The sequence below is a fragment of the Microbacterium sp. ABRD28 genome (genome assembly GCF_003850245.1).
GTDB lineage: Bacteria > Actinomycetota > Actinomycetes > Actinomycetales > Microbacteriaceae > Microbacterium.
Map to the genome: position 1 here is coordinate 2,440,002 of NZ_CP031015.1, position 112,697 is coordinate 2,552,698.

At 69.8% G+C, this 112,697-nt stretch carries 110 protein-coding genes, 2 tRNA genes and 2 riboswitches (1 of these 114 only partly in view); of the genes, 44 read left to right on the top strand and 68 right to left on the bottom strand.

Annotated elements, in window-relative coordinates; translation table 11 throughout:
• Positions 1-36: 36 nt before the first annotated feature.
• Positions 37-1,806, bottom strand: a complete 1,770-nt coding sequence (locus DT073_RS11810) for a dipeptide ABC transporter ATP-binding protein (protein WP_124293561.1) — start codon at positions 1,804-1,806, stop codon at positions 37-39.
• 32 nt (positions 1,807-1,838) lie between these two features.
• Here DT073_RS11810 and DT073_RS11815 point away from each other — a divergent pair, with 32 nt between their 5' ends.
• Positions 1,839-2,447, top strand: coding sequence for a PH domain-containing protein (locus DT073_RS11815; protein WP_124293562.1), 609 nt, complete (start codon positions 1,839-1,841; stop codon positions 2,445-2,447).
• A 10-nt stretch (positions 2,448-2,457) separates the two neighbouring features.
• Here DT073_RS11815 and DT073_RS11820 read toward each other — a convergent pair whose 3' ends face one another.
• From DT073_RS11820 to DT073_RS11830, 3 genes are all read right to left on the bottom strand, one after another.
• Positions 2,458-3,660 carry an ABC transporter permease gene (locus DT073_RS11820; RefSeq protein WP_124293563.1) on the bottom strand — a complete coding sequence of 401 codons (1,203 nt, stop codon included), beginning with the start codon at positions 3,658-3,660 and terminating at the stop codon, positions 2,458-2,460.
• Positions 3,660-5,177 (bottom strand): ABC transporter permease, encoded by a 1,518-nt coding sequence (locus tag DT073_RS11825; protein WP_124293564.1) that lies wholly within the window; start codon positions 5,175-5,177, stop codon positions 3,660-3,662. The genes DT073_RS11820 and DT073_RS11825 overlap by 1 nt, the downstream gene beginning before the upstream one ends.
• 185 nt (positions 5,178-5,362) lie before the next feature.
• A complete protein-coding gene (locus DT073_RS11830) occupies positions 5,363-7,207 on the bottom strand; it encodes an ABC transporter family substrate-binding protein (protein ID WP_124293565.1) in 1,845 nt (614 codons plus the stop codon).
• Between the two features lie 177 nt (positions 7,208-7,384).
• On the opposite strand from DT073_RS11830, the gene DT073_RS11835 reads away from it, so the two are divergent.
• Positions 7,385-8,236, top strand: a complete 852-nt coding sequence (locus DT073_RS11835) for a CPBP family intramembrane glutamic endopeptidase (RefSeq protein ID WP_124294498.1) — start codon at positions 7,385-7,387, stop codon at positions 8,234-8,236.
• A 225-nt stretch (positions 8,237-8,461) separates the two neighbouring features.
• A complete protein-coding gene (locus DT073_RS11840; protein ID WP_124293566.1) occupies positions 8,462-9,409 on the top strand; it encodes a hypothetical protein in 948 nt (315 codons plus the stop codon).
• 94 nt (positions 9,410-9,503) lie between these two features.
• Here the strand turns inward: DT073_RS11840 and gcvP are convergent, their stop codons facing one another.
• The 4 genes from gcvP to DT073_RS11860 all read right to left on the bottom strand — a co-directional run bounded on the left by gcvP (position 9,504) and on the right by DT073_RS11860 (position 15,393).
• Positions 9,504-12,383 carry an aminomethyl-transferring glycine dehydrogenase gene (gene gcvP, locus DT073_RS11845; RefSeq protein ID WP_124293567.1) on the bottom strand — a complete coding sequence of 960 codons (2,880 nt, stop codon included), beginning with the start codon at positions 12,381-12,383 and terminating at the stop codon, positions 9,504-9,506.
• Entirely contained in the window at positions 12,383-12,763 is a 381-nt protein-coding gene (gene gcvH / locus DT073_RS11850; RefSeq protein ID WP_124293568.1) for a glycine cleavage system protein GcvH, read from the bottom strand. Before gcvH ends, gcvP begins: the two co-directional genes overlap by 1 nt.
• Entirely contained in the window at positions 12,760-13,872 is a 1,113-nt protein-coding gene (gcvT, locus tag DT073_RS11855) for a glycine cleavage system aminomethyltransferase GcvT (protein WP_124293569.1), read from the bottom strand. The genes gcvH and gcvT overlap by 4 nt, the downstream gene beginning before the upstream one ends.
• Positions 13,873-13,922: 50 nt before the next feature.
• A riboswitch (glycine riboswitch) is annotated at positions 13,923-14,023 on the bottom strand.
• A gap of 1 nt (position 14,024) precedes the next feature.
• Positions 14,025-14,122, bottom strand: a riboswitch (glycine riboswitch).
• A gap of 89 nt (positions 14,123-14,211) precedes the next feature.
• Entirely contained in the window at positions 14,212-15,393 is a 1,182-nt protein-coding gene (locus DT073_RS11860; RefSeq protein ID WP_336400493.1) for a MarP family serine protease, read from the bottom strand.
• Between the two features lie 133 nt (positions 15,394-15,526).
• On the opposite strand from DT073_RS11860, the gene DT073_RS11865 reads away from it, so the two are divergent.
• Genes DT073_RS11865 through DT073_RS11890 form a run of 6 tightly spaced genes read left to right on the top strand, consistent with a single transcriptional unit; the run spans position 15,527 to position 22,096 of the window.
• Positions 15,527-16,219, top strand: a complete 693-nt coding sequence (locus tag DT073_RS11865; RefSeq protein WP_124293571.1) for an NUDIX hydrolase — start codon at positions 15,527-15,529, stop codon at positions 16,217-16,219.
• Complete coding sequence (nadA, locus tag DT073_RS11870; protein ID WP_124293572.1) at positions 16,216-17,562, top strand: quinolinate synthase NadA; 1,347 nt, start codon at positions 16,216-16,218, stop codon at positions 17,560-17,562. Before DT073_RS11865 ends, nadA begins: the two co-directional genes overlap by 4 nt.
• Positions 17,559-19,142, top strand: coding sequence for an L-aspartate oxidase (gene nadB / locus DT073_RS11875; protein WP_124293573.1), 1,584 nt, complete (start codon positions 17,559-17,561; stop codon positions 19,140-19,142). The genes nadA and nadB overlap by 4 nt, the downstream gene beginning before the upstream one ends.
• Entirely contained in the window at positions 19,136-20,002 is an 867-nt protein-coding gene (gene nadC, locus DT073_RS11880) for a carboxylating nicotinate-nucleotide diphosphorylase (RefSeq protein WP_124293574.1), read from the top strand. The genes nadB and nadC overlap by 7 nt, the downstream gene beginning before the upstream one ends.
• 16 nt (positions 20,003-20,018) lie before the next feature.
• On the top strand, positions 20,019-21,158 hold the full coding sequence (locus DT073_RS11885) for a cysteine desulfurase family protein (RefSeq protein ID WP_124294499.1): 1,140 nt from the start codon (positions 20,019-20,021) through the stop codon (positions 21,156-21,158).
• On the top strand, positions 21,155-22,096 hold the full coding sequence (locus tag DT073_RS11890; RefSeq protein ID WP_124293575.1) for a glycosyltransferase family 2 protein: 942 nt from the start codon (positions 21,155-21,157) through the stop codon (positions 22,094-22,096). The genes DT073_RS11885 and DT073_RS11890 overlap by 4 nt, the downstream gene beginning before the upstream one ends.
• 2 nt (positions 22,097-22,098) lie before the next feature.
• Here the strand turns inward: DT073_RS11890 and DT073_RS11895 are convergent, their stop codons facing one another.
• Entirely contained in the window at positions 22,099-24,141 is a 2,043-nt protein-coding gene (locus DT073_RS11895) for an ABC transporter ATP-binding protein (RefSeq protein WP_124294500.1), read from the bottom strand.
• A gap of 57 nt (positions 24,142-24,198) precedes the next feature.
• On the opposite strand from DT073_RS11895, the gene DT073_RS11900 reads away from it, so the two are divergent.
• From DT073_RS11900 to DT073_RS11910, 3 genes are all read left to right on the top strand, one after another.
• Positions 24,199-24,408, top strand: coding sequence for a hypothetical protein (locus DT073_RS11900; RefSeq protein WP_124293576.1), 210 nt, complete (start codon positions 24,199-24,201; stop codon positions 24,406-24,408).
• 141 nt (positions 24,409-24,549) lie between these two features.
• Positions 24,550-26,067 (top strand): MDR family MFS transporter, encoded by a 1,518-nt coding sequence (locus tag DT073_RS11905; RefSeq protein ID WP_124293577.1) that lies wholly within the window; start codon positions 24,550-24,552, stop codon positions 26,065-26,067.
• Between the two features lie 88 nt (positions 26,068-26,155).
• Positions 26,156-26,704, top strand: coding sequence for a type 1 glutamine amidotransferase domain-containing protein (locus DT073_RS11910; RefSeq protein ID WP_124293578.1), 549 nt, complete (start codon positions 26,156-26,158; stop codon positions 26,702-26,704).
• Between the two features lie 36 nt (positions 26,705-26,740).
• Here DT073_RS11910 and DT073_RS15845 read toward each other — a convergent pair whose 3' ends face one another.
• The gene (locus tag DT073_RS15845; protein WP_164478184.1) at positions 26,741-26,884 is read right to left on the bottom strand and encodes a hypothetical protein; all 144 of its coding nucleotides are present in this window, start codon (positions 26,882-26,884) and stop codon (positions 26,741-26,743) included.
• Between the two features lie 42 nt (positions 26,885-26,926).
• The gene (locus DT073_RS11915) at positions 26,927-27,775 is read right to left on the bottom strand and encodes an Fpg/Nei family DNA glycosylase (RefSeq protein WP_124293579.1); all 849 of its coding nucleotides are present in this window, start codon (positions 27,773-27,775) and stop codon (positions 26,927-26,929) included.
• 57 nt (positions 27,776-27,832) lie between these two features.
• Between DT073_RS11915 and DT073_RS11920 the strand changes: the two genes are divergently transcribed.
• Positions 27,833-28,195, top strand: coding sequence for a hypothetical protein (locus DT073_RS11920; protein ID WP_124293580.1), 363 nt, complete (start codon positions 27,833-27,835; stop codon positions 28,193-28,195).
• Here DT073_RS11920 and DT073_RS11925 read toward each other — a convergent pair.
• Both DT073_RS11925 and DT073_RS11930 read right to left on the bottom strand, forming a co-directional pair.
• Positions 28,192-28,521, bottom strand: a complete 330-nt coding sequence (locus DT073_RS11925; protein ID WP_124293581.1) for a hypothetical protein — start codon at positions 28,519-28,521, stop codon at positions 28,192-28,194. The two genes, DT073_RS11920 and DT073_RS11925, sit on opposite strands and share 4 nt — an antisense overlap.
• 79 nt (positions 28,522-28,600) lie before the next feature.
• Positions 28,601-28,822, bottom strand: coding sequence for a hypothetical protein (locus tag DT073_RS11930; protein ID WP_164478185.1), 222 nt, complete (start codon positions 28,820-28,822; stop codon positions 28,601-28,603).
• Positions 28,823-28,926: 104 nt separating this feature from the next.
• Here DT073_RS11930 and DT073_RS11935 point away from each other — a divergent pair, with 104 nt between their 5' ends.
• On the top strand, positions 28,927-29,319 hold the full coding sequence (locus tag DT073_RS11935; protein WP_124293583.1) for a PPOX class F420-dependent oxidoreductase: 393 nt from the start codon (positions 28,927-28,929) through the stop codon (positions 29,317-29,319).
• 10 nt (positions 29,320-29,329) lie between these two features.
• Here DT073_RS11935 and DT073_RS11940 read toward each other — a convergent pair whose 3' ends face one another.
• From DT073_RS11940 to DT073_RS11950, 3 genes are all read right to left on the bottom strand, one after another.
• Positions 29,330-29,893 (bottom strand): alpha/beta fold hydrolase, encoded by a 564-nt coding sequence (locus DT073_RS11940; RefSeq protein WP_124293584.1) that lies wholly within the window; start codon positions 29,891-29,893, stop codon positions 29,330-29,332.
• Positions 29,894-29,966: 73 nt separating this feature from the next.
• The gene (locus DT073_RS11945; protein WP_124293585.1) at positions 29,967-30,677 is read right to left on the bottom strand and encodes an anti-sigma factor; all 711 of its coding nucleotides are present in this window, start codon (positions 30,675-30,677) and stop codon (positions 29,967-29,969) included.
• A complete protein-coding gene (locus DT073_RS11950) occupies positions 30,677-31,189 on the bottom strand; it encodes a sigma-70 family RNA polymerase sigma factor (RefSeq protein ID WP_124293586.1) in 513 nt (170 codons plus the stop codon). Before DT073_RS11950 ends, DT073_RS11945 begins: the two co-directional genes overlap by 1 nt.
• A gap of 225 nt (positions 31,190-31,414) precedes the next feature.
• Between DT073_RS11950 and DT073_RS11955 the strand changes: the two genes are divergently transcribed.
• On the top strand, positions 31,415-32,128 hold the full coding sequence (locus DT073_RS11955) for a CHRD domain-containing protein (RefSeq protein WP_124293587.1): 714 nt from the start codon (positions 31,415-31,417) through the stop codon (positions 32,126-32,128).
• A complete protein-coding gene (locus tag DT073_RS11960) occupies positions 32,125-32,793 on the top strand; it encodes a class F sortase (RefSeq protein WP_240638597.1) in 669 nt (222 codons plus the stop codon). The genes DT073_RS11955 and DT073_RS11960 overlap by 4 nt, the downstream gene beginning before the upstream one ends.
• 6 nt (positions 32,794-32,799) lie before the next feature.
• On the opposite strand, the gene DT073_RS11965 is transcribed toward DT073_RS11960, so the two are convergent.
• Positions 32,800-33,468, bottom strand: a complete 669-nt coding sequence (locus DT073_RS11965) for a TetR/AcrR family transcriptional regulator (RefSeq protein ID WP_240638598.1) — start codon at positions 33,466-33,468, stop codon at positions 32,800-32,802.
• A gap of 69 nt (positions 33,469-33,537) precedes the next feature.
• Here DT073_RS11965 and DT073_RS11970 point away from each other — a divergent pair, with 69 nt between their 5' ends.
• Entirely contained in the window at positions 33,538-34,185 is a 648-nt protein-coding gene (locus DT073_RS11970) for a DUF4386 domain-containing protein (protein ID WP_124293588.1), read from the top strand.
• On the opposite strand, the gene ychF is transcribed toward DT073_RS11970, so the two are convergent.
• A complete protein-coding gene (gene ychF, locus DT073_RS11975; RefSeq protein WP_124293589.1) occupies positions 34,137-35,210 on the bottom strand; it encodes a redox-regulated ATPase YchF in 1,074 nt (357 codons plus the stop codon). The genes DT073_RS11970 and ychF overlap by 49 nt on opposite strands.
• A gap of 42 nt (positions 35,211-35,252) precedes the next feature.
• Entirely contained in the window at positions 35,253-35,999 is a 747-nt protein-coding gene (locus DT073_RS11980) for a class I SAM-dependent methyltransferase (RefSeq protein ID WP_124293590.1), read from the bottom strand.
• An 82-nt stretch (positions 36,000-36,081) separates the two neighbouring features.
• Here DT073_RS11980 and DT073_RS11985 point away from each other — a divergent pair, with 82 nt between their 5' ends.
• Entirely contained in the window at positions 36,082-36,699 is a 618-nt protein-coding gene (locus DT073_RS11985; protein WP_124293591.1) for an exonuclease domain-containing protein, read from the top strand.
• Positions 36,700-36,743: 44 nt separating this feature from the next.
• Positions 36,744-38,048: a DNA recombination protein RmuC gene (locus DT073_RS11990; protein ID WP_124293592.1), complete on the top strand. Its 1,305-nt coding sequence runs from the start codon at positions 36,744-36,746 to the stop codon at positions 38,046-38,048.
• 10 nt (positions 38,049-38,058) lie between these two features.
• Here DT073_RS11990 and DT073_RS11995 read toward each other — a convergent pair whose 3' ends face one another.
• Both DT073_RS11995 and glpX read right to left on the bottom strand, forming a co-directional pair.
• A complete protein-coding gene (locus DT073_RS11995; protein ID WP_124293593.1) occupies positions 38,059-38,262 on the bottom strand; it encodes a UDP-N-acetylmuramyl pentapeptide phosphotransferase in 204 nt (67 codons plus the stop codon).
• Between the two features lie 159 nt (positions 38,263-38,421).
• Positions 38,422-39,411 carry a class II fructose-bisphosphatase gene (glpX, locus tag DT073_RS12000; protein WP_124293594.1) on the bottom strand — a complete coding sequence of 330 codons (990 nt, stop codon included), beginning with the start codon at positions 39,409-39,411 and terminating at the stop codon, positions 38,422-38,424.
• A 220-nt stretch (positions 39,412-39,631) separates the two neighbouring features.
• Between glpX and fbaA the strand changes: the two genes are divergently transcribed.
• Positions 39,632-40,663, top strand: a complete 1,032-nt coding sequence (gene fbaA / locus DT073_RS12005) for a class II fructose-bisphosphate aldolase (RefSeq protein ID WP_124293595.1) — start codon at positions 39,632-39,634, stop codon at positions 40,661-40,663.
• Positions 40,664-40,684: 21 nt separating this feature from the next.
• Here the strand turns inward: fbaA and DT073_RS12010 are convergent, their stop codons facing one another.
• From DT073_RS12010 to DT073_RS12025, 4 genes are read right to left on the bottom strand one after another with little or no spacing between them, the layout of a single operon-like run.
• Positions 40,685-41,233, bottom strand: a complete 549-nt coding sequence (locus tag DT073_RS12010; protein ID WP_124293596.1) for an MOSC domain-containing protein — start codon at positions 41,231-41,233, stop codon at positions 40,685-40,687.
• Between the two features lie 28 nt (positions 41,234-41,261).
• Positions 41,262-42,002: a formylglycine-generating enzyme family protein gene (locus DT073_RS12015; protein ID WP_124293597.1), complete on the bottom strand. Its 741-nt coding sequence runs from the start codon at positions 42,000-42,002 to the stop codon at positions 41,262-41,264.
• Positions 41,999-42,565 carry a DUF6264 family protein gene (locus DT073_RS12020; RefSeq protein ID WP_124293598.1) on the bottom strand — a complete coding sequence of 189 codons (567 nt, stop codon included), beginning with the start codon at positions 42,563-42,565 and terminating at the stop codon, positions 41,999-42,001. The genes DT073_RS12015 and DT073_RS12020 overlap by 4 nt, the downstream gene beginning before the upstream one ends.
• Positions 42,562-43,623 carry a 4-hydroxy-3-methylbut-2-enyl diphosphate reductase gene (locus DT073_RS12025; RefSeq protein ID WP_205782938.1) on the bottom strand — a complete coding sequence of 354 codons (1,062 nt, stop codon included), beginning with the start codon at positions 43,621-43,623 and terminating at the stop codon, positions 42,562-42,564. Before DT073_RS12025 ends, DT073_RS12020 begins: the two co-directional genes overlap by 4 nt.
• Before the next feature lie 58 nt (positions 43,624-43,681).
• Between DT073_RS12025 and xseA the strand changes: the two genes are divergently transcribed.
• From xseA to DT073_RS12060, 7 genes are all read left to right on the top strand, one after another.
• On the top strand, positions 43,682-45,004 hold the full coding sequence (gene xseA, locus DT073_RS12030) for an exodeoxyribonuclease VII large subunit (RefSeq protein WP_124293599.1): 1,323 nt from the start codon (positions 43,682-43,684) through the stop codon (positions 45,002-45,004).
• Positions 45,001-45,246: an exodeoxyribonuclease VII small subunit gene (locus DT073_RS12035; RefSeq protein WP_442927906.1), complete on the top strand. Its 246-nt coding sequence runs from the start codon at positions 45,001-45,003 to the stop codon at positions 45,244-45,246. The genes xseA and DT073_RS12035 overlap by 4 nt, the downstream gene beginning before the upstream one ends.
• Complete coding sequence (locus DT073_RS12040; RefSeq protein ID WP_124293601.1) at positions 45,246-45,890, top strand: DUF4245 family protein; 645 nt, start codon at positions 45,246-45,248, stop codon at positions 45,888-45,890. The genes DT073_RS12035 and DT073_RS12040 overlap by 1 nt, the downstream gene beginning before the upstream one ends.
• 32 nt (positions 45,891-45,922) lie before the next feature.
• Positions 45,923-46,540: a carbonic anhydrase gene (locus DT073_RS12045; protein WP_124294504.1), complete on the top strand. Its 618-nt coding sequence runs from the start codon at positions 45,923-45,925 to the stop codon at positions 46,538-46,540.
• A 74-nt stretch (positions 46,541-46,614) separates the two neighbouring features.
• On the top strand, positions 46,615-48,009 hold the full coding sequence (locus DT073_RS12050) for a class II fumarate hydratase (RefSeq protein ID WP_124293602.1): 1,395 nt from the start codon (positions 46,615-46,617) through the stop codon (positions 48,007-48,009).
• A 66-nt stretch (positions 48,010-48,075) separates the two neighbouring features.
• The gene (locus tag DT073_RS12055; protein WP_205782940.1) at positions 48,076-49,548 is read left to right on the top strand and encodes a sensor histidine kinase; all 1,473 of its coding nucleotides are present in this window, start codon (positions 48,076-48,078) and stop codon (positions 49,546-49,548) included.
• Entirely contained in the window at positions 49,545-50,201 is a 657-nt protein-coding gene (locus tag DT073_RS12060) for a response regulator transcription factor (RefSeq protein ID WP_124293603.1), read from the top strand. The genes DT073_RS12055 and DT073_RS12060 overlap by 4 nt, the downstream gene beginning before the upstream one ends.
• A gap of 180 nt (positions 50,202-50,381) precedes the next feature.
• Here DT073_RS12060 and phoH2 read toward each other — a convergent pair whose 3' ends face one another.
• Entirely contained in the window at positions 50,382-51,737 is a 1,356-nt protein-coding gene (gene phoH2, locus DT073_RS12065; RefSeq protein ID WP_124293604.1) for an RNA 5'-3' helicase PhoH2, read from the bottom strand.
• A gap of 213 nt (positions 51,738-51,950) precedes the next feature.
• Positions 51,951-52,730: an isoprenyl transferase gene (locus DT073_RS12070; RefSeq protein ID WP_124293605.1), complete on the bottom strand. Its 780-nt coding sequence runs from the start codon at positions 52,728-52,730 to the stop codon at positions 51,951-51,953.
• A 136-nt stretch (positions 52,731-52,866) separates the two neighbouring features.
• Here DT073_RS12070 and trhA point away from each other — a divergent pair, with 136 nt between their 5' ends.
• The gene (trhA, locus tag DT073_RS12075; protein WP_124294506.1) at positions 52,867-53,556 is read left to right on the top strand and encodes a PAQR family membrane homeostasis protein TrhA; all 690 of its coding nucleotides are present in this window, start codon (positions 52,867-52,869) and stop codon (positions 53,554-53,556) included.
• A 5-nt stretch (positions 53,557-53,561) separates the two neighbouring features.
• Here trhA and DT073_RS12080 read toward each other — a convergent pair whose 3' ends face one another.
• Positions 53,562-53,801, bottom strand: a complete 240-nt coding sequence (locus DT073_RS12080) for a hypothetical protein (protein ID WP_124293606.1) — start codon at positions 53,799-53,801, stop codon at positions 53,562-53,564.
• A 66-nt stretch (positions 53,802-53,867) separates the two neighbouring features.
• Between DT073_RS12080 and DT073_RS12085 the strand changes: the two genes are divergently transcribed.
• Positions 53,868-54,260, top strand: a complete 393-nt coding sequence (locus tag DT073_RS12085) for a DUF4307 domain-containing protein (protein ID WP_124293607.1) — start codon at positions 53,868-53,870, stop codon at positions 54,258-54,260.
• Positions 54,261-54,341: 81 nt separating this feature from the next.
• Positions 54,342-54,833: a transcription elongation factor GreA gene (gene greA / locus DT073_RS12090; RefSeq protein ID WP_124293608.1), complete on the top strand. Its 492-nt coding sequence runs from the start codon at positions 54,342-54,344 to the stop codon at positions 54,831-54,833.
• A 16-nt stretch (positions 54,834-54,849) separates the two neighbouring features.
• Here greA and ilvA read toward each other — a convergent pair whose 3' ends face one another.
• Positions 54,850-56,100, bottom strand: coding sequence for a threonine ammonia-lyase (gene ilvA / locus DT073_RS12095; protein WP_205782941.1), 1,251 nt, complete (start codon positions 56,098-56,100; stop codon positions 54,850-54,852).
• The gene (locus DT073_RS12100; RefSeq protein WP_124293609.1) at positions 56,097-57,284 is read right to left on the bottom strand and encodes an AI-2E family transporter; all 1,188 of its coding nucleotides are present in this window, start codon (positions 57,282-57,284) and stop codon (positions 56,097-56,099) included. Before DT073_RS12100 ends, ilvA begins: the two co-directional genes overlap by 4 nt.
• 61 nt (positions 57,285-57,345) lie before the next feature.
• Here DT073_RS12100 and DT073_RS12105 point away from each other — a divergent pair, with 61 nt between their 5' ends.
• Positions 57,346-58,617, top strand: coding sequence for a winged helix-turn-helix domain-containing protein (locus tag DT073_RS12105; protein WP_240638599.1), 1,272 nt, complete (start codon positions 57,346-57,348; stop codon positions 58,615-58,617).
• Positions 58,614-59,519 carry a hypothetical protein gene (locus DT073_RS12110; protein ID WP_124293611.1) on the top strand — a complete coding sequence of 302 codons (906 nt, stop codon included), beginning with the start codon at positions 58,614-58,616 and terminating at the stop codon, positions 59,517-59,519. The genes DT073_RS12105 and DT073_RS12110 overlap by 4 nt, the downstream gene beginning before the upstream one ends.
• On the opposite strand, the gene DT073_RS12115 is transcribed toward DT073_RS12110, so the two are convergent.
• The 12 genes from DT073_RS12115 to DT073_RS12170 form a co-directional block, all read right to left on the bottom strand.
• Positions 59,516-60,604: a DNA glycosylase AlkZ-like family protein gene (locus DT073_RS12115; protein WP_124293612.1), complete on the bottom strand. Its 1,089-nt coding sequence runs from the start codon at positions 60,602-60,604 to the stop codon at positions 59,516-59,518. The two genes, DT073_RS12110 and DT073_RS12115, sit on opposite strands and share 4 nt — an antisense overlap.
• The gene (locus DT073_RS12120; protein WP_124293613.1) at positions 60,601-61,170 is read right to left on the bottom strand and encodes a LemA family protein; all 570 of its coding nucleotides are present in this window, start codon (positions 61,168-61,170) and stop codon (positions 60,601-60,603) included. The genes DT073_RS12115 and DT073_RS12120 overlap by 4 nt, the downstream gene beginning before the upstream one ends.
• 84 nt (positions 61,171-61,254) lie before the next feature.
• Positions 61,255-62,562 (bottom strand): D-arabinono-1,4-lactone oxidase, encoded by a 1,308-nt coding sequence (locus tag DT073_RS12125; RefSeq protein ID WP_124293614.1) that lies wholly within the window; start codon positions 62,560-62,562, stop codon positions 61,255-61,257.
• Positions 62,559-63,800 carry an alanine racemase gene (locus tag DT073_RS12130; protein WP_240638600.1) on the bottom strand — a complete coding sequence of 414 codons (1,242 nt, stop codon included), beginning with the start codon at positions 63,798-63,800 and terminating at the stop codon, positions 62,559-62,561. The genes DT073_RS12125 and DT073_RS12130 overlap by 4 nt, the downstream gene beginning before the upstream one ends.
• A 23-nt stretch (positions 63,801-63,823) precedes the next feature.
• Positions 63,824-63,896, bottom strand: a tRNA-Leu gene (locus tag DT073_RS12135).
• Positions 63,897-63,925: 29 nt separating this feature from the next.
• Positions 63,926-65,350, bottom strand: coding sequence for an NAD(P)/FAD-dependent oxidoreductase (locus DT073_RS12140; RefSeq protein ID WP_124293615.1), 1,425 nt, complete (start codon positions 65,348-65,350; stop codon positions 63,926-63,928).
• A gap of 21 nt (positions 65,351-65,371) precedes the next feature.
• Entirely contained in the window at positions 65,372-66,631 is a 1,260-nt protein-coding gene (locus DT073_RS12145; protein ID WP_124294509.1) for a S8 family serine peptidase, read from the bottom strand.
• 20 nt (positions 66,632-66,651) lie between these two features.
• Complete coding sequence (locus DT073_RS12150) at positions 66,652-67,167, bottom strand: DUF501 domain-containing protein (protein ID WP_124293616.1); 516 nt, start codon at positions 67,165-67,167, stop codon at positions 66,652-66,654.
• 9 nt (positions 67,168-67,176) lie between these two features.
• Complete coding sequence (locus DT073_RS12155) at positions 67,177-67,686, bottom strand: septum formation initiator family protein (protein ID WP_240638601.1); 510 nt, start codon at positions 67,684-67,686, stop codon at positions 67,177-67,179.
• A 31-nt stretch (positions 67,687-67,717) separates the two neighbouring features.
• A complete protein-coding gene (gene eno / locus DT073_RS12160) occupies positions 67,718-68,998 on the bottom strand; it encodes a phosphopyruvate hydratase (RefSeq protein WP_124293617.1) in 1,281 nt (426 codons plus the stop codon).
• Between the two features lie 88 nt (positions 68,999-69,086).
• Positions 69,087-69,755 carry an O-methyltransferase gene (locus DT073_RS12165; RefSeq protein ID WP_124293618.1) on the bottom strand — a complete coding sequence of 223 codons (669 nt, stop codon included), beginning with the start codon at positions 69,753-69,755 and terminating at the stop codon, positions 69,087-69,089.
• A gap of 32 nt (positions 69,756-69,787) precedes the next feature.
• Positions 69,788-70,606, bottom strand: coding sequence for an SGNH/GDSL hydrolase family protein (locus tag DT073_RS12170; protein WP_124293619.1), 819 nt, complete (start codon positions 70,604-70,606; stop codon positions 69,788-69,790).
• An 83-nt stretch (positions 70,607-70,689) separates the two neighbouring features.
• On the opposite strand from DT073_RS12170, the gene DT073_RS12175 reads away from it, so the two are divergent.
• Complete coding sequence (locus DT073_RS12175) at positions 70,690-71,952, top strand: APC family permease (protein WP_124293620.1); 1,263 nt, start codon at positions 70,690-70,692, stop codon at positions 71,950-71,952.
• Here the strand turns inward: DT073_RS12175 and hisS are convergent, their stop codons facing one another.
• From hisS to nhaA, 3 genes are read right to left on the bottom strand one after another with little or no spacing between them, the layout of a single operon-like run.
• Positions 71,953-73,233 carry a histidine--tRNA ligase gene (gene hisS / locus DT073_RS12180; RefSeq protein ID WP_240638851.1) on the bottom strand — a complete coding sequence of 427 codons (1,281 nt, stop codon included), beginning with the start codon at positions 73,231-73,233 and terminating at the stop codon, positions 71,953-71,955.
• Positions 73,234-73,284: 51 nt separating this feature from the next.
• The gene (locus DT073_RS12185) at positions 73,285-73,950 is read right to left on the bottom strand and encodes a nucleoside triphosphate pyrophosphohydrolase (RefSeq protein ID WP_124293622.1); all 666 of its coding nucleotides are present in this window, start codon (positions 73,948-73,950) and stop codon (positions 73,285-73,287) included.
• 16 nt (positions 73,951-73,966) lie between these two features.
• Positions 73,967-75,163: a Na+/H+ antiporter NhaA gene (gene nhaA / locus DT073_RS12190; protein ID WP_124293623.1), complete on the bottom strand. Its 1,197-nt coding sequence runs from the start codon at positions 75,161-75,163 to the stop codon at positions 73,967-73,969.
• 131 nt (positions 75,164-75,294) lie between these two features.
• Here nhaA and DT073_RS12195 point away from each other — a divergent pair, with 131 nt between their 5' ends.
• A complete protein-coding gene (locus DT073_RS12195) occupies positions 75,295-77,964 on the top strand; it encodes a phosphoenolpyruvate carboxylase (RefSeq protein ID WP_124293624.1) in 2,670 nt (889 codons plus the stop codon).
• On the opposite strand, the gene mfd is transcribed toward DT073_RS12195, so the two are convergent.
• Positions 77,949-81,578: a transcription-repair coupling factor gene (gene mfd, locus DT073_RS12200; protein WP_164478186.1), complete on the bottom strand. Its 3,630-nt coding sequence runs from the start codon at positions 81,576-81,578 to the stop codon at positions 77,949-77,951. The two genes, DT073_RS12195 and mfd, sit on opposite strands and share 16 nt — an antisense overlap.
• Before the next feature lie 48 nt (positions 81,579-81,626).
• Here mfd and DT073_RS12205 point away from each other — a divergent pair, with 48 nt between their 5' ends.
• A complete protein-coding gene (locus tag DT073_RS12205) occupies positions 81,627-82,148 on the top strand; it encodes a hypothetical protein (RefSeq protein ID WP_124293625.1) in 522 nt (173 codons plus the stop codon).
• Positions 82,149-82,158: 10 nt separating this feature from the next.
• Here DT073_RS12205 and pth read toward each other — a convergent pair whose 3' ends face one another.
• Positions 82,159-82,743 carry an aminoacyl-tRNA hydrolase gene (gene pth, locus DT073_RS12210; protein ID WP_124293626.1) on the bottom strand — a complete coding sequence of 195 codons (585 nt, stop codon included), beginning with the start codon at positions 82,741-82,743 and terminating at the stop codon, positions 82,159-82,161.
• A gap of 9 nt (positions 82,744-82,752) precedes the next feature.
• Positions 82,753-83,418: a 50S ribosomal protein L25/general stress protein Ctc gene (locus DT073_RS12215; protein ID WP_124293627.1), complete on the bottom strand. Its 666-nt coding sequence runs from the start codon at positions 83,416-83,418 to the stop codon at positions 82,753-82,755.
• A 196-nt stretch (positions 83,419-83,614) separates the two neighbouring features.
• On the opposite strand from DT073_RS12215, the gene DT073_RS15850 reads away from it, so the two are divergent.
• From DT073_RS15850 to DT073_RS12235, 5 genes are all read left to right on the top strand, one after another.
• Complete coding sequence (locus DT073_RS15850; protein WP_164478098.1) at positions 83,615-83,770, top strand: hypothetical protein; 156 nt, start codon at positions 83,615-83,617, stop codon at positions 83,768-83,770.
• A gap of 150 nt (positions 83,771-83,920) precedes the next feature.
• The gene (gene gnd, locus DT073_RS12220; RefSeq protein ID WP_276310450.1) at positions 83,921-85,420 is read left to right on the top strand and encodes an NADP-dependent phosphogluconate dehydrogenase; all 1,500 of its coding nucleotides are present in this window, start codon (positions 83,921-83,923) and stop codon (positions 85,418-85,420) included.
• A 36-nt stretch (positions 85,421-85,456) separates the two neighbouring features.
• Positions 85,457-86,449 carry an SDR family oxidoreductase gene (locus DT073_RS12225; protein WP_124293629.1) on the top strand — a complete coding sequence of 331 codons (993 nt, stop codon included), beginning with the start codon at positions 85,457-85,459 and terminating at the stop codon, positions 86,447-86,449.
• Between the two features lie 69 nt (positions 86,450-86,518).
• Entirely contained in the window at positions 86,519-87,250 is a 732-nt protein-coding gene (locus DT073_RS12230) for a response regulator transcription factor (protein WP_124293630.1), read from the top strand.
• Complete coding sequence (locus DT073_RS12235) at positions 87,247-88,761, top strand: sensor histidine kinase (protein WP_240638602.1); 1,515 nt, start codon at positions 87,247-87,249, stop codon at positions 88,759-88,761. The genes DT073_RS12230 and DT073_RS12235 overlap by 4 nt, the downstream gene beginning before the upstream one ends.
• On the opposite strand, the gene DT073_RS12240 is transcribed toward DT073_RS12235, so the two are convergent.
• The 6 genes from DT073_RS12240 to DT073_RS12265 all read right to left on the bottom strand — a co-directional run bounded on the left by DT073_RS12240 (position 88,748) and on the right by DT073_RS12265 (position 94,322).
• Positions 88,748-90,310 carry an FAD-dependent oxidoreductase gene (locus tag DT073_RS12240; RefSeq protein WP_502697164.1) on the bottom strand — a complete coding sequence of 521 codons (1,563 nt, stop codon included), beginning with the start codon at positions 90,308-90,310 and terminating at the stop codon, positions 88,748-88,750. The two genes, DT073_RS12235 and DT073_RS12240, sit on opposite strands and share 14 nt — an antisense overlap.
• Before the next feature lie 5 nt (positions 90,311-90,315).
• Complete coding sequence (locus tag DT073_RS12245) at positions 90,316-91,218, bottom strand: FAD:protein FMN transferase (RefSeq protein WP_124293632.1); 903 nt, start codon at positions 91,216-91,218, stop codon at positions 90,316-90,318.
• Between the two features lies 1 nt (position 91,219).
• Positions 91,220-91,675, bottom strand: coding sequence for an FMN-binding protein (locus tag DT073_RS12250; RefSeq protein ID WP_124293633.1), 456 nt, complete (start codon positions 91,673-91,675; stop codon positions 91,220-91,222).
• Positions 91,676-91,767: 92 nt separating this feature from the next.
• Complete coding sequence (locus tag DT073_RS12255; RefSeq protein ID WP_124293634.1) at positions 91,768-92,802, bottom strand: ribose-phosphate diphosphokinase; 1,035 nt, start codon at positions 92,800-92,802, stop codon at positions 91,768-91,770.
• Positions 92,777-94,249 carry a bifunctional UDP-N-acetylglucosamine diphosphorylase/glucosamine-1-phosphate N-acetyltransferase GlmU gene (gene glmU, locus DT073_RS12260; protein ID WP_124293635.1) on the bottom strand — a complete coding sequence of 491 codons (1,473 nt, stop codon included), beginning with the start codon at positions 94,247-94,249 and terminating at the stop codon, positions 92,777-92,779. The genes DT073_RS12255 and glmU overlap by 26 nt, the downstream gene beginning before the upstream one ends.
• 1 nt (position 94,250) lies before the next feature.
• A tRNA-Gln gene (locus tag DT073_RS12265) sits at positions 94,251-94,322 on the bottom strand.
• A 44-nt stretch (positions 94,323-94,366) separates the two neighbouring features.
• Here DT073_RS12265 and DT073_RS12270 point away from each other — a divergent pair.
• Positions 94,367-94,864, top strand: coding sequence for a MarR family winged helix-turn-helix transcriptional regulator (locus tag DT073_RS12270; RefSeq protein WP_124293636.1), 498 nt, complete (start codon positions 94,367-94,369; stop codon positions 94,862-94,864).
• Positions 94,865-94,867: 3 nt separating this feature from the next.
• Here the strand turns inward: DT073_RS12270 and DT073_RS12275 are convergent, their stop codons facing one another.
• The 8 genes from DT073_RS12275 to DT073_RS12310 form a co-directional block, all read right to left on the bottom strand.
• A complete protein-coding gene (locus tag DT073_RS12275; RefSeq protein ID WP_124293637.1) occupies positions 94,868-96,682 on the bottom strand; it encodes an ABC-F family ATP-binding cassette domain-containing protein in 1,815 nt (604 codons plus the stop codon).
• Between the two features lie 46 nt (positions 96,683-96,728).
• Complete coding sequence (locus tag DT073_RS12280; RefSeq protein WP_124293638.1) at positions 96,729-98,039, bottom strand: GNAT family N-acetyltransferase; 1,311 nt, start codon at positions 98,037-98,039, stop codon at positions 96,729-96,731.
• Positions 98,040-98,104: 65 nt separating this feature from the next.
• Positions 98,105-99,025: an ABC transporter substrate-binding protein gene (locus DT073_RS12285; protein ID WP_124293639.1), complete on the bottom strand. Its 921-nt coding sequence runs from the start codon at positions 99,023-99,025 to the stop codon at positions 98,105-98,107.
• Between the two features lie 30 nt (positions 99,026-99,055).
• On the bottom strand, positions 99,056-99,823 hold the full coding sequence (locus tag DT073_RS12290) for an ABC transporter permease (RefSeq protein WP_124293640.1): 768 nt from the start codon (positions 99,821-99,823) through the stop codon (positions 99,056-99,058).
• Complete coding sequence (locus tag DT073_RS12295; RefSeq protein ID WP_124293641.1) at positions 99,820-100,509, bottom strand: ABC transporter permease; 690 nt, start codon at positions 100,507-100,509, stop codon at positions 99,820-99,822. Before DT073_RS12295 ends, DT073_RS12290 begins: the two co-directional genes overlap by 4 nt.
• Positions 100,506-101,333: an ABC transporter ATP-binding protein gene (locus DT073_RS12300; protein WP_124293642.1), complete on the bottom strand. Its 828-nt coding sequence runs from the start codon at positions 101,331-101,333 to the stop codon at positions 100,506-100,508. The genes DT073_RS12295 and DT073_RS12300 overlap by 4 nt, the downstream gene beginning before the upstream one ends.
• 20 nt (positions 101,334-101,353) lie before the next feature.
• A complete protein-coding gene (locus tag DT073_RS12305; RefSeq protein WP_502697165.1) occupies positions 101,354-101,707 on the bottom strand; it encodes a DUF427 domain-containing protein in 354 nt (117 codons plus the stop codon).
• Positions 101,708-101,748: 41 nt separating this feature from the next.
• Positions 101,749-102,684 (bottom strand): 4-(cytidine 5'-diphospho)-2-C-methyl-D-erythritol kinase, encoded by a 936-nt coding sequence (locus tag DT073_RS12310; RefSeq protein ID WP_124293644.1) that lies wholly within the window; start codon positions 102,682-102,684, stop codon positions 101,749-101,751.
• 146 nt (positions 102,685-102,830) lie between these two features.
• Between DT073_RS12310 and DT073_RS12315 the strand changes: the two genes are divergently transcribed.
• On the top strand, positions 102,831-104,408 hold the full coding sequence (locus DT073_RS12315; protein ID WP_124293645.1) for a stealth family protein: 1,578 nt from the start codon (positions 102,831-102,833) through the stop codon (positions 104,406-104,408).
• On the opposite strand, the gene DT073_RS12320 is transcribed toward DT073_RS12315, so the two are convergent.
• Both DT073_RS12320 and rsmA read right to left on the bottom strand, forming a co-directional pair.
• Complete coding sequence (locus DT073_RS12320) at positions 104,362-105,312, bottom strand: phosphodiesterase (protein ID WP_124294513.1); 951 nt, start codon at positions 105,310-105,312, stop codon at positions 104,362-104,364. The genes DT073_RS12315 and DT073_RS12320 overlap by 47 nt on opposite strands.
• Positions 105,313-105,424: 112 nt before the next feature.
• Positions 105,425-106,285, bottom strand: coding sequence for a 16S rRNA (adenine(1518)-N(6)/adenine(1519)-N(6))-dimethyltransferase RsmA (gene rsmA, locus DT073_RS12325; protein ID WP_124293646.1), 861 nt, complete (start codon positions 106,283-106,285; stop codon positions 105,425-105,427).
• 108 nt (positions 106,286-106,393) lie between these two features.
• Here rsmA and DT073_RS12330 point away from each other — a divergent pair, with 108 nt between their 5' ends.
• Positions 106,394-107,821, top strand: a complete 1,428-nt coding sequence (locus tag DT073_RS12330; protein WP_205783128.1) for a sugar porter family MFS transporter — start codon at positions 106,394-106,396, stop codon at positions 107,819-107,821.
• Positions 107,822-107,862: 41 nt separating this feature from the next.
• A complete protein-coding gene (locus DT073_RS12335) occupies positions 107,863-109,125 on the top strand; it encodes an MFS transporter (protein ID WP_124293648.1) in 1,263 nt (420 codons plus the stop codon).
• Positions 109,126-109,131: 6 nt separating this feature from the next.
• Here the strand turns inward: DT073_RS12335 and DT073_RS12340 are convergent, their stop codons facing one another.
• The 4 genes in view from DT073_RS12340 to rsmI are tightly spaced (at most 9 nt apart) and all read right to left on the bottom strand, a layout consistent with a single transcriptional unit that may run on beyond the window.
• Complete coding sequence (locus tag DT073_RS12340) at positions 109,132-109,638, bottom strand: NUDIX hydrolase (protein WP_124293649.1); 507 nt, start codon at positions 109,636-109,638, stop codon at positions 109,132-109,134.
• Between the two features lie 6 nt (positions 109,639-109,644).
• Complete coding sequence (locus tag DT073_RS12345) at positions 109,645-110,529, bottom strand: TatD family hydrolase (protein WP_124293650.1); 885 nt, start codon at positions 110,527-110,529, stop codon at positions 109,645-109,647.
• Positions 110,526-112,130, bottom strand: a complete 1,605-nt coding sequence (metG, locus tag DT073_RS12350; RefSeq protein ID WP_124293651.1) for a methionine--tRNA ligase — start codon at positions 112,128-112,130, stop codon at positions 110,526-110,528. The genes DT073_RS12345 and metG overlap by 4 nt, the downstream gene beginning before the upstream one ends.
• Before the next feature lie 9 nt (positions 112,131-112,139).
• On the bottom strand, positions 112,140-112,697 hold the 3' portion of the coding sequence (gene rsmI / locus DT073_RS12355) for a 16S rRNA (cytidine(1402)-2'-O)-methyltransferase (RefSeq protein ID WP_124293652.1). 288 nt of this gene lie beyond the right edge of the window; only the last 558 of its 846 coding nucleotides appear in the window; its start codon lies off the right edge, out of view; its stop codon occupies positions 112,140-112,142.

Below are 112,697 nucleotides of genomic sequence, written 5' to 3' on the forward strand. Positions count from 1 at the left end.
CGACCCGTTCAGGAGCCTCGCAGGCGCGGACGAGGGTCAGCTCGCGGAGCGTCCCAGGAGGGCCGCGCGTGCCTCCCGGCGCTCCCGCTGCGCCTCGGGGTCGGGCACCGGGACCGCGGCGATGAGGCGCTGGGTGTAGGGATCCTTCGCGCCACGGAGGATCTCATCACGCGTGCCCGTCTCCACGAGCTTGCCCAGGTGCATCACGCTGATGCGGTGGGCGAGGATGTCGACGACGGCCAGGTCGTGGCTGATGAACAGGCACGCGAACTGCAGCTCCTGCTGCAGCTCCTGGAGGAGATCGAGGAAGCGCGCCTGCACCGAGACGTCCAGGGCCGAGGTCGGCTCATCGGCGACGAGCAGCTCGGGGGCGAGGGCCAGAGCGCGGGCGATACCCACACGCTGGCGCTGACCGCCTGACAGCTCGTGGGGGAAGCGGTTCCGGTACGAGCGGGGCAGCTCGACCTGGTCGAGGAGGTCTTCGACCTTTCGATCGAGGTCCTTGCCCTTGGCCTCTCCCGCGAGGAGGATCGGCTCACCGATGGACTGACCGATCGGCATCCGGGGGTTCAGCGATGACGCCGGATCCTGGAAGACGATCCCGGTTCGACGGCGGATGGTGAAGAGATCCTTCTGCGTGGCGTGGGAGATGTCCGTTCCGACGGTGGTGAGCTTTCCCTCCGCGATCGGGATGAGGCCGATCGCCGCGCGACCGATCGTGGTCTTGCCCGACCCCGACTCCCCCACGAGTCCCATGATCTCGCCGGGATAGATCTGCAGATCGATGTGCTCGGCCGCACGGAATGCCGGGATGCGCCCCCGCTTGGGGTACTCGATCGCGACATCCTCGAACGACAGCACCGGCTCCCTCGTCTCGACGACGCGCTGGGTGTTGGCGTGCTCGCGGATCGAGGCGATCGTGGGAACGGCCGAGGTCTCGCTGACCACCTCGTCGACCGCGGATTCGTCGATCGGCTCGAGCACCCCGAGGCCGAGGTGCGGCACCGAGGCCAGCAGCTGCTGGGTGTAGGGGTGCGTCGGGTGGTGGAAGATGTCGTCCACCGAACCGGCCTCCACCACGATGCCGTTCTTCATCACCATGATGCGGTCGGCGAGGTCGGCGACGACCCCCATGTCGTGGGTGATCAGGATGATCGCCGAGTCCAGGCGCTTGTGGAGGTTGCGGAGCAGGTCGAGGATCTCGGCCTGCACCGTGACATCGAGGGCCGTGGTCGGCTCGTCGGCGATGAGGAGCAGCGGGTCGCACGAGATCGACTGCGCGATCATGGCGCGCTGCCGCTGACCGCCGGAGAGCTGGTGCGGGTACTTGTGGAAGGACTGCTCGGGATTGGGCATCTCCACCAGGCTCAGCAGCTCGATGGCACGCTCCTTCGCCGCCGAGGGCGCGAGCGAACGGTCGTGCGAGCGGAGGGCCTCGACGATCTGGAAGCCGATCGTGTAGACCGGGTTCAGTGCCGTCATCGGCTCCTGGAAGATCACCGCGATCTCGTTTCCGCGCAGCGACCGGATGGTGGCCTGGTCGACGCCGCGGAGTTCACGGCCGAGGAGCTTGATCGACCCGGTGACCCGGGCGTTCTCAGGCAGCAGGCCCAGGAGCGACATCGAACTGGTGGACTTGCCCGAGCCCGACTCGCCCACGATGGCGAGGACCTCGCCGCGGCGGACGGTGTAGTTCATGTCGACAGCGGCCGGGTAGAACTCCCCGTCCACCCAGAAGTCGACGTTGAGGCCGTCGACCTCGAGAATCGTCTCGGGGGCGCCGGTGTTGGCGGTGGTGTCAGTCATGCGGTGGCATCCCATCTGAGAAGCTTGGGGTCATGGCGTTCCAGGAGGTCGACTACAGGCCGGTGTTCGGCCGCATCCTCGCTGTCGTGACCGTGGTGTTGTGCGCGGGGGGAATCATCGCGCTGTGGGTGGATGACCCGGGGTCGGGGCTTCGTTACTCGTGGCCCCTGGTGTTCATCGCGGTGCTGGCGTGGACCTTCTTCTGGCGACCTCGCCTGACGGTCGAGCCGCACGGGGTGACGGTCGTCAACGTTCTGCGCACGCACTTCGTGCCGTGGCCGGCGATCCGTGACATCGATACGCGCTTCGCGCTGACGCTGCGGACCGGACGCGGCAAGGTGCCGGTGTGGGCGGCGCCCGCGCCGGGCCGGCACCGCGCACTCGGACTCGCCGAGAAGGACTTCGACGGTGTCGGCGAGAGCGCCCGGGGTGAGTTCGGCTCGCTCCGCCCGAGCGACGCCGTCTCGACGCCGACCGGAAACCTCGCCCAGCTCATCCGCGGCCAGTGGGAGGCGCTTCGCTCCCAGGGCCTCCTCGCCCCCGGGGAGGACCCCGAGGCCGAGAAGGTCACCTGGCACGTGGGCACGATCGCCGCGCTCGCGATCAGCGGCGCGGCGACCATCCTCGGGCTCGCGCTGTAGAAGCGCCATCTCAGCGCTCCGGATCGAACCGGCCGTGACCGGCATCGCCGGGCTCTTCGGGGCGGGGATCGTGGTAGTTCTCGACGTCGCCGGTGTACACCGCTTCGCCCGCGACCGTGACCGAGGCGGGCCCCTGCGGGTCGACACGGTCGAGGATCGGCGCCGCCGGTCCCTTCGCGCGCGCGGCCCGGGCCATGGCGCGCTCGCTCGGCATCTTCTTCTGGCGGGGGTCGAACGCGTCGCGCAGACCGTCGCCGATGAAGTTCACGCACAGGGCGATCGCGATGATGAAGATGCCGGGCCACCAGAACAGCCACGGACGGGTGGAGAACGCCGCCTGGTTGTCGGAGACGATCTTGCCGAGCGAGGTGTCGGGAGACTGCACGCCGAAGCCGAGGAAGCTGAGCGCTGACTCCAGGAGGATCGCCCCCGCCATGAGCAGGGTCGCATTGACGACGATGACGCCGACCGCGTTGGGGAGGATGTGGCGGAAGATGATCCTTCTGTCGCGCGCACCCGACACCCGGGCGGCATCGACGAACTCGCGCTCGCGAAGGGTCAGAAACTCCCCGCGCACGAGGCGGGCCAGCGTCGTCCAGGCGAACAGACCGATGACGACCCCGAGGACAGCCGCTCCGAGGTTGCCGAGCGCGTTTCCGAGCACCGCACCGATGACGATGAGGGGGATCGTGATGATGATGTCGGTGAAGCGCATCAGGACCGAGTCGGCCCACTTGCGGTAGTACCCGGCCACCGCACCGATCACGACGCCGATGATCGTCGCCACGACACCGGCGATGACCATCACCATCAGCGACTGCTGCGCACCGCGCATGACGACCGCGAAGGTGTCGCGGCCGACCTCGTCCTGCCCGAACGGGTGGTTGCCGAACGCAATGCCGGCACCGCCGAGGAACTCCGGGATGAGACTGAGCGTGGGTGCACCGCGGTTCTCCACGGTCGGGATCTCGCGCCAGTCGTACTGCCACCATCCCGGGATGCGGAGACTGCCGATCTCGATTCCCACCGAGGTGAAGGACAGCACGACGATGAACGCCAGCACGATCATCGAGGTGACGGCCGCGCGGTGCCGGAAGAACCGGCGCCGGACGATCTGGCCCTGGCTGAGACCCTCGGTCTCGCGCTGCTCGATGGAGATCTCCGCGGTGGCCTCGGCCTCGCGGTTGTCGGGTCCTTGTGTGACGGTGCTCATCAGCCCACCTTGATTCTCGGGTCGAGCGCGGCGTAGACGAGGTCCGCGATGAGGTTGAACAACACGGCGAGCGTTCCGGTGACGACGAAGAACGCCATGATCGGATTGGGGTCCGAGACACGGAGCGCATCGACGAACAGACGCCCCATCCCGGTCCAGCCGAAGATCGTCTCCGTCACCACCGCGCCGCCGACCAGGGCACCCACATCGAAGGCGATGATCGTGGTGATCGGGATGAGGGCGTTGCGGAAGGCGTGGCGGACGACCACGGTGCGCTCGGTCAGACCCTTCGACCGCGCGGTGCGGATGTAGTCCTGGTTCATCACCTCGAGAAGGCTCGCCCGGGAGTACCGGGTGTACGAGGCGAACGAGATCAGCACGATCGCGATCGTCGGGAGGAGCAGGTGGGTGTAGAGGTCGATGCCCTGCACCCAGAAGTTCCCCCCGAGGCCGGGCGTCGACGCCCCCACGGTCGCGATCGGCCGGCCCCGGATGCGGCTGGAGTTGGCGTAGGCCTCCCAGTACGACATGTACTTGTCGAGGGCGATGAGACCGGCGGCGAAGATGCCGACGAGGATGGCGGTGCGGATGACCGGGCCGCGGTCGGGAGCGCCGAAGAACCACCCGATGGCGCCGGTCACCACGATCGTGAGGACGATCAGCAGGACGAAGAAGCCCAGCGTCATCCCGTTGAGGATGTAGTTCATCATCGGGAAGTACAACGCGATGCCGAGCACCGCGACGGCCAGTGCCGCGTACAGCGCCTTGCGGTTGCGCAGTCCCGTGGAGACGGCGGTGATGCCGAAGGCGATGCCGATGACGAGCGCCGCGTAGACGACGATGCCGATGCTCGGATCGGCGAACCACTGGGTGGCCGACAGGTAGGCGAGGACGCCCGCGGTGGCGAGGGTCGCCGCGCCGAACACGATGAGACGGCGCTTCCAGTGGCCGCCGATCAGCGACATCCACAGCACACCGGCGATGAGCGAGATCACCACGATCGCCGGTATCGCGATCGTGGGATCGGCCAGCCACGAGTTCAGCTGGATCGCACCGTACTGCTTGAGCAGCACCGCGACCCAGAAGATCGGGAGGGAGAAGAAGAGGAACGCGATGAGCGTGACCGTGTAGTCGAAGCCGGTGTACTGGCGAAGCGCCGAGATGATGCCGACCGTGATTCCCAGGACGATCGCCACGACCGTCGCCGTCGTCACCAGCGTCAGCGTCGACGTCAGTGCGTTGGAGAGGAGGGCGTTGACCGACTGGTTCTGGATGCTGATTCCGAGGTCTCCGCGGAAGAGTCCGCCGAGCCACAGGAAGTAGCGAAGCGGTGCGGGGACATCCAGGTTCAGAAGCCGCGTGCGCGCTTCCATGAGCTCCGCTTTGTTCGGAGCGTTGGACTGTCTGAGCTCTTCGAGGGGGTCACCCGAGAGCGAGACCAGGATGTACATCAAGAAGGTGGCGGCGAAGAGCACGAAGATCGATGCGATCAACCGCCGGATGATGAATGAAGCCATGGTGAGGCTGCCTGCCTATCGATGAGTCGGCACGGCGCGCGCGCGAGCGGGGGATGCAGCTCGAGCGCGCGGCTGCCGCGGGGAGAAGTCTAACAAGCGGGGGGGTGCAGATTCCCGAGGGAATCTGCACCCCCCGACCTTGGTGCGGGTCTCGGGCTGGCGCCCGAGTCAGACCGTGGTCTCGCTTACTCCTCCGAGCCGGCGTCCGTGACTTCCCAGTCCCACGCGTTCCAGAACACGGTGGGGGCGAGGATCGACGAGTCGATGTTCGTCACGCGGTCGCTGAAGGCAGTGACCTCGGGGAACTGGTAGATCGTCACGCCGTAGAAGTCCTCCCACAGCAGGCGGTCCATCTCGATCTGCAGTTCGATCTGGGTCTCCTCGTCGAACGTGGAGTTCAGCTCGGCGATGATCTCGTCGACGCGCTCGTTCGAGTAGAAGTTGAGGTTGTTGATACCGCCCGTTTCGAAGGTCGGCAGCGAGTTGGTGACACCCAGGCTCGTCGACTGCCATCCGAACAGCGAGGCGTCGTAGGCGCCGGGGGTGCCCAGCAGGCCGCCCCAGTCCTCGGACCCACAGTCGGTGACGTTGAAGCCGGCCTCGTTGGCCGACTGCTGGATGAGCGCGAACTCGTTGACACGACGCGGGTTGTTCGAGGCGTACAGGATGCAGACCTCGGTGTTGGTGACACCCGACTCCTCCAGGAGCTGGCGGGCACCCTCGATGTCGACCTCGGCGTAGTCGGCGGAGGTGTTGTCGGCCGCCGCCTCGTCGTAGCCTGCAGCACCCGGGACGAACAGCTGCGAGTCACGGAGGATCGCGTCGTCGCCGATGATCGGCTTGATGAGGGTGTCGACGATCTCCTGGCGCGGGATGGTCTTCATGAAGGCCTCACGCACCTGGGGGTTGGAGAAGATGTTCTCCGGGTTGCGCCCCTGGTCGAACTGCAGGTCGACGTGCTCGTAGGTACCACCGAGACCGGTGCTGACGGTGATCCCGTCGATGCCCTCGAGCGCCGTGGTGATGTCGGCGGTCGCCTGCGGCTGGATGATGTCCACCTCCCCGTTCTCCAGCGCCTGAACCGCTGCAAGCGGGTCGGGGATGAAGCGGATCGTGATCTCCTCGATGTTCGCCGCGTTGTCACCGGCGTATTCGGGGTTGGCCGTGAGCGTGATGTACTCGTCGGCGACGAAGTCGCTGATCATGTACGGGCCGCTGGCGGTGACCAGCTCGGGGTCGTCGGGCATCGCGGTGAAGTTGAAGCCCGAGTTCCAGAACGAGGCCATCGGCGCGAGCGCGGCGGCGTCGTTGGACTCGATCGCGTCGAGGACGGCCTGCTTGGCCTCCTCGTTGTCCTCGAGTCCGAGCGCGTTCTTCGCAACGACGTGCGCGGGAAGCATGGCGCCCATGGTGGCGAACTGAAGCTCCCAGTCCACGAAGGGCTCGTTGTAGGTCATCGTGATGGTGCGACCGTCTTCGCTGACCTCGGGGGTCTCGCTCACGAGGCCGAGTCCGGAGGTGGGCGTCGCGCCGGAGTCGAAGTAGACGACATCCGTCGGGAAGGCGTCGGTGAACTCACCGGTCTCGGGGTCGGTGAACTCGGCCGGGTCGAAGTCCGGGGTGTCCAGCGCACGCGACAGGGCAGCCCAGTGCAGCAGCATGTCGGCGGTGTCGATCGGAGTTCCGTCGGACCAGTTCACACCCTCGTTGAGGGTGTAGGACACGGTGAGCGGGTCCTCGCTGATCAGCTCGTAGGTGCCGAACGAGGTGTTCTCGACGAGCTCGGGCGTGTTGTTGTAGTAGTTGAAGCCGTCCAACACCAGGTAGTTGATGTTGTTGTTGGCCGTGGCGTTTCCGAACGACGTGTTGCCGTTCATCGAGTAGAACGCCTGGTTCCACGCCGCGGTGATGGACGATCCTTCGACCAGACCCGAGTCGTCGCCGGCATCGCCGCCGCCGCCCGGGGCGCAGCCCGAGATCACGAGTGCGCCGACCGCGGTGAGTCCCACCGCGATCGAGAAGCGCTTCATTCTCACTGTTCCTCCTGTGCAGGGTTGTGCGCATGCGAAAGGCCTGGACCTTACGCCGCGCGGATACCGAAACCCTAAGCACGCCCTCTGCGGATGGTCAAAAGGGTGGCCCAAAACGTTACAGAGCCTTAACTCAGAGCGACCGGGGTGTGACAATCTGACAAGATGGCCGCCGTGATGCCCCCGCACGATGTGAGGAATCCCACGGGGTTCTCCCGGGCCCGGACGTGGTGGGAGATCGGCATCGTGCTGGCCATCACGGTCGGTCAGAGCGCGGTCTACAGCATCCTGTCCTTCGTCCGGTCGATCATCCGCGCCCTCGAGGAGGACCGACGGATCTCCGACCAGCAGACGCAGTTGAATCCCTCGCGCGACGCCGCGGCCATCTGGGACCTTGTCTATCAGCTCCTCGACATCTTCTTCTCTCTGGCCCTCGTCGCCCTGGTCATCTACCTGCTGTGGGAACCGGGGAAGAGCGCCTTCGCCAAGATCGGCCTCGACTTCCGTCGCTTCGGCGGCGACCTGGGTCGCGCGGTGCTGCTCGGCCTCGTCATCGGCGTCCCCGGGCTCGGCCTCTACGTCCTCGGTCGTTCTCTCGGGGTGACGGTGGCCGTGGTCGCCTCGCCGCTGGATGCCGCGTGGTACACGGTGCCGCTTCTGCTCCTCGCCGCCCTCCGGGCCGGCCTCACCGAGGAGGTCATCTTCCTCGGCTACCTCTTCGACCGCCTGCGGCGCGTCGGATGGTCGTGGTGGGCGATCATCCTCACCACCGCGGGCCTCCGCGCGGCTTATCACGCGTATCAGGGTGTCGGCGCGATCATCGGCAACTTCGTCATGGGCGTCGTCTTCGGCTGGTGCTACCGCCGCTGGGGACGCGTGATGCCGCTGGTGATCACGCACACCCTCATCGACATCGTCGCGTTCGTCGGCTACCCGCTCGCCGTCGCCTTCTTCCCCGGCGTCTTCGCCCCCATCCCCTCCCCGACCCCCACCGTTTCCCCCACCCCGTCTCCCTCCCCCACCCTCTGACCCGCTCGGCCCCCGCGGCGACCACCGCCCCCACCCCTTCATTCGCCCAGACCGATCTCCGCTGTCGAAACCGACCACGGCGAAGTCGGTTTCGACGCCGTGGTTCGGTTTCGGTGCGTCGAGGCCACGAGCAACCGCTCCTCCACACGGCTGCGGTCACGACGAGTCATCCACATCCCCGGCTCTCGCGCGCCCTGCGGATCTGTTCGTCGCGAGGGTGGGGCGATGTCTCTCATCCACCCCAGTCCCCTCACCCTGCTGACCTCCCGGGAGAGCGAGGCGATGGGTCGGCGGCCCAGCTCCGATCCGTCCCTCATACGGGTGCGGCACGGCATCTACGCCGAACGCTCCGAGTGGCGCGCACTGCCGCCCTGGCACCGCTACCTCGCGCGCGTTCACGCTGCGGCTGTGAAACTCGGTGGCGTCGTCTTCAGCCACGAATCGGCCGCGGCGCTTCTGGGACTTCCGGTATTCGGCGAACCACAATTCATACACCTGCTCGATCCGGTGGGCCATGCTCGTCGGTTCGGCGACGTGATCGTGCATGCGGGCTGCGGTCATCGTGGCATCACGGCGTCGGCGGGCGTGGCGGCGACATCCCTCGCCGACACCGCCGTCGATCTCGCCCGCACTCTCCCCCCGGCGTACGGGCTGGCCGTCGCCGACGCGGCGCTTCGACGCCTGGAGTCCGAAGGCAGAGCCGTCGACTTCGACGCGGTAGCCGACCGCCAGCACACCACGCGCGGCAAGCGGCGACTGGCGTGGGTGGCGGAGAACGCCACACCGGTTGCGGAGTCGCCCGGTGAAAGCGTCAGCAGAGCGGTGATCGGGTGGCTCGGGTACGAGCCACCCGAACTCCAGGTCACCTTCGCGTTCGAAGGGTCAGTCGACCGGTGCGACTTCTTCTGGCGACGCTGGAATGTGGCCGGCGAGTCCGACGGATACGGGAAGTACCCCACAGATCCTGCACTCGCGCGGGCGGCTCTTCTGCGCGAGAAGAAGCGCGAAGAGCGCCTACGACGTTCCCTCTCTGACATGGCGCGATGGGATTGGGACGACGCACACCTCGTCGAGCCACTCGACCAGAAGCTTCATGCCGCGGGCCTGCGGCCCGTGACGCGACGGAACGAGGCAGCCTTGGCCACGATGTGGGCACTTCGTCCTCGGCGCTGAATGCCGAGACCTACCTCGACCGTCGAAACCGACCTCGGCGTGATGGGTTTCGACGGCCGAGGTCGGTTTCGAAGGAGCGCGCGGCAGCGCGAGGCTAGGCGAACGCCTCGATGGGCGGGCAGGCGCAGGTGAGGTTGCGGTCGCCGTAGGCCTGGTCGATGCGGCGCACCGGCGGCCAGTACTTCGTGCGCACCAGCGCGCGCACCGGATACACCGCTTCCTCACGCGAGTAAGGATGCCGCCACTCGGCGTCGACGATCGCCTCGGCCGTGTGCGGGGCGTTCACCAGCGGGTTGTCGTCGGCGGGCCATTCGCCGTCGGCGACGCGCGTCGCCTCGGCACGGATGGCGATCATCGCGTCGATGAACCGATCGATCTCGGCGAGATCCTCCGACTCGGTGGGCTCGACCATGAGGGTCCCCGCGACAGGGAACGACATCGTCGGGGCGTGGAAGCCGTAGTCGATCAGACGCTTGGCCACGTCGTCCACGGTCACACCGGTCGCCTCGCGGAGCGGGCGGAGATCGAGGATGCACTCGTGCGCGACGAGTCCGCCCTCCCCGGTGTAGAGCACCGGGAAGTGATCGCGCAGGCGCGCCGCGATGTAGTTCGCGGCGAGCACCGCCGACGCCGTCGCCCGCGTGAGGCCCTGCTCCCCCATCATCCGGATGTAGGCCCACGAGATCGGCAGGATCCCTGCCGATCCGTGCGGCGCCGCCGACACCGCACCTCCTTCGAACCGGAAGCCGCCGGCGTGATCGGCCCACTGCGAGAACGGGTGCGACGGCAGGTAGGGCGCGAGGTGCGCCTTCGCCGCCACCGGCCCGACGCCCGGGCCGCCCCCGCCGTGCGGGATCGCGAACGTCTTGTGCAGGTTCAGGTGCGACACATCGCCCCCGAGGTCGCCGAAGCGCGCGTAGCCGAGGAGTGCGTTGAGATTCGCCCCGTCGATGTACACCTGGCCCCCGGCGTCGTGCACGGCCTGGGTGATCTCCAGCACGTCGTGCTCGTACACTCCGTGCGTCGACGGGTAGGTGATCATGAGCGCCGCGAGCTCGTCGGCGTGCGCGGCGACCTTGGCGCGCAGGTCGTCGAGGTCGACGTTCCCGGCCTCGTCGCACGCCACGACGACCACCCGCATGCCGGCGAGCACCGCCGAGGCGGCGTTCGTGCCGTGCGCGGACGACGGGATGAGGCACACCACGCGTCGTTCATCGCCGTTCGCGCGATGCCATCCGCGGATCGCCAACAGCCCCGCGAGCTCACCCTGCGACCCGGCGTTCGGCTGCAGCGAGACCGCGTCGTACCCGGTGAGCTCGGCCAGCCAGCTCTCCAGCTGCTCGATGAGCGCCGCGTACCCGTGCACGTCGTCTGACGGGGCGAACGGGTGCACGCGGGCGAACTCGGGCCATGACACCGCCGCCATCTCGGTGGCGGCGTTGAGCTTCATCGTGCACGAGCCGAGCGGGATCATGCCGCGGTCCAGGGCGTAGTCGCGGTCGGCGAGCTGATGCAGGTAGCGCATCATCGCCGTCTCGCTCCGGTGCTGCGAGAAGACCGGATGCTGCAGGTAGGCGTCTTCGCGACGGAGCGCATCCGGCACACCCCGGAGCCCCTCCACCCCGTCGAGGGCGACGTCACGCACCCCGTCGGGCTCCGCGTCCGGCAGTCCGAACGCCCATGCGACGGCCGCGAGATCGGCGGGGGTGGTGGTCTCGTCCATCGAGACGCCCACGGTGGCGTCATCCGCCCAGAACAGCTGATATCCCTTCGAACGTGCGCGCTCGATCACCCGCTCCGCGGGGCCCGGCGTCACGACCCGGAGCGTGTCGAAGAAGGAGTCCGACACGAGGTTCAGCCCGTACGAGCGCAGCCGTCCGGCGAGTGCCTCGGTCTTCTGCGCCACCTCGGTGGCGATCGCACGCAGCCCGTCGGCGCCGTGGTACACGGCGTACATCGAGGCCATGACGGCCAGGAGCACCTGGGCGGTGCAGATGTTCGACGTCGCCTTCTCGCGGCGGATGTGCTGCTCTCGGGTCTGCAGCGACAGGCGATACGCCGGGTGACCGGCGGCATCCTGCGACACGCCGACCAGGCGTCCCGGGAGCTGACGCTCGAGACCCTGGCGCACCGCCATGTAGCCCGCGTGGGGGCCGCCGAACCCGAGGGGCACACCGAAGCGCTGCGTCGTCCCGACGGCGATGTCGGCGCCGAGCGAGCCGGGCGAGGCCAGGAGCGTCAGGGCGAGGAGATCCGCGGCGACGACGGCGAGTCCCCCGCCGACGTGGACGGCGTCGATGACCCCCGAAGGATCCCAGACGCGTCCGCTTGCACCGGGATACTGCAGCAGAACGCCGAAGGCGCCGTCGGGCAGTGTCTCCCCACGGGCGAAGTCACGCTCGACGATCTCGATCCCGACAGCCGAGGCGCGGGCGTGGAGCAGCGCGCGAGTCTGCGGCAGTGCGTCGGCGTCGACGGCGAAGACGTTCGCGGCGCTCTTGGATGCCCGCCGGGCCAGCAGCATCCCCTCGACCACCGAGGTCGACTCGTCGAGCATCGACCCGTTCGCGATCGCGAGACCGGTGAGGTCGGAGACCATCGTCTGGAAGTTGATGAGCGCCTCGAGGCGCCCCTGGGAGATCTCGGGCTGGTACGGCGTGTAGGCGGTGTACCAGGACGGGTTCTCGAGCACGTTCCGGGCGATCACCGACGGAGTGAACGTGTCGTAGTAGCCGAGCCCGATCATCGGCCGGGCGACCCTGTTCTGCGACGCCAGCGCACGCAGCTCGGCGAGCGCCTCGGTCTCGGTCGCGGCGGCAGGGATCGACGACGACGCACGCGCCGTGGCCCGGATGGATGCCGGCACGGCGGCGGTGAGCAGAGCGTCGACGCTGTCGTAGCCGAGCGTGTCGAGCATGACCGCTTCGGCCGCCGCATCGGTGCCGATGTGCCGTTCGGCGAAGGTCCGCGCCATCACTCGCCCCCCGTGAGGGCCTCGTAGGCGGCCCGGTCGAGAAGACCCTCGACCGCGGCGGGGTCGACCCGCAGCTTCAGCAGCCACCCGTCCTCGTACGGTGAGGAGTTCACCAGCGAGGGGTCGTCGACGACCGCGTCGTTGACGGCGACGACGTCGCCCGCGACGGGGGCGTAGAGCTCGCCGACCGACTTGGTCGATTCGATCTCGCCGCAGACCTGACCGGCGCTCACGCCGGAGTCGACGACGGGGAGGTCGACGAACACGACGTCGCCGAGTTTGTCGGCGGCGTAGTCGGTGATGCCGACGGTGGCGACATCGCCGTCGAGGGCGATCCACTCGTGTTCGGCGGTGTACTTCAGGGCGCTGGTGTCGGTCATTTCTTCCTCCGGTAGAACGGCAGGGCGGTCACAGTGGCGGGAATGCGGGTGCCCCGCACATCGATGGTCAGTTCGGTGCCGGGAGCGGATGCCGCGGGCGAGACGTACGCCATGGCGATGGGGTGCCCGAGGGTCGGGCTGAGAGCACCGCTGGTGATTTCGCCGACGCGCGTGTCGCCGGCGAAGACGCCGTAGCCGGCGCGGCCCGCACGACGGCCCTCCGACACGAGCCCGACGAGCACGGGTGCGTTCTCATCGACGACAGCTCCCTTCCCCACGAAGTCGGCCTTGTCCGCCGCGACCGCGCGTCCGAGCCCCGCCTGGGCGGGGCGGATGCCGCGACCGAGCTCGTGGCCGTACAGCGGCATGCCCGCCTCCAGGCGCAGCGTGTCACGCGCGGCGAGTCCGGCGGGCACGAGGCCGAGCGGTGCGCCGGCTGCGAGGAGCGCGTCCCAGAGTGCCCCCGCTGCGGCGACGGGGACCATCAGCTCGAAGCCGTCTTCGCCGGTGTACCCCGTGCGGGCGACGAAGAGCGGCGCGCCGTCGAACTCGCCCTGCCGCCAGGCGTAGTAGCCGAGATCGTCGAGGCCCTCGACGCTCACGCCCGCCGCCTCGCGGAGGATCTCCTCGGCGCGAGGCCCCTGCACCGCCACCAGAGCCGTCTGATCGGTGACGTCCTCGATCCGCGGCACCGACCCGCTGGCGCGCCAGGCATCCGCTCGTCCCGCGAGGGCCGCGGTCACCGCGTCACGGTTCCCGGCGTTCGCCACGACGAGGAAGTGCTGCTCACCGGTGCGGTAGACGATGACGTCGTCGATGATGCCGCCGTCCTCGGCCAGGACGAGCGAGTACTTGGCCTTCCCGATCGCCATGGTGGACATCCGGCCGGCGAGCGCGACGTCGAGGAAGCCCGCGGCGTCGCCGTCCTGCACCCAGATCTCCGCCATGTGCGAGATGTCGAAGAGCCCCGCGGCGGTGCGCACGGCGTGATGTTCGGCGAGGTCGGAGGTGTAGCGGACCGGCATCAGCCAGCCCCCGAAATCGGTGAACGACGCGCCCAGCTGGGCGTGTCGATCGTGCAGCGGGCTCTGCCGTGCTGTGTCGTCCATGGAGTTCTCCCGGTCGGATCGGGTCGACACGGTCATCCGTGCCGAAGAACTCCCCCTCTGTCATGGACCTGAGAGTTTCGCGCCGGGGCGTACCCGGGCTTTCACCGTCGGCGGATGACGCAGAAAGCGGCGGCATCCTTTTTCAGAGTCGGCCGGCACGGACGGTACGCGGTACCTGAGAGATTGGCGGGGAGGCTTGCTCCTTCGGTGTTCGGCGCCGTCGGCGCCGAAGCTCTCCCGTCCGTGTCATGGGCCGGTATGAAGTTGTCTCCCGGCGGGGCCGGTGGGGCCAGCATAGCGGCGCGAGGGGCGTGGGCCCAGACCCCGCCGAGCGGCGCGTCAGCCCAGGCAGTCCCCGGTCGAGACCCGGTCGTTCAGTCCCGAGGCCCCGGCGGCGACCGGTTCGAGTTCGGCGTTGGTCATCGCGAACCCCCGCGTATCGTCGCCGTCGGCCCGCGCGAAGACGACGCCGGCCACCTCCCCGTCTCCGGTCAGGAGCGGCCCGCCCGAGTTGCCGGGTCGCACCTCGGCGAAGAGCTGATAGATCTCCCGCGGATTGGCGGTGTCGTCGTAGATGTCGGGAACCGGCACCGTGCCCACCGACAGCACCTCGGCCGGTTTCGCATCGAAGGGCCCTCCGAGCGGATAGCCCTGCACCTGTGCGGCGCTTCCCGCCGTGAGGGGATCGCTGAGACCGAGCGGGGCGACCCCGAGGCCGTCGACGGCGATGACGGCGAGGTCGTCGATCGGGTCGAAGTACACCACGCGCCCCTCGAGGGCCGTGCCCCCGTTGGGCTGCACGACGGGGGTGTCGACGCCGGCCACGACGTGGGCGTTGGTGACCACACGGTCGGGAGCGACGACGAAGCCCGATCCCGTCGAGCTCGTGCCGCAGGCGAAGGCGGTTCCCGACACGCGGAGAACGGATGCCGCCGCAAGCTCGAGTTCGGGATCGTCCAGCTGGATCGGCGTCGCCGTGCCGGGCGTGACCTCCGGCGTGAGAAGGCCGCCGAGGCGCGGCAGCCCGTCGTCGGTGACGAAGCTGCGCCACTCACCCAGTGCCTGGGAGACGGGCGCCGGGATCACCCCGTTGATGATCGTCATGACGCGCGACGACGCCACCGCCGGTCCGAGGACCGGCGCTCCGGTGTTCGCCACGCTCTGGCCGACGAGCGAGAGCGCGAGCGCGGCGACGACGACGCTCACCACGCCGCCGAGGAGCCGGTCGATGACCCGCAGCTTCACCCGATCCACACCGCGACGAACCATGCCCCCGAGGACCCCGCCGATCGTGCCGCCGAGCACGAGGAGGAGGAATGACGCGGCGATGACCACGAGCGGACGCCACTCCTGCCAGGGCCACGCGTCGTTGATGACGGGGGCCAGCCACCAGGCCGCGACGCCCCCGGCGGCGAGCCCGAGAAGGGTCCCGAGGCTTGCCACGAGACCACGCTGAAGCCCGACGACGAGCGCCACCACCAGCAGGGCGATGAGGAAGAGATCGACGAGCAGCACGGCCATCCTTCGGCAGGGAGCCACCAGCGTACGGCGCTCGCCTGTGACATCACCGAAGCGGGGCCGCAGGGCGTCGCATTTGCCTTCAGGTCGCAATGACAATAAGATGAGACCACCTTAGAGTCAGGATGACAAGAACATGGATCCCGAAGTCGAGGACATCCGCGTGGCGGTGTCGACGGTGATCTTCTCGCTGCGCACGCCCCGGGCGGGTGACGCGCCCGCGGTCGTCCTCCCGCTCGTCAAGCGCACCCGGGATCCCTTCGAGGGTTTGTGGGCGCTTCCCGGCGGGTGGTTGGGAGCCTGCGAGGGACTGGATGCCGCGGCATCCCGCACCCTCGGCGAGACCACGGGTCTCGCTCCGAGCTACCTCGAGCAGCTCTACGCGTTCGGCGCGGTCGACCGCTCCCCCACCCGCGTCGTGTCGATCGTCTACTGGGCGCTGCTGCGCCCCGAAGAGGTCTCCGATGTCGAGAACGTCGGGTGGTTCGACGCCGCCGACCTTCCCCGCCTCGCCTTCGACCACAACGAGATCGTCGAGTACGCCCTGTGGCGCCTGCGCAACAAGGTCGGCTACAGCCGGATCGCCCACGGCCTGCTCGCCGACGAGTTCACCCTCGCCGAGCTCCGCGAGGTGTACGAGGCGATCCTCGACAGAAAGCTCGACCCCGCGAACTTCCGGCGCCAGGTGGACACCTCCGCCACCCTCATCCCGACCGACCGGTTCCGCACCGGCAGTCACCGCCCCGCCCGTCTGTACCGCTACAACCGCGATGTGGAGCTCGCCGACCGCGGGCCCCTCTCGCGCTCGCCCGAAACGAGTGTCCGATGACCACCATCCTCCCCACCCCCGCGCTCCGTGAGCCCGTCGACCCCTCGGTCGATCACGAGATCCAGGCAATCGTGACGGGCAGATCGACGACCGAGACCTGCGCGACCGATCTCGCCGCCGGCCCCTGGAACTTCGACGCCCGGCCCGGCTACGGGCCGGGATCGTCGATGGGCGATGTGATCCCCACCGGTGCGCCGCGCCAGGGCGAGCTCCCCCGCGAGTACCGCGAGGCCTCCGAGGCCGAGCTCGCCGACCGCATCCGCGCCGCCAAAGCCGTCCTCGGCGACCGGGTCGTCGTGCTCGGCCACTTCTACCAGCGCGAAGAGGTGATCGTCCACGCCGACTACGTCGGTGATTCGTTCCAGCTGGCCAACGCCGCCCTCGAGCACCCGAGCGCCGAGGCGATCGTGTTCTGCGGCGTGCACTTCATGGCGGAGACCGCCGACCTCCTCTCCCGCCCCGAGCAGGCGGTGATCCTGCCCAACCTCGCCGCGGGCTGCTCGATGGCCGACATGGCCGACATCGACCAGGTCGAGGAGTGCTGGGAGCAGCTCGCCGACGTCTACGGCGACCTGGACACGCCCGATGCGGACGGCTTGGTCCCCGTCATCCCCGTCACCTACATGAACTCCTCCGCCGCGATCAAGGGGTTCGTCGGGCGCCACGGCGGCATCGTCTGCACCTCCTCGAACGCGCGCACCGTGCTCGAATGGGCCTTCGCACGAGGGCGCCGGGTGCTCTTCTTCCCCGACCAGCACCTCGGGCGCAACACCGCCAAGGCGATGGGCGTCCCCCTCGAGCAGATGCCCCTGTGGAATCCGCGCAAGCCGCTCGGCGGCAGCACGACCCGCGAGCTCGAAGACGCCCGCGTCCTCCTGTGGCACGGGTTCTGCTCGGTTCACCGCCGTTTCACCGTCGACCAGATCGACCGCGCACGCGCCGAGCACCCGGGGGTGCGCGTCATCGTCCACCCCGAGTGCCCGATGGCGGTCGTCGACGCCGCCGACGAGTCCGGCTCGACCGACTACATCCGTAAGGCCATCCAGGCCGCGACCGAACCGACGACGTTCGCCATCGGCACCGAGATCAACCTCGTGCAGCGGCTCGCGGCCGAGCATCCGCAGCACACCATCTTCTGCCTCGATCCCGTGGTGTGCCCGTGTTCGACGATGTACCGCATCCACCCGGGCTACCTCGCCTGGGTGCTCGAAGGACTCGTCCGCGGCGAGGTGCAGAACCGGATCACGGTCCCAGCCGACGTCGCAGACCCCGCCCGGGTGGCTCTCGAGCGGATGCTGGCGGCCAAGCCCCCCGCGGATCCCGGACGGAGCGCCGCCTCATGACCCGCACGGCACCCACCGTGCACGCCGTGGTCGTCGGCAGCGGCATCGCCGGCCTCACCGCCGCCCTCCACGCCGTGGAGCGCGGATGCCGGGTGACCCTCGTCACCAAGGACGTCCTCGAGCACGCCAACACCCGCTACGCCCAGGGCGGCATCGCCGGGGTGATGTTCGGCGACGACCGCGTCGAAGACCACATCCGCGACACGATGACCGCGGGCGCGGGACTCAGCGACCCCGACGCCGTCCGCGTCCTCGCCGAGGAGGGGCCCGCGCGCATCCGCGAGCTCATCGCGCTCGGCGTGGCGTTCGATCGCGCACCCGACGGCACCCTCGTGAAAGGGCTCGAGGCTGCCCACTCGTACCCGCGGATCCTCCACGCGGGAGGGGATGCCACGGGTACCGCCGTCGAGAAGGCCCTCGTCGCGCGTCTGCGCGAGAGCGGGGTGACGGTGATCGAGCACGCGTTCCTCATCGACCTCGTGGTCGACGCCGCACGCGTCGTCGGCGTCGAGCTGCTCGTCGGCGAGTCCCCCGACGCGCCGGGTCAGCGGCGCCGGCTCTCCGCCGACGCGGTCGTACTCGCCACGGGGGGCGCCGGCGAACTGTACGCCCACTCCACGAACCCCTCGGTGGCGACGGGCGACGGCATCGCCGCCGCGATTCGCGCCGGCGCCGCCGTCGCCGACCTGGAGTTCTTCCAATTCCACCCGACCGTTCTTCCCGAGGACGAGCGGGGCGAGGCCTTCCTCGTCTCGGAGGCGGTGCGAGGAGAGGGCGCCACGCTCATCGACGACACCGGCCGCCGTTTCGTCCTCGATGTCCACCCCGACGGAGAACTCGCTCCGCGCGATGTGGTCGCGGCCGCGATCGCCGACCGGATGACCCTCCAGGGTGGACGCCCGGTGCGACTGGATGCCACGCACCTGCGGCCCACACTCGCCGAGCGACGCGCGTTCCTGGCTCAGCGCTTCCCGACAATCGACGCCGCCGTGCGCCACCGAGGGTGGGACTGGGCGGCCGAGCCCGTCCCTGTCACGCCCGCGGCGCATTACCTGATGGGGGGCGTCGTGACCGACCTGAACGGGCGCACCTCCCTTCCCGGCCTGTACGCCGTCGGCGAGGTGGCGCGCACCGGCGTCCACGGCGCGAACCGGCTTGCCTCGAACTCCCTGCTCGAGGGCGCGGTGTTCGGCGCACGGGCGGGTGACACGATCGCCGTGGACGCTGTGCGCGACTGGCCGTCCACGCCGGGTGTCGTCCGCAACGTCCCGCCGGCCCTTCCGATCGCCGTGGTCGATCCCGGCCCCTTCGATCGCTCGGCACTGCAGGACCTGCTGTGGACGCACGCCGGGCTCGTTCGCACCGAGCGGGGTCTGGCCGAGGCAGCCGCCGTCCTCCGAGCCTGGAGCGTGACGGCGTCCGCCGCATCGACCGAGAGGGACTACGAGGACGCGAACCTCCTCCTCGTCGGCGCGCACCTCGTCGCTGCGGCTCGGGCGCGTCGGGAGTCCGTCGGGGCGCACGTCCGCGCCGACGCGGCGACGGAGACCGTGCCGGTGGCCCAGGTGGCGTCATGCTGACGCCGGCGGCGATCGACCGGGTCGTCGCCGCGGCCCTCTCCGAGGACGCACCGTGGGGCGATCTCACCAGCGCCGCCTTCATCCCCGCGACGGCGACCGCGCGTGCGGAGCTCGTCGCCCGGGAAGCAGGCGTCGCGAGCGGTCTGGCCGTCTTCGCCTCGGCTTTCCGCCTCACCGACAGCGCGATCACCGTGAGCGTCCTGGTCGAGGACGGCCGTTGGTTCGAGCCCGGCGCTGTGCTCGCGGTCGTCGAAGGGCCGGCGCGCGGCATCCTGACGGCCGAGCGTGTCGCGTTGAACCTGACCCAGCGGATGTCGGGGATCGCGACCCTGACCGCGCGATACGTCGCCGAGGTGGCGCACACTCCGGCCCGCATCGCGGACACCCGGAAGACCACGCCGGGCCTTCGCGCGCTCGAGCGCCAGGCGGTGCGCGACGGCGGCGGACACAACCACCGCTTCTCGCTGTCGGACGCCGTGATGGTCAAGGACAACCATCTGGCCGTCCTCACCGCCGGCGGCGCCTCGGTCACCGACGCCCTCCGCATCGCCATGGCGAGTCTTCCCCACACCACCCACGTCGAGGTCGAAGTCGACCGTCTCGACCAGATCGAACCCGTTCTCGCCGCACGCGTGGACACGATCATGCTCGACAACTTCTCGCCGGACGATCTTCGTCGCGGGGTCGCGATCGTCGCCGGTCGCGCCATCGTGGAGGCCTCGGGCGGGGTGTCGCTGGAGACGGTGGGCGCCATCGCCGAGACCGGCCTCGACGTCATCTCGGTCGGAGCCCTCACGCATTCCGCCCGCGCGTTGGATCTGGGACTGGACATCCGGGTCACGCCGGCGGACGTCGGCTGATGGACGCGTGATGTCACTGCTCTATCTCGACAACGCCGCCACGACTCCGGTGCGACCGGAGGTCGTCGAGGCCATGACGCCGTATCTGAGCCGCTGGTTCGGAAACCCGTCGAGTCACCACACCGTCGGCGAGGCCGCTGCCGCCGCCCTCGAAGACGCCCGCGCGCGCGTGGCGAGGGTCGTGGGGATGCGGCCCGGCGACATCGTCTTCACCTCGGGCGGCACCGAGGCCGACAACCTCGCGGTGAAGGGGATCGCGATCGCGGCCCAGCAGCATCGCGCCGCGCGTCACGTGGTGACCTCGCCCATCGAGCACGAGGCGATCCTGGAGTCGGTGGATTTCCTCAGGCGCATCCACGGCTTCGCGGTGACCATGCTTCCCGTCGACCACGACGGCCGGATCGACCCCGCGGAGGTCGCCGGTGCCCTTCGGGAGGACACCGCCGTCGTCGCCGTCGGCTACGCCAACAACGAGGTGGGCACGGTGCAGGATGTCGCGGCGATCGCCACCGTCACCGGCGCCCGACGCATCCCCCTCCATCTCGATGCGGTGCAGGCCGCCGGATGGCTCCCCCTCGCCGGCACCGGAGCCGACAGTCTCGCGATCGCCGGCCACAAGGTCGGCGCCCCCAAGGGGACGGGAGTCCTCGTCGTTCGGGGCCGTGTCCCCGTCGAACCGCTGTTCCACGGCGGCGGGCAGGAGCGGGGGCGCCGAAGCGGAACCGAAGACGTCGCCGGCGCGGTGGCCCTCGCGACGGCGCTCGAACTGGCCGAAGCCGAACGGGTGACCAGCAGCGCGCGTGCGAGCGCCACACGGGACCGCTTCATCGCGGGCGTGCGCACTCGGGTGCCCGAGGCCCGACTCACCGGCCACCCCACCGAGAGACTTCCCGGAACGGCGAGCTTCGTCTTCCCCGGCACCTCCGGCGAGGCGATCCTGCTCGAGCTCGAGCGACGAGGAGTGGTGTCCTCGAGCGGATCGGCGTGCGCGGCAGGCAGCGATGAGCCCTCGCACGTCCTGCTCGCGATGGGATTCGCGCCCGAGGTCGCGCAGACCGCCGTCCGATTCAGCTTTCCCCACCACCCGGACCTGGATGCCGACGGGTTGGCCGACCAGGTCGCCGCGGCCGTCCGGGCGGTACGATCGGCCCCGTGACACCCGCCCTCACCGTCATCGTCCCGGGGTTCGACGTCGGGCCCTGGGTGGCGGAGGCGCTGGCGTCACTGCAGGCCCAGTCGTTCCGCGCGTGGCGCGCCGTGCTCGTCGACGACGGCTCCACCGACGACACCGCGGAGATCTTCGCGGCGGCTGCCGCGGAGGACGAGCGTTTCTCGGTGATCAGCCACGCCGGACGGCGCGGACTGGCTGCGGCTCGCAACACGGGCCTGGGCCTGGTCGACACCCCCTATCTGGCCTTCCTCGACGGAGACGACCGCTTCACACCCACCGCTCTCGAGCGCCTCATCAGCGTCCTCGACGACACCGGCAGCGACTTCGTCGTCGGCGCCTACGTGCGGCTGCGAGCCGACGAGAGCGGGGCCTACGCCGCAGGACCTGTCCAGCCCTGGGTCGCCGCCGCGACCGACCCCGAGCGTCGACGCACCTCCCTCCAGGAGCATCCTGCGGCATCGGGCAACATCGTCGCCTGGTCCAAGGTCAGCAGGCATGACTTCTGGCAGCGCGCGGGGCTGCGTTTCCCGGAGGGGCGGCTGTACGAGGATCAGATCCTCGCCCAGCGGATGTACGCCGCCGCGCGGTCGTTCGATGTGATCCCCGATGTCGTGGTCGAATGGCGCGAACGCGCGGACGGGTCGTCGATCACCCAGCACAGGGAGGCCCTGCCGGTGCTGCGCGACTATCTCGACGGACTCCGTGGCGGGCTCGAGATCCTGGATGCCGCGGGGCACCCGGCCGCCGTGCGCGCGCGGATCGAGCTCATTCTGACCCTGGATCTTCCGCCCCTCGTGAGCATCGCCCGCACCCATCCCGACGGCGCCTACCGGCGCGCGCTGGGCGCCTTCGTCCGCGACCTGCAGGGGCGCGGGTCGGACCGCGTCGTCACGCCGGAGGTGTCGGCCGCCGCCCTCTGGTGAGCTCAGGGCAGCGGACGGTCGGGGAGGACGACGACCGGCTCGGTGAGCAGCCGCGCGACCTCCTCGCGATCGCGCCGGAGCTCGGCGTCGACCTGCGGCTCGGGCGCCCCGTCCGGCGCGCGGTCCGCTCGACGGTCGGGGAGGTCGGCCGGCTCGTCTTCGGCCTCCGCCTCGAGCACCCGCGTCGTGGCGAGCTGCTGCGCGGCGAGCTCGGCGTAGAGTCCCCCCGCGGCCACGAGCTCGCTGTGCGTCCCCGACTCCACGATCCGCCCGGCCTCGATCACGTGGATGACGTCGGCGGCGATGACGGTCGACAGGCGGTGGGCGATCGAGAGCGTGGTCCGCCCCTTGGCCGCGGCGTCGAGCGCCTCCTGCACCACCCGCTCCGAGACGGTGTCCAGGGCCGATGTCGCCTCGTCCAGGAGCAGGACGGGCGGGTCTTTCAGCAGAACCCGCGCGATCGCGATCCGCTGCTTCTCACCGCCCGACAGCCGGTAGCCGCGCTCGCCGACCACGGTGTCGTACCCGCGCTCGAATCCGGTGATGACGTGGTGGATGTTCGCTGCTCGGCACGCCGACTCGAGCTCGGCGTCGGTTGCATCGGGCTTGGCATATCGGAGGTTCTGTCGAATCGTGGCGTGGAAGAGATACGTCTCCTGCGAGACGATCCCGATCCGGTCGATGATCGACTCCTGGGTGAGATGGCGCACGTCCTCGCCGGCGAAGAGCACGGCGCCGTCACCGGCCTCGTAGAAGCGGGGCGTCAGATAGAGCACGGTGGTCTTCCCCGCCCCCGAGGGTCCGACGAAGGCGACGTGCTGCCCGGGCTCCGCGACGAACGAGATGCCGGCGAGGGTGGGCCGCGTCTGCGGTGCCGCATCGGGGTAGCGGAACACCACGTCGCGGAACTCGATCCGCCCCACAGGTCCGGGGGCATCGGCGACGTCGATCGCGTCGGGAGCGTCGCTGATGGCAGGAGTGAGGTCGAGGTACTCGAAGATGCGGGCGAACAGAGCGGTGGATGTCTGCAGATCCAGGGCGACGCGCATGAGACCCATGAGCGGCATGAGCAGTCGCGCCTGCACCGTGGTGAAGGCGACGATCGTCCCCGCCGTGATCGCGTCGGCGCCGCCGGTCACCAGAAGCCCGGCGACCAGGTAGATCACGGCCGGCACGCTGGACATGAGCACCTGCACGACGGCGAAGAAGCCCTGACCGCTCATCGCCCGCCGCACCTGCAGTCGTACCTGGTTGACGTTCTCGTCGGCGTAGCGCGCCGATTCGGTGCGCTGCCGGTTGAACGACTTCGACAGCAGGATGCCCGAGACGCTGAGCGTCTCCTGCGTGATCGAGGTCAGCTCCGACAGCGACTCCTGGGTCTCTCCGGCGATCCGCGCGCGCACCTGACCGACGCGGCGCTGCACGATGACGAGGAACGGCATCATGACCACGGCGATGATCGTCAGGCGCCAGTCGATGATGATCATCGCGACGAGCGACGCGATGACGGTGACGACGTTGCCGAGGATGCTCGTGACGGTGTTGGTGAGGACGCCGGAGACCCCGCCGACGTCGTTCTGCAGTCGGGACTGGATGACGCCCGTCTTGGTCCGGGTGAAGAAGGCCAGTTCCATCGCCTGGAGGTGATCGAAGAGGCGCACTCGAAGATCGCCCGTCACGCGATTGCCCACGGTCGAGGTGAGCCACGTCTGGACCACGCCCAGCACGGCGGAGAGGAGGAACAAGCCGATCATGATCGCGACGAGCCGGGCGAGGAGGGGGATGTCGGGTGATCCCCCGTCGACGGGGAACAGGGCGTCGTCGAAGATCCGCTGCACCAGGAGCGGCGGGATGACCGCGACACCGGCGCCGACGACGACGAGGATGCCCGTCAACGTGATTCGTCCGAGGTACGGACGGAAGAGGGCCACGACGCGGCGGCCCAGGTTCGGGATCTTCGGCGCCTCGGCGTTCAGCCGGCGCTGCGCTTCGATGTCGACCGGCCGGAAGCCGCCGGGAGCTCCCCCGCCGCCTCCCCCGCGCATACTCACCTTCGCCAGCCTACTGACGCCCACCCCCACCGGCTCGGTAGGGTGTGACCCATGAGCGAGACCACTCCGGAACAGCCCGCCCGCGACGGGGAGGACCTCGCCGAGATCCGTGCAGAGATCGACGAGTTGAAGGCCGTGCCGGAGGAGGAGCTGGTGTCCCCGACACCGGCGGCACTCCTGGCCGCCGAGCCAGAGCCCGAGCCCACCGATCCGATCGGGTCGGCGGACGACGACGACACCCAGCCGACCACCGCGCTCTGACGATCCGGCGAGAACGGATCCGCCTCCGACGGGAATGCCCTGTCGGAGGCGGCGGTTAGCCTCAGACAGTCCTCGTGGATCACGCGCGCGCGTGCGTCGTCCGTGAACCTCCGCTTTCTTCCGCCCGCCCTGAGGAGCCCCGTGGCAGCCACCGACACCGTCCCCACCGCCGGCGCCGTTCGCGACGCCGCGACGCCCGCGACGCTCAGCCCGATCGAGAGCCGCATCATCTGGCTGTTGCTGGCCGCAGCGTTCGTGGCGATCCTGAACGAGACCACGATGGGCATCGCGATCCCGCGTCTCATCGTCGACCTCGGAATCACCGCCGTCGCCGCCCAGTGGCTGACGACCGCCTTCATGCTGACGATGGCCGTCGTGATCCCCATCACGGGCTTCCTCCTGCGCCGATTCACGACCCGGCAGATGTTCATCGCCGCGATGAGCCTGTTCTCGCTCGGTACCCTGATCGCGTTCCTGTCCCCCGGCTTCCCCATGCTCCTGGTCGCCCGCGTCGTGCAGGCGTCGGGAACGGCGATCATGATGCCGCTGCTCATGACGACGATCATGAACGTCGTCCCGCCGCAGTCCCGCGGGCGCATGATGGGGCGGGTCAGCATCGTCATCTCCCTCGCTCCGGCCATCGGCCCGTCGCTGTCGGGCTTCCTCATCGACACCGTCGGCTGGCGCTGGAACTTCGGTGTCGTCCTCCCGATCGCCCTGGTCGCCCTCGCCGTCGGGGCGATCTGGATCCGCAACCTCGGCGAGACCACGCGCGCCCCGATCGACGTGCTCTCGGTGATCCTCTCCGCCCTCGGCTTCGGCGGCCTGGTCTATGGACTTAGCCAGATCGGCGGCGCCGCGGCGGCACATGGCGGCACCGCCGCCGAGGAGGCGTCGGCGTCGGCCACCGCGACCGTCTCCCTCGTCGTGGCGTTCTCGGTCGGTGTGATCGCGCTGGCGCTCTTCGCCTGGCGGCAGATCCGGCTGCAGCGCACCGACGACGCCCTGCTCGACCTGCGGGTGTTCACCTTCCGCAACTTCAGCTTCGCCACCGGCCACATGACGCTGCTCTCGGCGGCCTTCTTCGGGATCATCACCGTGCTGCCGCTCTACGCGCAGAACGTGGTGGGCCTCGACCCGTTCATGTCGGGCCTCATCGTCCTGCCCGGCGCCCTGGCCATGGGTCTCGCGGGCCCGATCGTGGGTCGCATCTACGACCGGTACGGCACTCGGGTCCTTCTCGTCCCGGGCACCGTGATCGCCGTCGGGATGCTGTGGGTCTTCACGATGTTCACCGCGACCACGCCGGTCTGGGCCATCGCCGCGGGCCAGACCGCGCTGTCGATCGGTCTCGCACTGTCGTTCACGCCGCTCTTCACGGCGTCGCTGGCGTCGCTTGATCGGAAGTACTACTCGTACGGCTCGGCGGTGGTCGGAACGGTGCAGCAGGTCGCCGGGGCAGCCGGCATCGCCCTGTTCATCACCGTGATGTCGAGCGTGCAGGCCGCCGCCGAGGCGTCCGGCGCTGAAGATGCGGGCGCGCAGGGCGCTCACGCAGCGTTCCTCCTCGCAGCGATCGTGTCGCTGCCGCTGCTGTTCAGCGCCTTCCTGGTGCGCAAGCCCGCCGACGAAGGGCTTCCCCTCCCCGCGGCGCACTGAGGCGTAGCCGTCACGGGTGTCGGGGGCAAGTCCCGGTCCGAGACGGCGGACCGGCCTAGCGTGGGGGCACCCCACGAAAGGAAGTGTCATGGCCGAACTGAACGGCAAGACCGTCGCGTTCCTCCTCACCGACGGTTACGAGGACAGCGAATTGACCAGTCCCTGGCAGGCGGTGACGGACGCCGGCGCCCAGGCGCACCTGATCTCCCCCGCATCGGGGAGTGTGACCGGCAAGAAGGGACACGAGCAGGCGGTCGACGTGGCGGTGACCGCCGCCGACGCGGCATCCTACGACGCCCTGGTGCTGCCCGGCGGCGTCGTCAACGCCGACCATCTGCGAATGGACGAGGCCTCGGTGGCCTTCGCCCGCGCCTTCTTCTCCCAGCAGAAGCCGGTCGGCGTCATCTGCCACGGCGCCTGGATCCTCATCGAGGCCGGCGCGGTCGACGGCCGCACACTCACGAGCTATCCGAGCTTGAAGACCGATCTGACCAATGCCGGGGCCCGGTGGGTGGACGAGGAGGTCGTCGTCGACCAGGGACTCGTCTCGAGCCGGACACCCGACGACCTCCCGGCGTTCAATGCGAAGGTCGTCGAGGAGATCGCCGAGGGTACGCACGCCGGTCAGACGCTCTGAGCGGCGTCGCGGGCGTGCGCGGAGTGGGCTGAGGACTCAGACGCCGCAGGCGCTGCCCCCGCAGCACGAGCCCGCAGCTGCACCCGGCGCACCCAGGAGGTTCTCGCCCGGGACCAGGGGCTTGGCGTCGTCATCGGTCTGCGCGGCGGGGATCTGGGTGGCGGAGGTCTGAGTCGTCATCCCTCCATGCTAATCCGATCCCCGCTGCGCGGACGGGCCGGCTCAATCGACCGAGCCCTGACACACCGGACAGTACTGGGCGGCTCCCTTCGAGCCGGGGACATCCTCGACGATGCCTCCGCAGACCGGGCAGGCCTCGCCCGTCCGTCCGTGCACCCTCATCGACGCGGCCTTGGCCTGTTTCAACCGCGGCAGCGGGATGCTGCGTCGTGCACGTACCGCCTCGGACAGCTCGTCGCGGATCGCCTCGAAAAGCACCTCCCTCTCGCCGTCGTCGAGGGCCGCCGCATGCGTCGTCGGGGCGATCTTCGCGCGATGCAGGATCTCGTCGGAATAGGCGTTGCCGATACCGGAGATACTCTCCTGCTCTTGCAGAAGAGCCTTGAGCTGCTTGCGCCGGCCGAGGGTGATCCGGTCGAAATCGGCCCGGGTGTAGGTCGGCGACATCGGGTCGGGTCCGAGCTTCTTCACCGCGGGCACGTCCTGGGGGTGGTCCACGAGCGACAGGGCCAGCGAGAGCCATTCGCCGGCGTCGGTGAACTCCAGCGCGGTGTCGTCGTCGAGGTCGAGCGTGGCGATCACCGCAGCCGGCGGCGTCGAAGCACCGGACGAGTCTGCGGTCTCGTCGTCAGCCGCTTCCGCCTCGACGCGGTGACGGACCCACCCGGCGCGACCGAGGGTGACCACGAGGTCTCCTCGATCGGTGTCGATGTCCAGGTGCTTGCCGAAGCGCGTGACGCCCGTGATCGTCGCGCCGACGAGCCCCTCGGCCGGTCGGTCCCGCGTCTTCCACGAGCGGAACTCACCCACGTCCACACCGATGATCCGGCGATGGGTCACGGCGTCGTCGAGGACGTCGGCGAGAACCTGGACTTCGGGCGACTCGGGCATGCGGTCATCCTTTCATCGACGGCCGCGATGCGGCATCCGCCTGTCTACAATCTCGGGATGGCGACCGCGACGATCTGGTGTCGGAGCAGAAGCGCCGGCGCGGTGTGCACCCGCCCCACCGGCCACCCGGGCCTCCACAACCGCGTCGGCACCGGAAAGATGTGGTCGGACGCGGCGGCTGATCCCCCGTGGTGCGGAGGAAGCGGCACGAGGACGTCGGCCGCCCCTTCGCTGCCGGGCGGGTTTCCGCACGGCCGGGCCGTGTGCCCGGTCTGCTGGGGTTTCGTCGCCCTCGAGGACGGTGTGCTTGAGGACCACGACGCGTTCGCGGGTCCCGTCGACGACCGCGACGCCGCCGACCGCGCCGCATGGTTCAACACGTACGGCTGGTTCGACGGCGCTGCGGCGCCGTCGCCCTAGAACTCCTCGCCCCAGTTCAGCCCCTCACCGGAAGCCGAGGCGACCCGCATCACGGGTCGCTGCTCCCTCGTCAGAGACTGCAGCTGCGCCACCACGTCGGGCGCCGAGAGCTCCGCCCCCGACAGCGGGGCGTCCTTCACCACGATCTGACTTGCCGGCCCCACCAGGAACGTCGCCCCCACCGTGGAGCCGTCGGGCTCTCGGACCGGGATCTCGACGATGTGGGCGGCGTGGGCAGCACCCAGGGATTCGCTGTATTCGAGGAGAGCCGTCGCGAGGTCATCCCCCGTCAGGAACTCGCTCCCGGCGTAGACGATGACTTTCATGCCTCATGTCTACTCCGGCGATACGACCGAAGGGGGCCCCCTTGCCAACCCGGGGCCGGCGCGGTAGGCGCTCCGGGGCTCAGGCGCCGGGGTCGATATCCTGCTCGGGATCGACGCTCTGACCGGTCGGAGTGCGGAAGTGCGTCGGCAGCAGCGGCGGCTCGCCGCTTTCGGACGCGCTGCCGTCCTCGGGCTCGATGAAGACATCCGGCTCCGACTCATCGCCGCGCGAGTGGTTCTCGCGCTGGAACGGAGAATCGTCGTCACGGCGCGGCGGGAGGGGCAGGAACGGATCAGCCATGGACATGAGCCGAGTGTGCCAGCCGGGCGTCGTCGACGGGTGGGATCCCGCTGGGAATCGCTGATCCCGCCCCGAGACCCTGCACAGCAGGTAGCGTGCCGAGAATGGCCTCCGATGATCTGATCGCCCTCGCGGCCGAGGAATTCGTCTCGCTCACCACGTTCCGGCGCAACGGTATCGGAGTGCCGACGACCGTCTGGGTCGCCCGTGACGCAGACCGGCTCGTGGTCACCACGGGCGCCGACAGCGGAAAAGTGAAGCGGATCCGTAGAAACCCCGCCGTGACGCTGCGCCCGAGCGACCGCGCCGGCAGGGTCGACCCCGGCGCGGCGATCGTCTCAGCGACCGCGACGATCCAGCACGACGTGGACGAGATCGAGCGGTGCACCGCGCTCTTCCACGCGAAGTACGGTCTTCAGGCCCGCATGATCCTCGGGCTCGGGCGGGTGCTGAGTCGTGACGGCAGGAACCGCGTCCTCCTGCACCTCGAGGGCTGAGCAGCGCGGGTCAGTCCCAGTCGAGGTACTCCTCGATGAACAGCGCCGTCTCGATCGGATGCGACATCGGGAAGAGGTGGTCGCCCGAGACCGTGCGCACGGTCGCCCGGTCGGCAGCCGACGCCTGGAGACGCTCCCCGTTCGCCGGCGGGGTCACCGCGTCATCCGTCCCCTGGATGACGAGGATCGGAATGCCCGGTGCGAGCGGAAGATCGGTGTCCTCCGCTCCGAGGAGCAGCAGACCGTCGACGCGCGCCGTGTGCTCGGCCGCCACCGCCCGCGCGACCGTGCCACCGGGGCCGTGTCCACCGACCCAGGAATCGTCGAGGCCCACGTGGTCGAGGACGGCCATGACATCCGCCACACGCTCGGCGACGGTGGCATCGCCGTCGGCGGGCTCGTCGATGCGGATGATGCGGAACCCGGCCTCCTCGGCGAGATAGTGTGCGATGGCGCCCAGCGCGTCGCCCTCGAGGCTGTGCTCGGGGATGAGGACGAGCGAGACCGGTCCTTCGCCCTCGTCGATGAACGGGATGACGCGGGCGTCGCGCGTGACGGTCTGCAGGTCGGGCATCGGGATCCTCTCGAGTCGGTGCGGCGGGCTCTCGGGCCCGGACAATGCCTCGAGGAGCCTACCCGGTGGCGCCTCAGGCCTCGGGCAGATCCGCCTGCGCGAGGATCGATCGATCCTCCGAGCGGACCTCGAGACGCACCGCCTCGGTGCGCATCACGGCGGCGTTGAGGCGGCACTCGATCGGCACCTCCGAGCCCAGCATCGCTCCCGCGGAGTATTCCACACCGGATTCGTCGATCAGGACGACCTCGTAGGTCGCGCCGACGTCGAGCCCCGTGGCTTCGACGACCGTCTCCGTGCCCCAGGTGTGGGCCACGAGGTCCGCCTCGATCCCGACACCGTCGGGCACACCGTTCAGATCGACCGGTTCGATCGCCCCGAGCGTCCCGGGCGGTCCCGATGGCGTCGTGACCGCCGGATCGGGCCAGGACACGCCGACGGCCACGCCGGCGACCAGGCACGCAGCGGCCACGAGCGGAGCGATCCACCGGCGCGGACCGCGTGCGGGCGTCGCGGTGACCGGCGACCCCGTCGCGCGGGACACGGTCTCCGCGTCGACGGCGTGGAGGATGCGGTCGCCGAGCGCATCCGCATCGCGAGGCGGGGTCCAGGTGACATCGCCCTCGCGGAGCCGACCCGACAGCGCGGCCAGCTCGCGGAACTCGTCCTCGACGTCGGGGCGGCGTCGCCGCAGCGCCTCCCACTCTTCGGATTCGCTGGCCGTCAGCTCGCCGGCGAGCGCGGCGGCCATCAGTTCGGCGATGCGGTCATCGGGGGTGCGCATCATTCCTCCTCGGTCTCCTGGAGATGTTTCCGCAGGGCCCTGAGCCCATGGAAGGCCCGCGTCCGCCAGGTGGCGACGGGGATGCCGGTGGCGTCTGCGAGTTCCTGATAGCTGCGCCCCTCGACATGCACCGCCACGACGACCGTACGGTGGGCGTCACTGAGCGCCGCGAGGCCCTCGATGATGCGAAGACGTTCCAGCGGGTCGATGGCGTCCGCCATCCGTGTCTCGAGTTCGGCGTCATCGCCGATGCGCGGAAGCCGGGCGCGAGCACGGAGCGCATCCACGATGACGTTGCGCGCGATGGCGAACAGCCAGGTGCGTTCGGTCGCCTTGGCCGCGTCGAAGCGGTCGCGGGAACGCCACGCGCGCAGGAAGGTCTCCTGCACGCAGTCCTCGGCGAGCGGACGGTCGCGAAGGGCGTTGACGGCGTACCCCAGGAGAGCGCCGCCGTTCTCTGCGAAGGCCCGTCGGACGTCGAAGTCCTCCGCTGGGCGCGGGTCCGAGGTCATCCTCTCCCCCTCGTCCCGTCGTGCGCTGATTGCCACCCCGTCTCCTCACAGGCTAGTGATCGCCCGGGCGCCGGGACGGCCTCGCGATCACCAGGTGATACCGCCGGCAGCGTTCATCCGTTCATCGCACGGTGACTTTGCCCGTCGATGAACGCACGAGCCTTCCGCCTCGTAGACCCCGACAACGGATGCGACCGGCGCGTCCAGATCGGAAGGTTCGAGGAAATGACGAAGAAGACATCCGCCCGCCTGGTGACGATCGGTGCCCTGGCCGGAGTGGCCGCCCTCACCGTCGCGATGCCCGCGCACGCCGAGACCGAGGTCGCGGAGCCGGACACGTTCACCAGCGCGTTCACGGTCATGGCGACCCCCGATCAGGTCATCAACAACGACGGCGTCGCCGCGCCCGGGCAGGAGGGCGCAACGGGGACGTTCACGTTCCGCATCAACTCCGAGCTGGAGATCATCTGCTACGACATCCGCCTGGAGGGTGTGAGCGGCGATTACCAGAGCCCAGCGAAGACGGCCACGCACATCCACGAGGCAGCGGCGGGTCAGCCGGGTCCGCCGCGGATCGCTTTCCCCAACCCCGAGCCGGTGGGTGACGGACCGCGTACGTCGTCCGGTTGCCTCCAGGGACCCTTCACGACGGGCGTCGAGGCCGATGGCGTCGACACCGGCGACGGATTCTCGCTCGCCGAGATCGAGGCGAACCCCGCCGGGTTCACCGGTGACTCCCACACCGTCGACTACCCCGCCGGTGTCGTTCGCGGACAGCTCTCGGCCATCCCCGTCGGCGGAGTGGACACGGGAGCCGGCGGAACGGCCGACACCGGCACCTCGACCCTCGGCGTCGGTGCCGCAGCTCTCGGTGTGGCGGGACTCGGGCTCGGCGCTGCGGTCGTGGTGGCCAGGCGCCGGCAGGCCGCCGTTCGGTGACGCAGCGGCGGACGGCTGCGCAGCGCCCCTTCCGGGGGGAATGGGCGCTGCGCGGCGCGCTCGCGGCCGTGCTGGCGGTGACGATCGGGAGCGCGACGGCCTGCACGTCTCCCGACCTCCCCGAGGCGTCGAGCCCCGCGCGGCCGCAGGCGCCAGCTCCCTCGATGTCGACGCCCCCCGCCACGCCCGCACCGCCGCACTCGCCTGAGGCTGCTGTGGCGGCGCGTCCGCCGGCTCGGGTGTCGGTGCCCTCGATCGGCCTGGACGAGACGCTCATCGATCTCGGCCTGAATGCCGACGGCTCGATGCAGGTACCGACGGATTTCGACGATGTCGGATGGTTCACCGGCGGCGGCCGACCCGGAGGGCCGGGCCCACTGGTGATCGCCGGGCACGTCGACTCCCCGACGGGCCCCGCGGTCTTCGTGCGCCTTCGCGAGGTGCAGGTCGGCGACCTCGTGGAGGTGGTGGACACGGCCGGCACGGCGCATGCGTACGTGGTGAGGGAGACGGCGGACTATCCCAAGTCCGCGTTCCCGACGGCGGAGGTCTTCGGCGCCGTCCCCTCGGACGAGCTGCGGCTCATCACGTGCGGTGGGATCTTCGATACGGCGGCCGGGTCCTACCTGGACAATCGCGTCGTCTTCGCCGTCCGCGTCGGGTGACGCCCGTCAGGAGACCGAGGCCCACCCCGCCTCGTGCCGTCGGGCGAATCCGTCGATCATGAGGTCGAGCGCGAAGGTGAACTCTGCGTCCTCGTCGCAGGCCGCACCCGCGTGCGGAGCGGTCGTCGCAATCCGTGCGATCGCCGGGTACGCAACCGCGAACTCCGCCATCGCCTGTGCCCGCACAACCGGGTCGGCGGGCACGGTGGGAGTGGGCAGGACATCACGCGTGATCCCCCACATCCGCGTGCTGAGTGCATGCATGGCGTGGTGCACGAGGTCCGCCGAGAGCCCCCCGTCGAACATGATGGCCATGAGCGAATCCATGTAGGCCAGCACGGTCGGACTCGCCGCCGCCCGCGACTCGATCGCCGCCTGCGCCCATCGATGCTCGCCCATCACAGCGCGTGCCGACCGGATCCGGGCGCGCAGCGCCTCCTGCCAGGGAAGGCCGTCCCTCGGCACGTCGATGCTCGCCACCAGTCGGTCGAGCATGCCGTCGACGAGTTCCTCGCGGTTCGCGACGTGCTTGTACAGGGCCATCGCGGTGACCCCCAACGCCTCCGCCACCCGTCGCATGCTGGTCGCATCGAGGCCGACCTCATCCGCCAAGGCCACAGCGGCATCCAGCACACGCTCACGGTCGAGCGGTCGACGAGACACGGCACTTGACACGTCTACACCGTATACCTAAGGTGAGGGGCACGTCGGTTTACGGCGTATACCTTTCGTGTGAGGATCTCGATGACCCCCCGCTCCCACCTGTACGCGCGCACCGCCGGCGTCCTGTATCTCGTCACCCACGTCACGTCGGTCACCGCCGTCGCGGCCTACGGGTCGGACGCCCTCGCCGTCGGCGTCGCCCTCGAGCTGATCCTCGCTGCCGGGTGCCTGGGCACAGGGATCCTCCTCTGGCTGCTGCTGCGCCCGTTCGGACCCGCACGCGCGGCGACCTTCGCCGGACTTCGAGCGCTCGAGGCCGCCGTCATCGCCGCGGGCACCCTGCCGATGCTCGCGCTGCTCCAACTGACCGCGGCCGGACCGACCGCGGAAGCCCTGTGGGCTCTCCACACCGCGGCATTCCTCGTCGGGCAAGGCCTGGTGATCAGCGTGAACACCGTCATCCTGGGCTGGCTGCTTCTCGATGCCGGGGTCGTCCCCCGCGGCCTCGCTGTGCTCGGCATCGCCGGAGGGGCACTGGTGGGGATGAGCAACACCGCCCAGCTGTTCGGCCTCATTCCGCAGGGCGGAACGATCGCGGCGATCTGCGCGGTGCCGGTGTTCGCATTCGAGGTCTGGTTGGCGATCCACCTCATCGCGGTGGGCCTGCGCCCCCGGCGCGGTCAGTTGTTGAAGCGGAACTCCACCACGTCACCGTCGCGCATGACGTAGTCCTTGCCCTCCAGGCGCGCCTTGCCCTTCGCGCGGGCTTCGGCGACGGAGCCGAGGGCGACGAGGTCGTCGAAGGAGATCACTTCGGCTTTGATGAAGCCCTTTTCGAAGTCGGTGTGGATCACACCCGCCGCCTGCGGCGCCTTCCAGCCCTGGCCGATCGTCCAGGCGCGAGCCTCCTTCGGCCCCGCGGTGAGGTAGGTCTGAAGACCCAGGGTGGCGAACCCGATGCGAGCGAGCTGGTCCAGTCCGGATTCGGTCTGACCGGTGGAGGCCAGCAGTTCCGCGGCATCCTCAGGGTCGAGATCGATCAGCTCCGACTCGATCTTCGCGTCGAGGAACACCGCCTGCGCGGGCGCCACGAGGGCGGCGAGCTCGGCCTTGCGCGCATCGTCGGTGAGGACGGCCTCGTCGACGTTGAAGACGAAGATGAAGGGCTTCGCCGTGAGGAGGCCGAGCTCCCGGATCGGCGACAGGTCGAGGCCCGAGGCCGACAGCAGCACACCCTTCTGCAGGGCGTCCTGAGCGGCGAGGGCGGTCTCGAGCACGACGGGGTCGAGCTTCTTGCCCTTGACCTCCTTCTCGTACCGGCCGATCGCCTTCTCCAGCGTCTGGAGGTCGGCCAGCTGGAGCTCGGCGTTGATCGTCTCCATGTCGCCGGCGGGATTCACCGCTCCGTCGACGTGGACCACGTCGTCGTCGGCGAAACCGCGCACCACCTGCGCGATGGCGTCGGCCTCGCGGATGTTGGCCAGGAACTGGTTGCCCAGCCCCTCCCCCTCGCTCGCGCCGCGGACGATGCCGGCGATGTCGACGAACGACACCGTCGCGGGCACCACGCGCTCGCTGTGGAAGACCTCGGCGAGGGCGTCAAGACGCGGATCGGGCAGATTCACCACGCCGACGTTCGGCTCGATCGTCGCGAACGGGTAGTTCGCCGCGAGCACCTGATTCTTGGTGAGGGCGTTGAAGAGCGTCGACTTGCCGACGTTGGGAAGACCGACGATTCCGATGGTGAGAGCCACGGGCATCCAGCCTACCGGCGGCGCGCGGCCTTCCCGACGCCGTCAGTGACCGACGGCCGCACGGAAGGCCTCGGTGCGATAGGGAAGCTCCACGATGCCGTTCTCGGCGAGTTCGTCGAACAGCACTCCGACCTCGTCGAGGATGCTCCGGCGAGCGGTCTCGCCGGCGGTGATGACGTAGCTGCGCGAGGCGGCCATGTCGAGGAACGCCTCTCGGGTGAGGGGTCGATGCCACTCCCAGACGCGCGTGTCGAAGCGCTCGAAGGGCGGATGCGGCTGGGGACCGCCCTCGGAGATGAGCTGTTCCGCCGAGGACCCGTGCATGATCCCGGTGAGGCGACGCACCCAGGCGACACGCTCGTCGCGGACGTTCCAGACCAGGCCCAGGACGCCGCGCTCCCGCAGAACCCGACCTGCTTCGGCAGCGCCTGCGACGGGATCGACCCAGTGCCATGCCTGACCGGCGACGACGGCGTCGACCGATGCGTCCGGGAGAGGCATCCGCTCGGCTGTTCCGACGAAGGCGGGGGTTCCGGGAACGCGTCGGCGCAGCTCCGCCAGCATGTCGGCATCGGGATCGACCGCGACGACCTCCGCTTCGAGCTCTCGGAGGACCCTCGTGAGCTTGCCCGTTCCCGCGCCCACGTCGGCGACGCGGGGTCGCCGACCGGCGACGACGATCGGCTCGAGGAGCCACGCGACCGCCTCCGCGGGGTAGTCGGGGCGTCCGCTTTCGTAGCGGGCGGCCTCGCGCCCGAACGATGTCGACATCTCCTCACGGCGGGCCATGCCCTCAGCCTACGGCGGGGCGATCTTCAGAACCCCGGCGCGCCTCGGACGCGCGCGGCCGGACGATGGAGAGGGTGAAGCCGTGGCCCTGGACTTCACCGCGATCGACTTCGAAACGGCGAACTCCAGCAGTGCCTCGGCGTGTGCGGTCGGCTTGGCGCGGGTCCGCGGCGGGGAGGTCGTCGCCACAGCCGGGTGGCTCATCCGCCCGCCTGCCGGCCACGACCATTTCTTCGACATCAACATGCGCATCCACGGCATCCGCCCGGAGGACGTCGCCCACGCCCCCGGCTGGTCGGAGCAGCTCGGTGATCTCGCCGGCTTCGCCGGCGGCGACGTGCTGGTGGCACACAACGCCGGCTTCGACATGGCCGTGCTCACACGCGCGTGCGAGGCGACCGGTGACGACTGCCCGCCCTACCGGTACGCCTGCAGCCTGCAGGTCGCGCGCAAGGTGTACAAGCTGCCGTCCTACCGACTGCCCTTCGTCGCCGCTGAAGCGGGATTCGCCGAGTTCGCCCATCACAACGCCGTGGCCGACGCCCTCGCGTGCGCGCACGTCATGATCGACGCGGCGCGACGGGTCGCCGCCGACGACATCGACGACCTGGCCGCGTGGACCGGTGTCCGGATTTCGCAGATCGCACTCGGCGACGCACCGGCGGCGCGGCGCCCGATGTCGTTCGAGGCCGTCGCGTAGCGCGTCGCGTACGCGATGTCCGACCCCTGCGGCATGGTGTGGTCATGGACGCCCTCCTTCTCCCCCTGCTCGTGACGGCGAGCCTTCTCGCCGGATTGCTCGCCGGCTGGGCGCTCGCGGCGGTGCGCGCGCAATCGCGAGCGGCCACGGTGCGTGAGCGATTGGCGGCGGCCGAGGCCTCCGAGGCGGCGATCAGCGCGCAGCTCGCCGAGCAGCTGCGGCTGTACCGCGACTTCGTGGCGCAGTCCCGTGCTGAGCAGGCGACGCGCGAAGAACGGGAGCGCCGCGAACAGGCGGTGCTGCGGGCCCTTGCTCCGGTCGCCGAGACGCTGCAGACGATGCAGCATCGCGTCGGCGAGATCGAACGCGAGCGGCAGGAGCAGTTCGGCAGCCTCGCCGAGCAGCTCCGTCGTGCGCAGCAGTCCGACGAGGCGCTGCGAGCGACGACCGAATCGCTCGCGTCGGCGCTTCGGTCGGGCACCACGCGCGGCGTGTGGGGCGAGACCCAGCTGCGTCGGGTCGTCGAAGCGGCGGGGCTCACACGGCACGTCGACTTCGATCTGCAGAGCGCCGTGCGATCGGATGCCGGTGGCGGGCGTCCCGACATGGTGATCCGCCTCCCCGGCGACAAGGCGATCCCGGTGGACGCGAAGGTGCCGCTCGATGCCTACCTCGAGGCGTCCGCGATTCCCGACGGCGCCTCCGGCGAACCGGCGGTGCGCCGCCGTGCGCTGCGCGAGAAGCACGTCAAAGCCGTCCGCGCCCACGTGGATGCGCTGTCGAAGAAGGCCTACTGGGCGGGGCTCGGCTCGAGCCCCGAGTTCGTCATCTGCTTCATGCCGAGTGAATCGCTCCTCGCCGCGGCGCTGGAGGACGATCCTTCACTCCTCGACTACGCCTTCGGCCGCCGCGTGGCGATCGCGTCGCCGGTCAACCTCTGGGCGGTGTTGAAGACGGTGGCCTACACGTGGACGCAGCAGGACGTGTCGGCCGACGCGCGCGTGCTGTTCGACCTCGGTACCCAGCTCTACGACCGTCTCGGCACGCTCGCCGGCCACGCCGACGACCTGCGCCGGGCTCTCGAGCGCACCCTCGACGCCTACAACGGCCTCGTCGGGTCGCTTGAATCCCGCGTCCTCGTGACCGCGCGCAAGTTCCCCGGCATCGACGAGACCAAGATCGATGCGCTCCGCGCGCCCGCGGCGATCGATTCGGGCCCTCGCAGGTTCACCGCGCCCGAACTGCTCGACGGGCTCGACGCAGCGTCGGTGGCATCAGATGAACGAGCGCCCGGCGCGACCGCCGATATCGGCGGCCTCCGGGACCGGCTCGGTCCGCACCACCGCTGACGAGGGGCGCTCAGGCCCCGCCGGGGACGAAGCTCAGCAGGGTGATGACGGCGACGGACACTCCGGCGAAAGCGCCGATCATCCACCACGGAGAGAGCTGATGGTCTTCATCCCGGCGCACCCGGAACAACACATCGGGGCGGCGGGCGGGGTCGACGGCGTCGGCGATGACCGCCTGCGCTCCCGTCTGCGGACCCACGGACTGTACCGACATGGAGTAACCCCCTGCTGTGGACGAACGACACGTGACTCCGTTGGCACTGCGATCAATTGTGCCAGAACCGTCCACAGATGCCCGTCACGACTGCGTCACGATCGGCGATTTGCTACAGTTCGCCGTCCACGTCTGCCTGCCGGCCCGCCCTCGTCGCGTTTACAGCCACTTCGAGGTCAGGTGCTCCGAGGTGATGCGGCGAAGCGTCCCCGAGGCCCCGCGGAGCACGACGCTCTCCGTGTAGACGTGGTCTCCTTCGCGGCGCACGCCGTCGACGAGCTGACCGTCGGTGACACCGGTGGCGACGAAGATGGTGTTGCTGCCCTTCACCAGGTCGTCCGCCTCATAGACGTGATCGTCCAGAAGCAGTCCGGCGTCGATGCCCTTCTGCTTCTCGTCGTCGTCGCGGGGCCACAGCACACCCTGGATGTGGCCGCCCAGGGCCTTGATCGCGCACGCGGTCACGATGCCCTCGGGACTGCCTCCGATTCCCACGCACATGTCGGTGCGGGCGTTATGACGCGCCGCGTTGATCCCACCGGCGACATCCCCGTCGCTCATCAGACGGGTGCCGGCCCCGGCCTCGCGGATGTCGGCGATCAGCTGCTCGTGCCGGGGGCGGTTCAGCACCGACACGACGATCTCGTCGACGGGTTTGCCGAGCGCCGTGGCCAGTCGGCGGATGTTCTCACCGATGGGGAGACGGATGTCGACCACGCCGACACCGGCGGGGCCGGTGACGAGCTTGTCCATGTAGAACACCGCCGAGGCGTCGAGCATCGATCCGCGGTCGGACACCGCGATCACCGAGAGGGCGTTGTTGCGACCTGCGGCGGTGAGCGACGTGCCGTCGATCGGATCGACGGCGATGTCGCACTGGGGGCCGCGGCCGTTGCCGACGCGCTCACCGTTGAACAGCATCGGCGCGTCATCCTTCTCGCCCTCGCCGATCACGATCGTGCCGTCGAAGTTCACCGTCGTGAGGAAGGCGCGCATGGCGTCGACGGCGGCGCCGTCGGCGGCTTCCTTCATCCCGCGGCCGATGAAGGGCACGGCGCGGATGGCCGCTGCCTCGGTGGCCCTCACCAACTCCAGCGCGAGGTTGCGGTCGGGGTGCAGGGGGCTCATATCGCCGGTGATGCTCACCATGGCCCCAGCCTAGCCAGCGCGCGCGGCGCACGACCGGCCTTCGGTCCGACCTCGGGCGAAGGAACACCCGTTCTTTCGCCCTCGGTAAGTCCGCGCCGAGGGCCGTTCGCTGTGCCGGCGGGCACGCGGCCGAGGCCTTCGCTAGAGTTTCGATCGACCCGCGTTGCGCGGAGCCCGCACGACCGTCCCATCTCAGGCCACTCGACAACCAGGAGTCCTCATGCCCGTTGCCACCCCGGATCAGTACGCCGACATGCTCGACCGCGCCAAGGCCGGCGGGTTCGCGTACCCGGCGATCAACGTGTCGAGTTCGCAGACGATCAACGCCGTGCTCCAGGGACTGACCGAGGCCGGCTCGGACGGGATCATCCAGGTCACCACCGGCGGCGCGGACTACTTCGCCGGTCACACCGTCAAGGCTCGCGCGGCCGGCGCCCTCGCCTTCGCCAGGTTCGCCACCGAGGTCGCCAAGAACTACCCCATCACCGTCGCCCTGCACACCGACCACTGCCCCAAGGAAGCGCTGCCGAACTTCGTGCTGCCGCTCATCGAGGCATCGGAAGAAGAGGTCAAGGCGGGCCGGAACCCCCTCTTCCAGTCGCACATGTGGGACGGGTCGGCCGTGCCGCTGGATGAGAACATCGACATCGCGAAGGACCTTCTGCCGCGCCTGAAGAACATCAACGCGATCCTCGAGATCGAGGTCGGCGTCGTCGGCGGCGAGGAGGACGGTGTCGCACACGAGGGATCCAACGAGGCGCTGTACACGACCGTCGGCGATGTGACCAGGGCCGTCGAGGCACTCGGGCTCGGAGAGAACGGCCGTTACATCTCCGCGCTCACCTTCGGCAACGTCCACGGCGTGTACAAGCCCGGAAACGTCAAGCTCCGCCCCGAGCTTCTCGGTGAGATCCAGGAGGGCATCGCCTCGCGCTTCGGCACCGGCCCGAAGCCCCTCGATCTGGTCTTCCACGGTGGCAGCGGTTCCAGCGACGAGGAGATCGCCCTGGCCGTGGCCAACGGCGTGGTGAAGATGAACATCGACACCGACACGCAGTACGCGTTCACCCGTTCGGTCGCGGGCTACATGCTCTCCAACTACGACGGCGTCCTCAAGATCGACGGCGAGGTCGGCAACAAGAAGCAGTACGACCCGCGGGCCTGGGGCAAGATCGCCGAGTCGGCGATGGCCGCGCGCGTCGTCGAGGCGACCCACCAGTTGGGCTCGGCCGGCAAGTCCCTCGGCGTCTGAGGGCGCCCCGCGCGCGACTGTTCAGACGCCGCGGTAGATCTCGAGCACGGTGGGCGCCCCCTCGGGGCGCTCCACCACCTCGACGAGGTCTCCCGCGGTGACGGAGCCGGTCTTGCGAACGCGCAGGTAAGCACCCAACCGGCCCTCGTCGGAGAAGCGCTTCACCCAGCCGCGCGCCTGGCTGCCCCCGACCCAGCGAGCGAAGGTGGCGCACGGCGTGCGGGGCATCGTCACCTCGAGCTCCAGACGACCCCCGATGCGCCAGACCTCGCCGACGCGGGCGGCGTTGACGTCGATTCCGTCCACCCGGAGGTTCTCGCCGAACCATCCCGGCGGAAGATCGCGATCGAGCTGGAGCGCCCAGAAGTCGGCGTCCTCCTGCGCGTACGCGTAGAGCGCCTTGTCCAGTCCGCCGTGGTGCGTGCGATTGGCCTGGACGTCGCCCCGCACGCCGTAGCGGCCGACGGCCGCCGCGCCCTCGACAGGGCGCTTGTCGATGGCGGTCACCCCGTTGCTTCCGGCGTCGGGACGAAGCTGGTGGACCGCGCAGACGGCGAGGAGGCGAGGCATCCGATCAGCCTAGAGCGACGAGCCGGATTCAGCGCAGTGGCGTCCAGCCGAAAGGCACGGGACCATCGACGTCCGCCCGCCGGAGATCGGCCTCGGCCGACCATCCCTGAGCTTCACCATCGGCGTCGAAACCGCCGCGGGCGATGCGGAACCCGACGTCGTCGTGCGACGACCTCGGTGGTCCGCCACGGCGGGTGGAGGCTCGCACGCTCCACGCGTCGTCCGCGTATCCTCCACCTCGGAAGACGCGGTAGTCGGCGTAGCGGGCCGGGTCGAGATAGTCCCAGCACCACTCCCAGACGTTCCCGAGCGTGTCGAACAGCCCGAACAGATTCGGATGCTTGCCGCCGACGGGCTGGGGACCCTCGACGCCATCGGCGCTCGTCCAGGCGACATCGGCGAGCGGCCCGTAGTGGGGGCCGCTCGAGCCTGCTCGGCAGGCGAACTCCCATTCCGCCTCCGTGGGAAGCCGATACCCGTCGGCGTCGACATGCCACGTGACCTGCTCACCGTCGTAGGTGTACGCAGGATCCAGGCCCTCCCACTCCGATGCGGCGTTGCAGAAGCGGATCGCGCGGAGCCAACTGACCTCGGACGCAGGTCGGCGGGAATGACGCCCGCCTTCGAGCATCTGGGCCACCTGCTCCTCGGTGACGGGGTACACGCCGATCTCGAACGGCGAAAGCTCGACGCTCCGGCGTGTCTTCCGGCGCGCATCGTGCAGCACCACGGTCCCACCGGGGATGGCGGCGAGGGTGAACTCGGTCACCGCGACAGCAGAGCCCCCATGAGCGCAGGATCGCTCAGGAGCGGCACCATCAGCAGGGCACCCGAGATGAGGTTGAACACCACGCCACCCACGACCGGCACCCAGAACGTGATCTTCCCCCGCTGGAGCATGATCCACGACACCGCGGCGGTCAGCAGAAGACCGACGCCCAGCACCAGCGACGCCGCCACACCCCACGCACGGCCGTCGAAGGTCGGATCGGGGGCCTCGGTCACGCCCATGAACTCGAAGAGCGTCTGGACGTAGCCGTTGTAGTCCACCAGAGCCGGGATGGCCGTCGCGACGGAGAAGACCGCGTAGATCAGCAGGGCGATGGTGAGAACGCGGTCGAAGAACCGGCGACGCGAGGCGATGACGTCTGGTGCGGCATCCCTCGTCGGAGTCGACGTCGACTCCGGTGCAGGTGATGCCGCCGCAGCCGGTGCCGCTCCCGTCTCCAACGCGACGGTGACGTCGGGCTGCTGGATCCTCGCCCGCTGCTCCTCCGGGGTGGCGTACTCGCCGTACTGCGGCCGCGGCCGAGGATCGGACCCGTCGGTCACGCGCGACCCCGGCCGCCCAGGGCGCGCTCGTCACGACGACCCGCGGGGTCGGTTCGCAGCTCCTTGGGGAGGGAGAACATCAGATCCTCCTCAGCGGTCCGCACCTCTTCGACGTCGCGGTACCCGGCCCCCGAGAGCTCGGCGAGCACCTCCTGGACGAGCACCTCGGGGACCGAGGCCCCGCTGGTGACACCCACGGTCTGCACCCCGTCCAGCCACTCCTGCTTGACCTCGTCGACGTAGTCGACCCGGTAGGCCGCTTTCGCGCCGTACTCGAGAGCGACCTCGACGAGGCGGACGCTGTTGGACGAGTTCGCCGAGCCGACCACGATCACGAGGTCGGCGTCCTTGGCGACCTTCTTGATGGCGACCTGGCGGTTCTGCGTGGCGTAGCAGATGTCGTCCGACGGCGGGTCCTGCAGCTGCGGGAACCGCGTGCGCAGACGCCGGACGGTCTCCATCGTCTCGTCGACCGACAGCGTCGTCTGCGAGAGCCACACGACCTTCGAGGGGTCCCGCACCTCGACCAGATCCGCTTCATCGGGAGAGTTCACGACGGTCACGTGGTCGGGCGCCTCTCCGGCCGTGCCCTCGACCTCTTCGTGACCCTCGTGGCCGACGAGCAGGATCTCGAAATCATCGCGGGCGAACCGCACGGCCTCGCGGTGCACCTTCGTCACCAGCGGGCACGTCGCATCGATGGCCTGCAGTCCCCGGTCGGCGGCGGCGGACACCACGGCCGGCGACACTCCATGGGCGCTGAAGACCACGTGCGCCCCCTCGGGGACCTCGTCGACCTCTTCGACGAAGATCGCGCCCTTCTGCTCGAGCTCGGTCACGACGTGGATGTTGTGCACGATCTGCTTGCGCACGTACACCGGCGCCCCGTAACGCTCGAGCGCCTTCTCGACCGCGATCACCGCCCGGTCGACGCCGGCGCAGTAGCCGCGCGGAGCGGCGAGGAGCACCTTCTTGGGTCCGGACACCGGGATATCCTGGAGCCGCCCGCGGCGCCCCGGTATGCGGGGAACGGGAAGGCTCACGGTCGGAGTGCTCATCCCCTCGATTCTACGGGGCAACCGGCCCTGACGACCCCGATCGACCGATGGAGTCCCCATGACGACTTTCCAGCCCGCCGCGGTCCCCGGCGAGGCGCCGCCCCCCGACTCGGTCCACCCCCGCGATTCCCGGTCGGAGACCCCGACCTCGGTGTCCCGGCTGAACGACACGATCCGGGGGTTCATCGAGCGCTGGGGATCGGTGTGGGTCGAGGGTGAGGTCACGTCGTGGAACGTCCGCGGGGGCAACGTCTTCGGTCGTATGAAAGACCTCGCGACCGACTCGACGGTGTCCTTCCGCGTCTGGTCCTCGACGCTGCAGCGCCTCCCCCGCGATCTCAAGGTCGGCGACCACGTCGTCGCCTGCGTCAAGGCGGACTACTTCGTCCGCACCGGCGATTTCACCTTCGCGGTCTCGGCCATGCGCCACGTGGGCCTGGGCGATCAGCTGGAGAGACTCGAGAGGCTGCGCCGGAAACTGCGCGCTGAAGGACTGTTCGATCCCTCGCGGAAGAAGCCGCTGCCGTTCCTGCCGCGCACCATCGGCCTCATCACCGGGGAGCGATCCGACGCTGAGAAGGACGTCCACCGCAACGCGGAGCTGCGTTGGCCGCAGGTGGTCTTCCGCACCGCCTATGCCGCCGTGCAGGGCGATCGCTGCGTGCCGGAGACGATCGGAGCATTGAAGGCACTCGATGCCGACCCCGAGGTCGACGTCATCATCATCGCCCGGGGCGGGGGCGATCCCCAGACGTTGCTGGGCTTCAGCGACGAGCGCCTGCTCCGGGCCGTCGCCGAGGCGCAGACCCCGGTGGTCAGCGCCATCGGCCACGAGAACGATCACCCGCTCCTCGACGACGTCGCCGACGTGCGCGCCTCCACCCCCACCGACGCCGCCAAGCGTGTGGTGCCGGATGTCGCGGAGCAGCGGGCGCTCATCGGCCAGCTGAGATCGCGGATGACCTCGCGCCTGACCCAGCGCGTGTCGCACGACATCGCCCAGCTGGAGCAGCTGCGCTCACGTCCGGTGCTGAGGGCCCCCGAGCAGCTGGTGGACGCCAGAGCACAGCAGGTCTGGCTGGCCACCGTGCGCGGTCGTGACGTCGTCGACCGGGCTGTGCACGCCGCCGAGCGCGCCACCGCGGAACTGCGCGCCTCGCTGCGCGCGCTCTCCCCCGCCTCCACGCTGGCCCGCGGGTACGCGATCGCGCAGGGCGAGGACGGTCACGTCGTCCGCGACGCGACCGCCGCACCGGCCGGCACCAAACTCGTCATCACGGTGGAGCGGGGAATCATCGCCGCACGGTCGGAGGGCGTCTCCGATGTCACCGTCGCCGGCGAGGGAGCGCGGGATGGGCGTGGCGGAGCCGAACTAGAATGACGGGTATGACCGGGGCGAGCGAGGACGTGGCCGACATCCAGGCGATGACGTTCGAACAGGCTCGCGATGAGCTCGTCCGCGTGGTCGCCGAACTCGAGCAGGGCACGCCGACCCTCGAGCACTCCCTCGCCCTGTGGGAGCGGGGCGAGGCACTCGCTGCGCGTTGCGAGGAGTGGCTGCGGGGAGCCAAGCGGCGTCTCGACGCCGCCCGCTCGGCCGTCACCGCCGGGCAGGGGGACTGATGGCCCGCGACCCGAAGATCGTCGCCGAACTGGGGCGTCCCGAGACCCCGGACGAGGCCGCTGACCGCAAGGCCGCCTCCTCGCGCGCCTACCGTGCCAGTCAGAACACCCGCAACCTCATCGCCGCGCTCATCGCGACTCTCGCCGTCGTCCTCGTGATCATCCTCGCCGTACCCCGTGGCACTCCCCCCGAGCGCGAACCGATCGATGTCGCAGAGGTCGCCGCACGCATCTCCGCCAACGAGAACCGGGCCCTGGTCGTCCCCGATGTTCCCGCCGAATGGCAGGTCAACGCCGCGACGGTGGAAGGGGACTCCGTACGCGCGTGGACGATCGTCTACGTCCCCGCCGAGGACCGAGGCTTCGTGCGCGTGGCGCAGGGCTTCGGGGCCGATGAGGGCTGGCCCTCGCGCACGCTCCGAGGTGCCGAGATCGCCGAGACCGTCACGATCGGCGGAGTGGAGTGGGACCGCTACGAGATCCGCAACCCCTCCACGGCCGGCAATGTCGCCGCCGCCCTGGGCACCACGTCGGGTGAGGACATCATCCTCATCTACGGCACCACCGATCAGGCAGCGCTGGAAGAGGCTGCGACCGCTGTCGCCGCCGATCTGCCGCTGCCCACCGAGGAGGAGGGTCCGTGAGCGAGACCAGTCCGCAGCAGGCCTGGAACGAGATGAAGCGTGGCAACGCACGCTTCGTCGGAGGCGAGCCGCGTCATCCCCGACAGGACGCCGAGCGCCGCCACGAGGTCGCCGCCGGCCAGCGCCCGCGCGCGGCGCTCTTCGGATGCGCGGACTCGCGCCTGGCCGCCGAGATCATCTTCGACAAGGGCCTGGGCGATCTGTTCGTCGTCCGCAACGCAGGTCAGGTGGTCTCGGACTCCGTCATCGGCAGCCTCGAGTACGCCGTCGCCGTGCTCGGCGTTCCGCTGATCATCGTCCTCGCCCATGACGAATGCGGCGCGGTCCGGGCCGCCATCGACTCCGTCCGTCCCGACGCGCCCGCTCTGCCGCCGCACATCTGGCGATTGATCGCCCCGATCGTGCCGGCCGTCCAGCGCGTCGTGAGGGCCGACCCCTCCTCGAGCGACATCGACGGCGAGGCGGTGGGCCGCGAGCACCTGCGCGACACCGTCGGCGACATCCTGCAGACGTCGGAGCTCATCAGCGACGCCGTCGCAGAGGGCCGCCTCGCGGTCATCGGGGCCAACTACCGCCTGGCCGAGGGCGTGGCCGTCCCCGAAGTCATCGTGGGTGCCGTCTCGGACGACCTCACCACCTCGGCCGCCTGACCCGGACGCCCGAGCTCCACACCGACCCCTTCGCCGCGCCCTGCGGCATCCGTCACACCTCGGAGGACAACGACGTGACCGACATCGAATACCGCATCGAACACGACACCATGGGCGAGGTGCGGGTGCCCAAGGACGCGCTCTACGCCGCCCAGACGCAGCGGGCCGTGGAGAACTTCCCGATCTCGGGCGATCCGCTGGATCCGTCGCAGGTCGTGGCCCTCGCGCGCATCAAGAAGGCCGCTGCGCTGGCGAACAAGGAACTGGGCACACTCGACGGCGAGATCGCCGACGCCATCGCGCGCGCGGCCGACCGCGTCATCGCGGGAGAGTACGCCGACCAGTTCCCGATCGACGTCTACCAGACCGGCAGCGGCACCTCGTCGAACATGAACATGAACGAGGTCCTGGCCACCCTCGCCACTCGCGACCTCGGCCGTGCAGTGCACCCCAACGACCACGTCAACGCCTCGCAGTCGTCCAACGACGTCTTCCCCACCTCGGTCCACATCGCCGTGACCCAGGAACTCATCGACGACCTGATCCCGGCGCTGGACCACCTGGCCGTCGCACTCGAGGACAAGGCGCAGGCCTGGGCCGAGGTGGTGAAGTCCGGCCGCACCCACCTGATGGATGCCACGCCCGTCACCCTCGGGCAGGAGTTCGGCGGCTACGCCCGCCAGATGCGCCTGGGAATCGAGCGCGTGCAGTCCGTCCTCCCCCGCGTCGCCGAAGTCCCCCTGGGCGGCACGGCGACCGGCACCGGGATCAACACCCCCGTGGGCTTCCCCCAGCGCGTCCTCGAACTCATCGTCGCCGAGACCGACCTGCCGATCACCGAGGCGAAGGACCACTTCGAGGCGCAGGGCGCGCGCGACGGCCTCGTCGAGGCATCCGGAGCCCTCCGCACCGTCGCGGTGTCGCTGACGAAGATCAACAACGACATCCGGTGGATGGGCTCGGGGCCGAACACCGGCCTCGCGGAGCTGCACATCCCCGACCTTCAGCCGGGATCGTCGATCATGCCGGGCAAGGTCAACCCGGTCGTCCCCGAGGCGAACCTCATGGTGTGCGCACGGGTCATCGGCAACGATGCCACCGTCGCCTGGGCGGGAGCGTCCGGAACGTTCGAGCTGAACGTGGCGATCCCCGTCATGGGGACCGCGGTGCTGGAGTCCATCCGCCTCCTCGCCAACGCCGTCCGTCTGCTCGCCGACAAGACCGTCCGGGGCCTGGAGGCCAATGTCGAGCGCGCCGCCGCCTTCGCGGGCATGTCGCCGTCGATCGTCACGCCGCTGAACAAGCTGATCGGCTACGAAGCGGCGGCGAAGATCGCCAAGCACGCCGTCGCCCAGGGGATCACCGTGCGCGACGCGGTCATCGACCTCGGCTACGTCGAGCGCGGCGAACTCACCGAGGCGCAGCTGGACGAGCGGCTGGATCTGCTGTCGATGACCCGGCCGGGGTGAGCCTCTCGCGCCGCACCTGAACTCCGGATCCGCCCCCTCGGTCCGCGGGGGGCGATAATCAACAGCGTGGTTCGTATCCCGCGCCCGCTGTCGGCGAGAACGCGCATTCTCGCTGCCGTCCTCGCCGTGGCGTGCGTCGGGCTGACGCTGGTGGGGAGCGTGACGTTCCTCGTTCAGCGGGAGATGGTGCTGAGCGAGATCGACGACCGCCTGGAAGGGCAGGCCGAGAGCCTCCTCTCCGTCGCCGAGTCCGAGGACGACGTCGCCCAGATCGATGACTTCGCCACGGTCGAGGAGTTCCTCCGCGCGGCGATGGACCGCACGGTGCCCTCCCGCAACGAGGCGGCTCTCGCGATCCTCGACGGCACGACGCTCATCGGTCCGGGCGTCGCCTCCGGCATCGACATCTCGGAGGACGACGTCCTCATCGCCCGCATCCTCAGCGGGGTCGAGCAGGGAGTCCCCGTCACCCCGGCGACGGCGGTCACACCCGAGGGGACCCTCCGCTACATCGCCGTCCCGGTGTCGCTGCCGGCCGACCCTTCGCGAGGTGTCGTGGTGCGGGCGGTGGAGCTCGGAGCGGCGCTTCGTCCGGTCGCGTCCGCGCTCGTCACCTATGGCGTGACCGCGGTCGCCGTGCTCGCGGCGATCGGCGTCGTCGGGTGGTTCGTCACCGGCCGCCTGCTCTCGCCCATCCGCCGCCTCCGCGAGACCGCGGACGCCATCACGCTCACCGACCTCTCCCCCCGTCTCCCGGCCGAGGGCACCGACGACATCTCCGACCTCAACCGCACCGTCAACTCCATGCTCGACCGCCTCGAGGGGTCTGTCGATGTGCAGCGCCAGCTGCTGGACGACGTGCGCCATGAGCTGAAGACGCCGATCACGATCGTGCGAGGACATCTGGAGATGATGGACCCGAGGGATGTCTCCGACGTCACCTCGACGCGGGAGATCAGCATCGCCGAACTCGACCGGATGACCCGACTGGTCGAGGACATCGACCTCCTCGCAGCCGTCGAGGGCGACTCGTTCGCCGAGGGCGAGGTCGACCTCGCCCTGCTCACCGCCCGGATCGGCGAACTCGTGGCGGTGATCCCGGGGCACCGATGGCGGATCGATGAGATCGCCGACGGCACGATCCCGGGCGACGCCGACCGACTGCTCCAGGCATGGCTCCAACTGGCCGACAACGCCGCGAAGTACACCCCCGCCGGTTCGCCGATCGAGCTGGGGAGCACCTGGGACGCCGCCGGAGCGCGACTGTACGTCCGCGATCATGGCAACGGCATCCCTCCCGCCTTCCGGCACCGGATCTTCCGCCGCTTCGATCGCGCCGACGGTGCCAGACTGGCCGGGGGGTCGGGGCTCGGGCTTGCCATCGTCGACGCGATCGCCAAGGGACACGACGGCTACTGCGCGGTCACCGATACCCCCGGTGGCGGTGCCACCTTCACCATCCACGTTCCCCCGGCCACGGCGGAGCTTCCCGCTCCCGTGCGCGCGGGCGATGTGCTGCAGCGGGAGTCCACCACATGACGACGATCCTCATCGCCGAAGACGAGCCGCGCATCGCCGCCTTCGTCAGCCGGGGCCTGGAGAATGCCGGTTTCACGACGTTGCTCGTCGCCGACGGCGGCGAGGCGCTCACCGTCGCGCTCCGCGACGGTGTGGATCTCGTGCTGCTGGATGTCGGCCTGCCGACGATGGACGGGTTCGAGGTGCTGCGCGAGCTGCGCGCTCGAGGATCAGCCGTCCCCGTGATCATGCTGACGGCCCGCACGAGCACCCGGGACACCGTCGAGGGACTCGACGCCGGCGCCAACGACTACGTCCGCAAGCCCTTCACCTTCGAAGAGCTCCTGGCGAGGGTACGCTCGCGCCTCCGGGAGAATCCCGTGCCGGCGGGGATGACGCTGCGTCACGGTGATGTGATGCTCGATCTTCTGGGCCGTCGCGCCACGGTGGCCGGCGACGAGGTCGAACTCTCGGCGCGCGAGTTCGCGCTGGCCGAGCAGTTCCTGCGCAGCCCCGGCCGGGTCCTCAGTCGCGAGCAGCTGCTCAGTCGCGTGTGGTCGCTGGACTTCGACCCGGGATCGAACGTCGTCGACGTCTACGTCCGGTATCTGCGTGCCAAGCTCGGCGCTCATCACATCGTGACAGTACGGGGCGCCGGCTACCGCTGGGAGTGAGAGATGTGAGAGCCCCCGGCGTTGGGGGAACACCGGGGGCTAGATCCGGGTTGGGGGCCCGGTCACCGGCCGCGTGCGATTCTGGGGGATTCGCGGCCGTATCCCCATGGTGGCAGAACGGCCCCGTCCACCGGCACTCCGGCAGATGAGACTCTTCTCACGTTCGTCCGGGATGACAGCTCACGCCAGCTCGCCCGCTTCCAGGAGGTCGGTCACCAGCGCGGCGATGGCGGAGCGCTCGGAACGGGTGAGGGTGACGTGACCGAAGAGGTCGTGACCCTTCAGCGTCTCGATCACCGAGGCGATGCCGTCGTGCCGGCCGACGCGGAGGTTGTCACGCTGCCCGACATCGTGGGTGAGGACGACGCGTGAGTGCTGACCGATGCGGCTGAGCACCGTCAGCAGCACATTCCGCTCCAGCGACTGGGCCTCATCGACGATCACGAAGGCGTCGTGCAGTGAGCGCCCGCGGATGTGGGTGAGCGGAAGCACCTCTAGGATGCCGCGCTCGATCACCTCCTCGATGACGTTGGACGACACCACCGAACCGAGGGTGTCGAACACCGCCTGACCCCAGGGGTTCATCTTCTCGGCCTGGTCGCCGGGGAGGTACCCCAGCTCCTGGCCGCCGACGGCGAACAGCGGGCGGAAGACGATGATCCGCTTCTGCTGCTGGCGCTCCAGCACCGCCTCGAGGCCCGCGCAGAGGGCGAGCGCGGACTTCCCCGTTCCCGCTCGTCCTCCCAACGACACGATGCCCACCTCGGGATCCAGCAGGAGATCGATCGCGATCCGCTGCTCGGCCGATCGCCCGTGCAGGCCGAAGGCGTCGCGGTCGCCGCGCACCAGCCGGAAGGCACCGTCGCCGGTCACACGACCGAGGGCGGAACCACGCTCGGAGTGGATGATGAGACCGGTGTTGACGGGGAGTCCGTGCACGGCGTCGGCGGTGGCGACCTCGCTTTCGTACAGGTCGCTCACTTCGTCGCCGGACAGGTCGATGTCGGCGATGCCCGTCCAGCCCGAATCCACGGCCTGTTCGGCGAGATACTCCTCCGCCACGATGCCGAGGGACGCGGCCTTCACGCGCATGGGGAGGTCTTTGGAGACGACGGTGACATCCTGACCGTCCTGCGCCAGATGCATGGCGACGGCGAGGATACGGGTGTCGTTGTCGCCCAGGCGCATGCCGGAGGGCAGGACCGTCGGATCGGTGTTGTTCAGCTCCACCCGCAGTGTTCCGCCCGCTCCCACCGGAACGGGGAAGTCGAGACGACCGTGCTCGATGCGCAGCTCGTCGAGATGACGCAGCGCCTGCCGGGCGAAGTAGCCGATCTCGGGATCGTGACGTTTCTTCTCCAGCTCGGTGATCACCACCACCGGGATGACGATGCTGTGCTCGGCGAACCGGAAGAACGCACGCGGATCACTCAGCAGAACCGACGTATCCAGGACGTACGTGCGCAGATCCTGCGACGGGACGTCCTCGTCGATGTACTGCTCGCGGCGCTGGTCGTGCGGTGCTCGTGTGGTCACAACCCACTCCTGCCCCGGGCGTGTCACCCGGCAGTCTCGAGTCGACCGTGGGTCACGAGTCGCGATCCGAAAGGCCGACCCGACCGGGCACCTTGCCCGGTGAGATGACGGTACGACCGTTCGGGGGTCCGCGGGTCGCAGACACGCTGTCGGCGGGTTACGAGCAGATGAAGTTCTGTGAACGCGCGGGCGATCAGACCGAGGCAGCGCTCTTCAGCGCCCGAAGCGACGATCCCGGCGCGCGAAGTCACGGACGGCCCGCAGGAAATCGACCTCTCGGAGATCGGGACCCAGAGCCTCGACGAAGTAGAACTCGCTGTGCGCGCTCTGCCACAGCAGGAAGTCGCTCAGCCGCTGCTCGCCCGAGGTGCGGATCACCAGGTCGGGGTCGGGCTGGCCGCCGGTGTAGAGGTGTTCGCCGATCTGCTCGGGGGTGAGGCTCGCCGCCAGCTCCTCCAGGGATCCGCCCTCGCGGTCGTGGGTGGCGATGATGGAGCGCACGGCGTCGACGATCTCGCTCCGCCCGCCGTAGCCCACGGCGAGGTTGACGTGCAGACCCCCGTGACCACGCGTGCGCTCCTCGGCGAGGCCCAGGACATCGGCGAGCTCGGGCGGGAGGAGATCGGCACGTCCCACGTGCTGCACCCGCCAGTCGCGCTCGTGCGAGAGCTCGTGGGCGAGCTCGGCGATGATCTCCAGCAGATCGGTCAGTTCGCGCGAGTCGCGACGACGGAGGTTGTCGGTGGAGAGCAGGTAGAGCGAAACCACCTTGACGCCGATGTCATCGCACCAGCGCAGGAACTCCCGCATCTTCGCAGCCCCGGCGCGGTGGCCGTGCGCCGCCGAATCGTATCCGAGCTGCCTCGCCCACCGGCGGTTCCCGTCGATCATCATCGCGATGTGATGAGGCACGACATCGGGTGTGAGGCTGCGACGCAGCCGGGAGATGTACAGCCGGTAGAGCGGCCCCCGCCCCTCGTCCGTCGCACTCACACATCTACGCTACTCCCGACCACGCGCCGTCCGTGCGCGACCTCCGGGCACGTGCAGCCGACGGCATGCGCAGCGCCGTACCCTTGGGAGGATGACCCCCAGCCCGGACACCGACCTCTCCCCCGACGGACCGGACATGCCGCAGCTGCCCCTGCTCGACGCCGCTGCGGTCGATGCGAACACCGACGTGAAGCCGACCTGGCGCGGCTGGATCCACGCGGGGACCTTCCCGGTGGCGATCGGCGCCGGCATCCTCCTCATCGTCCTCGCCGAGGGCACAGCGGCCAAGTGGTCATCCGCCGTCTTCATGGCCACCTCGCTGCTGCTGTTCGGCAACTCGGCGCTCTACCACCGATTCGACTGGTCACCGCGCACGAAGGTGGTGCTCAAGCGCATCGATCACGCGAACATCCTCCTGCTCATCGCCGGCACCTACACGCCGATCGCCGTCCTCGCCCTCCCGACCGACAAGGCCGTCCTGCTGCTGTCCCTCGTCTGGGGCGGGGCGATCCTGGGCATCCTGTTCCGGGTGTTCTGGATCCACGCCCCGCGCTGGCTGTACGTCGCTCTGTACCTGGTGCTGGGGTGGGCTGCGGTGATGTACTTCTTCGATCTCTTCGCCGCCAATGCGGCGATGATGGTGCTCGTCGTGGCGGGCGGCCTGCTCTACACCGCGGGGGCGGTCGTCTACGCGCTCAAGCGTCCCAACCCCTGGCCCGGGCATTTCGGGTTCCACGAGATCTTCCACGTCTGCACGGTGCTGGCGTTCCTCTGCCACTGGACGGCGTGCCTGCTCATCGCTCTGGCGCCCGCCTACCACGCCTGAGGCGATCAGGACCCGCCGTCGCCGTCGCGCATCTGCTCCTCGGCATCGAGCTGCTCGTTGATCTCGCCGCGGATCCGCGCGCGGCGGATGCGACGCATCATGTCCCACACCAGGAACACCACCGCGAGTGCGATGAACGCGATCACGGCGAAACCCACCGGCCCGGGAGTGACGAGATCGGGATCCACCGTCGGAACCGGCGAGGGGGTGGCGGCCGCGACGAGCGTCACGAGAGCGTGCTGCATGGTGTCCTCTCCGGGCGTGGGAGCGCTTAGCCTGGAATCACCAGCCTAGACGCCCCGAAGAAGGCCATGACGACTCACCAGACGCTCGACGAACGCTACGGCCGCACCCGCTCCCGCGCGCCGCGATGGCTGATCGCCGCGGGCATCGCGGTGGCGGCCGCGGTGGTCGTCGGAGCCGGGTGGATGACGGTGGCCGGCGCCCTGGACGACGTCGACGTCCGCACCACCGGGTTCCAGCTCGTCGACGACACCTCTGTCCGCGTCGACTTCCAGGTCACGGCGCCTGCGGGACGGACCGTCGCGTGCGCACTGGAGGCGCAGGACGCCGATCACGGCGTCGTGGGCTGGAAGGTCATCACCCTCAGCGAGACCGACGGGACCCCACGCGCGTTCCAGGAGACCGTCCCCACCGTCGCCGAGGCGACGACCGGTTTGGTCAACTCCTGCTGGGTGACGTAATCTGGCGGGACAACTCAGAGGGACGCCCTGGCCAGCGCCGGGGCGTCTTTGCATACCAGCCGACGACCGAAGGAGACGAACGTGACTGGCGAAGCCCCGGTGACCTTCCTGACCCAGGACGCCTACGACCGTCTCGCCGCCGAGCTCGAGCACCTCTCGACGACCGGCCGCGAAGAGATCGCCAAGCGCATCGAAGCTGCGCGCGAAGAGGGTGACCTCAAGGAGAACGGCGGATACCACGCGGCCAAGGACGAGCAGGGCAAGCAGGAAGCCCGCATCCGCACGCTTCAGCAGCTGCTCAAGGACGCCAAGGTCGGCGATGCCCCCCAGAGCACCGGTGTGGTCGAATCCGGAACCGTCGTGACGGCGGTCGTCGCGGGCGGCGAAGAGGTCTTCCTCCTCGGCAATCGCGAGATCGCCGCGGGTTCCGAGCTCGACGTCTACAGCGAAGCCTCCCCTCTCGGGGCGGCGATCCTGGGGTTGAAGGAGGGCGAGAAGACCACCTACACCGCGCCGAACGGACGCGAGATCGCGGTGGAGATCGTCAAGGTCGAGACGTACTCGGGGCAGTGAGCCCCGGCGTCGGCCCCTAGTCGACGGCGATCGTCGGCGAGAAGCCCGCGTCGGTGAGCATCTTCATCACGTGGGCGCGGTGGTCCTCGCCCCGCGTCTCCACGCTCAGCTGGAGGATCACCTCACTGATCTGCAGCCCCTGTCCGTGCCGCGTGTGCAGCACCTCGATGACGTTCGCGCCGGCCTGGGCGAGCACGTCGGAGACCCGGGCCAGCTGGCCGGGTCGGTCGGGGAGCGGAATGCGCAGGGTCATGTAACGACCCGAGGCGGCCAGCCCGTGGGCGACGACGCGCTGGAGCAGCAGCGGATCGATGTTGCCGCCCGAGAGGATGGCGATCGTCGGCCCGTCGGATCGGATCTTCCCCGCCAGGATCGCGGCGACCCCGGCCGCGCCCCCCGGCTCGACGACCTGCTTGGCCCGCTCGAGCAGGACGAGGATGGCGCGTGCGATGTCGTCGTCGGTCACGGTGACGATCTCATCCACGAGCTCACGGATCATCGCGAACGGGAGGTCGCCGGGGCGCGCCACGGCGATGCCGTCGGCGATCGTCGGCCGGGAGGGCGCGATGACCGGATGCCCCGCGGCCAACGACGGCGGATAGCCCGCGGCGTTCTCGGCCTGCACCCCGATGATGCGGATGCGGCGCCCTTCCGCTGCCGCGCGGGCCTTCATGGCGGCGGCGACTCCGGCGATGAGCCCACCGCCACCGACGCAGACCACCACCGTCTCGACGTCGGGGAGGTCATGGTGCAGTTCGAGCCCGAGAGTCCCCTGCCCGAGGATGATGTCGCGATGGTCGAACGGGTGGATGAGGACCGCGCCGGTGCGTTCTGCGAATTCCGCCGCCAACCGCAGCGGCGTCTCCACCGTCTCCCCTTCGAGGACGACATCCGCACCGTACCCCCGGGTGGCCAGGAGCTTCGGCACCGGAACACCCAGCGGCATGAAGATGGTGGCCGGGATCCCGAGCTTCTGAGCGGCCAGGGCCACTCCCTGGGCGTGATTGCCGGCGGAGGCGGCCACGACGCCGCGGGCGCGCTCCTCCTCGGTCAGCCTCGAGAGCCGGTAGGTCGCACCTCGGATCTTGAACGACCCCGTGCGCTGCAGGTTCTCCAGCTTCAGGTACGTCGGAACACCCAGGACGTCGGTGAGGTGCTGCGACTCCTCGAGCGGAGTGTGTGCGGCCACGCCGCGCAGGGCGGCCGCGGCGTCCTCGAACTCAGCGAGCGTCGGGATGCCGGAGGCGGCGATCGTCGGCGTGCTCACGCGGGGGTTCTCCTTCGACGGGGGACGGTGCTCCAGATGAGGTCTTCCGGCGGTGGCCGCCCACCCGTCTCCCACCCGCGTGAGCCGAGGTAGAGCACGACCACGTTGACGAAAGCGGCGAGCGGAACGGCGAAGAGCGCACCGGGGATGCCGGCGATCATCGCCCCGCCGGCGACGACGAGGACGACGGCGAGGGGATGGACCTTGACAGCGGCACCCATGAGCAGGGGCTGCAGCACGTGTCCTTCGAGCTGCTGCACGCCGAGGACGACGATCAGCATCCACAGGGCGATGAGCGGACCGTTGTAGACCAGGGCGACGAACACCGCCACCGCTCCGGTCACGACCGCACCGACGATCGGCACGAAGGCGCCGAGGAAGACCAGGACCGCGATCGGAACAGCGAGCGGCACACCCAGCAGGAGTGCGCCCAGGCCGATGCCGATCGCATCGATCGTCGCCACCAGCAGCTGCGTCCGGGCGTAGTTCACCAGCGTCACCCAGCCCTCACGAGCGGCTCCGTCCACCGGGACGCGCGCAGCCTTGGGCAGGAGCCGGGTGGTCCACCGCCAGATCCCGCCGCCGTCGGCGAGAAGGGTGAGCAGGATGAACAGGGCGAGGAGCGCCCCCGTGACGACATGACCGAGGGTCGTCCCGATCGCCAGGGCCCCCGACCACAACAGCGAGGCCTGTTCCTGCACCAGGGCGCCGGCTTGATTCAGCAGGTCGTCGATCTGCTGAGCGGACAGGTGGAGCGGACCGTCGATGAGGTACTGCCGGAAGGCGGCCACGGCGTCGACGGTCCGGTCCTGCACCCGTCCGAACTCGCGCGTGATCTGCCAGACCACGACCCAGAGAAGTCCCGACACCACGGCCAGCGTGGTGATCACCGCGATGACGATCGCGAGCCATCGCGGGACGCGGTGGCGCAGCATCCAACTGAAGAACGGCCAGAGCAGGGCGGTGATGAGGATGGCGATGAGCAGCGGCACCACCAGCAGCTTCAGCTGGATGACGAGCCAGATGACGACGCCCGCGGCGGCGGCGATGACCAGGAAACGCCAGGAATAGGCCGCCGCCAGCCGGAGCCCGCGCGGAATCGATCCCGACAGCTCCGTCGACACCACGCGCGAGCGGTCGCGCAGGGCGCTCCACAGCGATTCGCGCTCGTCCGATCCGGCCATTCGGCAAGTCTAGAACCGCTGCCCGCATCGGATGTCGGGGGCCGGGTCTAGTGTTGCCGCCGTGACGACCCGAGAGACGCTGAGCGCCGCCGAAGCACGTCGGGTCGCGGTGGCCGCACAGGGCCTTCACCGCGCACGCCCCGCCCGCGTCGGCACCCGCCAGCTGAACGACGCGCTGCGCAGGATGTCGGTGCTCCAGATCGACTCGGTCAACGTCTTCGCCCGATCGCACTATCTCCCCCTGTTCTCCCGGCTCGGTCCGTACGACACGACGGACCTCGACCGCCTGCTGTTCGCGCGCCGTCCGCGCTACGTCGAGTACTGGGCGCACGTCGCCGCCTTCGTCGACGCGGCGGACCGCCCGCTCTTCGCGTTCCGGATGGCGGAGTTCCGGCAGAAGTACGCAGGAGACCCCGAGGGGTGGGTCTCGCGGCATCGAGACGTCGTCGACTGGGTCCGCGGCGAGCTCGCTGAACGCGGACCTCTGCGTCCGGCCGAGATCGAGCGCGACGCGCGTCGTTCACCGCGGGGCGGCTGGTGGGAGTGGGACGTCGTGAAGGAGGCGCTGGAGTTCCTGTGGCTCTTCGGCGAGGTGGCGATCGCCGGGCGACGCGGCTTCGAGCGACGCTACGGCCTCGCCTTCGACGTCCTGGGCGCGGAGCTGGCGGGCCGGGACGTGCCGAGGGCCGATGCCATCCGGGAGCTGGTGCGTCGCGCCGCCCGGGCGTATGGCGTGGCGACCGCCGCAGACCTCGCCGACTACTGGCGCATCAGGGATCGTGGCGCGATCCTCGCCGCGGTCTCCGACCTCGTCGAGCAGGGTGAGCTCATCCCCGTGTCGGTTGCGGGATGGACGACGGCGGGCCGCCCGGCGCGGGCGTGGCTGCACCGCGACGCCAGGGTCCCGCGACGGGTGGAGGCCGCGGCGATCCTCACGCCGTTCGACCCGATGGTGTGGTTCCGTGAGCGCGCGGAGCGGCTTTTCGATTTCGCCTACCGAATCGAGATCTACACTCCGGCGGCCCGACGACGGTTCGGGTACTACTCGCTTCCGGTCCTCGTCGACGATGCGATCGTCGCGAGGGTCGATCTGAAGGCCGACCGGCCGACGCAGACGCTGCGGGTGCAGTCCGCATGGTGGGAGCGCGAGCCCGCTTCCGCCGTCGTGGAGCGCGTGGCGGAGGAGCTGCGCCAGTCCGCGATCTGGCAGGGGCTGGAGCGCATCTCCGTCTCGCGCTGGGGCGACGCCGTCGACCAGCTGGCCGCCGCCCTCCCCCGCGCGTCCCGGCATACCGCCGGCCCCGCTTCCGAATCACCTAGCGTTGAAGGATGACAGGACCGCGTCGTGCCCGCATGGTCGCGGTCATCGTCGCAGCGGCGGTCGTGGTCATCGCGGGTGTCGCGGGCGTCCTGACGTGGGCGGGATCACGAGAAGAAGGTCCCGAAGCGGTGGCGCGAGCGTGGCTGGTCGCGGTCGCCGAGGGCGATGACGAGGCCGCGCGAGCGGCGATGAGCACGGGAATCGATGCCCTCGATGTCGGTGGCGCGGCGGAAAGACCGTCGGAGCCGTCCGTGCACGGGGTGCGGATCGAGGGCGATACGGCCGAGGCTGACGTCTCCTTCGTTCTGGCCGGGGACGTGCGCGAGGCCAGCCTCCCCCTCACCCAGAGCTCGGAAGGGTGGCTGGTCGGCGAGGGCGCGCTCGGCCGCGTGGACATCAGCACCGACCTCGGTGACAGCGTCACGATCGGAGAGGCCGTGGTCCCCGCCGGGCAGATCCGGCTCTTTCCCGGGACCTACGACTTCACCGCCGCTCCGCGCGACTACCTCGACGGATCGGCCTCGGTCTCGGTCATCCCCGGCGAAGAGCACACGGTCGCCCTGCAGGCGACCTATAACAGCGCGGCTCTCGACGCGGTCCGCGAGGTCGTCACCGATCATCTGAACGCCTGCACCCAGCCGGCGGCCACCGTGGCAGACCATTGCGGTCTCCGCGTGCCGTGGCCGGCCGACCTCGCGGCCCTCGAGCGCATCGCGTACCGCGTTGAGCGACTGCCCGAGGTGCAGCTGACCGAGGAGGGCGGTTTCGCCGCCACGGGGGGCGTCGTGGTCGCCACGGCGAGCGGCACCGGCCGAGACGGCTCCCCTGCGTCGGCGACATATCGCGATGACGGCTGGACCGTACGAGGAACGATCACCGTCACAGGAGCCCAGATCCGACTCGGCGTGCTCTAGAGTCGCGACACCTCGACCCCGAGCCACCGCGCCAGGTCGTCGATCTCGGCGTCGACCGCCTCCGATACCGAGGAGGTGAAGGTCTCGTCTTCGTGCACGGCGTTGATGCGCAGCGTGCCCGCACGGCGATCGAGGGCGGCATCGAGCTTTCCGACCAGTCGATCACCGTGGAGGATCGGAAGCGCGAAGTATCCCCAGCGCCTCGATGCGGCCGGCTTGTACATCTCCAGGACGTAGTCGAAACCGAACAGCTCCCGCAGCCGCACGCGATCGAAGACGAGACGGTCGTGGGGTGAGAGGAGCGCCGTCCGCGAGGGCTCGCCGACGGTGTCGAGGAGCACCGGATCGACGCGCCAGCGCCCGTCTACGCCGTCGACGACCACCTCGACCCCGACGTCGCCGACATCGACCGGCTCCCCCGGCTGCGCCACGCCTTTTCGTCTCGCGATCCCCAGCGCCGACAGCCGCCGCTCGGCCCGCCCGCGTGCGGCCTCGTCGTCGGTCACCGGCGCCACCGCCGGATAGACACGCTCGGCCAGGTCGAACCATCTGCCCTTGGCGTCCCGGTGATCGACGGCCACCTCGGCGCACTCGGTGAGCATCTCCAGCATCTGCAGGACGTTGCGATCGTTCGTCCATCCCGTCGATCGCCACGGCACCGCAGCGGTGTCATCGATGTCGACGGGGCGCAGCGGCCCGTCATCCCGGAGTCGACCCAGGATGTCGCGACGGAAGCGATCATTCGCCGCGAGCCAGTCGCGGGCGGCCGCCGACCTCGGACCGCGGCGCATCTGCGGAAGGAACAGCGGAAGGTCGCTCATCGGCCGGAAGAACCCGCGCCACTCGAAGATCACGCGATCGTGATGGAACAGGCGGCGGAAATCGGCAGGCTCATAGGGCCAGCCGATGCGGCTCCACAGGATCAGATCGGCGCTCGGGGCGATCGCAGCCGTCGGGTCGATCGGCAGGACGGTGAGGGACTGGACGGTCTCGACGATGTCGCCGGGACGCTGCGCGGTGAGCAGCTGCGCGCGCACGGCGATGCGCGCGGCTTCCGCGCGCGACAGGGCGGGAACCGGTGTCAAAACTGAACGCGCGGAGGCTCCGAGATCGCGGCGCCATCGACGACTTCGAAGAACTCACGCTCGTCGAACCCGAGATTGCGGGCGAAAAGGTTGTTGGGGAACACCTTGATCTTGGTGTTCAGCTCGCGGACGCCGCCGTTGTAGAAGCGCCGCGATGCCTGGATCTTGTCCTCGGTGTCGACGATCGACTGCTGCAGCTGCAGGAAGTTCTGGCTCGCCTGCAGCTGCGGGTATGCCTCAGCGACCGCGAAGAGCGAACGCAGCGCCTGCTGCATGTGACCTTCCGCCACACCGGCCTCGGCGGGACCGCCCGCGGAGAGGGTCTCGGCGCGCGCCCGGGTCACGTTCTCGAACACCGCTTTCTCGTGTGCGGCGTACCCCTTCACCGCCTCGATGAGATTGGGCAGCAGGTCGGCACGGCGCTTCAGCTGGACGGTGATGTCGCTCCACGCCTCATCGACGCGTACGTTCAGCTGAACCAGCGAGTTGTAGGTCGCCCACAGGTAGATCCCCGCGATGACGACCAGTGCGACGACGATCAGGACGGGGATGAGCCATTCCCACATACCGGGGTCTCCGTTCCAGGTCAGTGTTGACAATCCTAACGGTCTCCCGATCCGCGCCCCAGGCTGTGCGGCGACCTCACAGGCCTAGAGCCCGAGGACACGGTCCAGATACGCGTTGCGGAACAGGCCGTCCGGGTCGAAGGCATGACGCAGCTCGAGGAAGTCGTCGAATCGGGGATACCGGTCCCGCAGGACGTCGGCACCGAGGGAATGGAGCTTGCCCCAGTGCGGACGCCCACCGTGCGCGCGCATGATCTCCTCGACGGCGGCGAAGTACGCCGTCGGGTCCTCCCGGAAGTACCGGTGGACGGCGATGTAGCCCGTCGGTCCGCCGTACGCCGTCGACAACCAGCGATCATCGCCGGAGGCGAAGCGCACCTCGAGGGGGAAGGAGATCCGCCACCTCTTGGCCGCGATGAGGGAACGCACCTCGGCGAATGCCCCTGCCACGTGCTCGGCAGGCAGGGCGTACTCCATTTCGCGGAAGCGCACACCCCGCGTCTGGGTGAAGACGCGGTGCGACCGGTCGAGATACGTGCGGTCGCCGGTGACGCGTGTGGCCAGGCGGGAGAAGGACGGGATGACCGGCGGGAGAGCCGATCCGACGGCGCACATGCCGCGGTAGACCCCGTTCGCGAGCACGGTCTCGTCGACGAATCTGCCGACGCGCGGCAGCGGGCGTCGCGGTGTCGTCTCAGGGAGTCGCCGATTGGTCTTCGTCAGTGCCACCTCGGTATGGGGGAACCAGTAGAACTCGAAGTGGTCAGCCGCCTGCGCTCGTTCCTGGAGTCCGGCGACGACGTCTTCGAGCGGCTCCGGGCGTTCCACAGCCTCGAGGTGGAAGGCGGGGACGCACTGCACCGTCACATCGACGAGGACGCCCAGCGCTCCGAGCCCGAGCGACACCGCGGCGAGCAGGGGATCCCCCTCCGCGATCCGCCGGGTCTCACCGGTACCGGTGACGATCGTGACGCCGACGATCTGGGTGGCCAGCCCTCCGAACGCGATGCCGGTGCCATGGGTGCCGGTCGATATCGCGCCGGCGATGGTCTGCCGATCGATGTCGCCGAGGTTCTGCATGGCGAGCCCGTGGCGCGCGAGAAGGCGCGGAACCTGGTGCAGGGGTGTGCCCGCGCCGAAGGTCACCTGCCCGGTCCCGGGACCGATCGAGACGATGCCCGACAGCGCGGACAGGTCCAGGAGGACGTCGGGTGCGACGGCGATGTCCGAGAAGCTGTGCCCCGAACCGATGGGCTTGATCCGCAGGCCGCGTCGGGCGGCCGCGCCGACCGCGCGCTCGACGGCCTCGGCCGTGGCCGGGAACTCTGCGCGCACCGGCTTCGCCTGCGCCGTGCGCCCCCAGTTGCGCCAGACGGCGCCCGGGCGGGTCACAGGAAGGCCTTCCCCTCGCCGCGGTACGTCGGCATCTCGGCCACGATCCCCCCGTCCGACACGAGGACGAATCTTTCCACCCGCTCGGCCAGTTCCCCGCTCTTGGCATGACGGAACCACACCCGGTCACCGACTGCCAGGTGCGCGGCGGCCGGGCCGCGCAGAGGGGTCTGGACCTCCCCCGCGCCCTCGCGAGACAGATGACGCAGGCCCGCCGGCCAGACGGGGCGCGGAAGTCGTGAGGGGGCGGCAGGACCGGAGGCGACCCACCCCCCGCCGAGGACCGTCGCGACGCCGGGCGCGGGTATGCGCACGACGTCGAGTGCGAAAGCCGCCGCCGGGGCGGGGTCGAAGGAGCGGTAACCGTCGAAGAGGTGACCGGCGAGCAGCCCGCTCCCGGCCGTGAGCTCGGTCACGGCGAGGTCGGCAGCCGTCGACTCCAAGGATCCCGTCCCTCCCCCGTTGACGAAGTCGAGGTGCGCGACCTCACGGACCCGTTCGACGACCTCGGCCCGGCGCTCGCGCAGTTCTGCCGCCGACTGACGCTGCATCCAGCGGATGACGCTCTCGCCCGCGCCGACCGCATCCGGCTGGCCGGCGATCTGAGCCTCGTACATCATCAGCCCCGCCAGGCGGAAGCCCGGCCGCTCCGCGATGAGCCGGGCACGTGCCCACGCTTCCTGCGCCGTGTGAAGGGGTGAGCGGTGCACACCGATGTGGCCGAGCCCCGGGGCACGCCACGAGGCATCCACGTCGAGCGCGACCCGCAGCTCGGCGCGGGTGCGCGGCGGGGCGATCGCATCGATGAGGTCGAGCTGGGCGGGGTCGTCGACCATGAGGGTGATCCTCGCCGCCGCCTGCTCGTCTGCGGCGAGGCGCGCGAGACTCCCCCGGTCGACCGTGGGATAACCCAACACGATGTCATCGTGGTCCGAGCTCAGCCAGAGAGCTTCGGCGAGCGTGAAGGCCAGGATCCCGCGGTAACCGGGGAGCCGCAGGACCGCATCGAGCACCTCTCGCACGCGGATGGACTTGCTCGCCACCCGGATGGGAACGCCTCCTGCGCGCACCATCATGTCGAGGGCGTTGAACGACAGCGCCTGCCGATCGATCGCCGCAAGCGGTGCCGGCAGATGGGCGGTGGCCGCCGACATCTCCGCCCAGTACCTCGCCGGCACACGCCAGCGCTCGCTCGACGGATTTGCTGCGGCATCCCGGGCCAGGAGATCGATCGTCACTGGCTCATCCTCGCGCAGATGCGTACCCCCGGTGGGACTCGAACCCACACTGAAGCGATTTTAAGTCGCCTGCCTCTGCCATTGGGCTACGGGGGCGCCGTCCTGCGACACCCGTCACCTTAGCGTCAGCGTCCTGCGGCGACCTTCGACTTCTCGGAGACGTCGGCGTCTGCACCGGCGTCGCGGGGCGTCTGCGGCGGCGTGACCGCGGGCTGAGCGGGCCGCGGACGCGCCGCGAACTCCTCGAACGCCGCACGCGGGGTCTGAACCGCTTCGAGGTTGACCATGTCGCGCCCGAGGACGACGTTGCCCAGCCACCCGGCGATCACGCGGAGCTTGCGCTCCCAGGTCGGCATGGCCAAGCCGTGGTATCCGCGGTGCGCGAGCCACGCGAGGAAACCCTTGATCGCGATGTTCCCCGACTGGAAGGCACCGTTGTACAGACCGAGACCGGCGACGGCCCCGAGATTCTTGTGGAGATAGTCGACAGGGTCCTCGCCGCGCAGCACCGCGGTGATGTTCTTCGACAGGAGCTTCCCCTGACGCACGGCATGCTGCGCGTTCGGCACGCAGTAGCCGCCGACTCCCCCACCGGAGAGATCCGGCACAGCGGCGACGTCGCCCGCGGCCCACGCGCCCTCGACGATCTCGTCGTTCGTCCCCACGCGGAGGTCGGCGCGGGTGCGGATGCGTCCACGCTCCTCGACCGGGAGATCGCCACCGCGCACGACCGTGGGGTTGGCCATGACACCGGCCGTCCAGACGATGAGATCGGCAGGGATGACCTCTCCGGTGGACAGTTCGACATCGCCGCCGACGGCGCTCGTGACCTGGGTGTCGAGGTGGACGAACGCTCCGCGCTTGGCCAGGTCCTTCAGCACCCACTCGCTGGTCTTCAACGAGACCTCGGGCATGATGCGCCCCATTGCCTCGATGAGGTGGAAGTGCGTCTCGTCGAAGGTGAGCTCGGGGTACTTCGCCACGAGCGACGAGGCGAAGGACCGCAGCTCGGCGAAGACTTCGATTCCGGCGAAGCCGCCACCGACAACGACGACGGTCAGCAGCCGCTCGCGCTCGGGACCGGGCGGGAGCGCCGCAGCCTTGTCGAAATTGGTCAGCAGGCGGTCGCGGATCGCGACGGCCTCCTCAATCGTCTTCAGCCCGATCGCGTTGTCGGCGATGCCGGGGATGGGGAAGGTACGCGAGACCGCGCCCGCGGTGACGACGATCTGGTCGTACTCCTGCTGGTACGGCTCCCCGGCGATCGGCGTGATCGTGGCCGTCTTGTGGGCGTGATCGATTCCGGTCACCTTCGCCGCGACGATGCGGGTGCGCTTGAGGTGCCGTCGCAGCGAGACCACCGAATGCCGAGCCTCGATCGAACCCGCGGCGACCTCGGGCAGGAACGGCTGATAGGTCATGTAGGCGAGCGGGTCGACGATCGTCACCTCGGCCTCGCCGCGGCGCAGACGCTTTTCCAGCTTCCACGCCGTGTAGAAGCCTGCGTATCCGCCACCGACAATGAGGATCCTGTGCGCGGTGTGGGTCACGATGTGGAGTACTCCCCTAGATCAACGGCTCGGCGTGCGGGACGCCAATCGGACGCGTCGGACAGCAGCGGTGACGCCGAGCGCCACCAGTATAGCCCCGACGGTCAGGGCCCCGAGCGGCAGGGTGCCGTACAGCAAGGTCTGCGCCGTCGGCAGGAACGGCGATCCCGGCGGGCCCGCGGCGTCTGCCGGAGGCAGCGGCGGCACCTCCACGGTGCTGGGCGTGGGCTGCGGCTCCGGAGCGCTCTCGGCGCGACGATAGAGCCGCACCCACTCCCGGAGGTCGCCGAGCGGATTCTGCGCCACGTCGGGCACGGTCGCGCTCAGTGCCGCGGCGGCGTCGATGAGGCCGTATCCGTACAGCGGATCGGGGACGGAGACCCCCGGAACCGGTCGCGCGGTGGAGATGATGCGGTTGATCACGTTGGCCGCGTCGAGGTCGGGGTACGCCGAGCGCACCAGCGCCGCGACGCCCGCCACGATGGGTGCCGCCCCACTTGTGCCGTTCCACGACACCACCCGGCCGTCGGCGGAGATGCCGAGGAGGTTCTCGCTGGGGGCGGCCACGCCGATGGTGATCCCCTGCGTGGAGGCCTCAACGCTGGCGCGTCCCTCAGGGTCGACACCGCCGACGGCGAGAACCCCCGGAATCGTCGCCGGGGCACCGACGCGTGTGGTGCCGGTGCCACGATTCCCGGCGGCCACGATCACCACCACGTCGTTGTCGAAGGCGTAGAGGAACGCCTCGTCCCAGCTGCGGTCCCAGTCGGGGGTGTTCGTGGTGAGGGAGAGATTGATGATGTCGGCACCGTTGTCGACCGACCATCGGACGGCTTCGGCGATCTGATCGACGAACGGCACCGGCGAGGAGTTCCCCACCCCGATCGACACCGACAGCAGTTCGGCCGCCGGCGCGACGCCGATCATGCCCGTGTCCGGGCCCGTCCCCCGCGCCGCGGCGAGGGAGGCCACCCAGCTGCCGTGATTGCCGTCGACCGCGCCGACCGGCAGCCGGCCATCGGGCGCGCCGATGTCGGACACATCCGTGCCGCCGACGACCGCCCCGGCGAATTCGACCGGTCCACGACCGATCCCGGTGTCGATGATGGCGATGCGGGACCCCTCCCCGCGGGTCGTGCGCCATGCGTCACGGATGCCGTAGTCATCGAGCCAGTACTCCGCGGCCCGCACGGGATCAGCGGCGGCGTCGGGCGTCGGCGTGGCCGCGGCGGCGGGGGTCACCAGCCCTGCGACCAGCACCCCGACGATTACGCCGATCATCCCTGCGCGGCCGCGGCGGATCATCCGCTCTCCTCCCGCGGACACGCGCACACCTTCGGTGACCAGGTCGCCAGAGCGAGTGCGGCATCACCCACCGGATTCACCCCGGGTCCGGCTGCCAGGGCGTGCGCCGCCAGCGCGTGCAGGCACTTCACCCGCGTGGGCATGCCACCGGCCGAGATCCCGGCGATCTCGTCGACCTCACCGAACTGTGCGCGATCGGCGAGGTACTGCTCGTGTGCACGCCGGTAGGCGTCGAGCCCTTCAGGATCGGCGTGCAGCCGAGCGAGCAGCTCGGGCATGACCTGCCCGGCCTCCAGTGCGGACATGGCGGCGGTCGCGGCGGGATGTGTGAGGTAGTAGAACGTGGGGAAGGGCGTCCCGTCGGGGAGCCTCGGGGCGGTGGCGACGACCGTGGGGTTGCCGCAGACACACCGCGCGGCGATCCCCAGCACACCGCGCGCCGGGCGTCCCAGCTGACGCTGGAGCACAGCCAGGTCGGTGTCGCTCACGGGCGGATAGGGGGGCCTCGTCACCCCGACAGGCTACCCGGGGTCGGTGACGGTGGTGGCAAGGCCGGCCTCGGTGACCGAGCGCAGAAGCTGCGACATCCAGTCGGTGCGGGTGCGCTCGACCTCGTCGCTCACCGCGCCCTGCTCCTGCGGGACGTCCTCGGGCGGCAGATCGTTGTCGACCAGGTAGACCACCTCACCGGGGCGCACGTAATACAGGCGCTCGCGGGCCTCGGTCGTGATGTAGGCCGGATCGCTCCAGCGCTCGCGCTCGGACTCGAGCTCGTCGATCTGCTCTCGCGTGAGCTGCACCGACCGCTCCAGAGCGGCGATCTGCTGCCGCTGATCGAGGTAGGTGCCCATCGTCGGCACGAGGACGAAGGCGGCGAGCACCACCAGGCCCAGCATGATCACCATGAACCCCGAGAGCCGGATGCCGCCGAGCCAGCCGCGCACGTCGACGCGGCCGTCCGCGCGGCGACGCCCCGTTCGCCGGCGTCTGGTCGCCGGGGACGCCGAAGGGGGAGCCGATCGTGCGCTCACGGCTCCCCCTTCGTCGATGATCAGCGGCGCGTCAGCCCCGGTAGCGGGGGAAGGCCGAGCGGCCGGCGAATTCGGCGGCGTCGCCCAGCTCCTCCTCGATGCGCAGAAGCTGATTGTATTTCGCGACGCGCTCGCTGCGAGCGGGCGCGCCGGTCTTGATCTGACCCGCGTTGACGCCCACCGCCAGGTCGGCGATGGTGGTGTCCTCGGTCTCGCCCGAGCGGTGCGAGAGCATCGACGCGTAGCCCGACCGGGTGGCGAGGGCGATGGCGTCGAGCGTCTCGGACAGGGTGCCGATCTGGTTGACCTTCACCAGGAGCGCGTTCGCGACGCCGCGCGAGATGCCGTCGGCGAGGCGGGTGGGGTTGGTGACGAACAGGTCGTCGCCGACCAGCTGCACCTTCGAACCGATCGCGTCGGTCAGGCTCTTCCAGCCGTCCCAGTCGTCCTCGGCCAGCGCGTCCTCGATGGTGACGATCGGGTAGTTGGCCACGAGGTCGGTGAAGTACGAGATGAGCTCGTCGACACTCCACGCCTTGCCCTCGACGGTGTAGACGCCGTCCGAGAAGAACTCGGTCGCCGCCACGTCCAGGCCCACGGCGATGTCGGCGCCGGGAGTGAAGCCGGCCTTCTCGATGGCGCGGATGAGGAAGTCCAGGCCCTCGCGGTTGCTCGGCAGATCGGGCGCGAAGCCTCCCTCGTCGCCGAGGCCCGTGGCGAACCCGGCGCTCTTGAGCTCGCCCTTCAGCACGTGGTAGACCTCCGTACCCCAGCGCAGCGACTCGGCGTACGTGTCTGCGCCGATGGGCGCGAGGAAGAACTCCTGGAAGTCGATGCCGTTGTCGGCGTGCTCGCCACCGTTGATGACGTTGAACAGCGGCACGGGCAGGAGGTGGGCGTTGGGTCCGCCCAGATAGCGGAACAGCGGCAGGTCGGCGCTGTCGGCTGCGGCCTTGGCCACCGCGAGGCTGACGCCGAGGATGGCGTTGGCTCCCGTGCGGGATTTGTTCTCGGTGCCATCGGTCTCGATGAGGATCTCGTCGATGATGCGCTGCTCGCTGGCTTCGACGCCCTCGATCGCCGGGCCGAGCTCGTCGATGACGGCGGCGACGGCCTTCAGCACGCCCTTGCCCCCGTAGCGGCTCTTGTCGCCGTCGCGCAGTTCGTACGCCTCGAACGCCCCGGTGGACGCGCCGGAGGGCACGGCCGCGCGCTGCACGATGCCGTCGTCGAGCAGCACCTCCACCTCGACGGTCGGGTTGCCGCGCGAATCCAGGATCTCGCGTGCGCCTACAGCCTCGATTGATGCCACGGGGTGTCTCCTTGCTCGTGGAGGGCGTCCTGCGCCCGATGGAACGGTGGAGCGTCGTCGGTCCGCCCCCGAGTCTAGTGACCCGGGTTCACACCACGACGGCCAGCGCCAAGCCGTCCCATCCCTTGGCGTCGAGGGTCTGCAGGGCGGTGGCGTCGAAGCGCGGGTCATGGCCCAGCATCTCCAGCCCCCGGCGCACACCGTGCACCTGCGGGCTCTCGCTGGCGGGGTTCGCCACCTCCCCCGAGCGCACGACGTTGTCGACGATCACGACGGTGCCGGGGCGCCCGAGTCGAGCCGCCCAGTCGAGGTAGACGGTGTTGGACTCCTTGTCGGCGTCGATGAACACCAGGTCGAACGGCTCGTCGTCGACCAGTGTCGGCAGGACGTCGCAACCCCGTCCCTCCACGATGCGCACCCGGTCCGAGACGCCGGCCCGGGCGAGGTTTCCGCGCGCCACCGCTGCATTGCGGGGCTCGGCCTCCACGGTCACGACCGAGCCGCCCTCCGGCAGGGCGCGGGCCATCCAGATCGCCGAGTAGCCGCCGAGCGTCCCGATCTCCAGAATCCGCCGGGCCCCGGTCGCGCGGACCATGAGATGGAGGAACTTCCCGGTGAGCGGCGCCACCTCGATCGCGGGGAGTCCCGCGGCGCGCTGGTCGGCGACCGCCTCGCGCAGGGCGGCGTCTTCGCCGACGAGGGCGTCGCTGAGATAGCGGTCGACGCGGCTCCACGCGTCGGGAGTGGGCAGGGTCATGTCCCCAGCCAACAAGCGCCGGGGCCCGCGCGTCAAGGACGAGCGCGCCATTCCGCGACGAGCGCGGGCACGAGGGCCTCAGCGGTGCGCCGGTAGCCCAGCGTGCTCGGGTGAAACCTGTCTGCGCTGAACATCGTCTCGGGTTCCCGGGCGAACAGGCGTCCGACCGCCGCGTGCAGCGAGACCGGTCGCGCACCCTCCTGACGTGCGGCGCGGGCCTGCTCGGTGGCGAGCCGACGCGACAGGCGCGAGACGAGCGTGCGCAGCGGCTGTGGCACAGGGCGCAGCGCCCCGAGGTCGGGGCAGGTGCCCACCACCACCCGCGCGCCACGCGCCCGCAGGGCGCGCACCGCGTCGACGAGATGACCGAGGGAGACCTCGGTGGGGACGCGGTGGGTGACGTCGTTGCCGCCGACGATGATGATCGCCAGGTCCGGGCTCAGATCCGACGGCAGGCGTGCGATCTGGGCGGGAAGAGCGGATGACTCCGAACCGACCACCGCGACGGATCGGAGTCGTACCGGGCGCATCACCGCCGCACCCAGGCCTTTGGCAACCCGCGCGCCCAGGGTGTCCTTCGGCCGCTCAGCACCGAGCCCCGCGGCGATGGAGTCGCCGAGGACCACGAGATCGATCGGGTCGCCGTGCATGCGACGCCGCCACACCCGGTCGGCGTTCCGCGCGTCTTCACCGAAAGGTTTGCCGATCCGACGCCTCGCGATGGCGGCCTGCCGCCGGATGGCCCGGGGCACCGCCAGGCTCACCGTGACCGCGAGGACGACGGCGACCCCGCCGACAGTGAGCGGCGTGACGGCGTCGGCCCGGCGTGCAGGTCTTCGAGGGGGCGTCATGAGGTCATTGCACGGGCCTTTGGTGAACGAAGAGCGTCGAAGGGGTGTCCACACCGCCCCCCTGTCTTAGTAGGGTTCGGGGCGTGTCCTCCCCTTCCCTCGCCCGACGGCTGGGGCTCGGCGACGCGGTGTTCATCGGGCTCGGCGCGATGCTCGGCGCGGGTGTCTTCTCCGCCTTCTCGCCCGCGGCCCAGGCCGCCGGCGCAGGCCTTCTCATCGGGCTCGTGCTGGCCGGCGTCGTGGCGTACGCCAATGCGACCTCTTCCGCTCAGCTCGCCGCGGTGTACCCGACCTCTGGCGGCACGTACGTCTACGGACGCGCGGAGCTGAACGACTGGTGGGGGTTCCTCGCCGGGTGGGGCTTCGTCATCGGCAAGACGGCCAGCTGCGCGGCGATGGCCCTCACCTTCGCCGCCTACGTCGCCCCCGACGGCTGGGAGCGGCCCCTCGCCGTCGCCGCGGTGGTCGCCCTCGGCGCCGTGAACTGGTTCGGCATCACCCGGACGGCGCAGCTGACCCGCATCATCGTCACCGTCGTCCTGCTCTGCCTCGCGGTGGCGGTGATCGCCGCAACCGCGGGAGCCGCCGCGGCTCCGGTCTCGCCCCCGCTGACGGTGCAGGGGCTCTTCGTCGGCGGCGCGTACGGGATCCTCCAGTCCGCGGGTCTGCTGTTCTTCGCCTTCGCCGGGTACGCCCGCATCGCCACCATGGGCGAAGAGGTGCGCGACCCCGCACGCGTCATCCCGCGCGCGATCTCTCTCGCCTTCCTGATCGTCGTGGTCATCTACGCCGTCGTGGCCGTCACGGTCCTCGCCGCGCTCGGCCCCGAGGCGACCGCCGCGGCATCCGATCCCGTGGCAGCGGCGGCAGCGACCGCGGGGTGGGCATGGGTGGATCCGGTCGTGCGGATCGGCGCTGCGGCCGCCGCGCTCGGGGCTCTTCTCGCCCTCATCGCCGGGGTGGGGCGGACGACCCTCGCCATGGCGCGGGAGCGGGACCTGCCGGTCTTCCTCTCGGGAGTGCATCCCCGGTGGCATGTGCCGCACCGCGCCGAGCTGCTGATCGTGCTCGCCGTGGTGCTGCTGGTGTCGACCGTCGACCTGCGCGGCGCGATCGGCTTCTCCTCGTTCGGCGTGCTGACCTATTACCTCGTGGCGAACCTGGCCGCCCACCGCCAGACCGGGACCGCGCGCCGCTACCCGCGCTGGCTGCAGCTGATCGGGGTCGCGGGGTGCCTCATCCTCGCCCTGAGCCTCCCCTGGCAGAGCGTCGTCAGCGGCGCGGCGGTCCTGGCGATCGGTGTGGTCTACCGGATCGTGCGCCTGCGCGCCCGTCGCGCCGGGTGATCATCCCAGAGGCTTGATCTCGAGCTTCCCGGCATCGCGGTCGCCGGCGGCCACCGTCGCGAAAGCGGTGAATCCATCGGCGCGGGCACGCTCGAGCAGGGCCTTGAGGTTCTTCGTCCGCTGCTCGAGACGCACGCGCGCGCCGCGATCGACGAGAGCAGACTTCACGGCCAGCAGATCTCCGACAGACGCGTCGCGATCGTGAACCAGCACGACCGCGTCGGCCATGGTCTCGTCAGCGGCAGGAACGAGGTCGACGAGCCGCTCGAATCCGAGCGAGAAGCCGACCGCGGGGACCTCCTGGCCGAGGAATCGCCCGATCATCCCGTCATAGCGGCCCCCGCCGCCCAACGAGTACGACACGGCGGGGTGGGCGAGCTCGAAGATCGTGCCCGTGTAGTACCCCATCCCCCGAACCAGGAACGGATCGAACCGCAGCGGAACCTCACCACTGCCCGCACCCACCCCGCGCGCGGCCGCCACGGCCTCGCCGATGCCCACGAGGTGGGCCACGACGTCGTCGGGCATCCCGTCGGGCAGCGCGGCGCGGATCCCCGACGCGGTGAGGGCATGGTCGGAGCCGGCGTCGGACGCGGCCAGACGGGCGAGGTGAGCCGCCACCGCGGTCACCGCGGCCTCGTCGGCCCCACGCTCGCGCAGCTCGACCGTCACGCCCTCGGGGCCGATCTTGTCGAGCTTGTCGAGGGTGATGAGCACCCCGGCGCGCGCGGCGGGGGGGAATCCGAAAGCCTCGAGCATCGCATCGAGCAGCCGACGGTCGTTGATGCGGACCTCGCCGCCCGCCAGTCCCAGCGCATCGAGGGTGTCGAGGGTCGCCGTCACCAGCTCCGACTCGGCACGGGAGGTGGCGTCGCCGATGATGTCGATGTCGCACTGCAGGAACTGCCGGTAGCGGCCCTTCTGCGGACGCTCCGCGCGCCACACCGGAGCGATCTGCACGGCCCGGAAGACGCTCGGCAGTTCGGCACGGTGACTGGCGTAGAAGCGCGCCAGTGGCACCGTGAGGTCGTAGCGCAGCCCCAGATCGGTGAGGGATGCGGGGTCGTCGGCGGCCGCGCGGATGGCGTCGGCGTCGAGCCCGCGCTTGAGCACGTTGTAGGCGAGCTTCTCGTTGTCACCGCCGATTCCGGCGTGGAGGCGGTCGTAATCCTCCATCACCGGGGTTTCGATCTCATCGAACCCATGCACCCGGTAGCGATCGCGGATGGTGCGGAGCACACGCTCGCGGCGGGCCTTGTCAGCGGGGAGGAAATCGCGCATGCCGCGCGGCGGGGTGACGGTGGGCACCGGACCATCCTTCCAGGTCGTCCCCTAGGACGCGTCGCGCGGGGTGCCCTCGGCGGAGCGGATCCGATCGCCCAGGTTCCTCAGAGCGCCGCGGAGCGCCCGATCGGCGTCCCACCCCTGCTCCCGCGCACGGGCTGCCAGCGCGAGGAGGGCGTCGCCCAGCTCCGTCTCGGTCGACGGGACCGGGGCGGTCCCCCGCTCCACCGCAGGAGCGGTCAGACCGGGGACTCGCGCCGCCTTACCCAGCATCTTCTGTGCGAGGGCGAGCGCCGGCATCCGCTCCGACACGCCGTCGAGCACGCTCGTCCGCGTGCTCTTCTCCGCTGCCTTCGCGGCGTTCCAATGCACCAGCACCTCCTCCGGTGTCTCAGCGACGGCGTCTGCGAAGACGTGCGGGTGGCGGCGTTCCATCTTCTCGGCGAGCGCCGCGGCGACGTCGTCGATGTCGAACGGGTCGTTCGGATCCTCCGAGGCGATCTCGGCGTGGAAGAGCACCTGCCAGAGGAGGTCGCCGAGCTCCTCGCGCAGCTCCGGACGCGACCCCGCTTCGACCGCGTCGATGAGCTCGGCCGACTCCTCGACGAGATAGGGCACGAGGTCGTCGTGGGTGATCAGACGCGACCAGGCGCATCGCTCACGCACCGCGTGCATCACCTCCGCCGCGCGGCGCAGTCCGTCATCCTCGCTCATGCTCACCTCTCACGCGTCAGGCGATGTCCCCCGTGGTCTGAGCCGGCTCGGGGAGTTCCTCGTCGGCGGTCTCGGGAGACACCCGACGATAGTGGCGGGCGCGCTGGGCGACCAGGATCGCCGCGAGGATGATCGAGACGGCCGATCCGGCGAGCACACCGAGCGTCGCCTCGTCGCGCACGAGCGGGCTGCCTGCGAAGGCGAGCTCGGACAGCAGCAGCGACACGGTGAACCCGATACCGCCCAGCGCCCCGGCGGCCATGAGGTCGAGGAACGACAGCGGCGGCGTGGCGCCGCGGTTCAGCAGTCTCATCGAGATCCAGCTGAAGACCGAGATGCCGATGATCTTGCCCACGGGGAGGGCGACGAGGATGCCCCAGAAGGCGGGAGAGAGCTCGGTGGGCGAGACGGCGGGGATGACGACGAGCGCGGCCGAGAAGGCGAACAGCGGCAGGACGAGTCCGTTCACCCACGGCTCGAGGGCGTGGCGCGTGCGAAGCGCCGGCTGCTGGGCCATCGCGATCCCGAGCGCCACGCCGGCGATCGTGGCATGGACACCCGAGAGGTAGACCAGCACCCAGGTGGCCAGACCGATCGCGATGAGGGTGATGGTGATCGGGATGCGGCCGCGGGTGTCGAGGCGTCGGCTGAGGAAGCCGAAGGCGATCACCAGCAGGGCGGCCACGGCGAGAAGGCCGACGTTGACGTCGGTGGTGAAGAGCACCGCGATGAAGATGATGCCCACGATGTCGTCGAGGATCGCCAGGGCGAGAAGGAAGATCCGGATGCCGGAGGGCAGGCCCTTGCCGAAGACGGCGAGCACACCCAGGGCGAAGGCGATGTCGGTCGCGGTGGGGATCGGCCATCCCTGCGCGGCATCCGAGCGACCGGCGATGAGGACGAAGATGGCGATCGGGACGATGACGCCGCCCGCGGCGGCGATCGCGGGCTGAAGGGCCTTCTTCGCCGAGTTCAACTCACCGCTGGTGAGTTCGTATTGCAGCTCGACCGCGACGACGAAGAAGAAGACCGCCAGCAGGCCGTCCTGGATCCAGTGGCCCACCGACATCTCGAACACGCCGGGGATGCCGAGGTAGGTCTCCTTCAGCGCCTGGGCCGCCGGGCCGAGCGGGGAGTTGGCCACGATGAGCGCCGCCGCAGCGGCGGCGAGGAGCACGATGGCGGGAAATCGGGCAGAGCGCAGCAGGGACACAGGCGGTCCTTTCGTCGGTGTCTGGCGGGTACGCTGACGCGCACGCCGACCAGGCTTCCCGGCACACCGCTGTCGATTCTACCGGGGTCTGCTGTGACATCCCCGTCACACAGCGGCGATACCGTGGGGGCATGCGCGAACTCACCCAGACTGAGGCCATCGACCTCGTCGGTCGCTATGAGGCGGGGCAGGGCATCCCCGAGACCATGAGGGCCAATGTCCGTCTGCTGGGCGCCCTCCTCGGCCAGGTCCTGCGGGAAAGCGGGTCGCCCGGCCTGTTCGACGACGTCGAGCGCCTGCGGATCGCCACCATCCAGGCGTACACCGACGAGACCGCCGAAGCCTTCGCCCGCGCCGCCCGGATCGCCGATTCGTTCTCGGTGACCCGGGCGGACGAAGTCGCTCGAGCCTTCACCTGCTATTTCCATCTGGCCAACCTCGTCGAGGAGCACCAGCGCGTGCGGGTCCTGCGCGACCGCGACCGCACCCCCGACGCCGACAGCGACTCGATCCCGGCGGCGTTCCGGCGATTGGCCGACGAGGTGGGCGAGGATGCCGCGACGAGCCGTCTGCAGTCGCTGCGCTTCCACCCGGTGTTCACCGCGCACCCCACCGAAGCGCGCCGACGTGCGGTGTCGACCAGCATCCGCCGGCTCGCCGCCCTCCTCACCGAGCATGAGGGCGCGCCGGAGGGCGGGAGCGCACAGCGACGCGCCCGTCGGCGCATGCTGGAGGAGATCGACACCCTGTGGCGGACCGCACCGCTCCGGCACGAGAAGCCCACGCCCACCGATGAGGTCCGCGCGGTCATGGCCGTCTTCGACGAGACCCTCTACACCGCCATCCCCCACGTCTACCGCCGCGTCGACGACGCGCTCCAGGCCGATCGCGCCGGCAGCGCCGCGCCGCTGGTGCGACCCTTCGTCCGCATCGGATCCTGGGTCGGCGGCGACCGGGACGGGAATCCCTTCGTCACCGCGTCGGTGACCCGCAAAGCGGCCGCCATCGCCAGCGAGCACGTGCTGCGCGGGCTCGAGCGGTCGGCGGACCGCATCGGCCGCACCCTCACCCTCGACGCCGCGACCACTCCCCCGAGCCCCGAGGCCGTCGCGCTGTGGCAGCGGCTGCGCACCGAGGACGAGGAAGCCGCGGCCGAGATCGCAGCACGGTCGCCCCAGGAACCGCATCGCCAGATCCTGCTGATGATCGCCGTCAAGATCGAGGCCACGCGGCTCCGGAACGCCGACCTCGCCTACAGCGATCCCGAAGAGCTGCACCGCCACCTCCGCGTGGTGCAGGACTCCCTCGTCGCCGCGCAGGCGCCGCGCCAGGCCTACGGGCATCTGCAGCAGCTGATCTGGCAGGTGCAGACCTACGGCTTCCACCTCAGCGAACTGGAGGTGCGCCAGCACTCCGCGGTGCACGCCGCCGTCCTGGCCGAGCTCGACGCCGGTGGGGCGCGATCGGAACGGGCCGAGGAGGTGCTCGACGTCTTCCGAGCGGTGCTCTTCCTGCAGGATCGCTACGGCCCCCGCGCCGCGGGGCGCTACATCGTGTCGTTCACCCAGTCCGCCGACGACCTCGCCGCCGTCCATCGACTCGCCCGTCATGCGGCTGGACCCGACGGTCGCGTCCCCGTCCTCGACGTCATTCCGCTCTTCGAGACCTTCGCCGACCTCCAGGCCGCCCCCCGGATCCTCGCTGAGATCGTCGAGCATCCCGAGTTCCGGGCCCGCTTGGAGGCGACGGGCAGGCGCATGGAGGTCATGCTCGGCTACTCCGACTCATCCAAGGACGTCGGACCCGTCGCTGCGACCCTCGCCCTGTACCAGGCCCAGGCGCAGATCGCGGCGTGGGCGCAGGAGAACGGCATCGAGCTGACGCTCTTCCACGGTCGCGGCGGCGCCCTCGGGCGCGGCGGCGGGCCGGCGAACTCCGCCATCCTCGCGCAGCCTCCGGGCTCGGTCGACGGACGCTTCAAGCTCACCGAGCAGGGCGAGGTGATCTTCGCGCGCTACGGCGACCCCGCCATCGCGATGCGCCACATCGATCAGGTGGTCGCGGCGATGCTGCTGGCCTCCTCCCCCTCCATCGAGACGCGCAACCACGCCGCCGCAGAACGGTTCGCCGATGTCGCCGCGCGCATGGACGAGGCCTCTCGCGCCCGCTTCTTCGAGCTGGTGAAGGCCCCGGGGTTCGCCCCGTGGTTCGCCCAGGTCACCCCGATGGAGGAGATCGGGCTGCTCGCCCTCGGCTCCCGCCCCGCCCGGCGCGGCCTGTCGGTGGAGTCGCTCGCCGACCTCCGCGCCATCCCCTGGGTGTTCGCGTGGACGCAGGCGCGCATCAACCTGGCGGGCTGGTTCGGGCTCGGCACGGCTCTGCAGGCCGTCGGCGACGAGGAGGTTCTCAGAAGCGCCTACCAGGAGTGGCCGCTCTTCCGAACCCTCATCGACAACGTCGCGATGAGCCTGGCCAAGGCCGACGCGCGCATCGCCCGGCGCTACCTCGACCTCGGCGACCGCGACGATCTCGCCGACCTGGTGATGAGCGAGATGGAGCTCACCCGCGCTTGGGTCGTCACGGTGACCGGGGGCGCGGAGCTTCTGGGCAACAAGCCGGTGCTCCAGCGCGCGGTGAAGATGCGCAGCCCGTACGTCGATGCCCTGTCGCTGCTCCAGCTGCGCGCGCTGCGCTCACTCCGCCAGGATGCCGCGGCGGGCTCCCCCGCCGATCCCGAGCAGCAGCGCCTCCTCCTGCTCTCGGTCAGCGGCGTCGCCGCGGGCCTTCAGAACACCGGCTGATCCGCGGCGGCGGCGGATTCCGCGACCGGCTCGGGCCACAGCTGCGTGAGCAGCTGGTCGACCCAGGCCAGCAGCTCGGCGTCACCCAGCGGGCCGTCCCCGGCGCGCGGGAGGGGCACCACCAGTGCTTCCCCGCCCGCGAGGAGCTTCGCCTTGGGGTGCAGGCGCTGCAATCGCACGCGCATCGAGTCCGGCAGATTCGCCGGCGCGATGCGCAGGTTCGGTCCCATCGCCACGACATCGGTGAGGCCCGCACGCGCGGCCTTTCGCCGCAGGCGCGCGACGGCGACGAGGCCGTCGACCTCGGCGGGCGGCTCGCCGTAGCGGTCGCGCAATTCGTCGATGACCGCGTCGATCGGATCCCGCCCATCGGCCTCGCGCGAGACCGCGGTCGGCGCGGCAGCTGCGGAGAGCTTCTGGTAGGCCTCCAGCCGCAGCCGCTCGCTGTCGATGTAGTCCTCGGGAAGTCGCGCCTGCACGGGCAGCTCGAGCCGCAGCTCGGTGGGGCCCTCGGTGTCCTCACCGCGGAAGGTCGCCACCGCCTCCCCGATCATGCGCAGGTAGAGGTCGAAACCCACCCCCGCGATGTGACCGGCCTGCTCCGCACCGAGGAGGTTCCCCGCACCGCGCAGCTCGAGGTCCTTCAACGCCACCTGCATGCCGCTGCCGAGGTCGTTGTTGACGGCGATGGTCTCGAGGCGGTCGGCGGCGGTTTCGGACAGCGGCTTGATCTCGTCGTAGAGGAAGTAGGCGTAGGCGCGTTCGCGAGCCCGACCCACCCGCCCGCGGAGCTGATGCAGCTGCGACAGCCCGTACTTGTCGGCCCGGTCGATGATGATCGTGTTGGCGTTGGCGATGTCGAGCCCGGTCTCGATGATGGTCGTGCACACCAGGACATCCGCCCTGCGCTCCCAGAAGTCGTCGACGACCTGCTCGAGCTGATGCTCCCCCATCTGCCCGTGCGCGACCGCCACCCGGGCCTCGGGAACGAGCTCGGCGATGTGGGCGGCCACCCGCTGGATCGAGGACACCCGGTTGTGCACGTAGAACACCTGGCCCTCCCGGAGGAGCTCCCGCCGGATGGCCGCGGTGATCTGCTTGTCGTTGCGGGCTCCGACATAGGTCAGGATCGGATGCCGGTCCTCCGGCGGCGTCGCAAGGGTCGACATCTCGCGGATGCCGGTCACGGCCATCTCGAGCGTGCGCGGGATCGGGGTGGCGCTCATGGCGAGGATGTCGACGTTGGTCTTCAGCTTCTTCAGCGCGTCCTTGTGCTCGACGCCGAACCGCTGCTCCTCGTCGATGATCATGAGCCCGAGGTCTTTGAAGATCACCCGCTCCGTGAGGATGCGGTGGGTGCCGATGACCATATCGATGGTTCCGTCGGCCAGGCCCGCCACGATCTCCTTCGCCTGCTTATCGGTCTGGAATCGTGACAGCGCGCGCACCTTCACCGGGAATCCGGCGAAGCGCTCGGTGAACGTCTCGAGGTGCTGCTTGACCAGGAGCGTGGTCGGCACCAGCATCGCGACCTGCTTGCCGTCCTGGATCGCTTTGAAGGCCGCCCGCACCGCCACTTCGGTCTTGCCGAAGCCGACGTCGCCCGACAACAGCCTGTCCATGGGGATGGGCTTTTCCATGTCGGCTTTGATCTCGTCGATCGTCTGCAGCTGGTCCGGCGTCTCAGCGAACGGGAAGGCTTCCTCGAGCTCGCGCTGCCAGGGCGTGTCGGGCCCGAAGGCATGACCTCGCGCCGCCATCCGCGCGGAATAGAGCTTGACCAGCTCCACGGCGATGTCGCGCACGGCCTTGCGCGCCCGCCCTTTGGCCTGCGCCCAGTCGCTGCCGCCCATCTTCGACAGAGTGGGCGCCTCCCCGCCGACGTACTTCGACAGCAGGTCGAGCTGATCGGTGGGGACGAAGAGCTTGTCACCGGGGTAGCCGCGCTTGGAGGGCGCGTACTCGAGCACGAGGTACTCCCGAACGCTCTTGACGGCGTTGCGGCCGCCGCTGGACACCTCTCGCTGGGTGAGCTCGACGAAGCGGCCGATGCCATGGGTGGCGTGGACGACGTAGTCGCCGGCCTTCAGCTGGAGCGGGTCGACGACGTTGCGTCGGCGCGACGCGAGCTTCTTGACCACCCGCGAATCCCCGCCGATGGTGCGGCCGTAGAACTCCGACTCGGTGATCACCGAGAGCTGCGCCTCGGCGATCTCGAACCCGCGCTCGAGCGAACAGGCGACCACCTGGGCGGCCCCCGGCTCGGGTGCATCCTCGATGGTCTCCACGCGCCGGGCGGCCAGGCCCCTCTCGGCCAGCACATCCCTGGCGCGCTCGACGAGCCCGCCGCCGGAGGCCATGACGACGACCCGCCACCCGGCGCGGAGCCTGTCGGCGACGTGGCTGACCGCACCGTCGACGTTGCCCTGGAAGGAGGGGACGGATGCCGCGGCGACGCGGGTCACGGAGGTCTCACCCGGCTCCAGCAGCCCCTCGGCCGAGGCGTCGGCAGCTCCGGAATCGAAGGAGCTCAGACTCCACCACACGCCACCGCGCTCGGCGGCGACCTCGCGCAGCCGCGGGAGCGGGACGAAGTCTCCGGCACCGAGGTCGATGGGCGACTCGGCTCCGGAGGTCGCCGCATTCCACGCGGCATCGAGGAACTCGCGGTTGGTGTCGCTGAGAGTGGTGGCGCGTGTCACGGCGCGCTCGGGGTCCACCAGACCGATCGCGGTGCCGCGCGGGAAATAGTCCACGAGAGTGACCAGCTGATCGACCACGGCCGGCATCAGTGATTCCATCCCCTCGACGGGGATGCCTTCGGCCATCTTCTCGAGCATGCCGCGCAGACCCGGGAACTCGTCCTTCAGCTGACGTGCGCGGTCGCGGACGGCCTCGGTGAGGAGCAGCTCGCGACTGGCCAGCAGGCTCACCGCCCTGACCTCGCCCGGCAGGGAGCGCTGATCAGCGACGGAGAACGCGCGGATCTGGTCGACCTCGTCGCCGAAGAACTCCACACGATAGGGGTGCTCGGCTGTCGGGGGGAAGACATCGAGGATGCCGCCGCGCAGGGCGAATTCGCCGCGCCGCGAGACCATGTCGACGCGGTGATAGGCGCGCTCGACCAGCATCGCCGCCACCTGGCCGAGGTCGTGCCCGCGCTCGCCGACCGCGAGTTCGATCGGGGTCGCCTGGTCCAGTCCTGCGGCCAGCGGCTGCACCGCTCCGCGGACGGAGGCCGTGACGACGAGCGTGTCGTCCGCACGCAGCCGGGCGAGGCGGCCGATGACATCGAGGCGTCGCCCCACGATCTCGGGCGTCGGGCTCAGCCGCTCGTGCGGCAGCGTCTCCCACGCGGGGAAGTGACGCACCTCGGCATCGGGGAGAAGCGCCTGGAGGGCGGGCCCCAAGGTCTCGGCCCGACGACCGGTGGGTGCGATCGCCAGCAGCACAGCGGGCTTGCCCGCTGCGCGACGTCGCTCGAGGAGAGCGGCGAGCAGCGGCGCGTCGACTCCTTCGACCACCGAGTACTCGGCGTCGGTCACGCCGGCGGCCACCGCCTCCCGGAAGGAGTCAGCCTGCTCGAGGGCGCGCACGATCCCGGGAATTGTCACCGGAGAAGTCTACGGTCGCCCGCCGACATCGGCTCCTAGGATGTCAGCGTGAGCACACCCTCCGCGCCCGGTGCACCGACGCCCGGCGGTTACACCCCGCCACCCGGCTATGCACCGCCCACGGGATATCTCCCGCCGACGGGCTTCGCACCAGGATCGGGGTGGGCTCCCTCCCCACCGAAACCCGCGCGAGGCGCCGCTCTGGGGCTGACGGCCTTCCTCGTCTCGCTGGGCGCGGCGGTGCTCGCCCCAGCGGCGGGCGCCATCGGCGGCTATTTCATCGGCGCCGGAACCGGGGAGCGCCTCATGGCCGGCACCCTCGGCACGAACTTCGACTGGTCGCTGTTGAGCCCCGTGCGCGACTGGGTCCTGCTCGCCGAGATCGGTTTCTGGGCCGGCACCGCCCTCGGCATCTGGGCGATCGTGCAGGGCATCGTCGCCATCGCCCGACGTGCCGGGCGCGGCTGGGGCATCGCTGCGGTCGTCGTGGCGGCGCTCGGCCCGATCATCTTCGGGTTGACGCTCCAGGCGGTGATCGTGGCCGGACTCGCGGCGGCCGCGTCGGGCTGACGTCGGCGCGTCAGGCGCGGGGGGCGTGGAAGCGCTGCTGGGCCGCGACCAGCCCGTGTTCGATGACATCTTCGACCGCATCGGCGGCATCGGAGACAAGCATCGTGAGGGCGTCGCGATCCGCTGCGGGGAAGGGCTGAAGAACCCAGTCCGCCGCATCCTGCCGTCCCGGTGGACGGCCGATACCCACCCGCACCCGCGCGAAGTCGGCGGATCCGAGCGCCGCGGCGACGTCGCGCACGCCGTTGTGCCCGCCATGTCCGCCGCCGGTCTTCAACCGCACGGTGTCGAATGGGATGTCGAGCTCGTCGTGGACGACCACGATGCGCTCCGGCTCGGTCCGGTAGAAGCGAGCCAGCTGCGAGACCGGGCCACCCGAGACGTTCATGAACGAGGTGGGCTTGGCGAGGATGAGCTTCGGCCCGCCCGGACGCAGCCAGGTCTCCGCGACGCGGGCATGAGCGCGATGGGCACGGAAAGAGGCGTCACGCCGGTCGGCCAGCTCGTCGAGGACGAGCTGGCCGACGTTGTGACGTGTGCGTTCGTAGCGGGGCCCCGGGTTGCCGAGCCCCACCACGAGCCACGTGTCCGGCATGGCCGGTGATTACTCGCTGTCGGAGGCCTCGTCGCCCGACGCCTCGCCTTCGCCCTGCTCCGACTCCTCGGACTGCTCGGCGGCGACCTCGGCGTCGGCCTCGGCGATCTCCTCTTCGGCGATCAGGGTGGACACCGGCACGGCGATCGCCACGACGAGCACATCAGCGTCGGTCAGCAGCGTCGCCCCGCGCGGCAGGGTCAGGTCGGCCGCGGTGATGTGGGTGCCGTCCTCGAGACCCTCGACATCGACCTCGATGGTCTCGGGGATGTGGGTGGCCTCGACCTCGAGCGACACGGTGGCCGAGTCGAGATTCGCCATGGTGCCGGCGAAGGGCTCACCGGTGATGACGACGGGGACGTCGACCTGGACCTTCTCGCCCTTCTTGACAACGAGCAGGTCGATGTGCTCGATGATCTGGTGCACCGGGTCCTTCTGCACGTCCTTGACGAGGGCGAGCTGCGACACGCCGTCGACCTTGAGGTCGAGGACGGCGTTGGCGCGGCGGATCAGCAGTGCGGTCTGGTGGCCCGGGAGGGCGAGGTGCACGGGGTCGGTGCCGTGACCGTAGAGCACGGCGGGGATCTTGCCGGCGGCGCGGAGGCGGCGGGCGTAGCCCTTGCCGAAGTTCTCGCGGCGCTCGGCTGCGACGGTGGTGTCGGTCTCGGTGGGCATGGTGTTCTCCTCGCAGGCTCTCGCCTGTCGTCTCGGCCCCGGGGGCCTGGGTCTGGGTCTGGGTCGACTCGAACGCGAGCGCGTGAGGAAAACGAGCCTTCACACCCTCGTCGATCACGGATCCGCTCCGCTGCTCGCGCAACCGGGATCCCTCGCCGAAGTCCAGTGGGACAGTCTACCAGCGACCGGGGATAGCATGGGAGACACTGCCATCCCGACGGAGGACACCATGGAATACGGCTTTCTCTCGCACGTGCTGGTCTGGGTCGTCGGCGCGATCACGGCGATCGGCGCGGTGGGCCTGGTCCTGGCGGTCTTCTCCATGGCGCGCACGGCGTACCGCAAGGACTGACCAGGCCCCTTCGCCAGGTCGGGGCGGCGGGAGAGGACCCGATAACCTGAAGCGGTGACCGATCCTTCCCACGCGCCGAAGATCTCCACCGACCGCGACGACCAGCCCGGGTCGACCGAGGAACACGAGGGTGCCCCCGCCCCCCAGGATGTGCCTCGTCCCCGCGCCGAAGCAGGTGTCGCAGCCCCCTCGGACACCGCGGCGAAGGCCAACATCGGCGTGGTCGGCCTGGCGGTCATGGGCTCCAATCTCGCCCGCAATCTCGCCAGCCGGGACGGCAACACCGTCGCGGTGTTCAACCGCAGCCGCGAGAAGACCGATCATCTGCTCGACGCCCATCCCGAGGCCGGATTCGTGGCGACGTTCTCGTACGAGGAGTTCGCCGCCGCTCTGTCCACGCCCCGCACGGCGATCATCATGGTCAAGGCCGGCCGCGGCACCGACGCCGTCATCGACGAGCTCGTCCGCGTCTTCGAGCCGGGCGACATCATCGTCGACGGCGGCAACGCGCTCTTCAGCGACACCATCCGTCGTGAGAAGGCCGTCCGCGAGACCGGCATCAACTTCGTCGGCATGGGTGTGTCCGGCGGTGAAGAGGGAGCTCTGCTCGGTCCGTCGCTCATGCCCGGCGGCTCCGATGAGTCGTGGGTGACGCTGGGCCCGATCCTGCGCTCGATCGCGGCCGTGGCCGAGGGCGAGCCGTGCGTCACGCACGTGGGCCACGACGGTGCGGGTCACTTCGTGAAGATGATCCACAATGGCATCGAGTACGCCGACATGCAGCTGATCGCCGAGGCGTACGACCTCATCCGGCGGGGCACCGGGAAGTCCCCCGCCGAGATCGCCGACGTGTTCGCCGAGTGGAACCGCGGTGAGCTCGAGTCGTACCTCATCGAGATCACCGCCGAGGTGCTCCGACAGAACGACGCCACGACGGCGCGTCCCCTCGTGGATGTGATCCTCGACCAGGCCGGCGCGAAGGGCACCGGCGCGTGGACGGTGCAGACCGCCCTCGATCTCGGCGTTCCCGTGTCGGGGATCGCCGAGGCGGTCTTCGCCCGGTCGCTGTCGTCACACCCCGAGCAGCGGCAGGCGGCCGCCGGACTCCCCGGCCCCGCAGAAGACGCCGTCGGATCCTCCGTCACCGATCCGGACGCCTTCATCGAGCAGGTGCGGCTGGCGCTGTACGCATCGAAGATCGTCGCGTATTCGCAGGGCTTCGACGCCATCCGTGCCGGCGCCGCCCAGTACGGCTGGCAGATCGACCTGGGCGCGGTGTCGCGCATCTGGCGCGGTGGGTGCATCATCCGCGCGCAGTTCCTCAACCGCATCGCCGACGCGTACGCCGAGACCGCGGACCTTCCGGTGCTGCTTGCCGCCCCCTACTTCGTCGAAGCACTGGGCCGCGCCCAGGATTCGTGGCGGCACATCGTCGCGACCGCGGCGACGGCGGGCATCCCCGCGCCCGCGTTCTCGTCGTCCCTGGCGTATTACGACGGCCTGCGCGCCCCCCGGCTCCCCGCGGCGCTCATCCAGGGTCAGCGCGACTTCTTCGGCGCCCACACCTACCGCCGCATCGACCAGGAGGGCACCTTCCACACGCTCTGGTCGGGTGATCGTTCCGAAGTGGCGGCCGAAGACACGCACTGATCGCCTCGCCGCCCGTCGACGATCTAGGGTCGGAGGATGACGCGACGCATCCTCTTCCTCGGCGGTACCGGCATCATCAGCGCGTCCTGCGTGCGCCGGGCGGTGGCACGCGGTGATGACGTCACCGTGGTCAATCGGGGAACGGGGCGACGTGCGCTTCCCCCCGAGGTGCGGACGCTCGCAGCCGACCTGCGCGACCCCGGGGCGGTTCGCGCAGCGATCGGGGCGGAGGAGTTCGACGTCGTCCTGCAATTCCTGGCATTCACGCCCGAGCACATCCAGGCCGATCTGGACCTGTTCGAAGGACGTGTCGGCCAGTACGTGTTCGTCAGCTCCGCATCGGCCTATCAGAAGCCACCGGCGCGCCTGCCGGTGACCGAGTCCACGCCGCTGCGCAATCCCTTCTGGCAATACTCGCGCGACAAGATCGCCTGCGAAGACCTGCTCGTGGCGGCGTATCGCGAACGCGGCTTCCCGGTCACCATCGTGCGACCTTCGCACACCTACGACGAGCAGCTCCTTCCGACGATGGGGGGATGGACGGACATCGCCCGGATGCGGGCGGGACGACCGGTCGTCGTGCACGGCGACGGGACCAGTCTCTGGACGATCACGCACAGTGACGACGTCGCGGTCGCGATCGTGGGACTGGCGGGGCACAGCGACGCCCTGGGCGAGGCATTCACCGTCACGGGTGATCACGCGCCGAGCTGGAATCGGATCTATGGGTGGCTCGCCGAGGCGGCGGGTGTCACCTCACCCGACCTGGTCCACGTGGCATCCGAGACGATCGCCGCCTTCGCCCCCGCCTTCGGTCCCGGCCTGGTCGGCGACAAGGCGCACTCGATGATCTTCGACAACGCCAAGGTCACCGCTCTCGTGCCGGAGTTCCGCACCACGATCACCTTCGATGAGGGCGCGCGGCAGATCCTGGCCTTCTACGACGCGCACCCCGATCGAAAGGAGGTCGACGCGGACCACGATGCGCTGTTCGATCGCATCGCGGCCCACGCCCGGCAGGCGGGGTGAGCGCCGCTCTCAGCCGGCGCATAGCGGATGCCATAGGAAATCCATAGGAGACCCGGCACACTGAGGACCATGACGACCCTCGCGCCCTCCGCCCTCCGCCGCCCCGACGGGCAGGCTCTCCGCCTCCTCGTCGTGGACGACGAGCAGATGCTCACCGACCTGCTGTCGATGGCCCTGCGGATGGAGGGGTGGGAGGTGAAGACCGCGTCCTCGGGCTTCGAGGCCCTGCAGGCGGCGCGCGAGTTCCGGCCCGATGCGATGGTGCTCGACGTCATGATGCCCGACCTCGACGGGATGTCGGTGCTGCAGCGCCTTCGCGCCTCCGGCGACGATGTGCCCGTGCTCTTCCTGACGGCGAAGGACGCCGTGTCGGATCGCGTCGCGGGACTCACCGCGGGCGGCGACGATTACGTCACGAAACCGTTCAGCCTCGAAGAGGTGGTTGCGCGTCTGCGGAGCCTCATGCGCCGCGCCGGGACCGCGCAGACCGCCGAGGCCGAGCCGATCCTCCGGGTCGGCGACCTCTCGCTCAACGAAGACAGCCACGAGGTCGAGCGCGCCGGAGTGGAGATCGAGCTGACGGCCACGGAGTTCGAACTCCTGCGCTTTCTCATGCGCAATCAGCGCCGCGTCGTCTCCAAGGCCCAGATCCTCGACCGCGTGTGGAACTACGACTTCGGCGGACGCTCCAGCGTCGTCGAACTGTACATCTCCTACCTTCGCAAGAAGATCGACCAGGGCCATGAACCCCTGATCCACACCGTGCGCGGTGTCGGATACATGATCAAGGCGCCCCAGTGAGGCGACCCCGCCACCCCTGGACCCTGCAGCGACGGCTGATCGTCACGATCGCCGCCATCGTGTCGCTCATCCTGATCCTCGTGGGCGTCGCCACCTCCGCCATCCTCGGATCCGTGCTGGAGCGGAGTCTCGACAGCCAGGTCGAGGCGACGGCGAACCGCGCGGCGACCTGGATCAGGCCGCTCATCGGCAGTGGCGCCACCGCTGCCGACATCCTGGGGGAACAGGCCCCGCAGCCGGGCTTCCTCCTCGTGGTCGGCGACCCCGTCACCGGCGAGACGACCGCGGCGGCCACCGACGACCGGGGCCGGGTGGTGGAGCTCAGTGACGCCCAGATCACCGAGCTGGTGGACCGGCTCGACACCGCCGGGCCCGCGGTGACGGCTCTGGACGGTGTGGGGACCTACCGACTCGCGAACGTCCCCGCCTCCCCCGCGATCGTCGTCATCGGGATCTCGCGCACCGCCGTGGCGACCACCATCGGCGAGATGCTCCTGACGATCGCGCTTCTCACCCTCGGCGGCTTGCTGCTCCTGGCGGTCGCGACCGCGTGGACCGTCCGCGCGGGCCTCGCGCCCCTCCGCTCCGTCGCCGAGACCGCCCGCCGGGTCGCCGCACTTCCCCTCGACCAGGGCGAGGTCTCGATCCGCGACCGCGTCCCCGACGCGGAGGCCGACCCGCGCACCGAGATCGGACAGGTCGGGCAGGCTCTCAACACCCTTCTCGACCACGTGTCGACGTCGCTCACCGCTCGGCAGCGCAACGAGGAGCGGATGCGATCCTTCGTCGCCGACGCCAGTCACGAGCTGCGCACCCCGCTGGCGTCGATCCGTGGATACTCGGAGCTCTCGCTGCGGGCGCTCGGACGCGGCCACGACGACGGCGCCGTCGACACCGCCGAGGCGTCGCTGGAGCGGATCCAGAGCCAATCGCTGCGGATGACCTCTCTCGTGGAGGACCTGCTGCTCCTCGCCCGTCTGGACGAGGGTCAGGAACTGGTCTATGGCGCGGTCGATCTGTCGCAGCTGGCCGTCGAAGCCCTCGGCGACGCACAGGCGGCGGGACCCGAGCATCACTGGGTCGCCGATATGGGTGAGGAGCCCGTCGTCGTGGCCGGCGATGCACGACGCCTGCACCAGGTGATGGCGAACCTCCTCGGCAACGCGCGGATCCACACTCCGGCAGGCACCACCGTGCGGGTCTCGATCGAGCGCAACGACTCGGACGCCGTCGTGCGGGTGCACGACGACGGTCCGGGAATCGACCCGGCGATCGCCGATGAGCTCTTCGAGCGCTTCTCTCGCGCCGACCGGTCACGAGCGCGCAACACCGGCGGCACGGGCCTGGGTCTGTCGATCGCTCGCGCCATCGTCGTGGCACATGGCGGCACCCTTGCCGTCACGAGCTCGCCGGGTGACACGACCTTCGAAATGCGCCTGCCGGCGCGGCCCGAGGATCCGGTCCGGACGCAGGAAGACGATCGCGACGCCGCCGAGCTCAGTACCCGCTGAAGGCGTCGGTCGTCAGTGATCGGGCCCGGCGAAGCGCGGGGGCGAGTTCGGCGATGAGCCCCGCGGGGCCGGAGACGAATGCGTGGCGGGCGGAGATGTCGGGAACGACGCCCAGCAGTCCGTCGGCATCCAGTCGCACGCCGCGCGCCCACCGCCAATGCGGCGGGAGGTCGGCAGGGGCGCCGCGGGTGAACACGATCACCGGGACCCCCGAGGCGGCGATCTCGTCGCGGAAGGCGAGCTCGGCGGCATCCGAGGCGACATAGACCAGCACGATGTCGCGGTCCTCACCGGTCAGACGATGATGGCGCAGCTGGGAGACGAAGGGCGTGATCCCGATGCCGGCCGCGACGAGGAGCACCGGCGCCGCCGTGCTCCGGGGAAGCACGAAATCCCCCCACACGCCCGTGACCGCGAGGTCGGTTCCGGTCGAAATCTCGGCGAGGGCGCGCTTGAAGCTCGATGCAGCGCCCGTGGCGGGCTCGCGGTAGGCGATCTTCAGCTCCGGGAGGTCTTCGGGGGCGGAGGCGATGCTGAACTCCCGGCGGGTCCCCCGTGTGTCGGCCCGCCGATGCGGCACGTCGAGTTCGAGGTACTGGCCTGGCGCGAACGACAGCGGGCCGGAGACGGAGAAGGTGAGCTCGCGCACCGTCGGGCTGAGATGCCCGCGTCTTTGCAGCCGGAGCCGGTTGGCGGCACGGACGGCGAGGAGGAAGCCGAGCAGGTTGCCGATGAGGAGGGCGCGCTCCTGGCCGAGACTGAACGCCCCGATGACGATCGGCCATCCCGCGAGGACCCCGACCACCAGAGCGACGAGCAGTTGCTGCCACCGCCTCGGCGGGAGGGTGAGGGGCTCCGAGAGCATGAACGCGCCGAGGAAGAGGAACGGTGAGGAGAACAGCACCTGGGGAAGGATGTCGCCGAGCACGACGGGCACGCCCAGGGCGGCGTACTGCGAGAAGACGCGCACGAGGGCCACGCCGACGGCCACGACGAGGAAGAGCGCCGCGACGCGCAGCTTCTCCGCACGCCACAGCACGATGAGCCCGAGGATGACGACCGGTGCGGCCAGCACGGGACTGCCGACCCACCAAGCCGAGGCGCCCAGCGCCGGAACCCAGATGCTGAGCAGGGTGAGCGCCGATGCGCCGGTGGCGGCGGGGTTGAGAACATGCCGACCCCGCCAGGCCAGGACGTATTTCGAGAGGGCGGCGATCGCGCCGGCGAGTGCGGCGCCGAGCAGCAGCAGGGGATCCAGCGACGGGCGGAGGACGAAGAGCAGGATGCCCGCGGTGATGAGCGAGGACTCCCACCGCCACGGCAGGCGCAGAAGGCGCTGGGCGGCGAGATCGACGACGACGCAGGCGACGACGAGGACGACGCCGGTGGCGAGGATCTCCAGCGGTGTCTGCGCCAGCGCGCCGAAGAGTGACAGCACGATCGAGACCGCCGTCAGCGCTGCAAGCGCCAGCAGCATGACGCGGTACATCGAGAACCGGCCGAGAACCGCGAAGACGCGGGCGGCGGCGGCGCGGACGCCCACGGTCAACGCATTCACGATGCCACCGTATCCGCCCGGAGGAACAGGTCGGCCGGATTGTCGGGCGACCATTCGACGCGGCCGTCGGTGGTCATCCGCACCCACTCCACGCCCCACCGGTGAGCGATCTCCGGGCCGCCGTCGAAGAACAGCGCGGTGGCGATCGCATCGGCCGTCAGGGCATCGGGTGCGAAGGCCCAGGTCGCGGCGATCGTGCGCACCGGCTGACCGGTGCGCGCGTCCAGCACGTGATGGAGGCCCGGGCCCCAGCGCCGCCGGTTCACCGCCGACGCGCAGACCGCTCCGGCCGATATGGTCACGACCCCGATCGCCCGGGTGCTGTCGTAGGGGTGCTCGAGAGCGACTCGGAGATCAGCGCCGCTCACCCGCAGATCCCCCGACGCATCGACGAGGAGGGGCCCCGTCACGCGCTCGGCGAGCACGCCGTGGACGATGTCGACCAGCCGACCCTTGCCGAGCGCCCCGACATCGATCGTCGCGGGGCGGGAGAGGCTCAGCGTGTCGGAGGTCCACGACAGGACGTCGCGCCACGGGGGTGCGGGTTCGGCGCCGCGATCGGTCAGCGTCATCTCGGCGTCGTAGCCGCGACGGGCGAGGACCCCGCCGACGAGGGGGCTGACCGCGTCGCCGGTGGCGTCGGCGATCTCGGCCAGACGTGAGAGCAGGAGATCGGTGTCGATGGGCGCGGGTATCTCTCCCCCCGAGTGGGCGAGGGCGGTCACGGCGGAGTCGTCGCGGAATCTCGACCACGCATGATCGAAGGACTCGATCACGTCGGCCACGGCCGCGCGGTCACCCGCGGTCAGCGCGTGGGCGCTTCCGACCTCCCACCGGGTGCCGATCGCCTCGAACCGCCAGATCTCGGTCGTCGCGCCCGGTGCGCTGGGCGAAGACATCTCACGCGGCCGCTTCGGCCTTGATCTCCTCGACCGCCGCGTTGAATCCGCCGCTGGTCAGCGACGAGCCCGCGACGCGGTCGACCGAGAGGTCGTCGATGTTCTGGCCCACGACCTCGTCGGCGATACCGCCGATGAACTGCGACTGATACTGCTCCGACTCCGGCCGCTGGGGCTCTCCGGTCACCTCGACGTCGGTGACGACGTCGTCCTGCAGCGTGAGGGTCACGGTGATCTGCTCGACGGACTCGGGGGTGTTGTAGGTGCCCTCGGCGGTGTAGGTGCCGTCGGCGTACGGCCCTTCCGTCGTCGTGGCGCCCGCATCGCTGTTCGCCCCGGCATCCTGGGTTCCCGCGTCTGCCGCTCCGGAGCACCCGGCCAGGAGAAGGGCTCCGAAGACACCGGCACCGGCGGCGCCGACGCGGACGGGACGAGGGGCGAGGTCGAGACGGATCATTGTTCCTCCAGGGAAGGGTCGGATACCGTCATCCTGCCCCGCTCACCCTATGCAGTGGCTTTGAGTGGCCGCAGGCCCAGCAAAGAGTCAGCTCACGCGGCACCGTCGAACATGCTCGTGACCGAGCCGTCCTCGAAGACCTCGCGCATCGCGCGAGCCAGCAGCGGCGCGATCGGGAGGATGGTCAGGCCGGGGAAGCGCTTCTCGTCCGGCACCGGCACGGTGTCGGTGACGACGACCTCGTCGATCGAATCGCTGCGCAGACGCTCGGCGGCCGGGTCGCTGAAGATCGCGTGGGTGGCGGCGACGATGACACGTTCCGCGCCGCTGGCCTTGAGGGCCTCGGCGGCCTTGACGATCGTGCCGCCGGTGTCGATCATGTCATCGACGAGGAGGCAGACGCGCCCCGTCACCTCACCCACGATCTCGTTGACGGTGACCTGGTTCGCCACGTTCGGGTCGCGGCGCTTGTGGATGATGGCCAGCGGCGCGCCGAGGCTGTCGGACCACGTGTCGGCGACGCGCACGCGGCCGGTGTCGGGCGAGACGACGGTCAGCTTGGCACGGTCGGCGGCGCTGAGGGTGTCACGGAAGTACTCCAACAGCACGGGCTTGGCGAAGAGGTGATCCACCGGACCGTCGAAGAAGCCCTGGATCTGCGCGGCGTGCAGGTCGACGCTCATGACGCGATCGGCGCCCGCGGTGCGGAGCAGGTCGGCGACGAGGCGCGCACTGATCGGCTCGCGGCCGCGGCCCTTCTTGTCCTGCCTGCTGTACGGGTAGTACGGCGCGACCACGGTGATGCGCTTCGCCGACGCCCGCTTGGCCGCGTCGAGCATGATGAGAGTCTCCATCAGCCACTCGTTGACCGGCGGACCGAAGCTCTGAACGAGGAAGAAGTCGCATCCGCGGATCGACACTTCGAATCGGGTCAGGATCTCGCCGGAGGCGAAGGTGCGGTACTCGGTGGGCACGAGCTGCGTGCCCAGCCCCGCTGCGACCTCGTTGGCGAGAGCCTGGTGGGAGCGACCGGCTGCGACGACGAGCCGCTTCTTGGTCTTGGCGACGATACCGGGGGCAATGTCGTTGTCGCGGTCGAGATCAACTGTCTTCGTTTTGCGCGCCATCGTCCGCTTTCTGTGACGTCCGGGCTCGCGCTGCGACCTCGGCCGCGGCCGTCCCGGGCCTGTTCTTCTCGACCCACCCCTCGACGTTGCGCTGAGGGGCAACACTCAGGGCCAGAGCACCGGCGGGGACATCTTTGCGGATGACGGCGCCGGCTCCGGTCTTCGCGCCGTCTCCGATCCTAACGGGCGCGACGAAGACGTTGTGCGAGCCGCTGTGGACCTCGTCGCCGATCTCGGTGCGATGCTTGGCCACGTCGTCGTAGTTGGCGGTGATCGCCCCGGCGCCGAGGTTGACTCCGGTGCCGATCGTGGTGTCGCCGATGTACGACAGGTGCGGCACCTTGCTGCGCTCGCCGATGTCGGAGTTCTTCACCTCGACGAAGGTGCCGATCTTGCCACCGGCCCCCAGACGGGCGTTGGGGCGGAGGTACGCGAACGGTCCGACCGTCGCATCGGCGCCGATCACCGCGAGGGTCGCGTCGGTGCGGGTGACCGTCGCCCTCTCCCCCACCTCGCAGTCGACGAGCGTGGTGTCGGGGCCGACGACCGCTCCCTCGCCGATGACGGTCGCGCGCAGGACGTGCGTGCCCGGCAGCAGAGTGACATCGGGCGAGAGGGTCGCGGTGACATCGATCCAGGTCGTGGCCGGATCCATCACGGTCACGCCTTCGCGCTGCCAGTGACGGACGATGCGGGCGTTCAGCGTGCGCGCCGCCTCGGAGAGCTGGATGCGATCGTTCACCCCGAGGGCGGCGGCCGCGTCGGGCGCGGTGACGGCGGCGACGGGCAGCCCCGCCTCGCGCAGCAGACCGATGACGTCGGTGAGGTACTTCTCACCCTGAGCGTTCGCGGTGCCCACCCGCGCGAGCTCGCGTCGGAGCGAGGCCGCGTGGAAGACGTAGACCCCCGCGTTGATCTCGGTGACCGCGAGTTCGTCGGGATCGGCATCCTTCTGCTCCACGATCCGGGCGACGGTGTCGTCGCTCGAGCGGATGACCCGTCCATATCCCGAGGCGTCCTCGAGCACGGCCGTCAGCAGGGTCGCGGCGGCCCGGCGTCGACGGTGGGTGTCGAGGAGCGCGGCGAGCATCTCGGCGTCGAGCAGAGGCACGTCGCCGCTGAGGACCAGGACGTCGTCGTCGGCCTCGCCGAGCGCCTCCAACCCGAGCTCGACGGCACGCCCCGTGCCGGGAACCTCGTCCTGATCGACGATCACCGCTTCGGGGAACACCTCGGTCGCCTCGAAGGCGACGAGGTCGCGTTCGTGACGCACGACGACGGCCGTGCTCCGGGGGCCGAGTCCCGCCGCGGTCTGCAGGACGTGACCGAGAAGCGAGCGGCCGCCGATGCGGTGGAGCACCTTCGGCGTGGCGGACTTCATCCGTGTGCCCTGCCCGGCGGCCAGGACGATCACCGAGAGCGAGGAGGATGCGGTGGTGTCTGTCATGCTCCGCCGCCAGGACTCGAACCTAGACCTCACAGCTCCAAAGGCTGTCGTGCTGCCATTACACCACGGCGGACCGCGCCCGCAGAGGGCGCCCGACAAGTCTGCCAGAGTGGATGCATGCCCCGAGAGTCGGACGAAGTCGACCGCATCGTCGAGGCGTGGGATGCGCAGCGTCCCGACCTCGACTTCTCGCCCCTGGAGGTGCTCTCCCGGGTCGACAGGTTGTCGCGGCATCTCGATCGCGCCCGGCGGGAGGCGTTCCGCCGCAGCGAGCTGGAGCCGTGGGAGTGGGACGTCCTTTCGGCGTTGCGGCGGGCCGGCGAGCCGTTCCAGCTGAGCCCCAAGCAGCTGCTGCAGCAGACTCTCGTCTCCAGCGGCACGATGACCAATCGCATCGACCGCCTCGTGGGCCGACGTCTCGTGCGCCGGGAGGCGGACCCCGGTGACGGGAGGAGCATCCTGGTGACGCTCACCGAGGAAGGGCGCACCCGCGTCGACGCCGCGATCACCCGCCTCGTCGATGCCGAGGCCCTCCTTCTCGGCGCGCTGTCTCGCGGAGATCGGGATCGCCTCGCCGGACTGCTGAGAAAACTCAGCCTGGGTTTCGACGCGTGAGTGTCAACCGATCTGCTCGATGAGGGCGAACCAGCGCGCTTCCGTCGTGTCACGCTCGGCCTCGAGGGCGCCGATGCGGCTCATCTCCGCGGAGAGACCTGCATAGTCGGACTGATCATGGTCGGCCAGGGCGATCTTCGCGCGCGACACTTCCGTCTCGAGTTTCTCGATCCGTCGTTCGAGCGCGGCGGCCTCCTTCTGCGCCGCGCGAAGCTCGGCTCCGGTGAGCTCCGTGGTGGCCGGCGACGCCGTCGACTCGGAGGAAGCCGGCGTCGCGGCGGAGGAGAGCCTCCCCGCGGCGCGCAGCCGCAGATACTCATCGACGCCGGCCGGCAGATGTCGAAGCCGGCCCCCCAGCAGCGCGTACTGCTGGTCGGTGACCCGCTCCATGAAGTATCGATCGTGCGAGACGACGATCAGAGTGCCGGGCCAGGAGTCCAGGAGGTCTTCGAGCGCGGCGAGCATGTCGGTGTCGAGATCATTGGTCGGCTCGTCGAGGATCAGCACGTTGGGCTGGGACAGCAGGATCAGCAGCAGCTGCAGCCGCCGCTTCTGCCCTCCTGAGAGGTCTCGGACGGGAGTGGACAGCTGTGCGCTGGAGAATCCCATCCGCTCCAGCAGCTGCCCGGGTGACAGTTCCTGGGCCTTCGACCCGGCGCCGAGGGTGTAAGTCGTCCGCAGGCCCGAGATGACCACGCGCACGGGATCGTCCAGGTGCGGATCGAGCTCGTCCATGCGCTGGCTCAGGATGGCCACCCGCACGGTCTTCCCCCGTTTGACTCGCCCGGACGTGGGCTCCAGCTCGCCCGAGATGAGCGACAGCAGAGTGGACTTGCCCGCGCCGTTGACTCCCAGGATGCCGGTGCGCTCACCCGGCGCGATGCGCCATTCGACGTCGTGGAAGACGTCGGTGCGAGTAGCGCCGTCGTCGAAGACGACCGAGACGTCGAGCAGGTCGACGACGTCTTTTCCGAGTCGGGTGATCGCCAGAGCCTGCAAGGCGACCGGATCGCGCAGCTCGGGCACGTCCTCGATCAGAGCGTTGGCGGCGTCGATGCGGAACTTCGGCTTGGACGTTCGGGCCGGAGCACCGCGGCGCAGCCACGCCAGCTCCTTGCGAGCGAGGTTCTGGCGTCGTGCCTCGATCGCCGCAGCCTGACGGTCGCGCTCGACCCGCTGGAGGATGTAGGCGGCGTACCCTCCCTCGAACGGCTCGACGACCCGGTCGTGGACCTCCCAGGTCATGGTGCAGACCTCGTCGAGGAACCAGCGGTCGTGGGTGACGACCAGGAGCCCGCCCTGGTTCGCCGGCCACCGGCGGCGGATGTGGTCGGCGAGCCATGCGATCGCCTCGACGTCGAGGTGGTTGGTCGGTTCGTCGAGGAAGAGCACATCCCAGTCGCCGACGAGGAGGGCGGCCAGGGCGACGCGGCGGCGCTGCCCTCCCGACAGCCCGGCGACCGGACCCTCCCAGTCCAGTCCTTCGAGGAGGCCGGCGATCACATCGCGCACGCGCGGATCCCCTGCCCATTCGTGATCGGGGCGGTCGCCGACCACGGCGAAGCGGACGGTGTGAGCGTCATCCAGGGTGTCGGATTGGTCGAGGACGCCGACGCGCACACCCCGCCTGACGGTCACCCGGCCGGAATCGGGCTCGAGCCGTCCGGCGAGCATGGCCAGCAGGGTCGATTTGCCGTCGCCGTTGCGGCCCACGACGCCGATGCGATCTCCCTCGTCGATGCCGAGGGAGACGCCGTCGAAGACGACCTTCGTGGGAAATTCCAGATGCAGGGCTTCAGCCCCGAGAAGATGCGCCATATCCCTTCCAGGCTATGTCCCGCGATGGGGCGCGCAGACCAGACCCTCAGTACCAGAAGCTCAGGCGTGGCGCGCGAGGTGTGAGGAAGAGCGGTGCAACGAGATCGGCGTCGTCGACGGCGAGCCGACCGGCGGCGGCGAGGGTCGTCACCGACACGCCGCCGAGGTAGATCGCCGACAGCTCCTCGATCCCGAGGCGCATGACCGGCGCGGCGGAGGCGGAATCGCCGACGTCTTCGACGGTTCCGAGGCCGTCGACCACCCGCAGCTGCCAGCGACCGGTGGACAGGCCCAGGGAGTCCTCGACGTCGAGCAGGACATCGCCCGAACCCGTGTAGGTCCGCGCTTCCAGCGCGCGGGGGACGTCGATGATCCGCACATACTGGTGGTCGCGAACCGTGATGGTCGCGGCGCGCTGGTCGGCGATCATCCACCACAGCGGCTCATCGACAGCGAGTTCGCCGGCGTGGACCTCGCCGATGAGGTCGAGCTCGAGGAGGAAGCGCCAGAGCGCCGCGTAGGCCGCGGGCGTGACGGCGATGAGCGAGGCCACGTCGACGCGGGACTTGGTCCAGTCATCGCTGTTCTCGGTCACTGTATACAGCGCTGCTCCCCGCACCGCGCCGGCGTCGTCACGCCACTGGATCGCCCGCCGCTTCCCGGGGTCCTTCGCATCGGGCCGCGTGCCCGCGAAACTGTCCCAGTGGCCGGCGGGGATCTCCAGTTCACCGGCCGATCGCAGGCGCACCTCCTCGTGCAGGCCGGGCGCGATCTCGCGCCAGGTCTCTCGCGAGATGAAGTCCACCCGGCCGGATCTGCCGGGTCCGCGCCATCCGGCCCGCTTTGTGTCGATGACCCAGGTGGCCGCCGGAGCCGCCGGGGCGAAGCCGTAGCGGCCGTAGAGCGTGGCTTCGCTGACGGTCAGCATCGCCAGCGGCACGCCGCCGGCGACGGCGCTGCGCAGCTCCGCCTCCAGCAGGGCGCGCGCGATACCGCGGCGCCGATGGGTGGGCGCGACCGAGACGGCGCTCACGGCGCTGCCCGGCAGAACACCGCCGCCGGGGACGGTGAGTTCCGACAGCCACGATGCACTCGTGGCCACGGGCGCCGACCTGGTCGGGGTCTGAGGGTCGTACACCCCCGTCATGCGTCGATAGTCCCCGCGGGCGCGCGTCTCGCGCACCTGCTCATCAGTCAGTTCGGGATCGAGGAAACCGCGGGCGACGACCTGGATGAAGTCCTCGCGGTCGGCGTCGCCGGTGACCAACCTCATCTCGAGGCCCTGAGCCTCGAGGCGTTCTCGCGAGACCGGATCCACGTCGCGCGCGAGATGGGCGGCGGCAGCAGAAGCATCCATGCCCACCACGCTAGTGAGGGACACCGACAGGCGCACGCCGGTCGGTGTCCCTCACGCCGCTCGGCTCAGGAGATACCGTTCTCCTCGAGCCACTGAGTGGCGATGTCGTCGCTGGAGAGCTGGTCGACCGTGCTCTGGACGTTCAGGGCGACGAGCGCCTCCGGGGTCAGCGCGGCGCTCACCTGGTTGATGACGTCCGCGATCTCGTCGGCGATGTCGGCGCTGGCGACCGGCACCACGTTCGAGGCGAGGAACAGACCCTCGGGGTCGTCGAGCACGACGAGGTCTTCGGTCTGGATCCGCGGGTCGGCGGTGAAGACGTTCGCGACGTTGACGGTACCGGCGACGAGGTCTTCGACGGTGGTGTCACCGGTCGCCGAGAAGGACACGTCGACACCGTAGGTGTCGGCCAGGCCCTGGGGGCCGTAGGGACGCTCGGCGAGCTCGGGCGGCCCGCCCAGGGTCAGCGGCACGTCGACGTTCGCGAGGTCGGCGATCGAGGTCAGCGAGTACTCGTCGGCGAACGCGGCGGTCACGGTGTACGAGTCCTGGTCACTGGCGGTGGACTGGTCGAGCACCGTCAGCCCCTCGGGAAGCGCGTCGGGCAGAGCGGCGTAGACCTCTTCCGCGGTGCGGGCGGTGGTCTCTTCGTCGAAGTACTGCAGCAGGTTTCCGCTGTACTCGGGGAAGAGATTCACCTCGCCGCTCTCCAAAGCGGGGATATAGGCGTCGCGCTGGCCGATCTGGAACTGACGCTCCACCTCGAATCCGGCGTTCTCCAGGGCCTGGGCGTAGATCTCGGCGATGATCTCGTTCGAGTAGTAGGCCTGCGAGCCGACGACGATCGTGCTCGAATCGCCTCCCTCGGCCGGGCTCTCGCCGGCGTCGTCGAGCGGGTTGGATGATGCGCATCCGGCGAGGAACAGGCTCGCGGCGGCCATCAGGGCCGCGGCGCCGGTCAGGCGCTGCTGTCGTGCTGTGAACATGTGATTTCCTTCCTGGTGAGGTGTGGGGGCTCATCCCGCCGAGGCGAGAGAGACATCGCGTGGGTCGAGGTCGGCGTCGTCTGCCGAGCCGTCCGCCGCTTCGCGGGGGGAACTCCGACGTTCCCCCCGCCCCGGGTCGACCCCCCGCGGCACGACGGCACGCTGGAGGAGTGCGAGCAGCGCGTCCAGGACAAGGGCGAGGATCGCCACGAGGATCGCGCCTCCGAGGACCTGATCGAATCTCTGGAGCGGAATGCCCTGGATGATGGGCCATCCGAGCCCACCGAGGTTGACGTACGCGGCGATGGTGACCGTCGCCACCACCTGCAAGGTGGCGGCTCGGAGCCCGCCGATGAGCAGAGGCAGACCCAACGGCACCTCCACCTTCCACAGGATCTGCCATTCGGTCATCCCCATCGCGCGGGCGGCGTCGATCACCCGCCTGTCGATCGCCTCGAGACCGGTATAGGCGCCCGCGAGCAGAGAGGGGATGGCGAGGACGACGAAGGTGATGACAGCTGCCTCGGGTCGTCGAAGGACGCCGAGGAGAAGGACCAGAAGGATGAGCAGACCGAAGGAAGGGATGGCGCGCGCAGCGCCGGAGATACCGACGGCGATGTCACGGCCGCGACCCGTGTGCCCGATGGCCCATCCGAGCGGAATGGCGATCGCCGCGGCGATGGCGACCGCGACGAAGGTGTACAGCAGCTGCTGACCGAGCAGAACCTGAAGAGCGTAAGGCCCCTGCAGGCGCTCCGGCGAGAAGATCCACGCGAGGGCATCGAGGAACAGACTCATGCGGCCGCCTCTCGGGTCAGCGGTGAGCGAGAGGTTGCACCGGCGCCCACGGAGGCACGGCGGGTCCACGGCATGAGTACGCGGCCGGCGAGGACGAGCAGCCCGTCGATGACGAGCGCGATGATCACCACCGCGACGATACCCGCGAGCACCTCGGGGATGATGCGGCGCTGGAGACCGTTCGTGAAGAGGTACCCGAGATTGGTCACCCCGACGAGGATCCCGACGGTTGCGAGGGAGACCGTGCTCACGGCAGCGACGCGAAGCCCGGCCAGCACGACCGGTCCGGCGAGCGGAAACTCCACGGCCCAGAAGCGACGGAATCCGCTGTAACCGACAGCGGTGGCCGACTGACGTACCGGCAGGTCGACCGAGTCGAGACCATCCGATACGGCGCGGACGAGGATGGCGATCGCGTAGATCGTCAGGGCGATGATGAGATTCGGCTCGCTGATCGCGCTGTAGCCGAAGATCGTCGGGAGGAGGATGAGCAGAGCCAAGGATGGGATCGTGTAGAGCAACCCGGTGATGGTGATCACCCATCCGCGCAGAAGCCGGTAGCGCCACGCGACCCATCCCAGCGGTACGGCGAGAATGAACCCCACGACGAGAGCGATGATGCTCTGTCGGATGTGGATGAGGGCGAGTTCGCCGATCAGGTCGAGGTTGTCCAGAACCCAGGTCACGTGCGAGCGCCGTCCTCGATGAGAGCTCCCTGCGTGCGTCCCTCGCCGTCGACCACCACCGTCCCGTGCGGCGTCTGCTTCAGCCGCAGCGCGCGCTTGCCCCTGTCGGCGCCGATGAAGGAGGCGACGAAATCGGTGGCGGGTGCCTCGATGATCTCGTCGGGGGTGCCGCGCTGGGCGATCTGTGCGCCCTTCTCCAGAATGACCACCTGATCGCCGAGCAGGAACGCCTCGTCGATGTCATGGGTGACGAAGACGATCGTCTTGGCGACGTCGCGCTGGATGCGGAGCAGCTCCTCCTGGAGCTCCGCGCGCACGATGGGATCGACAGCGCCGAAAGGCTCGTCCATGAGCAGGATGTTGGGGTTCGCCGCCAGGCCACGCGCGACGCCGACGCGCTGCTGCTGGCCGCCGGAGAGCTGACTGGGATAGCGATCGGCCATCCCCCGGTCGAGGCCGACGGTGTCCATCAGCTCGAGCGCCTGCGCGCGGGCCTTCTTCCGGTTCACGCCCTCCAACACGGGAACGGTGGCGATGTTCTCGGCGACGGTGAAGTGCGGCAGAAGTCCGGAGTTCTGCATGACGTACCCGATGCTGCGGCGCAGCTTCACCGGGTCGCGACCGGCGATGTCGTCGCCATCGATGAGGATCGTGCCGTCGCTGGGCTCGACCATCCGGTTGATCATGCGCAGGAGTGTCGTCTTGCCGCATCCGGAAGAGCCGACGAAGACGGTGGTGGTGTGCGCAGGCAGGACGAGGTCAAAGGACCGGACCGCTTCCGTGCCGTCGGGAAAGCGCTTGGTGACGCCTCGGAATTCGATCATGGCACGTGCGTCCGGTCGCCTCAGTCGACGACCTGGACTTCCTTCCAGAACGCGACGTAGCCGGAGAAGTCCTTGCCGACGCGCTCGATCGCCGTCGGGTACGGGGTTGGGTACGACCACGCGCGGTCTTTCAACGCTCCCTCGCCCGAGGTCACGTCGTAGTACTGGCATTCCCCCTTCCACGGACACGTGTAGGGGGTGGGGCTGTCGACCAGAACCCCTTCGACCACGCTGCTCGGTGGGAAGTACCAGTTGCCCTCGATCGAGACGAGGTCGTCCTTCGACGCCTCGGCGATCACCGTTCCGTCCAGTACTGCCTTCATGGGGTCCTCTCGAGGTCGCGCGGATGCGCCGCCGAAGCGACGGACCCTGATCACGCTAGCCGACCCCGCCGACACCAGGGTCCGATCGCGACTTACTCCGACACGATCCGCGCCCCGGCGACCGGGCCGTGCACGTGCAGCGCGTGGTGACCCGCGACGCTCAGCGCGACCTGCAGCTCGAGTGCCGATTCGGGATCGGCCGCGAGGAAGGCCAGCGTCGGCCCCGACCCCGACACGATGCCGACCAGGGCGCCCGACCCCTCACCGAGCTCGAGGACGTCCCTGAGGTCGGGGCGCAGCGACAGCGCCGCCGCCTGCAGGTCGTTTCGCACGTGGGCGGCGAGCGCGACGGCGTCTCCGATGCGCAGCGCCTGGAGCACGCCCGGATCGACGTCGGGAGCGCGCGGCGGCGGGGCGATGTCGGAGCGCCCCCTCATCACATCGAGGTGCCCGTAGACCTCCGCTGTCGACAATCCGTCCTCTGAGGTCACGACGACCCAGTCGAACCGGCCCTTGGCGAGGGCGCGGTTCAGTTGGTCTCCCCGGCCCGTGCCGATGGCCGTCCCGCCCATGAGGGCGAAGGGCACATCGGCGCCGAGGCGGCGGGCGAGTCGGTGCAGTCCGGATGACCCGAGCTCGGCGCCCCACAGGGCGTCACAGGCGACCAGCGCGGCCGCGGCATCCGCGGATCCTCCGCCCATCCCCCCCGCGACCGGCACGTGCTTGTCGATGTGCAGCCGCACTCCCCCGCGGTGGCCGATCTCGGCGGCGACCAGCCGGGCCGCCCGCAGGGCGAGGTTGCGGTCATCCACCGGCACGCCGGAGACCGACACCGATCCCGACACCGTCAGCGAGAAGTCGTCGTCCCGTTCGGCCCACAGATCCTCGACGAGCGACACGGCCTGATAGGCGGAGGCGACGTCGTGGTAGCCGTCGGGCTGCACCGCTCCGACTTCGAAGAACACGTTCAGCTTCCCGGGAGCGCGGACGTGGACGCGATCGGCGGGGCCGGCAGGGTCCACGGTCATGCATCGAGGCTATCGCCCAGGGCGGGGGCGGGTCCTCGCACCCGCGGCGGAGATCCGGTGAAACGCCGAGGAAACAGAAGGCGAACTACAGTTGTCCGGTGCCCCACTCGGGGTGCGCCCCTATCTGACTTCGCGAGGAGGTTCCCATGGCACGTGTCGCTCCCCTTCCGTCGATGAGCGATCCCTGGACGAATCTGCTCGCTCGCGACGACGTCCGTCTCGTCGACGGGATGCTGCACACCGTCCACGACACGCTCCCGGTGAACGAGGCGGCTGTCGCCGACCTCCTCGCCGTCGCCGATGCACTGGCCGCCCACGGGATCGACGTCCTGCTGGTTCGAGACGCCGAACGTCGCGATCGTCTCGTCATCGACGTCGAGGATGGCTCGCGAGCATACGACGCGCTCTGCCGCCTGGGTACCGACGAGCCGTTCTACGCGCGAACCCCCGGCGAAGATGCGGTGCCGCTTCACACCCTTGCCGAGCCGGTGGGCCTTGCCACCGTCAACGTCTTCCGGCCGAGGGTCACCCCCGGCGGCTCGCTTCGGTACGGGTCGGCCTCGGGGACCCGGGTCGATCTCTGGCGGTTCGGCGCCGTTCTGGTCGAGGCACCGCGGCCGACGCTCCTCACCCGTCGGACGATGGCCGCCGACGACGTGTCGTACACCACGGTCGAACGTCACGGTCGGCGCTGGCGCACCCTGTCGGGCATGTACGAGACGCACGCGACGGAGTTCTCGGCCGATGTCGACATGGTCTTCTCATGGGTCGACGGGTCATCCAGCGAATTCCAGCGCAGCCGCGCGGCGCGCATGCAGAGCTACGTGGTGGGCGACGGCGACGACGCCCCCGCGCGGTACCGGCAGATCGACGAGCTGAAGTATGCGCTGCGCAGCGTCTTCATGCACGCACCCTGGGTGCGGCGGATCTTCATCGCCACCGACTCGCCCGCCCCCGCGTGGCTGGCCGACCACCCTCGTGTCACGATCGTCAGGAGCGAGGAGTTCTTCGCAGACCCCGGCGCCCTCCCCACGCATAACTCCCACGCGGTGGAGGCGCAGCTGCACCGTATCGACGGGCTCGCCGAGCACTTCCTCTACAGCAACGACGACATGTTCTTCGGGCGCCCCGTCGATCCCGAGCTGTTCTTCTCCCCGGGGGGCGTCAGCACCTTCGTCGAAAGCCGGGTGCGTATCGGCACCGGCGACCCTCGTCCTGAACGCAGCGGCCACGACAACGGCCTCCGCGTCAACCGCGCTCTGCTGCGCGAGCGCTTCGGACGTCTGATCACCCACGACCTCGAGCACTGCGCGGTGCCGATGCGCCGATCGGTCGCCTACGAGCTCGAACGCGAGTTCGCCGACGATTACGCCCGCACCGCGGGCAGCCCGTTCCGGTCGGCCACCGACATCTCGGTGACCAACAGCCTGTACCACTACTACGCCCTGCTGACCGGGCGGGCGATCGTGACCACCAAACCCCGGGTCCGGTACATCCAGACGACGCAGCTCGCATCACTGCGTCGGATGGAGCGGCTTCTGGCCCGCCGCGACACCGACATGTTCTGCCTGAACGACGGCAGCGTGCCCGAGCTCCCCGAGGAGGTGCGCATCCGCGCGATCCGCGACAGCCTCGAGCGCTACTTCCCGGTGCGGGCCCCGTGGGAGCGTGACGAGATCAGCGCAGCACCGGCAACGGGGACGTCGGCGGCGAACTCCCGTTGACCGCGTCGGCGCCGATCTCTTCGGCGCCTCGAAGCGCGACGCCGGCGTCGTCCAGGCGGCGCCGCGACTCCGCCGCGTCGACGAAGTCGAGGATCGGTCCGGCATCCACCGGGACGACCGAATGCACGACGGTGTCGTCGTAGATGTGGACGACATTGAACGCCTGGGCGGCGTCCTGCGCTCGCGTTCCGCCGACCGGCACGGTCAGGTCCTGGGTGTAACACGTCGCCGACGCGACCGAGACGGGAACACCGGCGAATGTCGCGAAGGTGGAGTAATGCAGGTGCCCGCCGAGGATGGCGCGGACGTCGCCGGCTCGGATGACCTCGGCGAGCCTCGCCTGGTCGCGAAGCTCGACGCTCGCGGCGAGATCGAGCACGCTCGGCACGGGCGGGTGATGCATTGCGAGGATGGTGCCGAGCGGCGCCGGCACCGCCAGCACCCGGCGAAGCCACGACAGCTGCGCATCGGTCAGTTCGCCGTGGTGCCTGCCGGGAACGCTCGTGTCGAGGGTCACGATACGCAGACCGTCGATCTCGTCGACCCGGTCGACCGGCCGGCCCGAGTCATCCGGCCGACCCCACAGCCCTGCGCGGAACGCCGCCCGCTCGTCATGGTTCCCCATCACCCAGATCACGCGCGCACCGATGGCCTCCGCCACCGGTTCGACCAGGCTGCGGACGCGGTCGTAGGCCTCGGGCTCACCGTGATCCGCGAGGTCGCCGGTGAACACCAGCGCGTGAGGCCTCACCCCGGAATCGGTGATCGCCGTGAGTGCGCGCTCGAGCCGCTCTTCGGCGTCGATGCGGTCGTACAGGCGGGAGCCATGGGCTCTGAGATGCGTGTCGCTGAGATGCAGGAGCACGCGTTCGGGTCTGGGGTACTCGGCGAGGAGTCTGTCCACTTCGTTCTCCGCCCCCTTGGCGGTCGGGTCCGTCCGATGGTAGTCGGACACCTAAACCGTAGGGTGCCGTCAGGTGAACACGGGCGGCACACCCCGTATACACACGATGTCGTCAGGACGAGGCCCGGACCTGGACGACGTGCGCGATGCGCAGGAAGTCGTCCACCACGAGCTCCTCGCCGCGGGCGGTGGGTGCGACGCCCGCGGCCTCCAGGATCGCCGACGCGTCCGCGGAACTCCCTCCGAGGACGCCGGCCAGGGCCTGACGGAGCATCTTCCTCCGCTGCCCGAACGCGGCATCGATGAGAGCGAAGGTCGCTCGGCGCTCGTCCTCCGACCCGATCGGTGAGGGTCGACGCTCGAAGGCCACCAGCACGCTGTCGACGTTCGGGACGGGCCAGAACACCTGGCGCGGCACGTTCCCCGCCAACCGCCACGGCCCGTACCACGACGCCTTGACGCTCGGGGAACCGTACGCCTTCGTCCTCGGTGCCGCCGCGAGCCGCTCCCCCACCTCGGCCTGAACCATCACCACCCCGCGCCGGAGAGCCGGAAAGGTCTCGAGGAAGTGCAGCAGGACGGGCACCGACACGTTGTAGGGCAGGTTGGCCACCAGGACGGCCGGATCGCCGGGGAGGTCGGTGACGGCCAGCGCGTCGGCGTCGATGACGTGCAGCGACCCTGGCGTCGCGCCGTGTGCCGCGGCCGTGATCTGCAACCGCGCGGCGAGGCGGTGGTCGATCTCGACGGCGGTCACCTCTGCGCCGGCGTCGAGGATGGCGAGGGTCAACGAACCCAGCCCTGGTCCGACCTCGACGACGTGTTCGCCCGGGGCCACCCGCGCCGCCTGGACGATACGGCGGACCGTGTTGGCGTCGACAACGAAGTTCTGGCCGAGCTTCTTCGTGGGGGTGACGTCCAGTTCGGCGGCCAGTGCACGGATCTCGCCCGCGCCGAGAAGGGTGACGGCCATGGCTTCCACCCTAGTGACTCGCCGCGCAAGCCCCATCTCCCGGAAACGCGCAGGACTAGGGTGACCCACGTGAGCTCCTCAGCGTCGATTCCCACCCAGGCCTTCTCCATGCGCAGCCCGTTCGGTCGCCGCGCCGTGGCTCTGTCGATCGCCGCGGCGGTCGGCGGTTTCCTCTTCGGCTTCGACTCGTCCGTGATCAACGGCGCGGTCGACTCCATCGAGAGCCAATTCGACCTCACCGCGGTCATCACCGGCTTCGTGGTGGCGGTCGCGCTTCTCGGGTGCGCGCTCGGCGCGGTGCTGGCCGGGGTGCTCAGCGACCGCTGGGGCCGCCTGCGGGTGATGCTCATGGGATCCGTGCTCTTCTTCGTCAGCGCGATCGGGTCGGGGTTGGCTTTCAGCGCCATCGACCTGACCGTGTGGCGGTTCATCGGGGGCCTCGGCATCGGCATCGCCTCGGTGGTCGCACCCGCCTACATCGCGGAGGTCGCGCCGCGGCAGATCCGTGGCACGCTCGGTTCGCTGCAGCAGCTCGCGATCACGCTCGGCATCTTCGGCGCCCTCCTCTCCAACGCGCTGCTGGCCGGAGTCGCCGGAGGCGCCTCCTCGCAGCTGTGGCTGGGGCTCGAAGCCTGGCGGTGGATGCTGCTGGTCGAGGCGGTGCCCGCGATCGTCTACGGCGTGCTGGCTTTCACGATGCCCGAATCGCCGCGGTTCCTCATCTCTCAGGGCAAGTACGACGAGGCGCGTGCGATCTTCGCGCGGCTCGTGCCCGAAGCGGATCTGAACCAGACGATGAAAGACCTCGAGCAGGCCATCGCCGCCGACAAGAAGTCCAAGGGCGTCTCGCTGCGCGGACCCCGGTTCGGGCTTCAGGGGATCGTCTGGGTCGGCATCATCCTGTCGGTGTTCCAGCAGTTCGTCGGCATCAACGTGATCTTCTACTACTCCACGACGCTGTGGCGTGCGGTCGGGTTCACCGAGCAGAACTCGCTGCTGATCAGTGTGATCACCTCGGTGACGAACGTGCTCGTGACGATCGTGGCGATCGTGCTCGTCGATCGCGTGGGACGCAAGCCCATCCTCCTCACCGGATCGGTGATGATGACCGTGTCGCTCGGCGCCATGGCGCTGTCGTTCGCCTTCGCCGAGACCGTAGACGGCGAAGTGAGCCTGCCCGGCGCCTGGGGTCCGATCGCCCTGGTCGCGGCGAACCTGTTCGTCATCGGCTTCGGCGCGTCGTGGGGCCCGCTGGTCTGGGTGCTGCTCGGCGAGATCTTCCCGAGCCGCATCCGCGGCAAGGCGCTCGGTGTGGCCGCCGGGGCTCAGTGGATAGCGAACTTCCTCATCACGGTGAGCTTCCCGGCGATGTCGAGCTGGTCGCTGCCCCTCACCTACGCGATGTACGCGATCTTCGCCGGACTGTCCTTCGTCTACGTGCTGCTGAAGATCCCCGAGACCAAGGGGATGGAGCTGGAGCAGACCGAGACGCTGTTCGTGACGAAGGAGCGTGTCAAAGCCGGCCGCAGCGCCTGACCAGGACCGTTCGGCGTGGCATCTGATCGTAGGATGATCGGATGCCCTCCCTCGGCGAGCTCGTCGCACCGCGTCGCCTCGGGCGCGACTTCCGGTGGCTGCTGGCGTCGTCGTGGACGAGCAATCTCGGCGACGGCATCGCGCTGGCCGCCGCTCCCCTGCTCATCGCGTCGCTGACGTCGTCTCCGATCCTCGTCGCCGCCGGCGCCATGATGCAGTTCCTGCCGTGGCTGCTGTTCGGCCTGCTCGCGGGGGCTGTCGCCGACCACCACGACCGGCGCCGGCTGGTCATGCTCGCCAACGCCCTGCGCGGCCTCGTGATTCTCGGGCTCGTGGTCTTCCTCGTGACCGGACAGGCGACCGTGTGGCTGGTGCTCGTGACGTCCTTCCTCTACGGCACCGCCGAGGTGTTCGCCGACACGGCCGGCAGCACGCTCCTGCCGATGCTCGTCCGTCCCGCCGATCTCGGCATCGGGAACGCGCGGATGCAGGCCGGCTTCCTCGTCGGCAATCAGCTGGCGGGACCGCCGCTGGGCGCCTTCCTCTTCGCCGCAGGATCGTTCCTGCCGTTCCTGCTGCAGGTGTTCTGCGTCAGCCTGGCGATCCTTCTCGTCTCACGGATCGCGCGCACCCCCGCACCCGATCCCGGTGAGACCGAGCGCGGGTCGAAGTTCCGCGCGATCCGGGAGGGCCTCGGCTGGCTCCGCCACAATGCGCCGGTGCGGACGCTCGTGGTCATCATCCTCGTCTTCAACGTCACCTGGGCGGCGCCCTGGGGGGTGCTCGTGCTGTACGCCACCGAGTACCTGGGCATGGGGCCCGTCGGATACGGGGCGCTGACGACGGCCTCGGCCCTCGGCGGGATCATCGCGATCTTCAGCTTCGGCTTCTTGGAGAAGAAGGTGCCCTTCGCCACACTCATGCGCGTGGTCCTCACCTGCGAGGTCCTCATGCACCTCGCCTTCGCGCTGACCACGGTGCCGGCCGTCGCGTTCGTGCTCATGTTCGGCTTCGGCCTCTACGCCTTCGTCTGGGGGACCATCTCCACCACCGTGCGCCAGCGCCTCGTACCGATGCCGCTCCAGGGACGTATCGCCTCGGTGAACATGGTGGGGGTGTTCGGCGGACTGGTGATCGGTCAGTTCCTCGGCGGCGTGATCGCGCAGATCTGGGGTCCGACCGGGCCGTGGTGGTTCGCGTTCGCGGGTTCGGCGATCACCCTCGCACTGGTGTGGCGGTCGATCTCCCACATCGCCGCCGCCCCTCCGGCGCGCGAGGGCGGCCCCGCGGCCTCCGCGGTCTGAGCACCGTCAGGTCGCGAGTCGGGCGCGAAGAGCGTCGCCGAGCTCCTCCAGCCGCCGCACCCATGGCCCGGCCATCTCGCCCGCGTCGGTCCGGGCGAAGACCGTGTCGAGGTGCCCCCACTCGGTCTCGACGACCTCGGCAGGGTCTGGAGCCACCTCCGGATCGATGACGCGTGCGACGTAGAGGTCGAAGAGGGCCTGCTCCTCCCGAACGCGACCCACGAGTTCGAGAGACGCGGGGTCGACGACGACGCCCGTCTCCTCGGCGAGTTCGCGGACCGCCGCCTCCCGGCTGGTCTCGCCGACCAGGGCGCTGCCGGCCGGGAACTCCCACGCGAGCGGCCAGTCCTTGACCGCGGCGCGGCGCGAGGTCAGCACTCGCCCGTCCAGCCGGACGACGCACACCGACACGACGAGGTGGAACGCCCCCGCAGGGAGGGCCGGATCGTCCCGGCGGTGCGTGCGCCCGAGCGGGCGCCCGGTCTCATCGATGAGATCCCACAGCTCGCTCATCGCACCTCAGTCGCTGAACGCGCCGTAGACGGCGAGGGTGTTCTCAGCGAGCTGAGCGCACAGCTCGTCGACGTCGACCTCGAGCTCGGCCGCGAGGAACCGCACGGTGACGGGAACGAGATACGGCGCGTTCGGGCGGCCGCGGTGGGGCGTCGGCGTCAAGAAGGGGGCATCGGTCTCGACCAGCACCCGCTCCCGCGGGGTGACCTTCAGCGCATCGCGCAGGTTCTGGGCGTTCTTGAACGTCACATTGCCCGCGAACGACAGGTAGTAGCCCTCGTCGGCGCAGCGGCGCGCCATCTCGGCGTCGCCCGAGAAGCAGTGGAACACCGTCCTGTCGGGCGCACCCACCCGGCCGAGCGTCTCCAGAACGGCCTCATGCGCCTCACGGTCGTGGATCTGCATCGCGATCCCGTGCTTCTTCGCCAGCGCGATGTGCGCCTCGAAGGAGGTGTGCTGCGCGGTGAGACCCTCTTCGCCGGTGCGGAAGAAGTCCAGGCCCGTCTCGCCGATCGCGCGGACGCGCGGTTCGGCGGCGAGCGCGTCGATCACGCCGATGGCCTCGTCGAGGCGTCCGGCCTCGGCGTAGGCCGGTGCTTCGTTCGGGTGGATGGCGACGGCGGCGAGGACGTCGGGGTGGGATGCCGCGGCAGCGGCCGACCAGCGGCTGGAATCGATGTCTCCCCCGGCCTGCACCACCCCGATCACACCGACGGCCCGGGCGCGGGCGAGCTGGGCGTCGAGGTCCAGCGGCTCGTCGCCGTCGATGATCTCGAGGTGGGCGTGATTGTCGTAGACGGGCACACGCAGCGGCTCCGGCGCGGCGGGCCAGCGTACGTCCCGCGATCCGTCGTTGTGACGCTCGCGGATGTATCCGCTCGGATCGGTCACGCTTTCGCCGCTCCGGGTTTGCCGTCCCCCGGCTGCTCGACGCGCGGAAAGAGGGGCGAGAGGGCGTTGACGCTCGTTCCCGGGCGCAGCTGCCCCCAACGCCCCGCGTCGCGGAGCGGCTGATCCTGCAGTCGACCCAGCGACTCGGCCGCACCCAGACCCACCCACAGCTTCTCGGTGGCGATGGGCATGATCGGTGACAGCAGCACGGCAAGGGCGCGGAGGCCTTCGGCGGCGGTATACAGCACCGCATCGAGGCGGGCGCGGGATCCGTCGTCCTTCGCGAGCACCCAGGGCTCGTTCTCGGTGATGTAGAGGTTCAGCGCATCCACGATCGTCCAGATCGCGGCGATCGCCTCGTCCGGCCGGAACCGCTCGATCGCGGCATCCGCCCGCTCCGTCGCCGCCGCGACCGTGTCACGGATGACCCGGTCCGCCTCGGTCGTCTCCCCCGCGGGCGGCACGATGCCCTCCCGGTAGCGGGCGATCATCGCCGTGGTGCGGGAGGCGAGATTGCCGAAGCCGTTCGCAAGCTCCGCCTGATAGCGGGCCGAGAGGTCCTCCCACGAGAACGAGCCGTCCTGCCCGAAGGCGATGGCCGAGAGGAAGTAGAACCGGTACGCGTCCGACCCGAAGACATCGGTGATCTCGGCAGGCGCGATTCCGGTCAGCTTCGACTTCGACATCTTCTCGCCGCCGACCAGCAGCCAGCCGTGAGCGACGACTCCGCGGGGCACCTCGATGCCGGCGGCCATCAGCAGAGCAGGCCAGATCACGGCGTGGAAGCGGAGGATGTCCTTGCCGACCACGTGGTACGCCGGCCAGCGCCGCGCGAATGTCTCCTGATCGCTGCCGAAGCCCACAGCGGTGGCGTAGTTCAGCAGCGCGTCGACCCACACGTAGATGACGTGGCTCTCGTCCCACGGCAGCGGGATGCCCCAGTCGAACGTCGACCGCGAGATGGAGAGGTCCTTCAATCCCTGCTTGACGAACGAGATGACCTCGTTGCGCGCCGACTCCGGCCGGATGAAGTCGGGGTTGTCGGTGTACAGCTTCAGCAGCGGCTCGGTGAACTCGCTGAGCTTGAAGAAATAGTTCTTCTCCTGCAGGAGCTCGAGGGGCTTGGAGTGGATGGCGCACACCTTCAGGCCCTCGAAGGCGCCCGTCCCGTCGACGATCTCGGACTCGGGCTTGAACTCCTCGCACCCCACGCAGTAGAGCGCCTCGTATTCTCCGGCGTAGATGTAGCCGCGGTCATAGAGCGCCTGGAAGAACTTCTGCACGTTGCCTTCGTGCCGCTCCTGTGTGGTGCGGATGAAGTCGTCATTGGCCACGTCGAGTGTCTTCAGCAGCGGGAACCACGATTCGCCCACCAGGCGATCGACCCATTCCTGCGGTGTCACCCCGTTGGCGGCGGCCGCCCGCAGCATCTTCTGCCCGTGCTCGTCGGTGCCGGTCAGCATCCAGGTGTCGTCACCGGCCTGCCGGTGCCAGCGCGCCAGCGCGTCCACGGCGACGGTGGTGTAGCCGTGGCCGATGTGGGGCACGTCGCTCGGGTAGTAGATCGGCGTCGTGATGTAGAAAGATCGGCCGGAAGTCACCCGAGAATTCTAGGTGGACCGGATGCCACCGGCCGCCGTGTGACGTGCCGCCAGCGCCGCTTCGTAGAGATCTCGACGGGACAGGCCCGTCTGGCCGGCCACGTCGGCCGCGGCATCCTTCAATCTCATGCCCCCCGCGACGAGGTCCGTCACCTCGGCGACACCATCGGCGAGCGACACCCCGCGACGCTCGGCACCGGCCACCACGACGACGATCTCGCCGCGCACTCCGTCGCCTGCCCACTCGGCCAGCTCGCGGAGGGAACCCCGGCGGATCTCCTCGTGGAGTTTCGTGAGTTCTCGGCAGACCGCCGCGGGGCGCTCGGGTCCGAAGGCGCGGGCGAGGGCGGCGAGGGTCTCGGCGATGCGCGACGGAGCCTCGAAGAACACCATCGTGCGGCGCTCCGTCGACAGCTCCGCGAAGAGCGCGTCGCGTTCGCCGGCCTTCCGGGGCGGAAACCCCTCGAAGGTGAAGCGGTCGGTCGGCAGCCCCGAGGCGGCGAGCGCGGTCACCACCGCGCTCGGACCCGGGATCACCGTGACGGCGACCCCCTCGACGGCGGCGCG

What these genes read in the sequence shown, in the direction of transcription:
- DT073_RS12310 (WP_124293644.1), bottom strand. Translation starts at nt 102,684, where the DNA reads ATGACCGTGGACCCTGCCGGCCCCGCCGATCGCGTCCACGTCCGCGCT.
- DT073_RS11950 (WP_124293586.1), bottom strand. Translation starts at nt 31,189, where the DNA reads ATGACCTCGGACCCGCGCCCAGCGGAGGACTTCGACGTCCGACGGGCC.
- DT073_RS11810 (WP_124293561.1), bottom strand. Translation starts at nt 1,806, where the DNA reads ATGACTGACACCACCGCCAACACCGGCGCCCCCGAGACGATTCTCGAG.
- DT073_RS11860 (WP_336400493.1), bottom strand. Translation starts at nt 15,393, where the DNA reads ATGGCCGTGCTGCTCGTCGATCTCTTCCTCATCGCCCTGCTGGTGGTG.
- DT073_RS12340 (WP_124293649.1), bottom strand. Translation starts at nt 109,638, where the DNA reads ATGAGCGAGCTGTGGGATCTCATCGATGAGACCGGGCGCCCGCTCGGG.
- rsmA (WP_124293646.1), bottom strand. Translation starts at nt 106,285, where the DNA reads ATGGCCGTCACCCTTCTCGGCGCGGGCGAGATCCGTGCACTGGCCGCC.
- DT073_RS11920 (WP_124293580.1), top strand. Translation starts at nt 27,833, where the DNA reads ATGGCGACCGCGACGATCTGGTGTCGGAGCAGAAGCGCCGGCGCGGTG.
- DT073_RS12100 (WP_124293609.1), bottom strand. Translation starts at nt 57,284, where the DNA reads ATGGCCGGATCGGACGAGCGCGAATCGCTGTGGAGCGCCCTGCGCGAC.
- DT073_RS12165 (WP_124293618.1), bottom strand. Translation starts at nt 69,755, where the DNA reads ATGACCCTGCCCACTCCCGACGCGTGGAGCCGCGTCGACCGCTATCTC.
- DT073_RS11945 (WP_124293585.1), bottom strand. Translation starts at nt 30,677, where the DNA reads ATGCGCACCCCCGATGACCGCATCGCCGAACTGATGGCCGCCGCGCTC.
- DT073_RS11925 (WP_124293581.1), bottom strand. Translation starts at nt 28,521, where the DNA reads ATGAAAGTCATCGTCTACGCCGGGAGCGAGTTCCTGACGGGGGATGAC.
- DT073_RS11930 (WP_164478185.1), bottom strand. Translation starts at nt 28,822, where the DNA reads ATGGCTGATCCGTTCCTGCCCCTCCCGCCGCGCCGTGACGACGATTCT.
- gcvH (WP_124293568.1), bottom strand. Translation starts at nt 12,763, where the DNA reads ATGACCGACACCAGCGCCCTGAAGTACACCGCCGAACACGAGTGGATC.
- DT073_RS12315 (WP_124293645.1), top strand. Translation starts at nt 102,831, where the DNA reads ATGGCACGTGTCGCTCCCCTTCCGTCGATGAGCGATCCCTGGACGAAT.
- DT073_RS12245 (WP_124293632.1), bottom strand. Translation starts at nt 91,218, where the DNA reads ATGTCTTCGCCCAGCGCACCGGGCGCGACGACCGAGATCTGGCGGTTC.
- hisS (WP_240638851.1), bottom strand. Translation starts at nt 73,233, where the DNA reads ATGCGCGATTTCCTCCCCGCTGACAAGGCCCGCCGCGAGCGTGTGCTC.
- fbaA (WP_124293595.1), top strand. Translation starts at nt 39,632, where the DNA reads ATGCCCGTTGCCACCCCGGATCAGTACGCCGACATGCTCGACCGCGCC.
- DT073_RS12335 (WP_124293648.1), top strand. Translation starts at nt 107,863, where the DNA reads ATGCCCTCCCTCGGCGAGCTCGTCGCACCGCGTCGCCTCGGGCGCGAC.
- DT073_RS12085 (WP_124293607.1), top strand. Translation starts at nt 53,868, where the DNA reads ATGACGACTCACCAGACGCTCGACGAACGCTACGGCCGCACCCGCTCC.
- DT073_RS12270 (WP_124293636.1), top strand. Translation starts at nt 94,367, where the DNA reads ATGCCCCGAGAGTCGGACGAAGTCGACCGCATCGTCGAGGCGTGGGAT.
- DT073_RS12040 (WP_124293601.1), top strand. Translation starts at nt 45,246, where the DNA reads ATGGCCCGCGACCCGAAGATCGTCGCCGAACTGGGGCGTCCCGAGACC.
- DT073_RS11910 (WP_124293578.1), top strand. Translation starts at nt 26,156, where the DNA reads ATGGCCGAACTGAACGGCAAGACCGTCGCGTTCCTCCTCACCGACGGT.
- DT073_RS12285 (WP_124293639.1), bottom strand. Translation starts at nt 99,025, where the DNA reads ATGTTCACAGCACGACAGCAGCGCCTGACCGGCGCCGCGGCCCTGATG.
- DT073_RS12025 (WP_205782938.1), bottom strand. Translation starts at nt 43,623, where the DNA reads ATGAGCACTCCGACCGTGAGCCTTCCCGTTCCCCGCATACCGGGGCGC.
- DT073_RS11940 (WP_124293584.1), bottom strand. Translation starts at nt 29,893, where the DNA reads ATGCCCGACCTGCAGACCGTCACGCGCGACGCCCGCGTCATCCCGTTC.
- DT073_RS12035 (WP_442927906.1), top strand. Translation starts at nt 45,001, where the DNA reads ATGACGGGTATGACCGGGGCGAGCGAGGACGTGGCCGACATCCAGGCG.
- DT073_RS11830 (WP_124293565.1), bottom strand. Translation starts at nt 7,207, where the DNA reads ATGAAGCGCTTCTCGATCGCGGTGGGACTCACCGCGGTCGGCGCACTC.
- DT073_RS12170 (WP_124293619.1), bottom strand. Translation starts at nt 70,606, where the DNA reads ATGACGCCCCCTCGAAGACCTGCACGCCGGGCCGACGCCGTCACGCCG.
- DT073_RS15845 (WP_164478184.1), bottom strand. Translation starts at nt 26,884, where the DNA reads ATGACGACTCAGACCTCCGCCACCCAGATCCCCGCCGCGCAGACCGAT.
- DT073_RS12275 (WP_124293637.1), bottom strand. Translation starts at nt 96,682, where the DNA reads ATGGCGCATCTTCTCGGGGCTGAAGCCCTGCATCTGGAATTTCCCACG.
- pth (WP_124293626.1), bottom strand. Translation starts at nt 82,743, where the DNA reads ATGCCGGACACGTGGCTCGTGGTGGGGCTCGGCAACCCGGGGCCCCGC.
- DT073_RS11840 (WP_124293566.1), top strand. Translation starts at nt 8,462, where the DNA reads ATGTCTCTCATCCACCCCAGTCCCCTCACCCTGCTGACCTCCCGGGAG.
- DT073_RS11995 (WP_124293593.1), bottom strand. Translation starts at nt 38,262, where the DNA reads ATGTCGGTACAGTCCGTGGGTCCGCAGACGGGAGCGCAGGCGGTCATC.
- DT073_RS12330 (WP_205783128.1), top strand. Translation starts at nt 106,394, where the DNA reads ATGCGCAGCCCGTTCGGTCGCCGCGCCGTGGCTCTGTCGATCGCCGCG.
- DT073_RS12080 (WP_124293606.1), bottom strand. Translation starts at nt 53,801, where the DNA reads ATGCAGCACGCTCTCGTGACGCTCGTCGCGGCCGCCACCCCCTCGCCG.
- DT073_RS12195 (WP_124293624.1), top strand. Translation starts at nt 75,295, where the DNA reads ATGCGCGAACTCACCCAGACTGAGGCCATCGACCTCGTCGGTCGCTAT.
- DT073_RS12120 (WP_124293613.1), bottom strand. Translation starts at nt 61,170, where the DNA reads ATGTGGGAATGGCTCATCCCCGTCCTGATCGTCGTCGCACTGGTCGTC.
- glpX (WP_124293594.1), bottom strand. Translation starts at nt 39,411, where the DNA reads ATGGTGAGCATCACCGGCGATATGAGCCCCCTGCACCCCGACCGCAAC.
- DT073_RS12060 (WP_124293603.1), top strand. Translation starts at nt 49,545, where the DNA reads ATGACGACGATCCTCATCGCCGAAGACGAGCCGCGCATCGCCGCCTTC.
- DT073_RS12290 (WP_124293640.1), bottom strand. Translation starts at nt 99,823, where the DNA reads ATGAGTCTGTTCCTCGATGCCCTCGCGTGGATCTTCTCGCCGGAGCGC.
- DT073_RS15850 (WP_164478098.1), top strand. Translation starts at nt 83,615, where the DNA reads ATGGGAGACACTGCCATCCCGACGGAGGACACCATGGAATACGGCTTT.
- DT073_RS11825 (WP_124293564.1), bottom strand. Translation starts at nt 5,177, where the DNA reads ATGGCTTCATTCATCATCCGGCGGTTGATCGCATCGATCTTCGTGCTC.
- trhA (WP_124294506.1), top strand. Translation starts at nt 52,867, where the DNA reads ATGCCGCAGCTGCCCCTGCTCGACGCCGCTGCGGTCGATGCGAACACC.
- DT073_RS12110 (WP_124293611.1), top strand. Translation starts at nt 58,614, where the DNA reads ATGACAGGACCGCGTCGTGCCCGCATGGTCGCGGTCATCGTCGCAGCG.
- DT073_RS12010 (WP_124293596.1), bottom strand. Translation starts at nt 41,233, where the DNA reads ATGCCTCGCCTCCTCGCCGTCTGCGCGGTCCACCAGCTTCGTCCCGAC.
- DT073_RS12145 (WP_124294509.1), bottom strand. Translation starts at nt 66,631, where the DNA reads ATGATCGGCGTAATCGTCGGGGTGCTGGTCGCAGGGCTGGTGACCCCC.
- DT073_RS11915 (WP_124293579.1), bottom strand. Translation starts at nt 27,775, where the DNA reads ATGCCCGAGTCGCCCGAAGTCCAGGTTCTCGCCGACGTCCTCGACGAC.
- DT073_RS12300 (WP_124293642.1), bottom strand. Translation starts at nt 101,333, where the DNA reads ATGATCGAATTCCGAGGCGTCACCAAGCGCTTTCCCGACGGCACGGAA.
- DT073_RS11955 (WP_124293587.1), top strand. Translation starts at nt 31,415, where the DNA reads ATGACGAAGAAGACATCCGCCCGCCTGGTGACGATCGGTGCCCTGGCC.
- DT073_RS11935 (WP_124293583.1), top strand. Translation starts at nt 28,927, where the DNA reads ATGGCCTCCGATGATCTGATCGCCCTCGCGGCCGAGGAATTCGTCTCG.
- DT073_RS11835 (WP_124294498.1), top strand. Translation starts at nt 7,385, where the DNA reads ATGCCCCCGCACGATGTGAGGAATCCCACGGGGTTCTCCCGGGCCCGG.
- DT073_RS12215 (WP_124293627.1), bottom strand. Translation starts at nt 83,418, where the DNA reads ATGCCCACCGAGACCGACACCACCGTCGCAGCCGAGCGCCGCGAGAAC.
- DT073_RS11980 (WP_124293590.1), bottom strand. Translation starts at nt 35,999, where the DNA reads ATGGCCCGCCGTGAGGAGATGTCGACATCGTTCGGGCGCGAGGCCGCC.
- DT073_RS12250 (WP_124293633.1), bottom strand. Translation starts at nt 91,675, where the DNA reads ATGATCCGTCTCGACCTCGCCCCTCGTCCCGTCCGCGTCGGCGCCGCC.
- DT073_RS12280 (WP_124293638.1), bottom strand. Translation starts at nt 98,039, where the DNA reads ATGGATGCTTCTGCTGCCGCCGCCCATCTCGCGCGCGACGTGGATCCG.
- glmU (WP_124293635.1), bottom strand. Translation starts at nt 94,249, where the DNA reads ATGACAGACACCACCGCATCCTCCTCGCTCTCGGTGATCGTCCTGGCC.
- xseA (WP_124293599.1), top strand. Translation starts at nt 43,682, where the DNA reads ATGACGACTTTCCAGCCCGCCGCGGTCCCCGGCGAGGCGCCGCCCCCC.
- DT073_RS12230 (WP_124293630.1), top strand. Translation starts at nt 86,519, where the DNA reads ATGACGACCCTCGCGCCCTCCGCCCTCCGCCGCCCCGACGGGCAGGCT.
- DT073_RS12255 (WP_124293634.1), bottom strand. Translation starts at nt 92,802, where the DNA reads ATGGCGCGCAAAACGAAGACAGTTGATCTCGACCGCGACAACGACATT.
- DT073_RS12045 (WP_124294504.1), top strand. Translation starts at nt 45,923, where the DNA reads ATGAAGCGTGGCAACGCACGCTTCGTCGGAGGCGAGCCGCGTCATCCC.
- DT073_RS11990 (WP_124293592.1), top strand. Translation starts at nt 36,744, where the DNA reads ATGGACGCCCTCCTTCTCCCCCTGCTCGTGACGGCGAGCCTTCTCGCC.
- gcvP (WP_124293567.1), bottom strand. Translation starts at nt 12,383, where the DNA reads ATGGCGCGGACCTTCGCCGAACGGCACATCGGCACCGATGCGGCGGCC.
- nadC (WP_124293574.1), top strand. Translation starts at nt 19,136, where the DNA reads ATGCTGACGCCGGCGGCGATCGACCGGGTCGTCGCCGCGGCCCTCTCC.
- DT073_RS11815 (WP_124293562.1), top strand. Translation starts at nt 1,839, where the DNA reads ATGGCGTTCCAGGAGGTCGACTACAGGCCGGTGTTCGGCCGCATCCTC.
- gcvT (WP_124293569.1), bottom strand. Translation starts at nt 13,872, where the DNA reads ATGGACGACACAGCACGGCAGAGCCCGCTGCACGATCGACACGCCCAG.
- DT073_RS12225 (WP_124293629.1), top strand. Translation starts at nt 85,457, where the DNA reads ATGACGCGACGCATCCTCTTCCTCGGCGGTACCGGCATCATCAGCGCG.
- nadA (WP_124293572.1), top strand. Translation starts at nt 16,216, where the DNA reads ATGACCACCATCCTCCCCACCCCCGCGCTCCGTGAGCCCGTCGACCCC.
- DT073_RS11820 (WP_124293563.1), bottom strand. Translation starts at nt 3,660, where the DNA reads ATGAGCACCGTCACACAAGGACCCGACAACCGCGAGGCCGAGGCCACC.
- nadB (WP_124293573.1), top strand. Translation starts at nt 17,559, where the DNA reads ATGACCCGCACGGCACCCACCGTGCACGCCGTGGTCGTCGGCAGCGGC.
- DT073_RS11900 (WP_124293576.1), top strand. Translation starts at nt 24,199, where the DNA reads ATGAGCGAGACCACTCCGGAACAGCCCGCCCGCGACGGGGAGGACCTC.
- DT073_RS11865 (WP_124293571.1), top strand. Translation starts at nt 15,527, where the DNA reads ATGGATCCCGAAGTCGAGGACATCCGCGTGGCGGTGTCGACGGTGATC.
- DT073_RS11970 (WP_124293588.1), top strand. Translation starts at nt 33,538, where the DNA reads ATGACCCCCCGCTCCCACCTGTACGCGCGCACCGCCGGCGTCCTGTAT.
- DT073_RS12185 (WP_124293622.1), bottom strand. Translation starts at nt 73,950, where the DNA reads ATGAGCGAGGATGACGGACTGCGCCGCGCGGCGGAGGTGATGCACGCG.
- DT073_RS11895 (WP_124294500.1), bottom strand. Translation starts at nt 24,141, where the DNA reads ATGCGCGGGGGAGGCGGCGGGGGAGCTCCCGGCGGCTTCCGGCCGGTC.